Origin of the sequence: Proteus sp. FME41 (assembly GCF_014897315.1) — a bacterium.
Taxonomy (GTDB): Bacteria; Pseudomonadota; Gammaproteobacteria; order Enterobacterales; family Enterobacteriaceae; genus Proteus.
Window position 1 is genome coordinate 1 of record NZ_JABUYL010000014.1, and the last position, 115,343, is coordinate 115,343.

Annotated in this window: 105 protein-coding genes, 3 pseudogenes and 1 riboswitch; of the genes and pseudogenes, 58 read left to right on the forward strand and 50 right to left on the reverse strand. The window is 38.7% G+C overall.

Annotation, left to right across the window (positions count from 1 at the left end):
* Positions 1-290: 290 nt before the first annotated feature.
* On the reverse strand, positions 291-1,157 hold the full coding sequence (gene murI / locus INT04_RS13305; RefSeq protein WP_193016597.1) for a glutamate racemase: 867 nt from the start codon (positions 1,155-1,157) through the stop codon (positions 291-293).
* Entirely contained in the window at positions 1,102-2,958 is a 1,857-nt protein-coding gene (gene btuB, locus INT04_RS13310) for a TonB-dependent vitamin B12 receptor BtuB (RefSeq protein ID WP_193016598.1), read from the reverse strand. The genes murI and btuB overlap by 56 nt, the downstream gene beginning before the upstream one ends.
* A gap of 68 nt (positions 2,959-3,026) precedes the next feature.
* A riboswitch (cobalamin riboswitch) is annotated at positions 3,027-3,235 on the reverse strand.
* A 113-nt stretch (positions 3,236-3,348) separates the two neighbouring features.
* Here btuB and trmA point away from each other — a divergent pair.
* Positions 3,349-4,446 carry a tRNA (uridine(54)-C5)-methyltransferase TrmA gene (gene trmA / locus INT04_RS13315; protein ID WP_193016599.1) on the forward strand — a complete coding sequence of 366 codons (1,098 nt, stop codon included), beginning with the start codon at positions 3,349-3,351 and terminating at the stop codon, positions 4,444-4,446.
* Between the two features lie 121 nt (positions 4,447-4,567).
* On the opposite strand, the gene INT04_RS13320 is transcribed toward trmA, so the two are convergent.
* Complete coding sequence (locus INT04_RS13320) at positions 4,568-4,969, reverse strand: YijD family membrane protein (RefSeq protein WP_193016600.1); 402 nt, start codon at positions 4,967-4,969, stop codon at positions 4,568-4,570.
* Positions 4,969-5,655 (reverse strand): HTH-type transcriptional repressor FabR, encoded by a 687-nt coding sequence (gene fabR, locus INT04_RS13325; protein WP_193016601.1) that lies wholly within the window; start codon positions 5,653-5,655, stop codon positions 4,969-4,971. Before fabR ends, INT04_RS13320 begins: the two co-directional genes overlap by 1 nt.
* Positions 5,656-5,854: 199 nt before the next feature.
* Between fabR and sthA the strand changes: the two genes are divergently transcribed.
* On the forward strand, positions 5,855-7,252 hold the full coding sequence (sthA, locus tag INT04_RS13330) for a Si-specific NAD(P)(+) transhydrogenase (protein ID WP_193016602.1): 1,398 nt from the start codon (positions 5,855-5,857) through the stop codon (positions 7,250-7,252).
* On the opposite strand, the gene oxyR is transcribed toward sthA, so the two are convergent.
* The 5 genes from oxyR to argC form a co-directional block, all read right to left on the reverse strand.
* Positions 7,244-8,161, reverse strand: a complete 918-nt coding sequence (gene oxyR / locus INT04_RS13335; protein WP_193016603.1) for a DNA-binding transcriptional regulator OxyR — start codon at positions 8,159-8,161, stop codon at positions 7,244-7,246. The two genes, sthA and oxyR, sit on opposite strands and share 9 nt — an antisense overlap.
* Positions 8,162-8,412: 251 nt before the next feature.
* On the reverse strand, positions 8,413-9,795 hold the full coding sequence (gene argH / locus INT04_RS13340) for an argininosuccinate lyase (RefSeq protein ID WP_193016604.1): 1,383 nt from the start codon (positions 9,793-9,795) through the stop codon (positions 8,413-8,415).
* Positions 9,796-9,872: 77 nt separating this feature from the next.
* Positions 9,873-11,081: an argininosuccinate synthase gene (locus tag INT04_RS13345; protein WP_193016605.1), complete on the reverse strand. Its 1,209-nt coding sequence runs from the start codon at positions 11,079-11,081 to the stop codon at positions 9,873-9,875.
* Between the two features lie 75 nt (positions 11,082-11,156).
* Complete coding sequence (argB, locus tag INT04_RS13350) at positions 11,157-11,930, reverse strand: acetylglutamate kinase (RefSeq protein ID WP_193016606.1); 774 nt, start codon at positions 11,928-11,930, stop codon at positions 11,157-11,159.
* Positions 11,931-11,950: 20 nt separating this feature from the next.
* Positions 11,951-12,955 carry an N-acetyl-gamma-glutamyl-phosphate reductase gene (gene argC, locus INT04_RS13355; protein WP_193016607.1) on the reverse strand — a complete coding sequence of 335 codons (1,005 nt, stop codon included), beginning with the start codon at positions 12,953-12,955 and terminating at the stop codon, positions 11,951-11,953.
* Positions 12,956-13,055: 100 nt separating this feature from the next.
* Here argC and argE point away from each other — a divergent pair, with 100 nt between their 5' ends.
* Positions 13,056-14,219, forward strand: coding sequence for an acetylornithine deacetylase (argE, locus tag INT04_RS13360; RefSeq protein ID WP_193016608.1), 1,164 nt, complete (start codon positions 13,056-13,058; stop codon positions 14,217-14,219).
* Between the two features lie 124 nt (positions 14,220-14,343).
* Here the strand turns inward: argE and poxB are convergent, their stop codons facing one another.
* On the reverse strand, positions 14,344-16,068 hold the full coding sequence (gene poxB, locus INT04_RS13365) for a ubiquinone-dependent pyruvate dehydrogenase (RefSeq protein ID WP_193016609.1): 1,725 nt from the start codon (positions 16,066-16,068) through the stop codon (positions 14,344-14,346).
* Positions 16,069-16,635: 567 nt separating this feature from the next.
* Between poxB and INT04_RS13370 the strand changes: the two genes are divergently transcribed.
* From INT04_RS13370 to INT04_RS13380, 3 genes are read left to right on the forward strand one after another with little or no spacing between them, the layout of a single operon-like run.
* Entirely contained in the window at positions 16,636-17,457 is an 822-nt protein-coding gene (locus INT04_RS13370; RefSeq protein ID WP_193016610.1) for a DUF3100 domain-containing protein, read from the forward strand.
* On the forward strand, positions 17,454-17,903 hold the full coding sequence (locus INT04_RS13375) for a hypothetical protein (protein WP_193016611.1): 450 nt from the start codon (positions 17,454-17,456) through the stop codon (positions 17,901-17,903). Before INT04_RS13370 ends, INT04_RS13375 begins: the two co-directional genes overlap by 4 nt.
* Positions 17,903-19,081, forward strand: coding sequence for a M20 metallopeptidase family protein (locus INT04_RS13380; RefSeq protein WP_193016612.1), 1,179 nt, complete (start codon positions 17,903-17,905; stop codon positions 19,079-19,081). The genes INT04_RS13375 and INT04_RS13380 overlap by 1 nt, the downstream gene beginning before the upstream one ends.
* Before the next feature lie 62 nt (positions 19,082-19,143).
* Here the strand turns inward: INT04_RS13380 and INT04_RS13385 are convergent, their stop codons facing one another.
* Positions 19,144-20,157, reverse strand: coding sequence for a LysR substrate-binding domain-containing protein (locus INT04_RS13385; protein ID WP_193016613.1), 1,014 nt, complete (start codon positions 20,155-20,157; stop codon positions 19,144-19,146).
* 711 nt (positions 20,158-20,868) lie between these two features.
* On the opposite strand from INT04_RS13385, the gene proP reads away from it, so the two are divergent.
* Positions 20,869-22,371 (forward strand): glycine betaine/L-proline transporter ProP, encoded by a 1,503-nt coding sequence (proP, locus tag INT04_RS13390; protein WP_193016614.1) that lies wholly within the window; start codon positions 20,869-20,871, stop codon positions 22,369-22,371.
* Between the two features lie 10 nt (positions 22,372-22,381).
* Positions 22,382-23,809 (forward strand): deoxyribodipyrimidine photo-lyase, encoded by a 1,428-nt coding sequence (gene phrB / locus INT04_RS13395; RefSeq protein ID WP_193016615.1) that lies wholly within the window; start codon positions 22,382-22,384, stop codon positions 23,807-23,809.
* 75 nt (positions 23,810-23,884) lie between these two features.
* Here phrB and ppc read toward each other — a convergent pair whose 3' ends face one another.
* The gene (gene ppc / locus INT04_RS13400) at positions 23,885-26,521 is read right to left on the reverse strand and encodes a phosphoenolpyruvate carboxylase (protein ID WP_193016616.1); all 2,637 of its coding nucleotides are present in this window, start codon (positions 26,519-26,521) and stop codon (positions 23,885-23,887) included.
* Positions 26,522-27,179: 658 nt separating this feature from the next.
* On the opposite strand from ppc, the gene INT04_RS13405 reads away from it, so the two are divergent.
* Entirely contained in the window at positions 27,180-27,917 is a 738-nt protein-coding gene (locus INT04_RS13405; protein ID WP_193016617.1) for a cyclase family protein, read from the forward strand.
* Positions 27,918-28,341: 424 nt separating this feature from the next.
* Here the strand turns inward: INT04_RS13405 and INT04_RS13410 are convergent, their stop codons facing one another.
* Positions 28,342-30,780 carry a bifunctional aspartate kinase/homoserine dehydrogenase II gene (locus tag INT04_RS13410; protein ID WP_193016618.1) on the reverse strand — a complete coding sequence of 813 codons (2,439 nt, stop codon included), beginning with the start codon at positions 30,778-30,780 and terminating at the stop codon, positions 28,342-28,344.
* A gap of 9 nt (positions 30,781-30,789) precedes the next feature.
* Entirely contained in the window at positions 30,790-31,950 is a 1,161-nt protein-coding gene (gene metB / locus INT04_RS13415; protein WP_193016619.1) for a cystathionine gamma-synthase, read from the reverse strand.
* Positions 31,951-32,233: 283 nt separating this feature from the next.
* Here metB and metJ point away from each other — a divergent pair, with 283 nt between their 5' ends.
* Entirely contained in the window at positions 32,234-32,551 is a 318-nt protein-coding gene (gene metJ / locus INT04_RS13420; protein ID WP_036933283.1) for a met regulon transcriptional regulator MetJ, read from the forward strand.
* A gap of 136 nt (positions 32,552-32,687) precedes the next feature.
* On the opposite strand, the gene rpmE is transcribed toward metJ, so the two are convergent.
* A complete protein-coding gene (gene rpmE, locus INT04_RS13425; protein ID WP_064718473.1) occupies positions 32,688-32,900 on the reverse strand; it encodes a 50S ribosomal protein L31 in 213 nt (70 codons plus the stop codon).
* A 203-nt stretch (positions 32,901-33,103) separates the two neighbouring features.
* Between rpmE and priA the strand changes: the two genes are divergently transcribed.
* From priA to rraA, 7 genes are all read left to right on the forward strand, one after another.
* Positions 33,104-35,305, forward strand: coding sequence for a primosomal protein N' (gene priA, locus INT04_RS13430; RefSeq protein ID WP_193016620.1), 2,202 nt, complete (start codon positions 33,104-33,106; stop codon positions 35,303-35,305).
* 305 nt (positions 35,306-35,610) lie between these two features.
* A complete protein-coding gene (gene cytR / locus INT04_RS13435) occupies positions 35,611-36,642 on the forward strand; it encodes a DNA-binding transcriptional regulator CytR (protein WP_193016621.1) in 1,032 nt (343 codons plus the stop codon).
* Positions 36,643-36,712: 70 nt separating this feature from the next.
* Positions 36,713-37,510: an SPOR domain-containing protein gene (locus INT04_RS13440; protein WP_193016622.1), complete on the forward strand. Its 798-nt coding sequence runs from the start codon at positions 36,713-36,715 to the stop codon at positions 37,508-37,510.
* Between the two features lie 113 nt (positions 37,511-37,623).
* On the forward strand, positions 37,624-38,154 hold the full coding sequence (gene hslV, locus INT04_RS13445; protein ID WP_193016623.1) for an ATP-dependent protease subunit HslV: 531 nt from the start codon (positions 37,624-37,626) through the stop codon (positions 38,152-38,154).
* 12 nt (positions 38,155-38,166) lie between these two features.
* Positions 38,167-39,501 (forward strand): HslU--HslV peptidase ATPase subunit, encoded by a 1,335-nt coding sequence (gene hslU, locus INT04_RS13450; RefSeq protein WP_193016624.1) that lies wholly within the window; start codon positions 38,167-38,169, stop codon positions 39,499-39,501.
* Between the two features lie 97 nt (positions 39,502-39,598).
* Entirely contained in the window at positions 39,599-40,516 is a 918-nt protein-coding gene (locus INT04_RS13455) for a 1,4-dihydroxy-2-naphthoate polyprenyltransferase (RefSeq protein WP_193016625.1), read from the forward strand.
* A gap of 109 nt (positions 40,517-40,625) precedes the next feature.
* Positions 40,626-41,129: a ribonuclease E activity regulator RraA gene (gene rraA / locus INT04_RS13460; protein ID WP_193016626.1), complete on the forward strand. Its 504-nt coding sequence runs from the start codon at positions 40,626-40,628 to the stop codon at positions 41,127-41,129.
* A gap of 101 nt (positions 41,130-41,230) precedes the next feature.
* Here the strand turns inward: rraA and zapB are convergent, their stop codons facing one another.
* Positions 41,231-41,473, reverse strand: coding sequence for a cell division protein ZapB (gene zapB / locus INT04_RS13465; protein ID WP_193016627.1), 243 nt, complete (start codon positions 41,471-41,473; stop codon positions 41,231-41,233).
* Between the two features lie 294 nt (positions 41,474-41,767).
* On the opposite strand from zapB, the gene INT04_RS13470 reads away from it, so the two are divergent.
* Together INT04_RS13470 and glpK are read left to right on the forward strand one after the other, a co-directional pair.
* Positions 41,768-42,583 (forward strand): MIP/aquaporin family protein, encoded by an 816-nt coding sequence (locus INT04_RS13470; protein WP_193016628.1) that lies wholly within the window; start codon positions 41,768-41,770, stop codon positions 42,581-42,583.
* Positions 42,584-42,625: 42 nt separating this feature from the next.
* The gene (gene glpK, locus INT04_RS13475) at positions 42,626-44,158 is read left to right on the forward strand and encodes a glycerol kinase GlpK (RefSeq protein ID WP_193016629.1); all 1,533 of its coding nucleotides are present in this window, start codon (positions 42,626-42,628) and stop codon (positions 44,156-44,158) included.
* A 115-nt stretch (positions 44,159-44,273) separates the two neighbouring features.
* Here the strand turns inward: glpK and emrD are convergent, their stop codons facing one another.
* On the reverse strand, positions 44,274-45,458 hold the full coding sequence (gene emrD / locus INT04_RS13480) for a multidrug efflux MFS transporter EmrD (protein WP_193016630.1): 1,185 nt from the start codon (positions 45,456-45,458) through the stop codon (positions 44,274-44,276).
* A gap of 337 nt (positions 45,459-45,795) precedes the next feature.
* Here emrD and fpr point away from each other — a divergent pair, with 337 nt between their 5' ends.
* Positions 45,796-46,542 carry a ferredoxin--NADP(+) reductase gene (gene fpr / locus INT04_RS13485; RefSeq protein WP_193016631.1) on the forward strand — a complete coding sequence of 249 codons (747 nt, stop codon included), beginning with the start codon at positions 45,796-45,798 and terminating at the stop codon, positions 46,540-46,542.
* 72 nt (positions 46,543-46,614) lie between these two features.
* On the opposite strand, the gene INT04_RS13490 is transcribed toward fpr, so the two are convergent.
* Positions 46,615-47,046 carry a DUF805 domain-containing protein gene (locus INT04_RS13490; RefSeq protein WP_193016632.1) on the reverse strand — a complete coding sequence of 144 codons (432 nt, stop codon included), beginning with the start codon at positions 47,044-47,046 and terminating at the stop codon, positions 46,615-46,617.
* Between the two features lie 97 nt (positions 47,047-47,143).
* Here INT04_RS13490 and INT04_RS13495 point away from each other — a divergent pair, with 97 nt between their 5' ends.
* Together INT04_RS13495 and tpiA are read left to right on the forward strand one after the other, a co-directional pair.
* Positions 47,144-47,779, forward strand: a complete 636-nt coding sequence (locus tag INT04_RS13495) for a DUF1454 family protein (protein ID WP_193016633.1) — start codon at positions 47,144-47,146, stop codon at positions 47,777-47,779.
* Between the two features lie 106 nt (positions 47,780-47,885).
* Positions 47,886-48,656, forward strand: coding sequence for a triose-phosphate isomerase (gene tpiA, locus INT04_RS13500; protein ID WP_193016634.1), 771 nt, complete (start codon positions 47,886-47,888; stop codon positions 48,654-48,656).
* 105 nt (positions 48,657-48,761) lie between these two features.
* Here the strand turns inward: tpiA and INT04_RS13505 are convergent, their stop codons facing one another.
* Together INT04_RS13505 and pfkA are read right to left on the reverse strand one after the other, a co-directional pair.
* Positions 48,762-49,763, reverse strand: coding sequence for a sulfate ABC transporter substrate-binding protein (locus tag INT04_RS13505; RefSeq protein ID WP_226894107.1), 1,002 nt, complete (start codon positions 49,761-49,763; stop codon positions 48,762-48,764).
* 264 nt (positions 49,764-50,027) lie between these two features.
* A complete protein-coding gene (pfkA, locus tag INT04_RS13510) occupies positions 50,028-51,005 on the reverse strand; it encodes a 6-phosphofructokinase (protein ID WP_166539328.1) in 978 nt (325 codons plus the stop codon).
* 534 nt (positions 51,006-51,539) lie between these two features.
* Here pfkA and fabG point away from each other — a divergent pair.
* Positions 51,540-52,295 carry a 3-oxoacyl-ACP reductase FabG gene (fabG, locus tag INT04_RS13515; protein WP_193016635.1) on the forward strand — a complete coding sequence of 252 codons (756 nt, stop codon included), beginning with the start codon at positions 51,540-51,542 and terminating at the stop codon, positions 52,293-52,295.
* 137 nt (positions 52,296-52,432) lie between these two features.
* On the opposite strand, the gene cpxP is transcribed toward fabG, so the two are convergent.
* Positions 52,433-52,993, reverse strand: coding sequence for a cell-envelope stress modulator CpxP (cpxP, locus tag INT04_RS13520; protein ID WP_226894108.1), 561 nt, complete (start codon positions 52,991-52,993; stop codon positions 52,433-52,435).
* A gap of 186 nt (positions 52,994-53,179) precedes the next feature.
* Here cpxP and cpxR point away from each other — a divergent pair, with 186 nt between their 5' ends.
* The 14 genes from cpxR to trmL all read left to right on the forward strand — a co-directional run bounded on the left by cpxR (position 53,180) and on the right by trmL (position 66,627).
* Positions 53,180-53,878, forward strand: coding sequence for an envelope stress response regulator transcription factor CpxR (cpxR, locus tag INT04_RS13525; RefSeq protein ID WP_193016636.1), 699 nt, complete (start codon positions 53,180-53,182; stop codon positions 53,876-53,878).
* Between the two features lie 12 nt (positions 53,879-53,890).
* Entirely contained in the window at positions 53,891-55,270 is a 1,380-nt protein-coding gene (gene cpxA, locus INT04_RS13530; protein ID WP_193016637.1) for an envelope stress sensor histidine kinase CpxA, read from the forward strand.
* Between the two features lie 304 nt (positions 55,271-55,574).
* Positions 55,575-56,666 (forward strand): DegT/DnrJ/EryC1/StrS family aminotransferase, encoded by a 1,092-nt coding sequence (locus INT04_RS13535; protein ID WP_193016638.1) that lies wholly within the window; start codon positions 55,575-55,577, stop codon positions 56,664-56,666.
* Between the two features lie 4 nt (positions 56,667-56,670).
* The gene (locus tag INT04_RS13540) at positions 56,671-57,735 is read left to right on the forward strand and encodes a glycosyltransferase (protein ID WP_193016639.1); all 1,065 of its coding nucleotides are present in this window, start codon (positions 56,671-56,673) and stop codon (positions 57,733-57,735) included.
* Entirely contained in the window at positions 57,732-58,424 is a 693-nt protein-coding gene (locus INT04_RS13545; protein ID WP_193016640.1) for a WbqC family protein, read from the forward strand. The genes INT04_RS13540 and INT04_RS13545 overlap by 4 nt, the downstream gene beginning before the upstream one ends.
* Before the next feature lie 7 nt (positions 58,425-58,431).
* Entirely contained in the window at positions 58,432-59,007 is a 576-nt protein-coding gene (locus INT04_RS13550) for an acyltransferase (RefSeq protein ID WP_193016641.1), read from the forward strand.
* Between the two features lie 686 nt (positions 59,008-59,693).
* On the forward strand, positions 59,694-60,086 hold the full coding sequence (locus tag INT04_RS13555; protein WP_193016642.1) for an adenylyltransferase/cytidyltransferase family protein: 393 nt from the start codon (positions 59,694-59,696) through the stop codon (positions 60,084-60,086).
* A gap of 16 nt (positions 60,087-60,102) precedes the next feature.
* On the forward strand, positions 60,103-61,188 hold the full coding sequence (locus INT04_RS13560; RefSeq protein ID WP_193016643.1) for a CDP-glycerol glycerophosphotransferase family protein: 1,086 nt from the start codon (positions 60,103-60,105) through the stop codon (positions 61,186-61,188).
* On the forward strand, positions 61,169-61,966 hold the full coding sequence (locus INT04_RS13565; RefSeq protein WP_226894109.1) for a glycosyltransferase family 2 protein: 798 nt from the start codon (positions 61,169-61,171) through the stop codon (positions 61,964-61,966). Before INT04_RS13560 ends, INT04_RS13565 begins: the two co-directional genes overlap by 20 nt.
* On the forward strand, positions 61,956-63,254 hold the full coding sequence (locus INT04_RS13570; protein ID WP_193016644.1) for a hypothetical protein: 1,299 nt from the start codon (positions 61,956-61,958) through the stop codon (positions 63,252-63,254). Before INT04_RS13565 ends, INT04_RS13570 begins: the two co-directional genes overlap by 11 nt.
* Positions 63,255-63,283: 29 nt before the next feature.
* The gene (locus INT04_RS13575; RefSeq protein ID WP_193016645.1) at positions 63,284-63,985 is read left to right on the forward strand and encodes a lipid II flippase family protein; all 702 of its coding nucleotides are present in this window, start codon (positions 63,284-63,286) and stop codon (positions 63,983-63,985) included.
* A gap of 2 nt (positions 63,986-63,987) precedes the next feature.
* On the forward strand, positions 63,988-64,917 hold the full coding sequence (locus tag INT04_RS13580) for a glycosyltransferase family 2 protein (RefSeq protein ID WP_193016646.1): 930 nt from the start codon (positions 63,988-63,990) through the stop codon (positions 64,915-64,917).
* A gap of 28 nt (positions 64,918-64,945) precedes the next feature.
* Complete coding sequence (locus tag INT04_RS13585) at positions 64,946-66,112, forward strand: nucleotide sugar dehydrogenase (RefSeq protein ID WP_193016647.1); 1,167 nt, start codon at positions 64,946-64,948, stop codon at positions 66,110-66,112.
* Between the two features lie 11 nt (positions 66,113-66,123).
* Positions 66,124-66,627: a tRNA (uridine(34)/cytosine(34)/5-carboxymethylaminomethyluridine(34)-2'-O)-methyltransferase TrmL gene (gene trmL / locus INT04_RS13590; protein ID WP_036933349.1), complete on the forward strand. Its 504-nt coding sequence runs from the start codon at positions 66,124-66,126 to the stop codon at positions 66,625-66,627.
* A gap of 73 nt (positions 66,628-66,700) precedes the next feature.
* Here trmL and INT04_RS13595 read toward each other — a convergent pair whose 3' ends face one another.
* The 5 genes from INT04_RS13595 to INT04_RS13615 all read right to left on the reverse strand — a co-directional run bounded on the left by INT04_RS13595 (position 66,701) and on the right by INT04_RS13615 (position 70,206).
* Positions 66,701-67,258 (reverse strand): serine acetyltransferase, encoded by a 558-nt coding sequence (locus tag INT04_RS13595; RefSeq protein WP_193016648.1) that lies wholly within the window; start codon positions 67,256-67,258, stop codon positions 66,701-66,703.
* Positions 67,258-68,079, reverse strand: a complete 822-nt coding sequence (cysE, locus tag INT04_RS13600; RefSeq protein ID WP_193016649.1) for a serine O-acetyltransferase — start codon at positions 68,077-68,079, stop codon at positions 67,258-67,260. Before cysE ends, INT04_RS13595 begins: the two co-directional genes overlap by 1 nt.
* A gap of 130 nt (positions 68,080-68,209) precedes the next feature.
* A complete protein-coding gene (gene gpsA, locus INT04_RS13605; RefSeq protein ID WP_193016650.1) occupies positions 68,210-69,226 on the reverse strand; it encodes an NAD(P)H-dependent glycerol-3-phosphate dehydrogenase in 1,017 nt (338 codons plus the stop codon).
* Positions 69,226-69,699, reverse strand: a complete 474-nt coding sequence (gene secB, locus INT04_RS13610) for a protein-export chaperone SecB (RefSeq protein WP_193016651.1) — start codon at positions 69,697-69,699, stop codon at positions 69,226-69,228. Before secB ends, gpsA begins: the two co-directional genes overlap by 1 nt.
* A gap of 69 nt (positions 69,700-69,768) precedes the next feature.
* Positions 69,769-70,206, reverse strand: coding sequence for a rhodanese-like domain-containing protein (locus INT04_RS13615; protein ID WP_193016652.1), 438 nt, complete (start codon positions 70,204-70,206; stop codon positions 69,769-69,771).
* A 3-nt stretch (positions 70,207-70,209) separates the two neighbouring features.
* Here INT04_RS13615 and INT04_RS13620 point away from each other — a divergent pair, with 3 nt between their 5' ends.
* The 4 genes from INT04_RS13620 (at position 70,210) to INT04_RS13635 (ending at position 74,367) form a co-directional block, all read left to right on the forward strand.
* The gene (locus tag INT04_RS13620; RefSeq protein WP_193016653.1) at positions 70,210-70,461 is read left to right on the forward strand and encodes a hypothetical protein; all 252 of its coding nucleotides are present in this window, start codon (positions 70,210-70,212) and stop codon (positions 70,459-70,461) included.
* A gap of 101 nt (positions 70,462-70,562) precedes the next feature.
* Complete coding sequence (gene rimO, locus INT04_RS13625) at positions 70,563-71,891, forward strand: 30S ribosomal protein S12 methylthiotransferase RimO (RefSeq protein ID WP_193016654.1); 1,329 nt, start codon at positions 70,563-70,565, stop codon at positions 71,889-71,891.
* 215 nt (positions 71,892-72,106) lie between these two features.
* Complete coding sequence (gene envC / locus INT04_RS13630; RefSeq protein ID WP_193016655.1) at positions 72,107-73,399, forward strand: murein hydrolase activator EnvC; 1,293 nt, start codon at positions 72,107-72,109, stop codon at positions 73,397-73,399.
* Between the two features lie 53 nt (positions 73,400-73,452).
* Complete coding sequence (locus INT04_RS13635; RefSeq protein ID WP_226894114.1) at positions 73,453-74,367, forward strand: divergent polysaccharide deacetylase family protein; 915 nt, start codon at positions 73,453-73,455, stop codon at positions 74,365-74,367.
* A gap of 51 nt (positions 74,368-74,418) precedes the next feature.
* Here INT04_RS13635 and tdh read toward each other — a convergent pair whose 3' ends face one another.
* A complete protein-coding gene (tdh, locus tag INT04_RS13640; protein WP_193016657.1) occupies positions 74,419-75,444 on the reverse strand; it encodes an L-threonine 3-dehydrogenase in 1,026 nt (341 codons plus the stop codon).
* Between the two features lie 9 nt (positions 75,445-75,453).
* Positions 75,454-76,653, reverse strand: a complete 1,200-nt coding sequence (locus tag INT04_RS13645) for a glycine C-acetyltransferase (RefSeq protein ID WP_193016658.1) — start codon at positions 76,651-76,653, stop codon at positions 75,454-75,456.
* Positions 76,654-76,923: 270 nt separating this feature from the next.
* Between INT04_RS13645 and rfaD the strand changes: the two genes are divergently transcribed.
* From rfaD to INT04_RS13665, 4 genes are read left to right on the forward strand one after another with little or no spacing between them, the layout of a single operon-like run.
* Positions 76,924-77,862, forward strand: coding sequence for an ADP-glyceromanno-heptose 6-epimerase (rfaD, locus tag INT04_RS13650; protein ID WP_193016659.1), 939 nt, complete (start codon positions 76,924-76,926; stop codon positions 77,860-77,862).
* A 9-nt stretch (positions 77,863-77,871) separates the two neighbouring features.
* Positions 77,872-78,921 carry an ADP-heptose--LPS heptosyltransferase RfaF gene (rfaF, locus tag INT04_RS13655; RefSeq protein ID WP_193016660.1) on the forward strand — a complete coding sequence of 350 codons (1,050 nt, stop codon included), beginning with the start codon at positions 77,872-77,874 and terminating at the stop codon, positions 78,919-78,921.
* Positions 78,918-79,874: a lipopolysaccharide heptosyltransferase RfaC gene (rfaC, locus tag INT04_RS13660; RefSeq protein ID WP_193016661.1), complete on the forward strand. Its 957-nt coding sequence runs from the start codon at positions 78,918-78,920 to the stop codon at positions 79,872-79,874. Before rfaF ends, rfaC begins: the two co-directional genes overlap by 4 nt.
* Positions 79,875-79,899: 25 nt before the next feature.
* Positions 79,900-80,805, forward strand: a complete 906-nt coding sequence (locus tag INT04_RS13665) for a glycosyltransferase family 2 protein (RefSeq protein WP_193016662.1) — start codon at positions 79,900-79,902, stop codon at positions 80,803-80,805.
* Here INT04_RS13665 and INT04_RS13670 read toward each other — a convergent pair.
* The 5 genes and pseudogenes from INT04_RS13670 to rfaQ form a co-directional block, all read right to left on the reverse strand.
* A complete protein-coding gene (locus tag INT04_RS13670) occupies positions 80,798-81,874 on the reverse strand; it encodes a glycosyltransferase family 9 protein (protein ID WP_193016663.1) in 1,077 nt (358 codons plus the stop codon). The genes INT04_RS13665 and INT04_RS13670 overlap by 8 nt on opposite strands.
* Position 81,875: 1 nt before the next feature.
* Positions 81,876-82,833: pseudogene (locus INT04_RS13675) on the reverse strand (polysaccharide deacetylase family protein).
* A gap of 38 nt (positions 82,834-82,871) precedes the next feature.
* Positions 82,872-83,975 (reverse strand): glycosyltransferase, encoded by a 1,104-nt coding sequence (locus INT04_RS13680; protein ID WP_193016664.1) that lies wholly within the window; start codon positions 83,973-83,975, stop codon positions 82,872-82,874.
* The gene (locus INT04_RS13685) at positions 83,972-85,102 is read right to left on the reverse strand and encodes a glycosyltransferase family 4 protein (protein WP_193016665.1); all 1,131 of its coding nucleotides are present in this window, start codon (positions 85,100-85,102) and stop codon (positions 83,972-83,974) included. The genes INT04_RS13680 and INT04_RS13685 overlap by 4 nt, the downstream gene beginning before the upstream one ends.
* Entirely contained in the window at positions 85,099-86,163 is a 1,065-nt protein-coding gene (gene rfaQ / locus INT04_RS13690) for a putative lipopolysaccharide heptosyltransferase III (protein WP_193016666.1), read from the reverse strand. Before rfaQ ends, INT04_RS13685 begins: the two co-directional genes overlap by 4 nt.
* 201 nt (positions 86,164-86,364) lie before the next feature.
* On the opposite strand from rfaQ, the gene waaA reads away from it, so the two are divergent.
* Genes waaA through coaD form a run of 3 tightly spaced genes read left to right on the forward strand, consistent with a single transcriptional unit; the run spans position 86,365 to position 88,896 of the window.
* Positions 86,365-87,642, forward strand: a complete 1,278-nt coding sequence (gene waaA / locus INT04_RS13695) for a lipid IV(A) 3-deoxy-D-manno-octulosonic acid transferase (protein ID WP_193016667.1) — start codon at positions 86,365-86,367, stop codon at positions 87,640-87,642.
* Entirely contained in the window at positions 87,642-88,421 is a 780-nt protein-coding gene (locus tag INT04_RS13700) for a glycosyltransferase family 2 protein (RefSeq protein ID WP_193016668.1), read from the forward strand. Before waaA ends, INT04_RS13700 begins: the two co-directional genes overlap by 1 nt.
* A complete protein-coding gene (gene coaD, locus INT04_RS13705; protein WP_193016669.1) occupies positions 88,411-88,896 on the forward strand; it encodes a pantetheine-phosphate adenylyltransferase in 486 nt (161 codons plus the stop codon). Before INT04_RS13700 ends, coaD begins: the two co-directional genes overlap by 11 nt.
* Here coaD and mutM read toward each other — a convergent pair.
* Positions 88,893-89,717 (reverse strand): bifunctional DNA-formamidopyrimidine glycosylase/DNA-(apurinic or apyrimidinic site) lyase, encoded by an 825-nt coding sequence (mutM, locus tag INT04_RS13710; protein ID WP_193016670.1) that lies wholly within the window; start codon positions 89,715-89,717, stop codon positions 88,893-88,895. The genes coaD and mutM overlap by 4 nt on opposite strands.
* A 99-nt stretch (positions 89,718-89,816) precedes the next feature.
* Here mutM and rfaL point away from each other — a divergent pair, with 99 nt between their 5' ends.
* Positions 89,817-91,070 carry an O-antigen ligase RfaL gene (gene rfaL, locus INT04_RS13715; protein WP_193016671.1) on the forward strand — a complete coding sequence of 418 codons (1,254 nt, stop codon included), beginning with the start codon at positions 89,817-89,819 and terminating at the stop codon, positions 91,068-91,070.
* 7 nt (positions 91,071-91,077) lie between these two features.
* On the opposite strand, the gene INT04_RS13720 is transcribed toward rfaL, so the two are convergent.
* The 7 genes from INT04_RS13720 to radC form a co-directional block, all read right to left on the reverse strand.
* Positions 91,078-92,247, reverse strand: coding sequence for a glycosyltransferase family 4 protein (locus INT04_RS13720; protein ID WP_193016696.1), 1,170 nt, complete (start codon positions 92,245-92,247; stop codon positions 91,078-91,080).
* On the reverse strand, positions 92,244-93,350 hold the full coding sequence (locus INT04_RS13725; protein ID WP_193016672.1) for a glycosyltransferase family 4 protein: 1,107 nt from the start codon (positions 93,348-93,350) through the stop codon (positions 92,244-92,246). Before INT04_RS13725 ends, INT04_RS13720 begins: the two co-directional genes overlap by 4 nt.
* Positions 93,351-93,353: 3 nt before the next feature.
* The gene (locus INT04_RS13730; protein ID WP_193016673.1) at positions 93,354-94,355 is read right to left on the reverse strand and encodes a glycosyltransferase family 9 protein; all 1,002 of its coding nucleotides are present in this window, start codon (positions 94,353-94,355) and stop codon (positions 93,354-93,356) included.
* Positions 94,356-94,493: 138 nt separating this feature from the next.
* A complete protein-coding gene (locus INT04_RS13735; protein WP_193016674.1) occupies positions 94,494-95,621 on the reverse strand; it encodes a glycosyltransferase family 4 protein in 1,128 nt (375 codons plus the stop codon).
* Positions 95,622-95,769: 148 nt separating this feature from the next.
* Positions 95,770-95,937, reverse strand: a complete 168-nt coding sequence (gene rpmG, locus INT04_RS13740) for a 50S ribosomal protein L33 (protein WP_006534250.1) — start codon at positions 95,935-95,937, stop codon at positions 95,770-95,772.
* An 11-nt stretch (positions 95,938-95,948) separates the two neighbouring features.
* Positions 95,949-96,185 (reverse strand): 50S ribosomal protein L28, encoded by a 237-nt coding sequence (gene rpmB, locus INT04_RS13745; RefSeq protein ID WP_193016675.1) that lies wholly within the window; start codon positions 96,183-96,185, stop codon positions 95,949-95,951.
* 246 nt (positions 96,186-96,431) lie between these two features.
* Positions 96,432-97,103: a RadC family protein gene (gene radC / locus INT04_RS13750; RefSeq protein WP_193016676.1), complete on the reverse strand. Its 672-nt coding sequence runs from the start codon at positions 97,101-97,103 to the stop codon at positions 96,432-96,434.
* 298 nt (positions 97,104-97,401) lie between these two features.
* Here radC and coaBC point away from each other — a divergent pair, with 298 nt between their 5' ends.
* The 3 genes from coaBC (at position 97,402) to slmA (ending at position 99,770) form a co-directional block, all read left to right on the forward strand.
* Positions 97,402-98,613: a bifunctional phosphopantothenoylcysteine decarboxylase/phosphopantothenate--cysteine ligase CoaBC gene (gene coaBC / locus INT04_RS13755; protein ID WP_193016677.1), complete on the forward strand. Its 1,212-nt coding sequence runs from the start codon at positions 97,402-97,404 to the stop codon at positions 98,611-98,613.
* Complete coding sequence (dut, locus tag INT04_RS13760; protein ID WP_109409849.1) at positions 98,597-99,055, forward strand: dUTP diphosphatase; 459 nt, start codon at positions 98,597-98,599, stop codon at positions 99,053-99,055. The genes coaBC and dut overlap by 17 nt, the downstream gene beginning before the upstream one ends.
* 112 nt (positions 99,056-99,167) lie before the next feature.
* Positions 99,168-99,770: a nucleoid occlusion factor SlmA gene (slmA, locus tag INT04_RS13765; RefSeq protein WP_193016678.1), complete on the forward strand. Its 603-nt coding sequence runs from the start codon at positions 99,168-99,170 to the stop codon at positions 99,768-99,770.
* Between the two features lie 309 nt (positions 99,771-100,079).
* On the opposite strand, the gene pyrE is transcribed toward slmA, so the two are convergent.
* Positions 100,080-100,724: an orotate phosphoribosyltransferase gene (pyrE, locus tag INT04_RS13770; protein ID WP_193016679.1), complete on the reverse strand. Its 645-nt coding sequence runs from the start codon at positions 100,722-100,724 to the stop codon at positions 100,080-100,082.
* Between the two features lie 80 nt (positions 100,725-100,804).
* Positions 100,805-101,521, reverse strand: coding sequence for a ribonuclease PH (gene rph, locus INT04_RS13775; protein ID WP_193016697.1), 717 nt, complete (start codon positions 101,519-101,521; stop codon positions 100,805-100,807).
* Between the two features lie 125 nt (positions 101,522-101,646).
* On the opposite strand from rph, the gene INT04_RS13780 reads away from it, so the two are divergent.
* The 3 genes and pseudogenes from INT04_RS13780 to INT04_RS13790 all read left to right on the forward strand — a co-directional run.
* Positions 101,647-102,510 carry a YicC/YloC family endoribonuclease gene (locus tag INT04_RS13780; protein ID WP_193016680.1) on the forward strand — a complete coding sequence of 288 codons (864 nt, stop codon included), beginning with the start codon at positions 101,647-101,649 and terminating at the stop codon, positions 102,508-102,510.
* Between the two features lie 156 nt (positions 102,511-102,666).
* A pseudogene (locus INT04_RS13785) lies at positions 102,667-102,887 on the forward strand (type II toxin-antitoxin system Phd/YefM family antitoxin).
* Between the two features lie 14 nt (positions 102,888-102,901).
* Positions 102,902-103,150: pseudogene (locus INT04_RS13790) on the forward strand (type II toxin-antitoxin system death-on-curing family toxin); the annotation flags it as partial.
* Between the two features lie 10 nt (positions 103,151-103,160).
* On the opposite strand, the gene murQ reads toward INT04_RS13790, so the two are convergent.
* A complete protein-coding gene (gene murQ / locus INT04_RS13795; protein ID WP_193016683.1) occupies positions 103,161-104,060 on the reverse strand; it encodes an N-acetylmuramic acid 6-phosphate etherase in 900 nt (299 codons plus the stop codon).
* 108 nt (positions 104,061-104,168) lie between these two features.
* On the opposite strand from murQ, the gene INT04_RS13800 reads away from it, so the two are divergent.
* Complete coding sequence (locus INT04_RS13800) at positions 104,169-104,318, forward strand: hypothetical protein (RefSeq protein ID WP_226894111.1); 150 nt, start codon at positions 104,169-104,171, stop codon at positions 104,316-104,318.
* Between the two features lie 84 nt (positions 104,319-104,402).
* On the opposite strand, the gene INT04_RS13805 is transcribed toward INT04_RS13800, so the two are convergent.
* Positions 104,403-104,861 carry a GNAT family N-acetyltransferase gene (locus INT04_RS13805; protein WP_193016698.1) on the reverse strand — a complete coding sequence of 153 codons (459 nt, stop codon included), beginning with the start codon at positions 104,859-104,861 and terminating at the stop codon, positions 104,403-104,405.
* Positions 104,862-104,989: 128 nt separating this feature from the next.
* Between INT04_RS13805 and INT04_RS13810 the strand changes: the two genes are divergently transcribed.
* A complete protein-coding gene (locus tag INT04_RS13810; protein WP_193016684.1) occupies positions 104,990-106,474 on the forward strand; it encodes a PLP-dependent aminotransferase family protein in 1,485 nt (494 codons plus the stop codon).
* A 58-nt stretch (positions 106,475-106,532) separates the two neighbouring features.
* Here the strand turns inward: INT04_RS13810 and INT04_RS13815 are convergent, their stop codons facing one another.
* Positions 106,533-107,102 carry a class I SAM-dependent methyltransferase gene (locus INT04_RS13815; RefSeq protein WP_193016685.1) on the reverse strand — a complete coding sequence of 190 codons (570 nt, stop codon included), beginning with the start codon at positions 107,100-107,102 and terminating at the stop codon, positions 106,533-106,535.
* Between the two features lie 464 nt (positions 107,103-107,566).
* On the opposite strand from INT04_RS13815, the gene asd reads away from it, so the two are divergent.
* Entirely contained in the window at positions 107,567-108,673 is a 1,107-nt protein-coding gene (asd, locus tag INT04_RS13820; RefSeq protein ID WP_193016686.1) for an aspartate-semialdehyde dehydrogenase, read from the forward strand.
* Between the two features lie 87 nt (positions 108,674-108,760).
* On the opposite strand, the gene gyrB is transcribed toward asd, so the two are convergent.
* From gyrB to dnaA, 4 genes are read right to left on the reverse strand one after another with little or no spacing between them, the layout of a single operon-like run.
* Positions 108,761-111,175, reverse strand: a complete 2,415-nt coding sequence (gyrB, locus tag INT04_RS13825) for a DNA topoisomerase (ATP-hydrolyzing) subunit B (protein ID WP_193016687.1) — start codon at positions 111,173-111,175, stop codon at positions 108,761-108,763.
* Between the two features lie 20 nt (positions 111,176-111,195).
* The gene (gene recF, locus INT04_RS13830) at positions 111,196-112,284 is read right to left on the reverse strand and encodes a DNA replication/repair protein RecF (RefSeq protein ID WP_193016688.1); all 1,089 of its coding nucleotides are present in this window, start codon (positions 112,282-112,284) and stop codon (positions 111,196-111,198) included.
* An 11-nt stretch (positions 112,285-112,295) separates the two neighbouring features.
* The gene (gene dnaN / locus INT04_RS13835; RefSeq protein WP_193016689.1) at positions 112,296-113,399 is read right to left on the reverse strand and encodes a DNA polymerase III subunit beta; all 1,104 of its coding nucleotides are present in this window, start codon (positions 113,397-113,399) and stop codon (positions 112,296-112,298) included.
* Between the two features lie 4 nt (positions 113,400-113,403).
* Positions 113,404-114,804 (reverse strand): chromosomal replication initiator protein DnaA, encoded by a 1,401-nt coding sequence (gene dnaA / locus INT04_RS13840; RefSeq protein WP_193016690.1) that lies wholly within the window; start codon positions 114,802-114,804, stop codon positions 113,404-113,406.
* Between the last annotated feature and the right edge of the window lie 539 nt (positions 114,805-115,343).

The following is a 115,343-nucleotide window of genomic DNA, read 5'->3' on the forward strand; positions in this document are numbered from 1 at the left end:
TCTCTGCGAGTGCCCACACAGATTGTCTGATAATTTGTTAAAGAGCAGTGCAACAGTCGCTGCCGTTTCCGGTCTTCTGCGTTGTTGCGAGGAGGTGCATTCTACATCTTCCTCATTCAGTGTCAAGCGTTTATTTTCAAGGCTTTCCACTTTATTTCTTTGTTCTCTCGGCTAACTCACTTAGCGTGGTTTGCCGTGACAACGAGGACGCATTATAGGGAGTTTTGTGAAGCTGGCAACACTTTTTTTGTGTTTTTTTACTGACCGTTGAATTTCCCATCAAATTGCACTTAAAGCGCCAGTTTTATGAGCGATTCAAAGCCAAAACTTGCTAAAACGGGTTTTAGTAGTTCGCTATTCTCATCTTCTTTTAGACAATAAGCGAAGCTAATTTCATTTGAGCCTTTAATTTTCGCTTGATTTACGACCAACCACGCAGTTCTTCGTGCAATTGCAGCGCCAGAATCAATTATTCGTGTGCCATCGGGTAAAACAGAAAGAAGTTCATCTGCCAATAAAGGAAAATGTGTACATCCTAATACTACAGTATCAGGTGGCTCTTTCATTTTTAACCAAGGTGCAAGAATTTTACGTAGCGCATCTAAAGAAACCGTTTCACCATGGAGTTTCTTTTCTGCTAATTCCACCAGCTCGGCTGATCCTAAAGAATGAACCTTACAGTCCGTTGCAAAACGTTCAATCAGCTCATGGGTATAAGGTCGTTTTACTGTTGCTCTTGTTGCTAACAATCCAACGACACCATTACAAGTTAATTTAGCCGCAGGTTTAATGGCTGGTACAACCCCAACAATAGGAATATCAGCAAATTGAGTACGTAAAGCGGGAAGACTAACGGTACTTGCCGTATTACAAGCAATAACAATAGCCGCAAGTTCATGTTTTTCAGCAACTGCGCTCACAATACGAACAACACGGTCAATAATGAACTCTTGTGATTTCTCACCATAAGGGAAAGCTTCATTATCGAAAACATAGATATAGTGAGCATCCGGTAATTTTTCCCGGATCTCACGATAAACAGATAAACCGCCAACCCCTGAATCAAAAACTAATACAGTAGGGTTAGCGGTAAGTTGTGCATCAGAAGTTGTAGCTTCCAGTGAGGAAGTATTCGCGTCCTGGCGTGCGATAGCCATAAGCTGTCTCATAATCTTTATCAAACAGGTTGGCTATTCTACCACGAATTGAAAGATGTGATGTAACAGGATATGAGGCTGTTAAATCCCAAATACTCACGCCTCCTAAAGAGACCGTCTCGTAAGTGCCATAATCTTTATCTGTACGTTGGCCTATATACTGATACGTCACACCCATATCTAATTGTTCAACCTGCCAATCAAGCTGATACTTTAATTGCTGACGAGCTCGGCGCTCAAGGCGTTGGTGCGTTTCTTTATTTCTTGCATCTATATATTGTAGGTTAAAGGTGTGATGGAAAACCCATGTATCCATTTCACCTGTAAATTCGATACCTTTAATTAATGCCTTACCCACATTATAATTACGGTATGGGTAACTTGATTCACCTTGGATCAACGAATTCACATCATTACGATACGCAGTTAATCGCCACTCTAAAGGCCCAGTCAGTCCCTCAAAGCCTCCCTCCCACTGTTTACTCTTTTCAGGTTGTAAGTCAGGATTACTTCCCCACTCACTATAGAGTTGAGTTAACGTAGGTGCTTTAAATGCCGTACCATAGCCACCAATTAAACGATAACCATCAACAAACTCCCATCCTAGGTTAGATTGCCAAGTGGTATGCCAGCCATATTCTGAATGTTTATCAGAACGCACAGATGCTTCAGCAATAATCTCGCCTAATTTTTGCTGTCCTGTTAGATATAAGCCCGTATTGTCGAAGTGTTCTTTATTAGGGAATCCACTAGAGCCTGCTTTAATAGATTGACGCTGCCAATCGACACCACCACCGATACTGCCGTTATCTAATAGAAGATGATTTCCCCACTGCACATTATATTGTTCAGAATGGGTAAAACGGCTTCCTTTGCCATAGCGCCCTTCACGAGGATCATAGTCATAATCTTTGGTGTAGTTATAACTGGTATTTAAAGAAGAAGAGTAGTTATCACGATTAAATTTTACGCCACCATCATAGGTACGGCTAAATAACGCTCGAGTATCAACCAATGTATCGTTATAACTATCATAATAAGCATCATAAGCCGTACGATTATCAAAACCATAAGCACGTGCATATAAAGAAACGTTATCGTTAATATCGTGATTAACCCCTAACCACAGTGACTTATTCATAAAACCATCACGATCAGGTTGTGGATATCCACCAGTATTCCCGTTTGCTTCTACATCATAGCCTTTGGTATAGAGATAACTGCCCGCTGCCGTTAGTGTTGTTCTCTCCCCAACCTTCTGTTTTATTGAACCATCATATTCTTGATAACCATGAGAGCCCATGGTGGCATTGAGTGTGCCACCTTCTGTTGTTCTTTCTGTGAGGATATTAATCACCCCCCCAATCGCATCTGAACCATAAATAGAAGAACGAGGTCCTCTTATATATTCAATACGTTGAACAAGCGAAAGCGGTATTTGGCTAATATCTGAACTTCCTGAAATATTAGCCTGATTTAAACGCACACCATCGACTAAAATAAGGACATGCCGAGATTCACTACCACGCACATAAATAGAGCTCATTTGCCCTATTCCACCGTTTTGCCCCACATCAATACCGGGCATTCTGCGTAATACATCAATAACACTATTACTTTGCCAACGATCGATTTGTTCTCGTTCAACAACCGTAATGGGGGCTAAAATAGATGAATTAGGCTCTTGAAAGCGATTTGCCGTTACACTTAATTTATCGTTGTTATTTGCAAACACACCAAAACTACTTGCCATTACACTCAAAGCAACACTTGAAATGAAAAAAACATTTTTATTATTCATGAAAATCTGCATCCAACAGAATAAGTAGCAGGATGCCGCCAAAATTAAATAAAGCGCGTATTTAATTTAAAATGCGACAAGTCTTCGGCAGGTATTCGGACTCTAGGTTAAATAAACAATGTTGTATATTTAAGATAATGACTTCCCACTGCACTTATATAAGTGCTTTGCAGTGTCTTTTATTATCCTTGATCCTATTACCGCTGCGCGTCAGCTCTGGCTTTGCACCAGATTCCCTTTTCACTCCGACGAGGAGACCGAATAACTATGCTACGATGTCAAATCCGCGGAGTCCAGAAATTGAACATGAAGAATACTGGACATCTTCATGAGGATCTCTACAATTTCGCTCGCTTAACTTTATTACTGCCAAAAATAAGGCGAGATACCATGCAGAATTCATTACCAACGCAAACATATCAGTCTCAACTGAATGAAAAAACACAACGTCTACAAACAATGATGGCGCCTTTTAATGCACCTGAGGCTGAGGTTTTTTCATCACCAGAACAGCATTATCGTATGCGTGCAGAATTCCGTATCTGGCATGAGCACGACTCTCTTTACCATATTATGTTTGACCAAGAGACTAAGCAGCGTATTCGTGTTGACCAATTTCCCGTTGCTAGCCAACTTATTAATAAAATGATGGTCGCCTTACTGGCAGAAATAAAAGACAAGCCAACACTAAGACATAAGTTATTTCAGGTTGATTATCTTTCTACATTAAGTAATAAAATTATTGTCTCTTTGCTTTATCACAAGAAAATTGATGAAACATGGCAACAAGAAGCTATCGCATTACGCCAAGCCTTAATTGCTCAGGGCTTTGATGTGCAGTTAATCGGTCGAGCCTATAAAACAAAAATAATGCTTGATAACGATTTTATTGATGAAGTGTTACCCGTTGCGGGCAAAGAGATGATTTATCGCCAAGTCGAAAATAGCTTCACGCAACCCAATGCTCAGGTCAATATTAAGATGTTGGAATGGGCATTAACGGCGACAGAAAATGCGAAAGGTGATCTTCTTGAGCTGTATTGTGGTAATGGCAACTTTTCATTAGCCCTTGCGCGTAATTTTGAGCGTGTATTGGCAACGGAAATCGCCAAACCTTCAGTTCATGCCGCACAATACAATATTGCAATGAACCATATTGATAATGTGAAAATTATTCGCATGTCTGCGGAGGATTTTACGCAAGCCATGAATGGGGTAAGGGAATTTAAACGCTTAGAAGGAATTGATTTAAAAGATTACCAATGTGAAACCATTTTTGTCGATCCACCTCGCAGTGGTTTAGATGAGAAAACTGTCGAGTTGGTTAAAACTTACCCTAGCATTTTATACATTTCTTGCAACCCAGAAACACTGTGCCAAAATTTAGAAACACTCATTAAAACACATAAAATCAGTAATTTAGCTTTATTTGATCAATTTCCATATACCCATCACATGGAATGCGGTGTGTTACTAGAGAAAAGATAACCCCTTCTTTCACTCGTTATAGTAAAAAAAACGCCTATAACCTAAATAAAAACAAAAACACCAGCAATTACCTTGCTGGTGTTAAATTTCGCTGTGTTTACAACAAAGAGATAAGTACAGACTAGTACTGCTCTGCTTGTGATGCTTTTTCAGCTTCTTCAGCCTGTACACGTAAGCGTTGACGCTGTTTGATTTGACGATAAATCCACAACGCAACAATAACGAGACAAACAGAAGAGAAGAAGTTTGAACCCCATTCAGGGTTAGCCGTTCTGGTGTAAGCGTTGTAACCAAATAAACCTAATAAAAAGAATGAGAAAATCAGCTTAGGCATACCATCAGTCATAGGTTGATTTAGATAGCGCTGATATAAACAGTAAACTGCCAAGATTAAACTCATTAACGGGAAAATTGACCACGTCTCAATAAACGGGTTAAAAATACTCGAATAAGTACCATGTAAAGCGACACCAATGACTGTGGCAAGTAGTAGCGTGCTTTTTTCACAGCGATTTTGTTCCATCATTTGTCTCCTTTCTGATGCGTTTTTTTCTTTATCTCGGGGTTATCTTGTAGAGGTGTTTGTGTTTCTTGCTCACGTCGATACCAATAATAGGCACCTTTGGCAATCATACGTAGCTGTATAACTAATCGTTCTTCTAATTGTTGACGCTTTTCAATATCAATATCCAGTGCTTCTGCGCCCGCACTAAATACAATAGTGACCATTGCTTCAGACTGCATTTCTGTAAAATAACGCGGCATTCGACTTTCTTGCTCAAGGTAGTCTGCCAGCTCTGCAATAAAATGTTGGATCTCTCGTGCGACTGCGGCGCGAAATTCAGCAGAAGTACCAGAACGCTCACGAAGTAATAATCGAAACGCATTCGGATTATTGCCAATGAATTCCATAAAAGTGGATACAGATGTTCTAATCACACTGCCCCCCTTAGCAATACGTTGGCGGGCTTGTCGCATCAATTGGCGTAACATCAATCCACTTTCATCAACCATTGTTAGCCCTAACTCATCTACATCCTTAAAATGACGATAAAATGAGGTGGGTGCAATACCGGCTTCTCTTGCCACTTCTCGTAAGCTTAAGCTTGTGAAACTGCGTTCTGCACTCAGTTGGCTAAAAGCAGCTTCAATTAAAGAGCGGCGGGTTTTTTCTTTTTGTTTAGCTCTGATGCCAATATTATTACTCACAGAAATCCTGATAATCCTAATTTGGTTTATGCTCAATATATCAAACTTTGTTAAAAAAGGAGTGCGTACAATCATCTCTAAAGACACATTCTCATAAAAACTCAACAAAGTGTGACTAATGCCCTTAATGTCAATTGGGCTATTATTCATTCTAATGTTAATATAGCGTTGTCGGTTTGTATAAAACAGGTCTCTTCCTATGCAACATTCTCATTTCGATGCAATTGTTATCGGTTCAGGTCCTGGTGGTGAAGGCGCGGCCATGGGGCTGGTTAAACAAGGAAAGCGCGTCGCAGTTATAGAACGTTATAACAAAGTCGGTGGTGGCTGTACTCATTGGGGAACGATCCCATCAAAAGCCCTACGCCACGCAGTAAGTCGTATTATCGAGTTTAATCAAAATCCGCTTTACAGCGATCAATCTCGTCTTATTCACTCTTCTTTTTCTCAAATACTTCGTCAAGCCAGCACGGTGATTAGTCAGCAGACTAAAATGCGTCAAGGTTTCTACGAACGCAATAATTGTACAATGTATTCAGGTGAAGCGGCCTTTATTGATGAGCACCGAGTCAGTGTGCGTTATCCTGATGGCACTTGCGATATCCTCTCCGCGGATAGCTTTATTATTGCAACGGGTTCACGCCCTTATTGTCCACCTGATGTCGATTTCTCTCATTCTCGTATTTATAACAGTGACACCATACTTGATTTAGAGCATGAGCCTCATCATGTCATTATTTATGGTGCGGGTGTGATTGGTTGTGAATATGCCTCTATTTTTAGAGGATTAAGAGTAAAAGTGGATTTAATTAATACCCGTGATCACTTGTTATCTTTCCTTGATCAAGAGATGTCTGATGCACTTTCTTATCACTTCTGGAATAACGGCATTGTTATCCGTCATAACGAAGAATATGACAGTATTGAAGGTGTCGATGATGGTGTTATTGTTCACCTAAAATCAGGTAAAAAAGTTAAAGCAGATTGCCTACTTTATGCGAATGGCCGAACAGGAAACACTGACACGCTAGGATTAGAAAATGTCGGGATCAAAATAGATAGTCGTGGGCTGGTTTCGGTGAATGCTCATTACCAAACTAATTGTGAACACATTTATGCCGTCGGTGATGTTATTGGTTATCCAAGCCTAGCGTCTGCTGCTTATGACCAAGGTCGTATTGCCGCTTTAGCGATTACAACGGGAAAATCAGAGACACACCTAATTGAAGATATTCCAACGGGGATCTACACCATTCCTGAGATTAGCTCCGTGGGTAAAACAGAGCAGCAACTCACTGCGATGAAAATTCCTTATGAAGTGGGTCGCTCTCAGTTTAAACATCTAGCAAGAGCACAAATAGCAGGTATGAATGTTGGGAGTTTAAAAATCCTCTTTCACCGTGAAACAAAACAGATCTTAGGTATCCACTGTTTTGGTGAGCGTGCGGCTGAAATTATTCATATCGGTCAAGCGATTATGGAACAAAAAGGCGAAGGCAATACTATCGAATATTTCGTTAATACTACCTTCAACTATCCAACAATGGCAGAAGCCTACCGTGTTGCTGCACTTAATGGTTTAAACCGCTTATTTTAATGCGTTTTGTTTTTCGGCATAAAATGCGGTCATATGTTCACGGATTGTCTCTGCTAACTGTTCATAACGGTTACGCAAAGGCGATCCTGGACGATAAACCAAAATAATAGAACGTGATGGATTGGGATCAGTACACTCTAAGTAACAAACTCCATCACGTTTTTGCTCTTGAGGTACTGATAAATCAGGTAATAGAGTTATTCCACTACCCGCTGCGACCATATTACGCAGAGTCTCTAAACTCGTTGCTCTAAAATGCGTATCCTCTTTTGCACCTGCTTGGAAGCAGAACCCTAACGCTTGATCACGTAAACAGTGCCCATCTTCTAACATCAATAAACGCTGACCTGCTAAGTCGCCCATCAGCACAGACTCTCGTTCATGCCATGGATGCCCTTCATAAATCGCCAATTTCATTGGCTCTTCAAATAGAGGCACTTCAATAAACGGTGCACTCTCTTTGACCATCGCTAAAATTACACAATCGAGCTTTCCGCTATCTAATTGCGCTAATAAGCTATGAGTTTGTGCTTCATGAAGATACATCTCTAACTTAGGGTAGTTTTTATGTAATTCAGGAATAATATGTGGCAATAAATAAGGACCAACCGTAGGAATAAGCCCGATGTGCAAAGGCCCTGCCATACTTTCGCCTTGCAATGAAGCCATCTCTTGTAGCACTTTGACTTCACGTAGAACAGTTTTTGCTTGATCCACCAGCAACAAACCTTGCTGAGTAAACAGCACCTTACGGCTAGTTCTTTCAAGCAACATTACACCCAGTTCATCTTCAAGCTTACGAATTTGACCACTTAATGTTGGCTGACTCACATGGCAAGAATCTGCCGCACGACGAAAATGTTTATGCTCAGCTAGAGCCACCAGATATTCCAAGTCACGGATATTCATTGCAGATCCCACATTTATTGCTGATAGTTAATGTCTATAGATAATATAGTAACTGATAAATTTTTCTATCAGTCGAATGTTATTCTGTCTCTCTTTTTTGATATTTTCTTAATAAATAAATCTAATTACTTCATATTCTAAAGAATTCAAGATGAGCATAGATATTATCGGCAATTAACAATAAAAAAACAGGGCAATAAATACCCTGTTCTTATGGAATAACAGTAGGTTGCCTTAAATAAATTCTTTTCTTATTTATCCAGACTTAATGTTTCTTTTGCTTTTGCGATCGCATAAGCGACCTGTTTTTGAGAAACTCCACCTTTTGCAAGACGTTTATCTAAACAAGATTGAAGCGATAAAATATCGTAAACATCAATCATAATTTTATCGTTAAACATCTGTAATTCGGAAAGAGGCAGCTCTTCAATCGCTTTACCTTGTTCAATAGCACAAACAACCACTTCACCGACAATATGGTGCGCTTCACGAAATGGTACACCTTTTGCAACAAGATAATCCGCCAGCTCAGTGGCATTAGCATAACCTTGTTTAGCCGCTTCTTCACAACGAGGGCGGCGAATTTGAATACCATCCAAGACCAATGTTGCCATATGTAAGCAATCAGACCATGTATCGATAGCGTCAAAAAGCCCTTCTTTATCTTCTTGCATATCTTTATTGTAAGCCAGAGGTAGACCTTTTAACGTCATCATCATGCCCGTTAATGCACCTTGAACGCGCCCACATTTCCCACGGATCAGTTCAAGTGCGTCAGGATTTTTCTTTTGTGGCATTAACGATGAACCTGATGTCACTTTATCTGATAACTCAACAAAACCGGCTTCACCACTATTAAAGAAAATTAAATCTTCAGCAAAACGAGATAAATGCACCATGCCAATAGCGGCTGAGGATAATAGCTCTAATACATGATCACGATCTGATACGCTGTCTAAGCTATTGTTTGTTGCCCCAGCAAAACCCAGCCATCCTGCAAGTTGTTCACGATCGATATCATATGCAGTGCCCGCTAATGCCCCACACCCTAATGGGCTAACATCCAAACGTTTCAAAGCATCGGCTAGACGGCTTTCATCTCTGGCTAACATTTCATTGTAAGCTAAGCACCAATGCGCAAACGTGACAGGTTGGGCACGTTGCAGATGAGTGTAACCCGGCATCACCGCATTTTGATTTTGTTCTGCGGTGATCACCAATGCTTGTTGTAACGCAATAATGGCTTGGCGAAGATGAATCACTTCTTCTTTACACCACAATTTTAAGTCTGTTGCGACCTGATCATTACGGCTACGTCCCGTATGTAATTTTTTGCCTAAATCACCCACTTTGGCAATCAGTTTGCTTTCAACCCAGCTATGAATATCTTCTGCATCACTTTGTAAAATAGAGTGTGGATTAGCCGTTACTTCTTCTGATAACTCACTTAAAGCTTGCTCAAGTTGAGCTTGTTCATCTTGCGACAATACACCCACGGTGACTAACGCTTTAGACCAAGCTACTGAGCCAAAGATATCCTGTTGTGCCAGTCGAAAATCAAACCGCAGTGAATCATTGAATTGCTTAAACCGTTGATCAGCTTCCTGACTAAAACGTCCACCCCAGAGTGCCATAATCGCTTCCTGTATTTATTCTATGTAATAAAAAAGAGTGAGAGTGATGCTTGTTAGCACCACTCTATTGCCTTACGTTATTTCTTGCTCAGCGCACGAATACGTGATGGCAGGGAATATAAACGGATAAACCCTTCAGCATGGCTATGATCGTAAACTTCATCTTCACCAAAGGTGGCGAATGCTTCAGAGTACAAACTGTTATCTGATTTTTTCTGAATCGCATTAACGTGACCTTTATAAAGTTCTAAGACCACTTCGCCATTCACTTCTTTTGCCAGCGATTCTGCGGCGGCCTGCAATGAGGCACGGATTGGCGTAAACCAACGACCATCATAAGCCACATAGGACATCTCTAAGCCCAGTTGCTGACGCCATTTAAATGCATCTCTATCAAGGACTAATTGCTCAACACCACGCAGAGCTGCCATCATGATGGTACCGCCTGGGGTTTCATAGCAACCACGAGATTTCATTCCCACTAAACGGTTTTCAACAATATCAATACGGCCAATACCATGTTTAACACCTAATGCATTTAATGTATCTAAACAGTCAAAAGGCGATAGTGCTTTACCGTTTACAGCAACGACTTCACCTGCGTTTACGGTAACAGTGACTAATTCAGGTGTTTCTGGTGCTTTTTTCGGATCAACCGTCCATGCCCAACAATCTTCATTTGAGGCATTCCATGGGCTTTCTAATACACCACCTTCCGTTGAGATATGCCACGCATTTTCATCACGGCTATAAATTTTCTCAAGTGTCGCCGTCGTTGGAATATTACGCACTTTCAGATAATCCAGTAGCGCTTCACGTGAACGCAAATCCCACTCTCTCCAAGGTGCAACCACTTTAAGTTGAGGAGCCAGTGCAGCATAAGTACTTTCAAAACGAACCTGATCGTTACCTTTACCCGTCGCGCCATGAGCAACCGCATCTGCCCCAAGTTTTAAAGCTAATTCAACTTGCGCTTTAGCAATAACAGGACGTGCCATTGAAGTACCTAATAAGTAGCTACCTTCATATAAAGCACCTGTTTTTAAAACAGGATAAACGTAATCTTTGATAAATTCTTCACGTAAATCAACGATATAACATTCAGAAGCACCTGATGTTAATGCCTTTTGCTCCACGCCAACTAAATCATCACGGCTTTGACCGACATCAGCAACAAAAGCGATAACGTCACAGTTATCATAATGTTCTTTTAGCCAAGGAATGATTGCCGAAGTATCCAGTCCGCCTGAGTATGCCAATACGATTTTCTTAATACCTTTAGTCATAATGATAACCTTCAATTCCCAATTTGTTTAAATTCTGCCAATAACCCAACAGCAATAAGATGTCTAACGTCATTTTTAAGCTAAAATACGTGTTCCTACTGCAACACCATTAAATAATGTCGTCAGTTTTTCAGCATGACGCCAACTTGCAATTTCAACAGGTCTGCCTAGCGTTTTAGCGGCTTCTAACGCGGCATTTACTTTCACTATCATGCCGTCAGTAATAATGCCTTGGTCAATTAATGCCTGTGCTTTTTCTGCTGACATCTCTGCTATCTTTTGTCCTTTACCATCTAAAATGCCACTGACATCTGAAAGGAGCACTAAATCAGCGCCTAATGTTTCAGCGATAGCCGTTGCAGCTTGGTCTGCATTCACATTCATTAACTCACCAGTTTCAGTTATGCCGATAGAACTGATAATAGGTAGATAACCCGCACTTAGTAATAAGTTGAGTAAATCAGGAGAGCCTGGTTTTGCATTTCCCACATGGCCTAACTCTTCATTTATTTGAGTGATTTTCGCTAATTGCCCATCCCCCAAAGAGAGTCCCACACCATTAAGTCCAAACTTGGTTGCCCACGCTAACAAGGTTTTATTAGCACTCCCAGCCAGCGCACCCGTAATAATGTCTATTTGGTCTGCGGGTGTAACACGAAGGCCTTGTTTTTTTACTACGGGTAATTGCAACTTATTCATCAACTCATCCACTAAACAGCCACCGCCATGCACAATGACTAAAGGACGAGAATGTGTTGAACGATATTGTTGTAATGCCGTGAAAAATCGTGTTAATGCTTCTTCATTATCAAGAAGTACGCCACCGAGTTTGATAATTAATGGTTCCATGAAACGTCCCTACTCATTATTTAAATCAGTGATTCAGTTTCAGCGAAACCAAACCGAATATTCATACATTGCACCGCTTGCGCAGCCGCCCCTTTTAACAAGTTGTCTTCAACACCAACCACAATCAGATGTTCACCTTGTTGAGCAAATCCGATATCACAAAATGCCGTACCAACCACTGCTTTTAATGCAGGTAATCCTTTGTCATAAACACGCACTAATGGCTTGTCTTGGTAGGCCTCTTCAAAGGCTTGTCTGACATTGTCCTCTGTCACCCCCGCCTTCAACTTACAGGTGATAGTGGCTAAAATCCCTCTAGCAAAATTACCTAAATGCGGTGTAAAAATGACATCAATACCGAGATGTGTTGCTATTTCAGGCTGATGACGATGAGTAAAGACACCATAAGGCTGTAAACTCACTTCACAAAAGCTGCTGGTTAAAGAGGCTTTTCTGCCCGCACCACTCACACCGCTAGTGGCATTAATAACAGGCCATTGCGCGGTATCTAACAGTCCGGCTTCCACTAAAGGTTTTAGTGACAACTGAGAGACGGTTGGATAACAACCCGGCACTGCAATTAATTGTGCCTGACTAATAATGTCAGCATTCCATTCAGCCAATCCATAAACTGCTTGTGATAACCAATCAGTATTCTTATGCTCGAATCCATAGTATTGTTGATAAAAATGCTTGTTTTGTACTCGATAAGCGCCAGATAAATCGAATACCACACAACCTTGCTCTAAAAAAATAGGCGCAATGTCATGGCTAACTTCATGAGCTGTTGCGAGAAAAACGATATCAATATTTTCAGCTGCTTTAGCGACATCCATCATCGGCTCTAGTGGGAGTTCCACTAAGCCACGATATTTTGGATAAAGTTCAGAAAAGCACTTTCCTGCATCTGCACTTTGAGCGGATACCATCAATCTGCTCAAATTCACATGAGGATGCTGCTGAAGATAGGCAGCTAATTCAGCGCCAGTGTAACCACTTGCCCCTACAATCAGAGTATTTAACATGTCATTCTTACCTTGTACTATGAACATAAACCGATTAATGTATTTTTATTCAAAAAAAGTGCATGAATATTGATACTATTATGAAGAAAGGCTGTCAACAGTGAATATTAAATTACCTACATTTATTGAGATTTATCGTCAATTAATTGCAACACCCTCTATCAGCGCTACAGACGTGAAGAATGATCAAAGCAATGAGTCGCTGATTAATTTACTGGCTAATTGGTTGGAAATATTAGGTTTTTCAATTGAAATTCAACCTGTGCCTGAAACACGAGGGAAATTTAACCTTTTGGCAACATTAGGAACGGGGAAAGGGGGATTATTACTCTGTGGTCATACTGACACAGTACCGTTTGATGAAGGGCGTTGGACACAAGATCCTTTTACGCTGACAGAGAAAGAAAATAAGTTATACGGCTTAGGCACTGCCGATATGAAAGGCTTTTTCGCCTTTATTCTTGATGCATTACGGGATGTAGATACTAAGACATTAACTCACCCTCTCTATATTCTCGCCACCGCTGATGAAGAAACGTCTATGGCAGGGGCGCGTTATTTTGCCGCTAATACAGCAATCCGCCCTGATTTTGCGATTATTGGCGAGCCGACATCCCTAAAACCTATTCGTGCGCATAAAGGGCATTTATCAAATGCGATACGCATTACAGGGCAATCAGGACATTCTAGCGATCCAGAAAAAGGGGTGAATGCGATTGAGCTGATGCATGAATCTATTACTCACCTTAGTACACTGCGCGATACGTTAAAACAACGCTATAACAATCCTGCGTTTGTTATCCCTTATCCCACCATGAACTTTGGGTATATTAATGGCGGTGATGCAGCAAATAGAATTTGTGCTTGCTGTGAACTCCATATGGATATTCGCCCATTACCGGGGCTCACACTGCAAGACTTGGATGATTTACTGCACGAAACATTAGCGCCAGTCAAAGCACGTTGGCCGGGTCGCTTGAGCGTTGAGGCGTTACACGATCCTATCCCTGGTTACGAATGCCCAACCGATCATAAAATGGTCGCGGTGATCGAAACACTCTTAGGCGAAAAAGCGCAAACAGTGAATTACTGTACTGAAGCGCCGTTTATTCAAGATCTCTGCCCTACGTTAGTCTTAGGCCCAGGTTCTATTGAACAAGCTCATCAGCCTGACGAATTTATTGATATGGCATTTATTGAGCCGACCCGTGAATTAATGGGGCAATTAATTGAAAACTTCTGCTTAACAGAGAAGTCTCAATAATAAAAGTTGATAGAGTTTATTTACTATCAACTTACACTCAACATAATTTGAGTTGCAGGTAGGCGACTCGCTAAGCGTAGTCAACCCTCCTGCAACTTGAAGTATGACGAGTATAGTGTAGTGATTAACGTAGCCAATTCGTTTTAGCGAGTTGAACAATTTCATCACCACGTCCATTAATAATGGCTTTCATCATATACAGACTAAAACCTTTCGCCTGTTCAAACTTAATTTCAGGAGGCATTGAAAGCTCTTGTTTTGCAGTGACTACATCCACAATTACAGGACCATCATGTTCAAAAGCTTCTTTAAGTGCATTATCCAAGTCTTCGCCTTTTTCTACTCGAATCCCTTTGATGCCCGATGCATTGGCAATAGCAGCAAAATCAGGGTTATGTAAATCTGTACCATCTGTTAAATACCCCCCCGCTTTCATCTCCATCGCGACAAAACCTAATACACTGTTATTAAAAATAATCACTTTTACGGGCAAATTCATTTGAGCTAATGAAATAAAATCCCCCATTAGCATGGTAAACCCACCATCACCACACATTGCCACAACTTGGCGTTTTCTATCCAATGCTTGTGCACCAATAGCTTGAGCCATTGCATTTGCCATAGAGCCATGATTAAACGAGCCCAGCAAACGCCGTTTTCCATTCATTCCGACATAACGAGCCGCCCATACGGTTGGCGTTCCTACATCACAAGTAAAAATAGCATCATCATTTGCAAATTCACTTAATCGACGTGCCAAATATTGAGGGTGAATAAGTTCACGCTCGCTTGGTTGTGCGAGTGCATCCAGATCTTGTCTTGCTTTGGCGTAATGTTTTAATGAAGCATCAAGGTGAGTGGTATCTGTTTTCTCTTTTAAACGAGGCTGTATTGCATTTAGAGTGGCTTTAATATCACCAATCATTGCCATATCCACATGACAATGTGAACCAAGGCTACTTGGATTAATATCAATTTGAATAATATTGGCTTTCGACGGGTAAAATGCGCGATAAGGGAATTGAGTTCCTAATAACACTAACGTATCCGCATTTTCCATCGCATGATAACCGGATGAAAAACCAATTAACCCTGTCATTCCCACACTGTACGGATTTTTCCACTCAATGTATTCTTTGCCTCGCAATGCGTGTACAACAGGGGCTTTTAAGGTTTGTGCTAATTTAATCACTTCGTCGCGAGCTTGAGCGCATCCTGCGCCGCACATTAAGGTGATATTCTTGCCATTATTCAATGCATCAGATAACTTTTCGATTTCAAAACGATTGGGCATAATCAATGGAAATTGTAGCGGATACCAATTTTCATGCGCATCTTCTAGCGCAGGTTTTAGTGCAACATCACCCGGTAAAACCACAACAGCCACCCCTTTTTTCAAAATTGCGGTTCGCATTGCAATCGCCAGCACTTGAGGGATCTGCTCTGGATTAGACACTAATTCACAATAGTGGCTACATTCACGAAAAAGTTCTTGAGGGTGTGTCTCTTGAAAGTAATTACTGCCAATTTCAGCAGAAGGAATATGCGCAGCAATCGCAAGAACCGGAACATGGTTACGGTGGCAATCAAAAAGTCCATTGATAAGATGTAGATTTCCTGGCCCACAAGAACCTGCACAAACCGCTAATTGACCGTTTACTGCAGCTTCTGCCCCTGCTGCAAATGCCGCAACCTCTTCATGGCGGGTTCCCATCCATTCAATAGTCCCCATCTTGCGCAAGCTATCACTTAATCCATTGAGAGAATCGCCCGTCACGCCCCAAATACGTTTTACACCTGCATTATGGAGTACTTTAGCAATATAAGTGGCAACTGTTTGCTTACCCATGGTGATATTTTTCCTCAGTTTTGGGTGGATTTCGCCTCTGCGAGCTAAGCTTGTTTCCTTCTTGTCTTCAATATCTGTCCTTTATCTGCTTACAGAGAAAATTATCTGACTAACTCAAATATAAAGAATAACACCAATCACTATAATGTCACTGTAGTGATAAAGTCAGCCCAGATAAAAATGTAAAAATAAAATATTACTTACAAATACATTCATTAAATTTATAATAACCGCACCAAATAAGAATATCTCTCATTAATATCGTATTATTATTACTAAATAATAGACAAAATATATTTATAGGATTATTTTAATAATTAAAATAATTTTTAATGTCTATTTTTTTATTCTGCTTTTCATTAACAATTAAGCTGACTCATTTCAGCCTTACTCACTGTCTTTATTGAAAAATTTAACTTTCTTTTATTTGTTAATAAATTTATCACCATTATATTATTTCATACCCCATGAAAAAGAGGTATGAAATAAACATGACATGGGTCACGCTACCTTTTGCTTTTTGTCCTCTAGAATACAGCCTAATTATTTTTAAACGGAGATTAACGGATGGACAAAAGTAGAAGTCCAATAAAGGTTTTCTTTATTAGTATTCTGGCAGTCCTTTTCTTAATTTTTATTTCACAATATGTAATTGGTAAAAAAGAAATTAAGATTGGCATTGCAGTAATACCTATTCTACCAATGCTCTTTGCGGTCATTATTGGTATGTGTATATCTGCAGGATTTACCCGTAAAAAAATCAAAGTATGGGGTAAATTATTTACAGAAAAAGAAGAAGGCTTCTGCGGTAAAATGGTAGGTTTCAGCCTACTTATTTTAGGTACGCAATATGCAGGGATGATTGTTCCTAATATTAAAATGATTTTAAGTGTTGGTGTTCCTTTATTTATTCAGGAACTCGGAAACTTATTACCTGTATTAATTGCAGTTCCATTAGCCATTAAATTTGGATTTGGTCGTCGAGCAATTGGTGCTTGTTCATCTATTAGCCGTGAACCGTCTATCGCTGTTATTCAAGGTAAATTTGGTACCGGCTCTCAAGAATATATTGGTGTATTAGCCATTTATTTATGTGGTTCTGTTATCGGTACTTTATGGTTTAGCGTACTAGGAAGTATCGCGCCATTAACTGGATTACACCCACTTGCGCTTGCAGCAGGCTCTGGCGTGGGTTCTGGTTCAATGTTAAGTGCGGCATCAGGGGCGTTAATAAATGGCCTCGATGACGCATTAGCGCAGCAAGTATTAAGTGTTGCCGCAGCATCTAACTTATTATCTTCAGCACTGGGCGCACTGTCATTAACCTATTTAGGTTTACCTCTTTCAGAAAAAATTTATAAAATTTTCACCAGAGGCAAAACTGCATGAAAAATATAATTATAGATATGAAATTTGTATTCGTTGCTATTCTACTGGCAATGTTTACTCAGACGTTAACATCAGGGATCGCCCTTTATGCAATGTGGGATAGCTTTATTGCTATGTCATTAGTGGTATTTATTTCACTCGTTGCTAAAAACTATTTACCTTCATCTTTACCAACATTTGCTTATGCAACAATTATCGGGATCCTTATTTGCTTACCCGAAACTCCGGTAAGAGATTTCTTTATTAGTTCTATTGGTAAAGTTTCTTTCTTATCTTGTTGTGTTCCTTTATTAGCATTTGCTGGTTTATCTGTTGGTGGTCAATTAGAAGAACTTAAGAAAATGTCATGGAAAGTTATTCTTATTTTCATGATTGTTTCAACTTGTTGTTTCTTTGGCGCATCAATCGTCGCGCAAATTGGATTTACTATCCAGGGAGTTATCTAATGAATAATATTTATAATGTCAGCGAAAAACTCTTTCAATTAAATGACTTTAGTAAAAAAACACGACAAGACCTGCACAAAATACCTGAGTTATCAGGTGAAGAATATAAAACATCTAAATACTGTCGTGAATTAATGGAAAGTTTTGGTTATCAAATTAAAACTTTTGATGGATATACTGGCTTCACAGCAGACTTAATTGTTAATTCTGAATTCCCATTAATTGCTATCCGTGCCGATATGGACGGATTAGAAATGCCAGACTTAACGAATAATGAACATAGTTCAGTTCACCAAGGTTGTGCACACAACTGTGGTCACGATACGCATATGACCATGGCATTAACCAGTGCTAAATATCTTGCCGAAAATAGAGAAGAGATGAGCGCCAACGTTCGCTTTATTTTCCAAATGGCTGAAGAAGATATGCGTGTACCTGGCGCTGAAAAAATGGTTGAACTCGGTTGCATGGAAGGTGTTGACGAAACCTACGCACTTCATAATGATGCAGCGATTGAAACGGGTTGTGTACGCTTTAATGATGGCGTGATGTCATCTTATGGCTCAGCATGGACATTAGATGTTTATGGCGTTTCTGCACATGGCTCAACACCACACAAAGGTTTAGATGCTATTCGCGAAGCGACTCGCTTAATTGATTATATGGATTATGTTGTTGCGAAAAAAACAGATCCCTTTAGCCCAGCAGTTTTTGGTTGTGGCATGATCAATGGGGGAACTATCCCTAACGCATTAGCTGACCACGTTCAAGCTCGCGGTACTATCCGTTCTATGGATGAAAATACCGACCAAGTACTGAAAACGAGTTTTGATGAAATTGTGGCACGCAGTACCGCGGGTGGATTTAAAACCACATTAAGCTACAGCGGATACCCTGCGGTTGTGAATCACCCAACGGCACATCAGCGTTTATTAGATGCGATGCGTAAATTTTTACCTGAAGAAAATATTGAATCGAAAGGTAAGCCAATGACAGGCAGTGAAGACTTTAGCTATATGGTTAACGCTACTAAAGGCAAAGTCGGTGCAATGTTCTTCTTAGGAAGTGGTAACCAAGCGAAAGGAATTAATAATTACCTTCACGCCAATCCTTATTTTGTCGATGATGATTGTTTATTAGTCGGTGCTCAGATTTTTGTTAATATTCTGACTCGCTAATCTCTTATTATTCTGCCCAAAGCCCATATTGCCCCCGCAAGATGGGCTTTTTTGTTTTCTGTCTATTCCTCAACGTTACTATTGGCATTCACAGAACGCAAATCAGGTAATTCTTGATAAACTTCTTTGCTATGCCATTGTGTTTCCCACTGCTCTGGCATTTGAATAATATTTCTATCAATGTGAGGAGCATAAAGAGAAATAAATTCATGCATATAATCTTTCATATGTGTATGTTTACTGACACAAATATGGGTATAACTCGGTTGTACAAGATGATCAATATTAAGACATTTTAATGCGCCACCATCTTCTGCCTCATCATAAGATGCCGTTGCAATAACACCGATACCTAAATGACGCTTAACGTAGTATTTAATAATTTCAGTATCTGTCGCGGTTAGCGCCACTTTGGGCTTAAGATTATTTTTATAAAAGACCTTATCTAACTTAGAACCTCGCGTAAAACCAAAAACATAAGTAATTAATGGATATTCTGCCATTTGCTCAATAGTCACCTGTTCATCATCTTGTAATGTGGCAAGAGGATGATCATAAGGAACGAGTAAACTTCGCGTCCAGCGATAGCAAGGTAGGGTAATTAAATCTTCATAAAGATGCATAGACTCTGTTGCAATCGCAAAATCCACATCACCATTTTTCACCATTTCAGCTAATTGTGCAGGTGCACCTTGATGAAAATGCAGTGAAATATTAGGGTAATAGCGGCGAAAATGGTCAATCACGCTTGGCAATGAATAGCGTATTTGAGTATGTGTTGTCGCAATATGCAAATCGACTTTTTTATTACGATCTTCTTCTGCCACGATGCTTTTAATTCGATCAACTTGCCCCAAAATATCACAAGCAATTTTATGAACTTCTTTCCCCATTGGGCTGAGGGCTAATAAGTTATTATTTTTACGAACAAATAACGATACACTTAATTCATCTTCTAATATTTTAAGTTGCTTACTGATTGTCGGTTGAGAGGTGTAGAGTTTTTCGGCTGCATTAGTAATGTTGAAATTATTTTTTACGACTTCAACAAAGCTTTTCAGTTGATTAATGTTCATAGGAGTACCTGGGTTAATCTGCACAAATGCGCGGTTAATGATTAAATTTATAATTTGTTATTCTAAATAGAGGTAATGATGAGAATATTTTTAATCGCTCTGTCTTTATATCTTGTGATCCTACCTTGATATAATCTTATTAATAAGAATAGCGAGATCTATTCTATTATCCATACTTCCAGCTCTACTATTCGAAAGAATAATAAAGTAAATTACGGTGTTATTATTTTCTATTTACCCATCACTATTCGTATTATGCACAATGCGCCTATAAATGCGTTAGCCTGCATCAAAAAAAATAATAATCTTTTTCAACTCTCTGTTATTAAAAATAAAAATGAGATCACTTTTTTATTTTTATAAAAAATGATATTACGTCAACTTAACGTAAATTTACCTCTCCTAACATCTGCGGTTTTACACAAAAGCAGAATTACGTTATGATATTGATCACATTTTAATACACAGAGGCACTGTTTTGTTATACCAAAACAACAAAGAAAACATCCTAATACCTTATTCAATCTCATCTATACTTAATAAATCTTCTCTTACTCATTAGCTTAATATCACTATTTAATTTTGGTAGAAGTAAGCTGTTTTTTAGTGAATTTTTATCACTCACTCTTCTCGCTAACAAATAGTCACTTCATTTCTTTTAATTAATTGAATAACAAGAATTTACGAATACCTTAATCAAGGTCACTTAATATGAAAATGAAGAAAAAAAGAAACAAACCACTACAAATCAATGATATAACTATTATTGATGACAGTAAGCTCAAAAAAGCGATTACCGCTGCTGCATTGGGTAATGCCATGGAATGGTTCGACTTCGGTGTTTATGGCTTCCTTGCTTACGTTTTAGGTCAAGTCTTCTTCCCTGGCGCATCTCCAGGTGTGCAGATGATTGCCGCACTTGCCACATTCTCCGTCCCTTTCCTAATAAGGCCACTAGGCGGTGTTGTATTTGGAATGCTAGGGGATAAATTTGGTCGTCAGAAAGTCTTATCTGTCACCATCATTATCATGGCACTTAGTACCTTTGCGATTGGTCTTATTCCAGCCTATGAAACCATTGGTATTTGGGCGCCGGTCTTATTATTACTCGCTAAATTAGCCCAAGGCTTTTCAATTGGTGGTGAATATTCAGGTGCCGCGATTTTTGTTGCTGAATACTCACCAGACCGTAAACGTGGATTTATGGGAAGCTGGTTAGATTTCGGTTCAATCGCTGGCTTTGTCATGGGGGCGGGTGTTGTTGTACTTATCTCAACCATTTTAGGTGAAACTGCATTTCATGAGTGGGGATGGCGTATCCCATTCTTCTTAGCATTACCATTAGGTCTTATCGGCTTATATTTACGTCATGCATTAGAAGAAACGCCTGCATTCCAACAGCATATTGAAGCAATGAACAAGGATGACCGTAAATCCATTCAGGATCCACCTCGTGTTTCATTACGTGAAATTGCATCAAAATATTGGAAAAGCTTAACCGTATGTGTAGGTTTAGTGATCGCCACTAATGTCACCTACTATATGTTATTAACCTATATGCCGAGTTATTTATCTCATAACCTAAACTATTCGGCAGATCACGGTGTGTTGATCATTATTGCGATTATGATAGGTATGTTGTTTGTACAACCCGTCATTGGGTTACTCAGTGATAAAATTGGCCGTAAACCCTTTGTTATCGGTGGTAGTATCGGGTTATTCATCCTTGCTTACCCTGCGTTTATGATGATTAACAGTGATGAAATCGGCTTGATTTTCTTAGGATTATTAATTCTTGCGGTTTTACTTAACTGTTTTACAGGAGTAATGGCATCGATTTTACCTGCCATATTCCCAACCCATATCCGTTATAGTGCATTAGCAATTGCATTTAATATTTCAGTATTAATTGCGGGTGCAACACCAACAGCCGCCGCGTGGTTAGTCGAAGCGACTGGCGATTTATATATGCCTGCTTATTATCTAATGATTGTCGCCGTTATCGGTTTGATCACAGGGATTAAGATGATTGAAACTGCAAACAAACCTTTACGTGGTGCGACACCAGCCGCATCAGATAAATCAGAAGCAAAAGAAATTCTGTCAGAGCACTATGATAATATTGAACAACGTGTTGAAGATATCGAGGCTGAAATTGACGCATTACAGAAAAAACGTCAAACACTCATCGATCAACATCCTAAGTTAGATTAAGAGAGGTTACATGCACCCGTCTTCTGTTCATTTAGTTTGGTTTCGCAATGATTTAAGAGTGACGGATAACAAAGCGCTCTTTTATGCTTGCCAAGATAAACACGCACAGGTGCATGCCCTTTTCACCGTAACGCCTGAACAATGGAAAGCTCATCATATGGCTTTGTCTTGTCAGGCGTTTATTCATGATGCCTTACTGAATCTTTCGATATCCTTAGCTAAACTCAATATTCCACTCACATTGATCATTAGCGATACCTATTCAGATGCAGCGAATGAAGTCGTGCAATATTGCCAACAACATCAAGTTACCGCGCTTTTCATTAATCACCAATATGCGATTAATGAGCAACGTCGTGATAAAAAAGTGACGGAGTTGCTGGAAAACAAAACGACTGTTTACGCTTATCATGACAATGTATTTATTCCACCCGGCAATGTCGTTACCCAACAAGGGGAGATGTATAAAGTCTTTACCCCCTTTAGAAATGCATTTTTACGGCTCTTTCTTTCGCAAGATAATGCTTCGTTACCTATTCCAGAGATCAGAACACATCAAAAAGTGGTATCACCTTTAAAAACGCCACTGTTTTCACTTGAAAATACAAACTCACCTTCATTTATCGCCACTGAAGAAGAGGCCCTTAAACGCTTAAAACAATTCTGTTATGAAAGTGTCCCTCATTATGCAAAGTGGCGAAACATTCCTGCAGTTGATGGCACAAGTCGGTTATCCCCATATCTTTCGATTGGTTTACTGTCTATTCGTCAATGTTTTAATCGCCTATACCAAACAGAGCCTGATTTTTTAGAAAACAGTGCATCAGGTGCCTTTGTGTGGTTTAACGAATTGGTTTGGCGAGAGTTTTATCAACACTTAATTGTGGCTAATCCTCATTTATGCAAACACATTGCCTTTCAGCTTTGGACAGAAAAAATCAATTGGCGTAATGATAAAGAAGAGTTTAACGCTTGGACACAAGGCTTAACAGGTTTTCCGATTATAGATGCCGCTATGCGACAACTTAATCATACGGGTTGGATGCATAACCGTTTACGTATGCTTACTGCCAGTTTTCTTATTAAAGATTTATTAATTGATTGGCGTTGGGGTGAGCGTTATTTTATGTCTCAACTGATTGATGGGGATTTTGCCTCAAATAATGGGGGCTGGCAGTGGGCGGCTTCTACAGGTACTGACGCGGTTCCTTACTTTCGAATTTTCAATCCCACAACCCAAGGCCGCAAATTTGATCCTGATGGTGAATTTATTCGCCTTTGGCTTCCTGAATTGGCTAATGTGCCTAATCGGTATATTCACACACCTCACGAATGGGCAGCAAAAACTAATAATTCTCTCAATTATCCATTACCGATTGTTGATCACGCAAAAGCTCGAATAAGAGCGATTGAATCTTATGAAGAAGCAAAAAAATAAAGCCGATATCAGAGATAAGAGATAAAAAAACAGCGCCTAATTAAGCGCTGTTTTTAGTTTTTAACTCGCTAAGCACTAACCTGTATTACGCATGCCCGCTGCAATACCGGCAATAGTGACCATAAGTGCCTGTTCAATACGAGGATCAGACTCGCTATGAGTACGAGAACGTTGTAATAGTTCTGCCTGAAGCACATTTAATGGATCGGTATACACATTACGTAGTGCAATAGATTCCGCTACCCACGGTAAATCCGCCATTAAGTGTTCGTCTTTTGAAATAGCCAACACACTTTTAATATCATCAGAAAGTTGCTGGCGTAATGTCGATCCTAATGGCCATAAACGCTCTTCCACTAAGCGTTGATCGTAATATTCTGCTAACCATAAATCCGCTTTGGCATACACCATTTCCAACATAGCGATACGTGTATTAAAGAACGGCCAGTTCTCACACATATCGTCTAACACTGCTTGTTTTCCGCTATCAATTTCATGTTGTAACGCGGCTCCAGCACCCAACCAAGCAGGTAACATTAAGCGGTTTTGAGTCCATGCAAAAATCCACGGGATCGCACGCAAGGTTTCAACGCCCCCAGTAGGGCGGCGTTTGGCAGGGCGTGAACCCAGCGGTAATTTACCCAATTCCCCTTCTGGAGTTGCCGCTCTAAAATAAGGCACAAAGTCTTCTTGTCCTCGAACATAGTCACGATACATCGCACAAGACACATCAGACAATGAATCCATCACTTCAATCCAAGGCGCTTTTGGCTCTGGTGGTGGCAATAAATTCGCTTCTAAAATTGCGCCTGCATAGTGAGCAAGGCTGCTGATTGTCACTTGTGGCAAACCAAACTTAAAGCGGATCATTTCACCTTGCTCAGTGACACGCAGGCCACCTTTCAGGCTTCCCGGGGGTTGAGAAAGTAATGCCGCATGAGCTGGCGCACCACCACGACCAATCGTCCCCCCACGTCCATGAAATAACGTTAAGGTCACGCCTGATTTTTCACAAAGTTTGATCAATGAATCTTGAGCTCGATATTGTGCCCATGATGCCGCCATCACACCCGCATCTTTTGCTGAGTCTGAATAGCCAATCATCACCATTTGTTTGTCATCAATTAAATCGCGATACCAAGGAATATCAAACAAACGTGTCATTACGCTTTCAGCGTTATTTAAGTCTTCCAGTGTTTCAAATAACGGTGCAACAGGTAAGCGAATATTCGCACCCGCTTCTTTCAGTAACAGCTTCACGGCTAATACATCAGAAGGCACTTTTGCCATCGAAATGACATAAGAAGCGATAGAGTCTTTAGGCGATTGTGCGATAACACGGCACGTTTCAAACACTTCTTGTGTGGCAGCACTTGGTTGCCAATTTGTAGGAATAAGAGGACGCTTTGAGTTTAATTCTTCAAGTAAGAATGTCTGTTTTTGCTCTTCAGACCAATTTGCATAATCACCCAGCTCTAAATATTGTGTCAATTCAGATAACGCTTCTGTGTGATTGGTACTTTCTTGACGAATATCCAACTTGACCAGTTGTAAGCCAAAACAACGGATACGACGTAATGTATCTAACAGTTGCCCATTAGCAATGATACGCATACCACACTGAGTCAGTGATTGATAACACGCATATAACGGGTCCCAAAGTTGGGTATTATCAATTAATAGTCCTTCAGGCGGTAGAGATTGTTGGCCTTTAATGCGTTGTTCTAAATAATCACGGGTCACTTGTAAGCGAGTGCGTAACTGTTTAGCAATTTCACGATAAGGCTCTGCAACTTCAGCACCACCCGCTAATTCACGCAGTTCAGGTGTACTTTCTGTCATCGAAAGTTCTGAAACCAGCACTTGGATATCATTTAAGAATAAATCAGCGGCTTTCCAACGACTTAATAATAAAGCATGACGTGTGATTTCAGCCGTCACATTTGGGTTGCCATCACGGTCTCCCCCCATCCATGAGGTAAAGCGAATAGGGGAGGCTTCTACGGGTAAGTTGTAATCAATGGACTCTTTAAGCTGTTCATTAAATTCACGTAAAAAGGCAGGAACCCCTTCCCATAAGCTATTTTCAACAACCGCAAAGCCCCATTTAGCCTCGTCAATTGGCGTTGGGCGGATCTTTCTAATTTCATCGGTGTGCCAAGATTGCGCAACTAACTGACGTAAACGACGCATAATATTGGTACGTTCGTAATCTGCTAAATCATCATGATCCAGTTGAGATAAACAGGTATTCACCTCAACTAATTTATGAATAAGTGTGCGACGTGCAATTTCAGTAGGATGCGCCGTCAATACCAGCTCAATAGAGATTTGTTCTACGGCTTCTTTTAATTGTGCATCCGTGAAATTCTTATCTTTTAGTCGAGTGATCAATTTCGCCAATGCCACAGGATTACTCGCTGCTTCACCATGGGGTGAAATACTATGGTATTGTTCTGCCACATTCGTCAGGTTCAAGAATTGGTTGAATGCTCTAGCAACAGGTAATAATTCATCATTAGATAAATTTTGCAATGTTATCAACAACTTTTGTCGTTGAACTTCATTACCTGCTCGTGATGATTTAGATAATTTGCGAATAGATTCAACTTTATCTAAAATTTCTTCACCAAGTGCTTCTTTTATCGTATCTCCAAGTAGCTTGCCAAGCATGCTGACATTGCTACGCATAGCCGAATATTGTTGATTCATGAGACTCCTGACCTTGTCTTTGTGTCGGTAACAACATGCTTCTTCCTATTAGAAAAGTCATGTCCTCCCAGTTGTGTAATTAACTTTCATTTCTAATGTGACTTTATTTTGATTTTTGTGATAAGCCACACTGCTTTTTTTACTTAGCCTACTATTCATATCAGAAAATAATCGTTTTGGGGGATTTTTCTGAAATTTAATTACGACTTTAGTTTTATAAGAATGGCTAATATTCATGTTGTTTTGGCTCAATTTTACCAAGAATAAGGACATTTTTTTGTTTCTTATCGACTAAGAAGAGTTTTTTACTAAAAAGGGGGGAATACGTGAAAATTTATCTGGCGGGAAATTTAGATGATTTTTTTTAATGTTGATAAATTGTCTGGCGTGGTTTGTCTTTTTTTGACCTATTCCGTTTGCGTGTTATAACCAATCTCTCTATCTCATACCTTATTTCTCCTATCTTTTTTTACTCACTCTGTCAGATTAAGATTTTCATGATCGAATAGGTTGATGCTTTATTTTGTTTTCTCTTTATGGTTATTATCACTAAAACAAATCCATTTTTGTTCAAAATAACATCAAATTCAACATCCATAATATTTAAAAACTATCAGAACATACTGTGACTTTTTTCGTTATCAGACAGGGGAAGCCGATGACCAATGAATTAATTAATGCTCTTTCTATTATCAAATCTAAAAAATGGGTCGATTTAACACATCGCTTCGATAAAGATTCACCTCACTTTTTTATGTTTGACGCAGCTAACTTTAAAACCCTTTTTGATTATCAAGATGGTTTCTTTGCTCAACAATTTACATTCCCAGGTCAATACGGTACGCATATTGATGCCCCTTGCCATTTTGTCCCGAATGCGCGTTATCTACATGAATTAGAATTAAAAGAATTAGTATTGCCACTGATTGTGATTGACCAATCAGAACGCGCAAAAACAGATGCAAATTTCTCATTTTCAAAAAATGATATTCTTGAATTTGAAAAACAGCATGGTGAAATTGAAGCCGATACTTTTGTTGCATTACGAACAGATTGGAGTAAACGTTGGCCTTCGCAAGATGCGATGGATAACAAAGATGCTGAAGGAAAAAATCAAATTCCGGGCTGGGGGATCGATGCACTTAAATTCTTATTTGAAGAGCGCAAAGTCAAAGCGATTGGTCATGAAACGTTTGATACCGACTCAGCAAAAGAATTTCACAAAAATAACGCCCTGTTAGGTGAGTATTACGTGTTAGAACAAGATACTTATCAAATTGAATTAATGACTAATTTGGATCAACTGCCCACCCGTGGAGCGGTCATTTTTAATATTGTTGCTAAACCTAATAATGCCAGTGGTTTTCCTGTTCGCTCTTTTGCTATATTACCTTAATATTTACATACCATAAAAACGAATAAAGCGCTGACAAATCAGCGCTTTAAATTAAGAATAACGAATTGTTCTTTCAGTTAGTTAAGTTGTCTATTGTAAATCATGTGGTAAATCGAATTGTACTCTTAATAACGTTCAAACACGTTGTAACCGTACTTCAACTTCCACTCAAGACGCTTAAATTTCACATCATGAGCTACTGACAAAAGTTCTCTTTAGCTTGATGGTTCACCTCCGTCATTTCATTTCTTAGTGGGACAATCTGTCTTACTACCTTTGACATCAATCGCTCCTTTGTGACTAGAGATGCTTCAAGTATAGCCAAAGAAATTAAAAAAATTGAGCTATATGACACAAAAATGACAAAAGATTATCAGCAGAAAATAACCCACTGATAACCTTTTATAAAAGAGAATTAATTAAATTATAATAATTGGGAAAGACGGTTTAAATCTGACTGAATTGCGCCAGCGGTCACATCTCTTCCTGCCCCCGGTCCTCTTATGACCAGTGGATTATCACGATACCAACGGCTTTCAATCGCAAACAAATTATCACCTGGTAACAATGATGCCAGAGGATGATCTTTTCTGACCGCTTCAACCCCTACTTTCGCTTTACCATTAGCATCGAAACGGGCGATATACCGCAAGACCATATCCATTTCATTTGCTGCGGCTAAACGTTGTGCCATTTGTTCGTTGATAAGCGCACTGTTATCAAAAAAGGCGTCTAATGAACCAGTTTCAGCTTGTAGTGGCACTAATGACTCAACTCGCACTTGCTCTGGTTCAATATCATAACCCGCTTCACGAGCAAGAATAACCAGCTTACGCATTACATCTTGTCCCGATAAATCAATTCGCGGATCAGGCTCTGTTAATCCCTGTTGCCACGCCTGTTCCACCAGCTCACTAAAAGGTACCGTGCCATCAAATTGTAAGAATAACCACGATAATGTACCTGAGAAAATACCGCTAATCGATAAAATGGAATCACCACTTTCACGTAAATCACGCACAGTATGATTAATGGGTAACCCCGCCCCTACTGTTGCGTTATATAGCCAATGCCGTCCTGTTTTAGAAAAAGCATCGCGTGTGGCACGATAACGTAAACTTGAAGCAGAGCCTGCAATCTTATTAGCACTGATAACATGAAAACCGTAGCTGGCAAAATCTTCATAAGAGGCCGCCAGTGATTCATTCGCCGTTATATCGACAACCACTAAATCATCATAAGGGTGTGCTCTCATCCAAAGATAGAGCGACTCTTCATTATGTTCTGTCGCTTCTTCATCAAAAAAAGCCAACGCACGACTTGGGTTAATACCTTGGTAATCAAGTAAACTGCGGCGGCTATCAACCACACCTGCAAGAATAAACTCAAAATCACTGCGGGCAGATAATGGCTCTTGCTCACGCGCAAATAACTCTAACCAGCGAGAACCAATATTCCCTTTACCAAACAGCACTAAACCAATCTGCTTCTCGGCTCTAAACAGTGTTTGGTGTAGGCCTTGCAAGAGGTGCTCAGTATAATTTCGCAGTACTGCAACTAAACTGATGTTATCTTCAGCGTGCCAAATAAACTCAACAGGTTGATCTTTAAGTTGCTGATAAAAACGATGGCAATGCAGCGGATTTTTACATACCCCTGCGCCGACTAACGCCACTAATGAGAAACCTTCACGTAAATGTAATTTACCTGGTAAAACTGCATCTTGCAGTATATCTAAAGCACTGTTAGCCACTTCACTGGTATAACAAAGTTGTAAAAGTTGGCTGTCTTTATCCACACCGGTGGCTAAAGGACGAATTTGCGCACGTTTAAGTAATTCATCAACCTCTTTTGTGATTTGTTCAAAGTTTTGATGTGAAGCGAGTTGTAGTTCAATCAAACAAACATCGTCATGGCTTGTCACTATTTTAGCACCTGTTCCTGATGCTAAAACACGTTCTATACGTGTTGAACCTTGCTCTGGTTGATAACTGCAACGCAGTTGCAAATCAATGTTACTACCTGATACGGGTTGCAATGTACGTGTATGTAAAACCGGAGCAGCTAAACGCGCCAATTCACTGGCTTCATCTAAACGCAACAATGGCAATAAACAAGCATCTTTAACTTTTCGCGGGTCGGCACTATAAACACCCGCAACATCACTCCAAATCGTGACTTTACCAACATCCGCTAAAGCCCCCACTTGTGTTGCTGAGTAATCACTACCATTACGACCTAATAAAACGGTTTCCCCTTGTTGGTTGCGACTAATAAAACCAGTTACGACAAAACGACTTTCAGGGTGTTTAACTAGCAGTGATTGTAATAGTGGGCGAGATAACGTTTCGTTCACTTGGGGTTGTGCGGCTCGTTCTGCACACAAAAATTCGCGAGCATCTAACCAAACACTGGATAAACCTTGTTCAGTCAGTAGTTTTGCCATTAATTTTGCAGACCAAATTTCACCATGACCAACAACTTCGGCATAAGTTGCGTCTGTAATGGGTTTATCCAACAAGTAGCTTAAGCGTTCAAGATCCGCAATAAAAGCTTGAGACAAGAGCTCTGCATTCTCTTTTGAGAGAAGTCCCTCAATTAAGGATAATTGGTAGCGTCGTAACGTTTGCTGAACCTGATGTGCTGAAATACGATCACTTTGGCTCAGTTTCAGCCAGCTAATTAGTTGATTCGTTGTTGAACCTGCTGCAGAAACCACCATGAGATCATTAGGTTGGCTATAGTTTGTCATGATATTCACAACACGTTGATAACATTTTATGTCTGCAAGACTGCTACCACCGAACTTATGTAATTGACGGCAAATCGGTTCCGCCTGTTGTTTAATTGCCACTACGCTCATGATCCATGGTTACCTTTTAGTTGCTGCATCAAACGCATTTTGCAAATCGTCGATTAAATCCTGACTATCTTCAATGCCTACTGAGATACGAAGTAATGCAGAGTGAATTCCTGCTATTTTTTTCGCCTCTTCCGACATACCTGCATGTGTCATTGTGGCAGGGTGACAAATTAACGTTTCTACCCCACCTAAAGATTCTGCCAGTGTAAAGAGAGTTAATTGAGATAAAAAGAGTTTAATCACATCCAATCCTCCTTTTAACTCAAAACTTAACATCGCACCGAAACCTTGCTGCTGTTTTTTTGCTATATGATGGCCGGCATGATTTTCCAGTGCGGGATAATATATTTTTTCGACTAAAGGCTGTGTTTGTAAAAACGCGACTAATGCCTGTGTATTTTCTTGTTGAAGTCGAATTCGAGGTACTAACGTTCTGATACCTCGTAATAATAAATAGCTATCAAATGCACCAGAGGTGACACCAATATTATTCGCCCACCAGCTTAGCGCCTCAAGCTGTTTCTGACACTGACAGATAACAACACCCGCAACAATATCAGAATGCCCATTAAGGTATTTTGTGCAGGAATGCACAACGATATCTGCCCCTAATGCCAATGGCCTTTGCAAAACAGGGCTCATAAAGGTGTTATCTGCAACCACTAAAGCCCCTTGTTGATGAGCAAGTTCACTGATTTTTTGAATATCCGTTATTCTCAGTAATGGGTTGCTAGGTGTTTCAATAAAGACAATTTTAGGCTTGTAGGCTAAAGCTTGTTGTAACGCAACCTCATCATTTTGATCAACAAAAATCACACGATAAGCACCGTGTTCTTGTTGGCTATTAAAAAGACGATAACTTCCCCCATAACAGTCATGGGGTGCGACGATAACATCGCCGGGCTTTAAAAAAGCGGTACAGATTAAATGGATTGCTGACATTCCACTGCTAGTGACAACGGCGCCCACACCACCTTCTAGTTCGGCTAACGCTTTTTGCGCCATATCGCGAGTTGGATTGCCTCGGCGAGAATAATCATGTTCACGTGGTTGATTAAACTCTAAGAAATTATAGGTACTAGAAAGATAAATAGGCGGTACAACACAACCAAATTGTGTATCTTCATTTAGCCCATTATGGATAGCCAGTGTTGCTGTTTTCTTCGTCATACAGGCACCTTGTCACAGCGATAAGTGGAGAAGTCTAACACAGCATATCTAATTAGACACCAAGACGTCAATACATCTAGACATCTAAACTCCTTTACGGATAGATTAAGTAATGGAATAATACCCAAAATAAGGATATCACCAGTGACTATCACTTTTTCTCTCACCTTCAGTCAGAAGAGTCGGTGGTTTTAGAAAAGTCATGATAAACTGGTGTTGCCCATCAGAATGGGGATCAAACCCTTTTCTGACTTCAACTAAATGATATTAATTAAGGTAATCCATGGCTGAATGGAACGGTGAATATATCAGTCCTTACGCTGAGCATGGCAAAAAGAGTGAGCAAGTTAAGAAAATCACAGTTTCAATTCCATTGAAAGTGTTGAAAATTTTGACTGATGAACGCACTCGCCGTCAGGTTAATAACCTAAAACATGCAACCAATAGTGAATTATTGTGTGAAGCATTTTTGCACGCATTTACCGGACAACCTCTCCCAAATGATGAAGACTTACGTAAAGAACGTAACGATGAAATCCCTGAAGAGGCAAAAGAAATAATGCGCCAGCATGGGGTTGATCCCGATACTTGGGAGTATTAATCAACGTCAATTTTTTGACTAATTGCTTGATTAACAAGAACAAAAAAGCCCAAAGCAAAAAACTTTGGGCTTTTTTTCAATTCCGAACTGTCTGCAAGATGCCAGACTAAGCTGACATCTTGTGACAACAAATATCTTATTTGCTGCCTGGAATTTTGAAACGTTTGTTGAACAGATCAACACGACCACCGGTTGCAACATCACGTTGTTTACCAGTATAGAATGGGTGGCATTTATCACAAACGTCCAGATTCAGGTTGTGACCTGCAGTGGAGTTGATTTTCATAACGTTACCGCAAGAACAAGATGCAGTAATTTCTTCGTATTTAGGATGGATATCTTTTCTCATGGAAAACCTCTACTAAGGCCGTGTCGCCATTCAGCCCACAGCCGAACACCACACGTCGTGTTGATTGAAATTAAGTGTCTGGTAATTTATCTACCAAAGGGGGCGGATCATACAGAATATCCGCGAAACGCGCAATGAAATCTGCACACTTTTTGTGATATTCTTAACGTCATCTTTTCGCTAAAACACTCGGAAACCCTGATATGACTATAGTTCAGGTAATTTTACCTGTACCACTGTTTTCCTCCTTCGACTACCTTTTACCAGAAGGGAGCAATACACCGACGATAGGAAGTCGGGTGATCGTTCCTTTTGGCAATAAACGTCGCTCTATTGGTATTGTCAAAGGACTCAGCACTCACAGTGAGTTTCCAATCGAAAAGCTAAAACCTATAGATGAGATCCTTGATACTGAGACGCTCTTTCCTGGTGTTTTATGGGATATGCTAAATTGGGCATCTGCCTATTATCACTATCCTTTAGGTGAGGTGTTATTTCATGCTATGCCGATTTTATTGCGACAAGGAAAACCTGCCGAATTCACGCCACTATGGCAATGGTATGCCACCGACGAAGGGATCAATCTTGATCTCAATAGTTTAAAAGGGGCAAAAAAACAACAACAAGCATTAGCCGCCCTTCGTCGCATCCCTTTATATCGTCATCAACTTGATGAATTTGAAATTACTACCGCAACGCTTAATAACTTAAAAAAGAAAGCATTCGTAGATTTACGTCCTATTCAACCCGCACCGATACATTGGCACTCTGATTTTGCTGTTCAAGGTGAACGTTTTAAATTAAATACAGAACAAGCGATTGCAGTTGGTGCTATCACCGCGCAAGCCGATCAGTTTTCACCTTGGTTATTATTAGGTATTACGGGCTCAGGTAAAACAGAAGTTTACCTCAGCGTATTAGAAAAGATCCTCGCTGAAGGTAAACAAGCGTTAGTATTAGTACCTGAAATTGGCTTAACACCTCAAACTATCCGCCGTTTTAAAGCACGTTTTAATGCTCCTGTTGATGTTTTGCATTCAGGATTAAATGATACGGAACGTTTAGCCGTTTGGTTACGCGCTAAACGGGGCGATAATGCAATTATTATTGGTACGCGATCTGCACTTCTTACCCCTTTTCAACATCTTGGCATTATTATTATCGATGAAGAGCATGATGGCTCTTATAAACAACAAGATGGTTGGCGTTATCATGCTCGTGATTTAGCAGTTTTCCGTGCAAAACAAGAAAATATCCCCATAGTGATGGGCACAGCAACCCCTTCTATTGAAACTAGCTTTAATGTTGAACAGAAAAAATATCAACAATTGGCGTTGACCCAACGTGCGGGCAATGCAAAACCTGCCACTGAGCACTTAATAGATTTAAAAGGGCAGCCACTTATCTCGGGGCTATCTCCTATTCTGATTAAAGCAATTAAAGAGCACCTCAATGCAGGTAATCAAGTGATGCTCTTTTTAAATCGCAGAGGTTTTTCACCTGCATTGCTATGTCATGAATGTGGTTGGATTGCAGAATGCCCACGTTGTGACCACTATTATACTCTGCATCAAAAGCATGGCATGTTGCGTTGCCACCAATGTGATAGTCAACGCCGTATTCCCGCACAATGTCCGCAATGTGGTTCAACTAATTTACTGCCGGTCGGATTAGGAACAGAACAACTTGAACAAAGTATTAGTGAATTATTTCCTGATACGCCCATTACACGTATAGATAAAGATACCACCAGCCGTAAAGGGGCTTTAGAGCAGCAACTTGAAGATATTTATCAAGGAGGCTCTCGTATTCTTATTGGCACGCAGATGTTAGCAAAAGGCCACCACTTTCCAGATGTCACTTTGGTGGCGTTACTGGATGTTGATGGCGCTCTGTTTTCAAGTGACTTTCGGGCGGCGGAGCGCTTTGCTCAGCTTTATACTCAAGTCTCTGGTCGTGCAGGCCGAGCGGGGAAACAAGGTGCGGTATATTTACAAACGCATCAACCTGATCACCCTCTCTTATCAACACTGTTAGAAAAAGGCTACGATGCGTTTACCAAAGAAGCGTTGCAAGAGCGACAAGCCACCTTCTTACCACCTTACTCAAGCCATATTATGATCCGCTCTGAAGATCACAATAACCAACGTGCACCTCAATTTTTACGACAACTAAAACAATTTTTTGAACAACATCCCATGCGTGATACCAATTTATGGGTCATGGGGCCCGTTCCTGCAATTCAAGCTAAACGAGGTGGAAATTATCGTTGGCAATTATTACTTCAACATCCATCACGAGGCTATTTACAAAAATTAATGTCCGTTACTTATCCTCAAATTGTGGCATTGCCTGAAAGTAAGAAAGTGAAGTGGAATATTGATGTTGACCCAACAGATGGTTAATAGTCTTTTTATAACTATTTTGAATGTATTTTAACCAAATTTATTTGGGAAATAAAATTACTGGCAAATACTAGTTACACCTCAAGACTATTTATCAATTTTGCGAACTAACTCATAAAAACGATTGGTATCACACTTTTTATGCAAACTAGGTAACAGTATCTATTTAAAAAGCGAGTAGAATAACAATTTAGAATATTTCTTGAATTAAAACCGTCGATAAAATTCTTTTTTAAATACCGACGGTTTTTTTGCAATAAAAAAGCAATCGTTTAACTAAACCATCCAAAAGGGAGGTATGGGGTTTGCAACAGAATAATAAAGATAATACGCAAGCAACAATGAAAGATGTTGCCCTTGCAGCCGGTGTATCCACAGCAACCGTGTCACGCACTTTAATGAATCCGGAAAAAGTATCCTCACAAACTCGTCAGAAAGTTGAACAGGCTGTTCTTGACGTGGGCTATTACCCTCATAACCTGTCAAAAAATCTTAAACGTAATGAGTCAAAAACGATCCTCGTGATCGTCCCAAATATCAGTGATCCATTCTTTACAGATGTTGTCTGCGGTATTGAAGAAACGGCAGCACAACACGGTTATCTCGTTTTAATTGGTGATTGCAAGCATCAGCAAAAACACGAAAATGCCTTTATTAATCTCATTATCACCAAACAAATTGATGGCATGTTACTTCTTGGTTCACACATTCCTTTTGATGTCTCTAAAGAAGAACAGAAAAATTTACCCCCTATGATTATGGCTAATGAGTTCGCACCTGAACTCGAATTGCCAACTGTTCATATTGATAATCTCACTGCATCGTTCAGAGCAACACACTATTTGCAACAAATGGGTCATAAACGTATTGCCTGTATTACAGGCCCTGAAAATATGCCTTTATGCCGTTATCGCCTACAAGGTTATATTCAAGCCATGCGGAGAACAGGTGTGCCTTTGCGTGAAGATTATATTATTCGTGGTGATTTTACCCATGAAAGCGGTGCAGAAAGTCTGAAAAAGCTAATTTCTTTGCCTGAGCCACCGACTGCAGTGTTCTGTCACAGTGATATTATGGCGATTGGCGTTATGTGGCAGGCAAAAAAATTGGGATTAGAACTGCCTAAAGATCTCTCTGTTATTGGCTTCGATAATCTTGATATTACACGTTACAGCGAGCCTGCACTGACAACGATGGAACAACCTCGTTATCAAATTGGTGAGCAATCTATGTTGTTATTACTTGATCAACTACAAGGTAGACCTGTTGCGCCAGGTTCTCGTCTATTAGATTGTGAGCTGATTATAAGAGACAGTGTCTGTCAGCTTAAAAGCTAGGCAAAACACACTATGTTAAGTAACATATCGTTTGTGATACCTATTCCTTTAATTATCAGCGAATCGAACTGTGGCACAACGAGACTATGTGGGACGAGGGCAGACATCTGCTCGTCGTAAAAAGACAACGAAAAGTAAAAATAAAAAGGCTGCTAAAGGGCTGCCTTTAACAACGCTTATTGCGGCAATCGCTATTGTGGCGCTGTTTGTCGGTGGTCTCTATTTTATTACGCATAATAAAAAAGAAGTCACCGAAACAACGCCAACAACCATGGGGCAACATCCAGCGAATAGTTTGCCGCCTAAACCGCAAGAGCGTTGGCAATATATTAAAGAACTGGAAAATCGTCAGGTAGGTACACCTTTACAACCTGTATCTCCCTCTTCTGGTAGTCAGATTAATCCGAAAGCAACACTTTCGCCTGAGCAACTACGATTTTTACAGCAAATTGAAGCGGATAAACGTCAACCTGCCGTTCAGTTACCTGAAGTTCCTTATAATGGTGAGGTGCCACGCTCTCAAGTGATCGTAACCCCACCAGCGACGGCAATACCTTCTGTTGTGCAACAACCTGCACAGCACCAACAAGAACAAGCATCAGCACCCGCTGTTGTCGCCCCTCCTAAATCTGCGGTTACTGAAACACACTTTTTAGTGCAATGTGGGTCATTTAAAAATACCGAACAAGCTGAAACCGTCAGAGCAACGCTGGCTTTTTCTGGTGTTGAAAGCCGAGTCACAAAAGGCAATGATGGCTGGATACGCGTATTATCAGGCCCTTACAGTAAAGAACAAGCCAACTCAGTCAGTAGACAAGCCGCTGGGGCAGGCGTATCAGGTTGTATTCTTCGCGCTTCTGGGGGTTGAAAAATAAATTTTCTCCCCCACCTATAATTCTAATTCACATAACGGGCAGTGCTTTATCTCAAATAAAGGCACTCCTCGTCTCTTTTTTTATTGATTAAACCAGGGGCTGACTCATGACTACAATCGTAAGTGTTCGCCGTAAGGGCCAAGTTGTCATCGGTGGTGATGGACAGGCGACGATGGGTAATACCGTCATGAAAGGCAATGTTCGCAAAGTACGCCGTCTTTATAACGACAAAGTCATTGCGGGATTTGCTGGCGGCACTGCTGATGCTTTTACTCTTTTTGAACTGTTTGAACGTAAATTAGAACTTCATCAAGGGCATTTAACCAAAGCCGCGGTGGAGCTTGCTAAAGATTGGCGTACAGACAGAATGCTGCGCAAATTAGAGGCGTTGCTTGCTGTTGCCGATGAAAATACATCACTTATCATCACGGGTAATGGTGATGTGGTTCAACCAGAAAATGATTTAATTGCTATCGGTTCTGGTGGCCCTTATGCACAAGCAGCGGCAAGAGCCATGCTAGAAAATACGGAACTCTCTGCACGAGAAATTGCTGAAAAAGCACTTAACATCGCTGGAGATATCTGTATTTACACTAACCATAATGTCAACTTTGAAGAAATCTCTTCAAAAGAGTAAGGATTTTAGCGCATGTCTGAAATGACTCCTCGTGAAATTGCCAGCGAACTTGATAGATTTATTATTGGTCAAGATAAAGCAAAACGTGCTGTGGCAATCGCCCTACGTAACCGCTGGCGTCGTATGCAGCTCGATGAAGCGCTGCGTCATGAAGTAACACCAAAAAATATTCTGATGATTGGACCTACCGGTGTCGGTAAAACAGAAATTGCACGCCGTTTAGCCAAATTAGCCAATGCCCCTTTCATCAAAGTTGAAGCAACAAAATTTACTGAAGTAGGTTATGTGGGTAAAGAAGTTGATTCTATTATCCGTGACTTAACCGACTCTGCTGTCAAAATGGTACGCAGCCAAGCGATTGAAAAAAATCGTTTCCGTGCAGAGGAAATGGCGGAAGAACGTATCCTTGATGCGCTGATCCCCCCTGCTAAAAATAACTGGGGTGTCACAGAGCAAGCGGCAGAACCCTCTGCTGCACGTCAAGCTTTCCGTAAAAAATTACGTGAAGGCCAATTAGACGATAAAGAAATAGAAATTGAAATTGCAGCAACCCAAATGGGTGTTGAAATTATGGCTCCTCCAGGAATGGAAGAGATGACAAATCAGCTACAATCTATGTTTCAAAATTTAGCGGGCCAAAAACAAAAACCCCGTAAAATGAAAATTAAAGAAGCATTTAAACTGATTATTGAAGAAGAAGCCGCTAAACTGGTTAACCCTGAAGAGCTTAAACAACAAGCGATTGATGCGGTAGAACAACACGGTATCGTCTTTATTGATGAAGTGGATAAAATCTGTAAACGTGGCGGTCAAAGTTCTGGTCCTGACGTTTCTCGTGAAGGGGTACAACGAGACCTCTTACCACTGGTTGAAGGTTGTACAGTTTCAACAAAACACGGTATGGTAAAAACAGACCATATTCTGTTTATTGCATCAGGCGCTTTCCAAGTTTCCAGTCCTTCAGATTTAATTCCTGAATTACAAGGACGCCTGCCAATTCGCGTTGAACTTCAAGCGCTGACAGCAGAAGATTTTGAGCGTATTCTAACTGAACCGAATGCATCGTTAACAAAACAGTATGAAGCATTAATGGCAACCGAAGGGGTGACTATTCGCTTTACAGAAGACGGTATCCGCAAAATTGCTGAATCCGCATGGCGCGTAAATGAAACCACTGAAAATATCGGTGCTCGCCGTTTACATACTGTTTTAGAACGCTTAATGGAAGAAATATCCTACGATGCAACAGAGCGACAAGGCCAATCTGTATTAATTGATGCAGAATATGTGAAACAGCATCTGGATGAGCTTGTAGCAGATGAAGATCTGAGTCGATTTATTTTATAATCAACTTGTGCGATCCTTATCAGCAATATTTACGTGGGAGGCTTGCCTCCCATTCTTATTTTTATAATAACAACGAACATGAGTATTGAATTTTAGCATGAGCTCTCTAAATTCCACTAGCCGGACTCAAGCCTGGCTTGAAAGTTTACGACCCAAGACACTGCCTTTAGGGTTAATTGCCATTGTGACTGGCTCCGCATTAGCGTATTGGATGGGTCATTTTGAGCTGCCTATTGCACTGCTTGCTATTTTAACTGCAAGCACTTTACAGATCCTATCAAACCTTGCTAATGACTACGGTGACGCCGTAAAAGGGACGGATACTGAAGAGCGTTTAGGGCCACTTCGTGGAATGCAAAAAGGCATGATAACGCCGGCTCAAATGAAAAAAGCCTTAATTTTAAATGTTATTATCTCTTGTATTTCAGGTATTGCACTTATTGTTGTTGCATGTAAAAAACCTGAAGATGCTATCGGTTTTTTAATGATGGGATTATTCGCCATTGTGGCGGCAATCACGTATACCGTGGGTAAACGCCCTTATGGCTATATGGGATTGGGTGATATCTCTGTCTTAATTTTCTTTGGTTGGTTAAGTGTTATTGGAACGTACTACTTACAAGCTAATACCTTTGATATTGTAACGCTGCTACCGGCCACGGCTTGTGGTTTACTTTCTGTCGCCGTCCTAAACATTAATAACATGCGCGATTTAGAAAGCGATATTCAGGCGGGTAAAAATACATTAGCGGTTCGCTTAGGCCCATCAGGATCACGAACTTACCATACTTGTGTGATTTTTCTTTCTGTTGCTTGCTTAATTATTTTCACACTTCTTTATATGCACCGCTGGACAGCGTGGCTATTCTTACTCGCGACCCCCATGCTTTTACTGCATATTAAACGTGTTAATGCGGATCACTCAGGTGAGGCAATGCGCCCTTTACTTGAACATATGGTAAAAGCAGCACTATTGACGAATGTCCTCTTCTCTTTAGGTTTAGTTTTAGAATAATTTCACTGGATTGTTGATTTGACTCACTGAATTTTCAGTGAGTCTTTTGCCAACTGCCCCTGTTAAGGGATATACTGGGCTTTCCTGTGGCAACCTGACGTAAAATCCTATGAAATATGATACTTCTGAACTCTGTGATATCTATCAAGAAGATATCAATGTCGTAGAACCCCTTTTCTCAAACTTTGGCGGTCAAAGTGCCTTTAGTGGACAAATCATAACCGTTAAATGTTTTGAAGATAATGGCCTGCTTTATGACTTATTAGAAGAAAATGGCAAAGGCCGTATTCTTTTAGTTGATGGCGGGGGCTCTGTACGTAAAGCCTTAGTTGATGCTGAGCTGGCTCAACTCGCTGTCTTAAACGAATGGGAAGGCATTGTAATTTACGGTGCGGTACGTCAAGTTGACGCGTTGTCAGAGCTTGATTTAGGCATTCAAGCCATGGCTGCGATACCAGTAGGTTGCCCAAGTGAAGGTATTGGTGAAAGCGATATCCGCGTTAACTTCGGCGGTGTGACATTTTTCTCTGGTGATTATCTTTATGCAGATAACACAGGGATCATCTTATCTGAAGAGCCTTTAGGCTTAGATGAAGATTTGATTGAAGAGTAATTTGCTCTTTATCCGTTTTTAACCACTTTACTGACCATTTAAGATGCAAAAGCCACCAGACGGTGGCTTTTGTTTTTTAGGCCTTAAACAAATAAAGACAATTATTGTACGTCTTCCATTTTACCTAACAGTGCGCGTAAACGCTCTTGCCAGCTTGATTGCTCTTGTTTCAACTCATCATTTTCACGGATCAGTGCTTCATGTGAGCCTTTTGCTTCTTGAACTTCTTGGTTCAGCGCATCATTTTTTTCTTTTAGCTCTTCAATTTCCATCTGTAATAACGTGATGGTATCAATAGCTTGTTGTACTTTTGATTCTAATTTTTCGAAAACTTCAAATGACATACTGTAATCCCCCATATAATCGATACTTCCGATTGTAAGTAGCCTATCAACAACTGTCTAGCATCTTCCGTTGAATTACATTCTTTTTTCAATTTATCAAAAACACTGGTCAGATCACATTACAAATGTCGAACAAGTCACTAATTAAGAGCGTTTTCACTCATTTTCTTGATGAGACACACAAATTTCAATTTCGCTTATTCTCGTTTACGCTCATTAACGATAAATTCACAGTTATCTTTTCAATTCGAAAAGAATACTAACAATAAATAACCCTCTTTCAGGATAGAATATATGAGCCAGACGAAAACCTCTCTTATGGGTCAATGCATTTCTGAATTTATCGGAACTGCGTTGCTAGTCTTCTTCGGCCTTGGTTGTGTTGCTGCAGTACGTATTGCAGGCGCAGAGCTAGGACTGTGGGAGATAAGTATTATCTGGGGGCTGGGTGTTGCCTTAGCCGTTTACCTTACCGCAGGCACCTCTGGTGCTCACTTGAACCCGGCAGTTACTGTTGCGTTTTGGCTATTTGCTTGCTTTGAACGCAGAAAAGTTATCCCTTATATTATTGCACAAATGTTAGGTGGCTTCGCCGCTGCAGCCATTGTGTATTTTATGTACTACAGTGTTTTCCTCGACTACGAACAAGTTCATGGCATTGTCAGGGGCTCACAAGAAAGTCTCTTCACTGCTGGTGTATTCTCTACTTATCCCGCAGCTCAAATTTCCGTTGTACATGCCTTTTTTGTCGAAGTTATCATTGCCATTATCCTTGTTGGTTTAATTTTAGCCTTAACTGATGACGGTAACGGTGTACCTAAAGGCCCATTAGCACCTTTACTGATTGGTATCTTAATTGCCGTTATCGGTGGCGCATTTGGTCCATTAACAGGATTCGCCTTAAACCCAGCACGTGACTTTGGTCCAAAACTGGTTGCGTACTTTGCAGGTTGGGGCGATATTGCACTGACTGGTGGACGTGATATTCCTTACTTCTTAGTTCCAATCATTGCTCCATTTATTGGCGGTATCTTAGGTGCACTGGCTTATCGTAAATTAATTGGCCGTCACTTACCTTGTGATACTTGCAAAATCGAAGACGATAAATAAAGTTTAGAGCAATATTGTTGATTATCAGAACAGGTTACTAACATGACAACAGAAACAAATACATCAAATACCGAGAAAAAATATATTGTTGCACTTGATCAGGGCACAACAAGTTCACGTGCAGTGGTTATTGACCATGATGCGAATATCGTCAGTATTTCACAACGCGAATTTACTCAAATTTATCCTAAGCCAGGCTGGGTTGAGCACGATCCAATGGAAATTTGGGCAACACAAAGTGCAACCTTAGTCGAAGTATTAGCAAAAGCCGATATTCCCTCAGACCATGTGGCAGGTATTGGTATCACGAACCAACGTGAAACGACTATTGTTTGGGACAAAGAGACCGGCAAACCTGTTTATAATGCAATTGTATGGCAATGCCGCCGTACTGCTGACTTCTGTACCCGCTTAAAAGATAAAGAAGGTGTTGAAGAGTATATTCGCCAAAACACTGGATTAATGGTTGACCCTTATTTTTCAGGTACAAAACTCAAATGGATCCTCGATAACGTCGAGGGCGTTCGTGAAAAAGCCGAAAACGGTGAATTACTCTTTGGTACTGTCGATACTTGGTTAGTTTGGAAAATGACACAAGGTCGCGTCCATGTGACTGATTTTACTAACGCCTCACGAACAATGTTATTTAATATCCATTCGTTAGATTGGGATCAGAAGATCCTCGACCTACTGGATATTCCTCGTAGCATGCTACCTAAAGTGGTGCCATCTTCTGAAGTTTATGGCCAAACCAATATTGGTGGTAAAGGCGGTACACGTATTCCTATCGCAGGTATGGCAGGAGACCAACAAGCTGCACTTTATGGTCAACTCTGTGTACAAAGTGGTATGGCGAAAAATACCTACGGTACAGGTTGCTTCTTACTGATGAATACGGGTAAAGAAGCAGTACGTTCTAATCATGGTTTATTAACCACTATTTGCTGTGGCCCTCGTGGTGAAGTGAACTACGCACTAGAAGGTGCGGTGTTCGTGGGGGGAGCATCCATTCAATGGTTACGCGATGAGCTGAAACTCATTGATGAAGCCACTGACTCTGAATACTTTGCGACTAAGGTTAATGATACTAATGGTGTCTATGTTGTTCCTGCCTTTACCGGCTTAGGCGCACCTTATTGGGACCCGTATGCTCGCGGCGCTATCTTCGGTTTAACTCGTGGTGCTAACCGCAATCATATTATTCGTGCAACCTTAGAATCTATTGCTTACCAAACACGTGATGTTTTAGATGCAATGCAAGCCGACTCTGGTGCACGCTTACAATCACTGCGTGTTGATGGTGGTGCAGTTGCCAATAACTTCTTAATGCAATTCCAGTCTGATATTTTAGGCACTCGTGTAGAACGCCCTGTCGTCCGTGAAAGTACGGCGTTAGGTGCCGCATTCCTTGCTGGCCTTGCTATTGGTTTCTGGAATGATTTAGATGAAGTCAAAAATAAAGCCGCAATTGATAAAGAATTCCGCCCAGGTATTGAAACTACTGAGCGTAACTATCGCTATAACGGTTGGAAAAAAGCGGTTGCTCGCGCCCAAGAATGGGAAGATCGCGGCTAATTGCAGTAAAACGATTTGAGAGAGAAGTCGCCTAGGCTACAAAACCAAAATGCCGAGATATTTTTGAACTGACCCCAGTTTATCTCGGCATTTTTTTATTTAATTTGCTGTATGACTAAATCGTATGTTCTTCATGGTTAAAACGATGAGCCAAAGGAAGCCAACAAAGTACAATTGCGACTGACATAGAAAACATAATCAACCCTAAACTAAACTGGTTATGTTGTGGTAATAAAGCCGAAAACCACGTTGCAACACCTGAACCCACATTTTGTAATCCCCCCACTAACGCACCTGCTGAGCCAGCTAAATAAGGAAATGGCTCCATCGCCCCAGTAGTTGCTAATGGGAATAACATCCCTGCACCAAAGAAAAACAGTGCCGCAGGTACCAGCAATGTCCAAATATTGATGATATTTAACCAACCGGGTATCCACATTAAAATACCTGCAGATAAACAACAAAAAACAGAGTGCCACATCAATTGCACAAAAGTTTTACCTTCACGGCCTGCATACCAAGCACCAAAAAAGGCGGCAGGAATAGGCAAAATAAATAATATACTGATAGTGATACTATTTAAGCCTAACACCCCTCCCATTAACACACCGCTTGATGCCTCAAAAACAGCAATACCAGACAATGCACAAACCAGCATAATTAAAAATGCACTAAAGGTACTGTTTGAAAGCAATAAGTAAAATGATGACAACATTTTACGTTTCTCAACTTGTACAGGGCGTGTTTCTGGCATCCAGCGATACATACAAAACAGTACACTGGTTCCTAATAATAATAAGAAGATATAACACGCATGCCAGCCAAAGAAATGGGCAACAACCCCCCCAATCATGGGCGCTAATAATGGGCTAACTAAAACCCCCATATTTAACAAACTATTGGCGTAACGTAATGCAGTTCCGGTATATAAATCACGAGGTTGTGTCCGTGTCATCACCCCTGCAACGCCAGTTCCCATGCCTTGTAATGTACTGGCAATGACTAAAGTCGTTAAATTTTGTGAAAAAATTGCCACCAGTGTTGATAAGCAAAAAATCGTCATACCAACTAAAATAACTGGACGACGCCCTACTTTGTCAGAAATAGGTCCATAAATTAGCTGTGAAAAACCATAAGAAAAAAGATAGGCACCCATAACTTGCTGTACAGCGCCTGTTGGTTCACCAAAATAAACCGCCATATCAGCAATAACAGGAACGTAGATGGTTTGCGTCATTTGACCCACAGCAACCAGTGCAATTATCAATAATAATAAATTTGCATGTTCTAACTTTCTCATTTCTTTTCTTTGCTCAAGAATTTCAGATCAATAAATTAACGGACAGGCACACACTACAGAGAATTTATAAAAATAAACTCCGCAAAATGTACACGCTTTTAGAATGAGACTAAGTTAACAAATTTGGAGAAATTTGCGAGATAGCCAGCAATTTTTATCTATCGGCTAATGTCAGAGAATGACACCATTGTTGTCAATATAAATGTACATATTGTGTCATTGATTGACAAAATCTCAGATAAATAACATCACCACATCATCTTGATAAATAAAAAATCGCTTCCTATTTAGAATGAATAAGCGACATAAACGCGTTTATCAAAAGGAGATAACCTTTATGGCAAATTGGGTAAATGGAAAAGTGATCCAAGTTAATCGCTGGACTGATGCGTTAATGAGTCTTGTTGTAAATGCCCCTATTGATAAGTTTACAGCAGGACAATTTGCAAAATTAGCATTAGATATTAATGGCGAGCGAGTACAACGCGCCTACTCTTACGTTAATGCACCTAATGATCCTAATTTAGAATTCTATCTTGTGACTGTACCTGAGGGAAAATTAAGCCCAAACTTAGCCGCACTTAAGAGAGGTGATGACGTCCTTGTGACCGAACAAGCCAGTGGCTTTTTCGTATTAGATGAAGTTCCTACTGCCAATACACTTTGGATGCTTTCAACAGGAACCGCTATAGGCCCTTTTCTATCTATTTTACAATTAGGGCAAGATCTGGATAGATTTGAAAATATTGTTCTGGTTCATGCTGTTCGTTATGCGAATGACTTAAGTTATCTCCCTTTAATGGAAAAACTCGTTGAGCGTTACCAAGGAAAATTACGCATTCAAACCATTGTCAGCCGTGAAAATCACATTGGCTCATTAACAGGGCGTATTCCAGCATTAATTGAAAGTGGTGCTTTAGAAAAAACCGTTGGCTTAACTATCAGTCCAGAAGAGAGCCATATTATGTTATGTGGTAATCCGCAAATGGTCAGAGATACCCAACAACACTTAAAAGAACAACGAGAAATGCGTAAGCATTTACGACGCAAGCCAGGACATATCACGAGCGAACAATACTGGTAATATGAAAAAGAGAAATAAATAGGGGCAAATTTATCTATTTTGCCCCCTATTAATTTATTTTAATCAGCAAAATTAGCGCCAGCGACGGTAATTCACTTGCTCAGTTTGTTGACCAAAGTAGTTTTCACCGTCATTACCAACAAATACGCCGCAATCAAGCAACATAATCATTCCGATAAATGAAGGAAGAAAGCGCCCTATCGCCCATTGCCAAAATGGTTCTAAACTACTTGTATCCGTAAGTCCTAACATCACAGCAAGTAAGAGTAATAAAAGCCATATTCCTCTTTTATTTCGATCATGAAGTCTTTTGGTAAAAATGGCGCACAATGGATAAAGAATAAAAAGGATCAATATCCACGTTACAATGGCAGGTAATGGATAAACCACATCATTAATAATAAAAAGACCTAAAAAAAGAGCAAAACAGAATCCTAAACCCGCCCAAAAATCTCTGCGTCCAATTCGCCCTTTGAATGAAAATGCCCAATGTTGTAAGGTCATAAATTCTCAATAATCTACTTAATTCGTGAATTACACTGTCTATTTAGTATCAAATAATACAGACTACTCAATAACTGCACAGACAAGCGGAGGACAGATGATAAAAGAAAGCACACTTTCTACGTTATACCTGATAATCATAAGCATTGCTCTTTGTTTGCCAACTTCTGTTTTCGCAACAGGGATGTCTGTCGCACAAAAACAACCAATGAAAGAGGATATTGCTTATCTTAAACAAGATGCACCCGTTTTTGAGATAACCATTCCTGAGCTAAGAGCAAAATTCAATCAACAAAACCCCTTGTTATTGCTTAATGAATATAAAATTATTACTAATCACGATATTGCGATACCGCTTGTCAGAGCGGCTACTCGTATCACGCCTTATCTTTATTCTTCTGTAATATTAGAGCGTGGTAGTGAAAAAATTAAAAGCCTACAACTCACGCTTATCCACACACCTGATTCACCAGAGTTAGAAAAGAGAAATCGCGAGATCACCACTCAATATATTATGACTTTGGTCGCTCAATTTGACTCATCAATAACCCATGCACAAATTCAAGAAGTCCTCGATTTATTCGCGTTTAAAAACCAAACGCCTGCTTATGTTAGCCATAATGTGGGGGCTATTCGCTATATTATCGCGCATGAAGGTGAGCAATTAACAACCTTCGCCATCGAGCCGATTAAGCTTTCTTTAAACAGCAAGATCGTTTCAGCTATTCCGTGATAAAAAACAAAGCTATTCTATTCATTGTTCTCTATACTGTTGTGTATCAACAGAATTCGTGTTTATTAGCAAACTAAATTTAAACCACTCGGTTGGAGGAAAAGTTATGCGCCATCCATTAGTCATGGGTAACTGGAAACTCAACGGCAGCATTCATATGGTTCATGAATTAATTGCTGCGTTACGTAAAGAAGTGAGCGGTGTTGCAGGTTGTGATGTTGCTATCGCACCACCCGCAGTTTACCTATGTCAAGCACGCCATGAAATTGGTGGAAGCCGTATTGCATTAGGTGCTCAAGATACAGGTGTTAACTTATCTGGTGCTTTCACTGGTGAAACCTCAGCAGAAATGCTGAAAAATGTTGATGTTAAATACGTTATCATTGGTCACTCTGAGCGTCGCACTTATCATAAAGAATCAGATGAATTTGTTGCTCAAAAATTCGGCGTGTTAAAAGAGTTAGGTTTAACACCAGTATTATGTATTGGTGAAACCGAAGCAGAAAACGAAGCTGGCAAAACACAAGAAGTTTGTGCGCGCCAAATCGATGCTGTGTTAAATGCACACGGCGCTGCAGCATTTAAAGATGCCGTTATCGCTTATGAACCAATCTGGGCTATCGGTACAGGTAAATCTGCAACTCCAGCACAAGCTCAAGCTGTTCATAAATTTATTCGTGATCATATCGCGAAGAAAGATGCTGCTATCGCTGAACAAGTTATCATTCAATACGGTGGCTCTGTTAACGACAAAAATGCAGCAGAACTGTTTGGTCAACCAGACATCGATGGCGCATTAGTTGGTGGTGCTTCACTGAAAGCAGACGCCTTTGCCGTTATCGTTAAAGCAGCAGCACAAGCGAAAGCGAAAAAATAATTTTTATCTTTCTGGCCTATGCCATTAATGAATAAAAAATAGAGAAAATCACCTTACTGAGTATAAAACAGAAGGTGATTTTTTTATTTTTGACTTTATGACACATTAACGACGACTGATCTCATCAAACACACCGCCTGTCGCAAAATGTATTTTCTGTGCTGATTGCCAACCGTCAAAGACTTCATTAATCGTAAATAGCGTGAGTTTTGGAAAACTGCTTTGGTATTTCTCTGCAATGGCTTTATCTCTAGGGCGATAATAGTTTTTTGCTGCGATTTCTTGCCCTTGAGGCGAGTAAAGATAGTCTAAGTACGCTGTTGCGATTTCTCGTGTGCCGCGTTTATCAACAATCTTATCAACTACAGATACGGTAGGCTCAGCAAGAATAGAAACCGAAGGAGTGACTATTTCAAACTTATCGGCCCCTAATTCATTAATTGCTAACAATGCTTCGTTTTCCCATGCAATTAATACATCACCAATACCACGTTCAACAAACGTATTTGTCGCCCCTCTCGCGCCTGAATCTAATACTTCAACATTCTGATATAACGCTTTTACGAATGCTTTGGCTTTTTCACTGTCTTGATGATTCACTTTTAACCCATAACCCCACGCCGCGAGATAATTCCATCTTGCACCACCTGAAGTTTTAGGATTTGGTGTAATAATGGCAATGTTAGGTTTTATCAATGAATCCCAATCTGTTATCTGCTTAGGGTTTCCTTTTCTGACAAGAAAAACAATCGTTGAAGTGTAAGGTGCTGAGTTATCAGGTAATCGAGTTATCCATTGCTTATCAATGCTTCCTCTTTGTGCAATTGCATCAATATCATAGGCAAGCGCTAATGTCACAACATCGGCCTCAATACCATTAATCACCGATGTCGCTTGTTTTCCTGATCCCCCATGTGATTGGCGGATCGTCACATTATCACCCGTTTTTTGTTTCCAGTACTGGCTAAACGACGAGTTATATTGTTGATAAAGTTCTCGTGTTGGATCATAAGAGACATTCAATAACTGAATATCCTTAGCCCATAAATGGTCGGAAAAAAGTAATGTCACTAAAGTGAGCGATAATAAACCCCATTGTTTAAACATCGTTATCCATCCCCTATCGTTAAGTGTTTAGCTAGGCTGACAGAAATTTTTATAACGATGAAATAACAAAAAGCCGAGTGATAGACACAACCGGAATATAACGATTAATTCAAGGGGTCTAGAAGGAATTGGAGAAGATAAGATTGGCTAAATGAAATGTTTTCACTCGAGAAACTACTCTGACACAGAGACAATATGCATCAGAGCAGTTCACGAATAAGGATAGTGCTCAGAAAGACTAGGGTATTACAATAATACTACTGATTAATAAAGCTTTTTAGCTGTTTCATACCAGTCAGCTTTAAAGACACGTTTCATATTCATAACCGCATCAATAATATCATGGTGAACCAGTTTTTCGTTTTGAATACCGACACAACGACCGCCATAACCTTCTAATAGCAGTTGTACCGAATATGCACCCATACGTGAAGCTAAAATACGATCGTAAGCAACGGGAGAACCACCACGTTGAATATGGCCTAAAACTGTTGCGCGCGTTTCATGTTTTGTTTCAGCTTCAATAAAACGAGCTAACTCATGAACATCACACACATGCTCTGTGATTGCGACAATCGCATGGCGTTTACCGCGCTCAATACCTGCTTTGATTTCTGCAAGCAATTCATCACGGTCAAATGGCAATTCTGCTTCAGGTAAAACAACAAATTCACATCCGCCAGCAATAGCAGCAGAAAGTGTTAAATCACCACAGTAACGGCCCATGACTTCAACGATTGAGATACGTTTATGAGAAGTTGATGTATCGCGTAAGCGGTCAATTGCTTCAACGGCTGTTTCTAGTGCAGTAAAATAACCGATCGTGTAGTCAGTACCCGCAACATCATTATCAATAGTGCCCGGCAAACCAATACATGGAAAACCTGCTTCCGTTAATTTTTTCGCACCTAAATAAGAACCATCACCACCAATAACCACTAATGCATCCAGCTCATTTTGTTTCATGTTTTCAATGGCAACAGCACGCACATTGTCTTCACGGAATTCAGGGAAACGAGCAGAACCAAGGAATGTACCACCACGGTTGATCATATCTGACACGCTAAAACGGTCGAGTTTTTTCATGCGATTTTCATATAGGCCCATATAGCCATCCATAATCCCATAAACCTCTAAACCTTCACTTAGTGCGGCACGAACAACACCACGGATTGCGGCATTCATACCTGGTGCATCACCACCACTTGTTAAAACCCCAATTCTTTTGATCCCATTGACCATGATTACCTCTGATTCTTATTCGATGTAATTATTGCAAAATTGTTGGAATAACTTTTTATCTCAATACCGGCTTGTCTGGTGTAATTTACCGATATCGCAAATGCTGAATTGATTCAACAATACCATTGTACGCATATTTTTTACCAGTTCATCATTATCGTACATTTTTTTTCATAAACTTGATGCGTATTAAACTAATCAGATAGCCTGTATAAAGATTATACTAGCCTATCTCAAATGTGTTTAACTAATAAGTTAACACTTTTTATACAGACACTTTACTGCCTTTTTGCATTCATCTCAAAAAAACGCTATTTATGCTAAAAAATAGCATCGGCATATTTTGATAAATATTCAGTTTTTCTCAGATGTAATATTTTATCTGCCATTTATCTCCCTATTTTGTGATGTGATCAATTCAAAGAAAAAAATCCTCTAAGGTACATTTGTGACTTATAACAAAGTTTTTCGATTGATTCTCCGCTTTTTAACCTAGACTGATACAGTAGAACTCACACTATCATAGGAGGTTTTATGTTTGATTTAACGGGTAAAATCGCTTTAGTTTCTGGTGGCGCAAAAGGCATTGGTAAAGGCATTGTCATCGCCCTAAAAAACAGTGGCGCTAAGGTGATTATTGCGGATATTGATGATGTTGCTGGCCATAAAACAAAACAAGAATTAAATGTCGATTTTATGCACCTTGATGTTACTCATCAATCTGCCTGTGAGAAAGTGATTGATGATGTTGTGAAAGAGTACGGCAAACTCGATATTCTTTGTTCCAATACGGGCATTTTCCCTCAAGCAACGATTAAAGAAATGACAGAAGCTGACTGGGATAAAATGCATACCGTAAACTTAAAAGGTATGTTCTTTTTAGTGAAAGCCGCACTTCGCGTAATGGAAAAGCAAAAGCAAGGCCGCGTTATTATTACTTCTTCCATTACAGGTGCCATTACGGGTTATCCGGGTTGGAGCCACTACGGCGCAAGTAAAGCAGGGCAATTGGGCTTTATGCGCAGTGCAGCACTGGAATATGCACGTCATGGCATTACCATTAATGCCGTGATGCCAGGAAATATCCTCACCGAAGGCTTACAAGCCCAAGGTGAAGCGTATTTAAATCAGATGAAAGCATCTATTCCAACACATACCTTAGGTGAACCTGAAGATATCGGCTACGCAGCCGCTTTCTTTGCCTCAAATGAAGCAAAATATATTACAGGTCAGACAATTATCGTCGATGGCGGACAGATTTTACCTGAATCGCCAGAGGCGTTGTTGTAGATTTTGGATAAAAAAAAAGCCCCTCTCCAGAGGGGCTGCAAAAGACAGGGATGGTGTCTATGGCAAGGAAAAAACTTCGTTGTTGCTACTTACTCTCTAACTAGGTACTGCTCACTACACTCTTACTTACTTCATGACTAATTCTGTTGACCTTGTTGGTCAAAATCTGACATTTGCTGTTGGTAATTCTTTTCCAACTGTGCTTTCTGTTCTGGGGTTAATAACTGGTACATCTGATTATGGACTTTTGCCATTTCTACATGGCGTTCAATCGCTTGTTTGTCCATATCTTGCATTTGTGCTCTAACTGCGGCTTCATCAAATTGAGATGCGGTAACTAATTTATGCATACTGTCATGACGCTGGCGATAATTTCCGTTATATCTGTCTTGATGATGCTGGCGCATTAAATCGCGCATTTGTGTACGTTGCTGCTCAGTTAATGTAATTCCGTTAAACATACGAGATTCGCCATAATTGCGATCCATCATATGCCCACCGTTATTCATCATATGACCACGTTGCCCGCGGTGCCCTCTATAATCACGATCGCCATGCATACCATAGCCATAACCGCAGTGATTATTACCATTATACTGTTGCTCAGTAGGCGGATTGGTATTTACGGTTTCTGCTAATACCACCGTCGGAGCTGCCAAAAACATTGATGCTAATGCAACTACTGCTACTTTACGCATTGCTCTTACTCCTAAACGCGGTAATTAATACCGACCTAATTAATGCTACCTAAATATGTGTAATTCTTTGCTATGTGGATTACTATACAGTCGCGGCTGCAAACTAGCGTCAGAGCGTGTAAAAGAACGTAAAGTCATAGATTCGCGCTATTTATTATCGTATTTTTCTCTTGGAGGAATTGACGAATGCATAAAATCTTATTAGTGGATGACGATCGCGAATTAACATCGCTATTGAAAGAATTGCTTGAAATGGAAGGCTTTGATGTTGTAATCGCCTCTGATGGCGAACAAGCACTTAAACTTTTGGATGCTTCTATCGACTTGTTATTACTGGATATTATGATGCCACGTAAAAACGGGATTGAGACACTCAAAGAGTTACGCCAAAATTTCCAGACACCTGTCATTATGTTAACGGCAAGAGGCAGTGATCTTGACCGAGTACTTGGTTTAGAGCTAGGTGCTGATGACTATTTACCAAAACCTTTTAATGATAGAGAACTTGTTGCTCGTATCAGAGCTATTTTGCGCCGTTCTAACTGGAGCGAGCAAAAACAGACTGATGGCAATACCTCTCCAACATTACAGGTCGATAAATTGCAACTTAATCCAGGCCGACAAGAAGCGAGTTTTGATAACGAACCGTTAGAGTTAACAGGAACGGAGTTTACCTTGCTTTATCTTCTTGCTCAGCATTTAGGACAAGTCGTATCACGCGAACATCTCAGTCAAGAAGTGCTTGGCAAGCGCTTAACGCCTTTCGATAGAGCGATTGATATGCATATTTCCAATTTACGCCGTAAATTACCAGAAAGAACAGATGGACAACCGTGGTTTAAGACTTTACGAGGTCGCGGTTATCTGATGGTTTCAATAACTTGATAAATATTCTTTATGATAAATAGTCTGTCAGCGCGTATTTTCGCAATATTCTGGCTGACGCTAGCATTAGTTCTAATGCTAGTTATGATGGTTCCAAAGCTGGACTCGCGCCAGCTTACTCCTCTTTTAGAGAATGAGTACCGTCAAGGCGTTATGCTAGAACAACATATAGAAGCCGAATTAGCTCAAGATCCCGCTAACGATCTCCTTTGGTGGCGTCGATTAATTCGCGCTATTGATAAATGGGCCCCCCCTGGGCAACGTTTAATTATTGTGACCAGTGAAGGCCGTATTATCGGTGCTCAACGTAATGAGATGCAGGTTGTCAGGAATTTTATTGGTCAATCTGATAACGCTGATCATCCCAAAAAGAAAAAATATGGTCGCTCTGAGATGTTAGGGCCATTTTCAGTAAGAGATGGTGAAGATCATTACCAACTTTATCTTGTACGTCCATCAAGTAGTCCTCAATCTGACTTTATCAACTTATTATTTGATAAACCGTTATTACTACTGATATTCACTATGCTTATCAGCACACCATTATTAGTGTGGCTCTCTTGGAGTTTAGCAAAACCCGCCAGACAGCTTAAAAATGCTGCTGATGACGTTGCCAGAGGCAATCTGCGCCCTCACCCTGAACTAGAAACCGGTCCTCAAGAGTTTTTAGCTGCAGGTACCAGCTTTAATCAGATGATAAGTGCGCTTGAACGTATGGTTGCAGCACAGCAGCGTTTGATTTCGGATATCTCTCATGAACTACGTACACCATTAACACGCTTACAATTAGCGAGTGCACTATTACGTCGCCGTAATGGAGAGAGTAAAGAGCTAGAGCGTATTGAAACCGAGACTCAGCGCCTTGACGGCATGATTAATGACTTACTGGTGCTTTCGCGTAATCAATATAAAAATGAGTTATTACGTGAAACTGTAAAAGCGAATGAGTTGTGGGATGACATTTTAGATAACGCAAAATTCGAGGCCGAACAAAGTAATAAGACGTTGCAAGTGACCACGCCTCCGGGAGCATGGTCGATTTACTGTAACCCTTATTCACTGGCGAGTGCATTTGAAAATATTGTGCGTAATGCCTTACGTTATTCAAATTCTCGCATAGAAGTTGCCTTTACTGAACAAAATCAAGGTATCACGATTATTGTTGATGATGACGGCCCAGGCGTTAGCCCAGAGGATAGAGAACATATCTTCCGACCATTCTATCGAACAGATGAAGCAAGAGACCGTGAATCAGGTGGCACAGGCTTAGGATTAGCCATTGTAGAAACAGCCGTAAGCCAACATCGAGGCCATGTTAAAGCCGATGATAGCCCATTAGGTGGGTTAAGGGTTGAGATTTGGTTACCGAGAGCTGGGGCTGGTAATAAGTAAATGATATTTTAACTAATTATTAATTTATTGTTCCTAGAAACCACCCAGTATTAACAACTGGATGGTTTCTTATTTTATAAATTACCTATTACACCATACAATTAAATAATATTTAAATATCAACATATTATTAATATTTAATAATAAATCTATTTTTTGCTAAATTTGATAAAACTATTTTTATATACTTCATTTTAAGCTTAATTTATCTATATAATGCATAATATGATAACTACATATATCATGAACTCTGGGTACTTTCCCAGTGCGGTAGCTATACCTTTAGCCTTCAGAGAAAATATTTATGAATACAATAACTGTCACAAGCCCATTATTCCCGCCATTAGAAACATTAGAACCCTACTTAAAAGATATATGGAATAAAAAATGGCTAACTAATAATGGTTACTATCATCAATGTCTTGAAAATGCGCTTTGTGAATACCTAGATGTCCCTTACATCAGTTTATACTCGAATGGAACGTTAGCCTTAATTGCAGCAATAAATGTTTTGAAACTAAAAGGTGAAATAATAACAACACCATATAGCTTTGTTGCAACAAGCCATTCTTTATTACATAGCAATATAACTCCTATATTTGTAGATATAGAGCCTGATACCTACAATATAGATCCAGGTAAAATAGAAGCCGCAATCACAGATAAAACAAGTGCAATTTTACCCGTTCATGTTTATGGTCGCCCATGTAATTATGAAGCAATACAAAAAATTGCAGATAAGTATAACATTCCTGTCATTTATGATGCAGCTCATGCCTTTGGTGTTAAAGAGAATAACCGATCAATATTAAACAAAGGTGATCTATCTATTTTAAGTTTTCACGCAACTAAAACTTACTCTACCATTGAAGGGGGAGCCATTATTTGTCACACCAAAGAAATGAAAGAAAAACTCGATAGATATAAAAACTTTGGTTACACAAATGAAACAGTAATTGATGAATTAGGCATTAATGCAAAACTCAATGAAGTACAAGCTGCATTTGGTCTAGCCACATTAAATTATATCGATGAAGCAATAGATAAAAGAAAAAAAGTCTCTGAATTTTACCACTCGAACTTAAGTAATATATCTGGCATTAATCTACCTAATATACCAGAAAGTCTAACATGGAATTATTCTTATTACCCTATAATAATAGATAAGAATAAATATGGGAAAACAAGAGATGAACTTTATCTTGAGTTAAAAGAAAATAATATTATAAGTCGCCGATATTTTTATCCATTAATCACTGATTTTAATATTTACAACCAATATAAAGTAGAAACACCAATAGCAAAAAAAATATCTGAAAGTGTTATTTGCCTACCAATTCATCACTTATTAAGTGATGACGATTTAAATAGAATCATAAATATTATTAAAAGCTAAAAAAATGATAATAAACAAGTTAAAAACACCTCTCACTGAAAAAGAAATAGTCAATAAGTGGAACTCTGGAGAGGTTATCGTTAGTGTAATATGTTGTACATATAATCAAGAAAAATATATAGAAGATACTATACTTGGCGTACTTTGCCAAAACACAAGTTTTAGATATGAATTTATTATACATGATGATTGCTCTACAGATTCAACATCAAAGATAATAAAAAAATATGTAGATAACTACCCTAATATAATTAAACACATCATTCCACCTAAAAATATTTACTCACAAGGAATACAACCTGGAATTAATGCATTCTCATTTACAAAAGGGAAATATATTGCTCTATGTGAAGGTGATGATTTTTGGATAGATGAAAATAAAATAACAAAACAAGTTACAATTTTAGAAAAAGAAAAAAGCATTAATTTATGTTTTAGTTCAGCTTATACACTACAACAAAATGGGAAAATAGACATTATTGCAAATTATTATGATCAAATTTTTATCTCATCTCCTTCCACTGTTATTCGTCAAGGTGGGGCATATATGCCCACTGCTTCTATTATATTTAGAAGAGAAATTTTTACATTATTTAAAGATAATTTTTCAAAAGCCTCCATTGGTGACTATTACTGCCAAATACTTGGTAGTATGGGAAAGGGAGCTATATATATACCAGATATTACATGCGTCTATCGTATCAGCTCCGTAGGCTCTTGGTCTGAAGGAAGAAAAAACATTAATAAAGAATTTTTAATTTCAGAAATAAGTGAATACGAAAAATATCTATATAAATTAATTAAATTAGGTGCAGATAAAAAAGATATAAATTTCGCATTAGCTGATCTCATAAGAATGAATGCCAATGAACTATTTATTAGAAAAGAATGGGATAGTAGCAAGCGGTTAATTATAAAATCTTGGAATACTTATAATAACATAAACAGAAATCAAAAAAAAATATATTTTTATAGACGATTTTTGCCTATTCTATTTTTACGCGAGAAAATAAAAAGGTCATTAAAGAAAATAAAAACTCAAATAAACATCAGGAAAAAATCACGATGAAATTAGCAGTTATGCAACCATATCTTTTCCCATATATAGGGTACTATCAGTTAGCTTATTGTAATGATATATTTGTATTCTATGATGATGTTAACTATATAAAGAATGGTTATATAAACAGAAACAGCATATTAACTAAAAATGGAATTCAATTATTCACACTTCCAGTAATAAAAGCATCTAGTTTTAAAAAAATAAATGAACTTTACTTTCAAGAAAACATAAAAAAAATATTAACATCTATATATCAAAATTATTCTAAAGCCCCCTATTTTTCTTTTGTTTATCCTATAATTGAAAAAATATTAACCACTAATGATAGAAATGTTGCCAACATCACATCATTATCAGTTATTAAGGTATTTGAATACCTTTCATTAAATTTCAATTATAAATTTTCATCAACCATAGATTATGAACGAACCAATAGTGCTCAAGAAAAAATATATAATTTATGCAAGATACATAATGCGAAAAAATATATAAATTCAATTGGGGGAATGAAGCTTTACAATAAAGAAGAATTTAAAAAAAGAAATATAGAATTAGGATTTATTGAATCATCAATCACAAGTTATTCACAAATAACTTCATCTACCTTTATAGGTAATTTGTCAATGATTGATATTCTAATGAACTGCAGTAAAGATGAAATAATTAATCAACTCAATAATTTTAAAATTATATAGGCTAAACATGTCATTCTATACTCAAGAGCAATTATTAAAGATTGGTTTCAAAAGTATTGGAGAAAATTGTAAAATAAGCACAAAAATATCCATATATAGACCAGAAGAAATTGAAATTGGAAATGACTGCCGTATCGATGATTTCGTTATTTTATCTGGAAAAATTCATTTAAAAAAAAACATTCATATTGCCGCATTTTGTAATCTAAGTGCAGGCGAATGCGGTATTTTATTTGAAGACTTTTCTGGATTAGCATATGGTTGTCATGTATTTACTGGAACCGATGACTATAGTGGTAGAACAATGACAAATCCAACCGTACCGTTGAAATATAAAGGGCTAAAAGAAAAAAATATTATAATTGGGAAGCATGCAATTATAGGAACAAACTCAATCATTATGCCTGGTGTTAATATTGCAGAAGGTACAGCGGTTGGAGCTCTGTCTATGGTTACAAAAAGTACAAAACCATGGGGAATATATTTTGGGAATCCAGCAAAAAGAATCAAAGAAAGAAAAAAAGACTTATTAAATTTAGAAAAAGAGTACTTGGAAAGTAAAAAAAATCATAATAAAGGATAATTTTTTGATAAAAATACTAAATAATTCATTTTACTAATATAAAAATAATTTTTATCTGATCAATTCTGATGCTATTAACTCATACAAATCCTAGCTAGCATCCATTTTGTATCAATATTATTAGCTAAAAAACTATCTATTATTAATCAGCTACTTCTATTGATACAATCCCTACGCTTTGATTTTTCTGCTTAGTATTTTATGTTTATCCAATAACTAGATAAAATTATAATAGATCTATATCACAGCAAGCAAATACTATCATAAACCATATTAGTATAATAACCTACTGAGATTTAACAATAAATTCAAGAATAGTAAGTAAGACATCGATGTTTTAAATTAAGTAATTAAACTGTTATATCAAAATATCCTGCCATCTATTGAAGAATAGGTGGCATATTCTTTCTGTTAGCATCTAACGATGTAATTCAGAATGATCTGGCTGAATCAGCCGTTATTCCGATATTTATATATCTACGATCAATGCTAAAATACTCAGCTATCACTTGACCGTCTGGTTTGAAGAGTCTACTCTCAGTGCGGTTTTTAGCATATTGATAAAGTATGCTTATACAACAAAACTCTTATATTACAATAAGATGAGAGTTTTTCGAGATAAATTTTGGTGCTCTGGGGGCCGTAAACCCAGTGCGGTAGCTATGACTAATAAAGAGAATTTAAAAATGAAACGTATTATTACGTTTGGTACATTTGATGTATTTCATGTAGGTCATGTAAATATCTTAGAAAGAGCTGCTGCATTAGGCGACTATTTAATTGTTGGAATTTCCTCAGATCAATTAAATTTTAGTAAGAAACAAAGATATCCTATTTATAGTCAGCATGATAGAACTAAAATAATATCATCACTAAAGTATGTAAATGAAGTCTTTTTAGAAGAATCACTAGAATTAAAGCTTGAATACATTAAAAAATATAAAGCAGATATTCTAGTTATGGGTGATGACTGGGAAGGAAGATTTGACTGGGTTAAATCAGACTGTGAAGTTATTTATCTCCCTAGAACCCCATCAATATCCACAACTGAAATTATTGAAGTTGTTAAACAACAGTAATAAAGAACAATTATTAATGAATAAGAAATTCCTAATATCACTATTGATTTTTCCTATATGTTTATTGATAAAGGTCTTCATCAAAAAAAATAAATATTATTTTTTCTCACCACTAGGACTAAAAGGAAATATTAGATATCTATATGATTTTTACTTATTAAAAAAAGAAGACTGCCAATCAATTAGTACAAATTATATCAATAATTTAAATAATCTAGAATATATTAATTTATGTTTTTCATTGAGTTCTTCTAAAGCTATTTTTTTAAGCCATGGAATTGGTGGTTTACCGATTTCCTGTACATTAACTACTAGGGTTCAACTTTGGCACGGATATCCTCTAAAAAAAATCCTTCTTAAAAGTCAATTTGATACCCAAAAATATCAATCAAACCTACTAAATACCACGTATTTATTGCTATATAAATTAAGAATCAAGCTTAGCTATTCATACTTAATTACATCAAATTCAATATTAGGGAATGAATTAGTCGAGAGCTTTAATTATAAAACTAATAAAATTCTTTTTTATGGGAGTCCTTCTCAGGAAAAAGCTGAACAAACAAAAATAAAAAATAACAATGGTAGTTATAAAATATTGTATCTTCCTACATGGAGAGATGGTAGCGATGATATTATAAAAATTGTAAATTCACTTATCCAGTCATTAGATTATCACTTCATGCATAAAAATGAATTTAAACTTGATATTAAACTACATCCATATGATATGATTAAAATAAAAGAAATAGATAAAAATGAATATATAAATTTTATTTCTCATGATGTAGAAGATATGATCGAATTTTATAGTGACTATGATTGTCTGATAACAGATTATTCTAGCGCTTGCTTTGAATACGCCCCTATAGGTGGAAAAGTGATATTTTTCACTCCTGATTTAGAAAAGTACACTAATCAGAGAGGATTCACTATAGATTACAATGAATTAACTCAAGGTAAAAACACTAATAACATAAATGAATTAAAAGTTGCTATAATGCGAGCAAAGAATAATAACGAATATTCATTAGATTATAAAAAATATGTTGGTGTGAGTGATAACTGTATGGAATTAATTTATGTTAAATTCAATAGATGATATTGCTGTTAGCGTTATAATGCCTGTTTTTAATGGCGAAAATTTCATGCTAGAATCTATTAACTCAGTTTTAGATCAAACCTTTAAAAATTGGGAATTACTTATTGTTGATGATCATTCAACTGATAATAGCTATGCAATAGCAACGGAATATTCAAATAAATTTAGCAATATTAAAGTATTTAAAACGCAAGAAAAGCAAAGTGGTGCATCAAAAGCTCGAAACATTGGTATCTTAAATTCAACTAAAAGATTTATAGCATTTTTAGATTGTGACGATTATTGGACTAACGATAAACTAGAAAAACAGTTATATCTTCTTATAAAAGAAAATGCTCATTTTTGTTATGGGTCATATAATATATTTGATAGTAGAGATAATAAAAAATTAGGTACATTTATTCCTAATAATAGGATAAATTATTATACCTTACTAAAAGGATGTGATATTGGTTGTCTAACCGTAATATATGATACCAAATTTTTAGGTAAATGCTATTTTCCAAATACTGTTAAAGAAGATTATGCTTTATGGCTACAGATAGCAAAAAAAAATAATATTCATTTCATTCTATGCAAAGACATTATCGCTTATTATAGAATATCACAAAACTCACTATCTTCAAATAAATGGAAAGAAATCACTAGACAATATAAAATTTACAAAGATGTAGAGAAGCTCAATATATTTCAATCCTCCTTTTATATGATATCATATGTTTTTTATGGAGTGAAAAAACACTATTTAAATTATAGAGGAAAAAAACTTGAGTTGTAGTCACTCTTTATTAGAAAAAGATTTATTTAAAATAACTTTATTTTTTTCCATATTTTGCTCATTTAATTTCATTCCATTTATTTCAGCTGAAATACAGCCAATAATTGGTATATTTATAATCTTACTTAGTATATTTAATTTTATTTTCTTCCAAAAAATAAGTAAAAGTGGATTAGTAGTTCTTTTTTTCTTTATTATTTTACTACCATCTCTTATTTATGGAATAAAAAATGGATTATCTAATGCCGCTACATATTTTATGTATATGATCGGACCTGCTATCTTTTGTTATTTCTATAAGAATTTTGACTTATTAAGCACAAAACAAATAAAGTTTTATATTTATATTTTCATATATTTTTCAATTATTCAAACATTATCCCCTGAGTTCATAAATAATTTAATTAATCCTTATTTTGAATTATTAATAAAACGAGCTAGATTTGGAACTTATGGAGATATGCGTGGGGTTGGAATATTATATTCAGAACCAGCACATGCTGCAAAGTATATCTTTTTAATTTGTGTCTTTATTATATCCTATAGGCTTACACCTCATATATATACTAAAAATAGTAATTTCAAAACCAATTTTCTCATTGTACTTATCTTTATTTGTATTATTTTAAATAAAAGTGCATCTTTATACTTTATGTTTTTATTACTATTAGTTATATTTTTATTCTTTTATTTCTTTAGAATAAGCTCATCTAAAATAATAATTTCTTCTTTAATTTTAATTATATTACCCCTCTACATATGGTTAAGTTATACTTTTAATATTGGAGTTATTCTTCCTACAAGAATTTCTAGTTTAATTGACTCATTTTGGATGGTTAAAGACAGATTCACTTTAAATGATATCCAATACTTTGGGAGTATAAGGCTTATATCTGTCATTTCAGGATATGTAGGTGGTATTATTGAACCAATGGGTGTTGGTATTGGTAATGGTGGAAAAGAAATATTTCTAATTATGAATCAAGTTGGTTTTGATACTAACTCAATTACATTTTTAACAACTCAAAATGTAGAATTTTTAAAACCAAACTCATATGGAGCTCAAATTGCATTAGAAAGCGGATTATTAGGATTAATTCTAATTATTATTTTATCTACATACTGTCTTTGTCAAATTAAAGTAAATTCAAATACTAACTGTTTTTATAGTTCAGTTTTAGTTATTTCTATATTTCAAATTCTATTTTTCAGTACAACAACAGTTACTGCACCTTGGTTAATGCTTGCTCTTTCACTATATGCTTTAAAACGGTTGAATTTTAGATGAATATTTTTTACGATTATTGGTGCTTATTTGTGATTCCATTTCTTTATGGAATGATGCTATTTATAGAGTTTATATCACAGTATAGTCGTGTTGCTGGATATTTTATTGATAAAAATGCAATTGCATATTCACTACAAAACACAACATTCACTTTAACCCGTTTTTTCTCTGTATTATTAATGCCTCTCATTGGTTTCATGGTTGATAAAAATTACCAGCCTAGTACTTTTTTATTATGTGTTATAATATCTTTCTATTTTGTATTCATTCTTGGTTCCTTAGTGTTTTTCTTAAGAAGAAAAATATGCTACTTCTATATCGGCTTTATTGAAAAATACATTTCTGGTTATGGTTTAATTAAATCATTTTTTAAATCCTTTCACTTAAATAAAAGCTATGACATCTCAGAATTAAATCATTATAAAATAGATATAAAGTATTTCTTTATTTCTGTTTTTATTTATGCTATTCACGCATTAGGTGTTTTTGTAACATTTTATTTTGCTTTAATATCTCCAGATAATAAAATAATGATTACTCAGACATCTGGTATAATCAACGCTTTTGCAACTTTACTTTTAACATTTAAAATTGATCCTGCTTTATCCGTTGCAATAGAGAAAAGAACTAATTTTATATCTTCTTTTATGTCTATATTTTATGCTCGTTTATTTGTTTTCTTTTTTATAGCGCCATTCATATTCTTTATTATTTATAAGGTGTTCCAATAAAAATGAAATTTTCAATAATTATTCCTCTATATAATAAAGAGTTATATATTAATAAAACCATCAACTCAGTATTGAATCAAACCTATCAAAACTTTGAAATTATTATTGTAGATGATGGTTCGACTGATAATAGTCTTTTTATAGCTAAAAGTATTTTAGATCCTCGTATAATTATTACCGAACAAGAAAATGCCGGTGTTTCTGTTGCCAGAAACACCGGGATAAAACATTCCTCTGGCGATTATTTAGTTTTTTTAGATGCTGATGATATTTATTTACCAAATGCACTTGAGCATTTTAATAATCTAATAAATATTTATCCTAATAATAATTTTTTCTGTACAAACTATTATCGAGTAGATAAAAATAGTCGAAAAAAAGCCATTAATGTTGATAAAATATTAGGATATGATTATACGCATTCTGTTATAAATAATTTTTTCTATATTGCAGCATTCCACCCAGGATCATTCCCATGTTGTGTATCTACTTTTTGTATAAAAAGAGAAGCATTATTAGAAAAGAATATTTTTTTTCCTAGTGGAATTACACATACTGAAGATATTTACTTCTGTTCACTGCTTGCTATAAACTTTCAAACAGTTTTCTCAAGAGAATGTATTTATGAATATTATATTAATAATATAGGAAACTCTAGAAATACACGACCAACCAATGAACGCTATATTATAACCGAACTAAAAAAAATAGTTGGTAAAGATAAATGGATAAAATTTTTTATTACAAAAAATATTATTCATTTAATATATAATTGCCTAGAACTTGGTAGTTATCAAGACTATAAAAAACACAAAGCAGATCCATATTTCAAATATAAGAATACTATTGGAAGTTATAAATTACACTTTTTGATATTAAAATTTTTACCTTACCCATTAGCTAAAATTTTATACTCCTATAAAAAAAAATAAAATATTAATATCTTAAATAAGACAAATCATGAAAATCACAATCTCAGGTACCGGCTATGTCGGTCTATCTAACGGAATACTTCTTTCCCAACACAACAAAGTTGTTGCGTTAGATATTAATAAAGAAAAAGTTGAATTACTGAACAAAAATCTCTCTCCAATTACAGATAAAGAAATTGAAGAATTTTTAGCAACCAAAGAGCTCGACTTTACGGCTACATTAGATAAAGAATTCGCTTACAAAGATGCTGATTTCGTTATCATTGCAACGCCTACCGATTACGATCCTAAAACAAACTATTTTAACACCTCATCAGTAGAGTCTGTTATCCGTGATGTTTTAGAATATAATCCAAACACGACAATGATTATTAAATCAACCATTCCTGTTGGTTTTACGAAAGAAATGAGAGAAAAATATAATACGAATAATATTATTTTTTCTCCTGAATTCTTACGTGAAGGTCGTGCACTTTACGATAATTTATATCCTTCTCGTATTGTTATCGGTGAACAATCAGAAAGAGCACAGAAATTTGCAGACCTTTTACAACAAGGCGCATTAAAGAAAGATATTGATGTTCTGTTCACTGACTCAACAGAAGCAGAAGCGATTAAATTATTCGCGAATACTTATTTAGCACTGCGTGTTGCTTACTTTAATGAACTTGATAGCTATGCAGAATCTTACGGTTTGAACTCAAAACAAATCATTGAAGGCGTTTGCTTAGATCCTCGTATTGGTAACCATTATAATAATCCATCGTTCGGTTATGGTGGTTACTGTTTACCAAAAGACACTAAGCAACTGTTAGCAAACTACGACTCGGTACCTAATAATATTATTAGTGCCATCGTTGAAGCTAACCGCACACGTAAAGACTTTATAGCTGACTCAATTATCGCTAAATCACCAAAAATCGTGGGTGTTTATCGTTTAATTATGAAATCTGGCTCTGATAATTTCCGTTCTTCTTCTATCCAAGGCATTATGAAACGTATTAAGGCCAAAGGTATCGAAGTTGTGATTTATGAGCCTGAAATGAAAGAAGAGACATTCTTTAACTCAAGATTAGTTCGTGATTTAAATGAGTTTAAATCAATCTCTGATGTCATTATTACCAATAGAATGTCATCAGTGCTAAACGACGTTGAAGAAAAAGTTTATACTCGTGACCTCTTTGGTAACGACTAAATCTATTTTATATGCTCAATATCGTCTTATTTGAACCCGAAATTCCACCGAATACGGGTAATATTATCCGCCTGTGTGCTAACACAGGCTTTCATCTTCATTTGATCCAACCATTGGGTTTTACTTGGGATGATAAACGTCTACGTCGTGCAGGGCTTGATTATCGTGAGTTTGCTGATATTAAACAGCATCACGATTACTATGCTTTTTTAGAAAGTGAGGGTTTAAACCCTGATAATGCACAATCACCAACAGGTGCACGTGTATTTGCATTAACGACAAAAGGCACACCAGCACATAGCAATGTGAGCTATCAAGATGGAGATTATCTCCTTTTTGGACCTGAAACCCGTGGTTTACCGCCTTATGTGTTAGATAATATGCCAACACAGCAGAAAATCAGAGTTCCAATGCTTGCTGATAGCCGTAGTATGAACCTGTCAAATACCGTTGCCGTTGTGGTTTTTGAAGCATGGCGTCAACTTGGTTATCCTGGTGCATTATTACGAGATTGAAATACAAAAAGCGCTGATCATATATGATGACTAGCGCTTTTTTTAATTTAAAATGACTAAAAAATCTAACTTATTACACTGACGGTTGTCTGATTTCGGCAACAACTTTAGTAATATACCGACACCCTTCTCCCACATCTTTCAATACTAATGCGTGAGCACCAATCACTACATTATCACCAATCTCTATCTCTCCGCCGATAATCGAAGAATTACAGCCAATATAAACATGGTTGCCAACTCGAATATCTGCTTTACCATTATTCTCTTTTACTCCGATGGTCACACCTTGCATTAACGTCACATTCTCACCTAACTGGCAGTAATTAGTCAGTACGATCCCTATCGGATGAGGTAATGAAAGGCCTTTTCCTATGCGTGTTCTTAATGAGATATCGTTGCAATATTTACGATTGTTTTTAGCACCAATACGAATGCCTAATTTTTTAAGAAAACGATTTTTAGAAAAATAAAAGAATTGGGCGACACGCCACCAAAATAGATAACGTGAACGTTGGCAGAAAAAAACACGATGAAATAGTCTTATCCAACTAAAAGGCTTGTTATCACCAATATACTCGGCGTGTAAACAAGCCTTAAGTTCAGAGAGCGTCACTTCTGCTAATGTCATTAAATGCCATCACCACATTCAAAACCAGGCACCACACCATTAAAGTGTTGATCCATATCGAGTGAAGGCTTATCACTGGTTGGTTTACCGACAATACGGGCAGGAACACCTGCAACGGTAGTGTGTGCAGGAACTTCGTGTAAAACGACTGATCCCGCCCCAATTTTAGCACCACGACCAATCTCAATATTACCGAGTATTTTAGCACCTGCACCAATCATCACACCTTCGCGTACTTTAGGATGACGATCACCACAGGTTTTTCCTGTTCCGCCTAACGTCACAGATTGTAGAATAGAAACGTCATTCTCAACAATAGCGGTTTCACCAATCACAATACCCGTTGCATGATCGAGCATAATGCCATGGCCAATACGTGCAGCGGGGTGAATATCGACACCAAAGGTCACAGAAATTTGATTTTGTAGATAAATAGCAAGAGCTTTGCGATTTTGGTTCCATAACCAGTGCGCTATGCGATAAGCCTGCAGTGCATGAAAACCTTTTAAATAAAGCAGAGGAGTTGAATATTTATCAACAGCGGGGTCGCGTAAACGAACAGCCGAAATATCATAAGCGGCAGATTCAATCATCGAATCATCGCTGCGATACGCTTCTTCAACAATCTCACGAACGGCAATCGCGGGCATTGTCTGAGTCGCCAGCTTATTCGCCAACATATAACTTAAGGCACTGCCTAAGTTTTCATGCTTGAGTAATGTCGCATGGAAAAAACTGGCTAAGATTGGCTCGCAATCTGCCAAACTTCTTGCTTCATCTTTAATATGATCCCAGACTCTTTTTAGTTCTTCTAGCGACATACTCACTCTCATTCTTTTTACATTGAAGCCTAAGTAAAAACTTAGGCTTCTTATGTTTAAAACAGAAACAGATACCTTAAGGCCATATCTTAAAACAATGCCTTAAAACGGCCGATTATCTAAAATAGACTTAGAACAGATTGCTGTCTATCTCATCTTTAGTGGCTCGACCTAATAAAGATAATGCCGCTTCTTTCGCATCTTTATGCTGATATAAAATTTGGTAGATCTGCTCAGTGATAGGCATTTCAACACCAACTTGTTCGGCTAATGCACGAACCTCTTTGGTATTGCGATAACCTTCAACGACCTGCCCTATTTTTTCTTGGGCAGTATCAACATCAAAGCCTTGACCTAACATCATGCCAAATCGACGATTACGAGATTGGTTATCGGTACAGGTTAAAACTAAATCACCCAACCCCGCCATTCCCATAAAAGTAGCAGCATCTGCACCTAGTGCTTTACCTAAGCGGCTCATCTCGGCAAGTCCACGGGTGATCAGTGCTGTACGCGCATTCGCACCAAATCCCATACCATCAGACATACCCGCACCAATCGCAATCACGTTTTTTACCGCGCCACCTAATTGCACACCGATAAAGTCAGGATTTTTATACACACGGAAACTTTTGCCACAATGGAAAAGCTGTTGAAGCTCTTCAGAGAATGTATTATCCGTTGATGCCACAGAAATCGCAGTGGGCAAACCCGCGGCAAGCTCTTTAGCAAAAGTAGGGCCTGATAAAACTGCTAGCGGGATTTCATTACCTAATACTTCACGCGCTACATCTTGCAATAAGCGACCCGTATGAGCCTCAAGCCCTTTTGTCGCCCAAACAACGCGTGTATCCTGACGTAAAAAAGGGTTGATCTGCTGTAATACATCACCAAAAACATGGCTTGGTACGACAACCAGAATATTACGGCTAGCTTCTATCGCTTTTTGCAAAGAAGCTTCCATGTATAAACTATCAGGAAAGGAAACATCGGGCAGGAATGCCTGATTACAGCGTGCCTGTTCTAAAGCAGCAACATGCTTAGGATCATGACCCCAAAGTACAACATCATGACCATTGCGCGCTAAGGTAATCGCTAAAGCGGTGCCGTATGAACCGGCACCGATCACTGTCATAGAAGCGTTCATTAAGCTTCTTCAGCCCCTTCATTAGCGGCAGCATCTTGTGGTTGTTGTTGTAAATAGTTCATAAACAACGCATCAAAATTAACTGGTGCTAAGTTCAGTTGTGGGAAAGTACCACGGCTGACTAAGTTAGTGATACATTCACGAGCATAAGGGAACAGAACATTAGGGCAATATGCGCCTAAGCAATGTGCGAGTTGAGTGCCTTCAATACCTTCAACTGTAAAGATACCTGCTTGTTGTACTTCACACAGGAATGCAGTCTCGTTATCCATAGTTGCAGTCACAGTGACACGCAAAATAACTTCATACACGTTTTCAGCTAAAGTATTAGAAGAAGTATCCAGATCTAATTTAACTTCTGGTTGCCACTCTTTTTGGAACACTTGTGGGGCATTAGGTGCTTCAAAAGAGATATCTTTAGTGTAGATACGTTGAATTTGAAAAGTCATCTCTTGGTTTTGCTGTTCTGACATAATAATCTTACCTTTTTATATCCTTATTAATTGAATAGCAGTAAGTATAGAACTCAATCTGCCCGCTCGTTATTTTTTACCCTTAGCCAGTGGTAAATTTTCACCACTCCAGCCTGAAAGACCGTCTTTTAAGATAAAGACTTTTTCAAAACCGAGTTTAATTAGGCTTTCGGCAGGCTTTGCACTTTCAATGCCTGATGGTGATACAACAATAACTGGCTGTGATTTATATTTCTCCAGCTCAGCAATATTATTACTTTTGATTTCAGAAGGCGTTAAATTGATAGAATCAATGATGTGTCCTTTACGGAATTCATCACGGCTACGGATATCAACACACACCGCATTCTCTTTATTTATCAAAGAAATCGCTTCTGTACGGGAAATATTTTTCGTCTTCGAAAAAAGCCCTTTAAAGGTCAATACAATGACCGCCACCAGCAGCGCAACCCAGACAAAACTTAACAGGGTGTGCCGGTTGAAAAATTGCATTACTTCTTGCAGCATAGGATGCAATCACTCTCGTTAGTTAAAAATAGTATCAAAGAGCCAAAGTATACCTTTGTCATGGCGCAATTACAGCCTATTCCTGCGTTTCTCTTTCAGTTTTTGCGGAAAGTTTCTCAACAATCATTTTTTTTATTGACGGATTTATGTACCATTAGCATCGGATTTGTGAAAAATGATGAATTGAAAAGGCAATACCTTTTTACTCTACAAGATCCCTCTTCAGGCAAGCTATTAAGAAATCAGCATCCCTAATAATGGCTATTTACGTAGAAATGACTCTTTGCGTAAAACTTACACCTGTCTGAGAAACAACAATAATCTATTATTTATTTAAAAGTATTGAGAACACGAGCATGTCGCAAACAAATCAAGTGCCTAAAATTGGATTCGTTTCATTAGGTTGCCCTAAAAATTTAGTGGACTCCGAACGTATCCTAACCGAACTGCGTACAGAAGGTTATCAAGTTGTTCCTACCTATAATGATGCTGATTTAGTCATCGTCAATACCTGTGGGTTTATTGACAGCGCAGTACAAGAATCGCTAGAAGCCATTGGCGAAGCACTCGATGAAAACGGTAAAGTGATTGTTACAGGTTGTTTAGGTGCAAAAGAGAACCAAATTCGTGAAGTGCACCCAAAAGTACTCGAAATCACAGGGCCCCATAGTTATGAACAAGTGTTATCACATATTCATTACTATGTCCCTAAACCTGATCACAATCCTTTTCTCAGCCTTGTTCCTGAACAAGGTGTAAAATTAACACCTCGTCATTACGCCTATTTAAAAATTTCTGAGGGCTGTAATCACCGTTGTACGTTCTGCATCATCCCGTCTATGCGAGGCGATTTAGAAAGCCGTCCAATGGGTGAAGTGTTAAATGAAGCTAAAAGATTAGTTAATGCTGGTGTAAAAGAGTTACTGGTTATCTCTCAAGATACCTCTGCTTATGGTGTTGATACTAAGCATCAAACGGGTTTTTGGGATGGCATGCCTGTCAAAACCAGTATGGTCAGTTTATGTGAACAATTGGCAAAATTAGGGATTTGGGTTCGTTTACATTATGTTTACCCGTATCCACATGTTGATGATGTCATTCCTTTAATGGCTGAAGGCAAAATTCTGCCTTATTTAGATATCCCATTACAGCACGCAAGCCCGAAAGTGTTAAAACTGATGAAACGTCCCGGCTCCGTTGAGCGTACCTTAGAACGCGTAAAACGCTGGCGTGAAATTTGCCCTGAGTTAACTTTACGTTCTACCTTTATTGTGGGTTTTCCGGGTGAAACAGAAGAAGATTTCCAAATGTTGTTAGATTTCTTAACAGAGGCACGTTTAGATCGTGTGGGCTGCTTTAAATACAGCCCTGTTGATGGTGCGAAAGCAAATGAATTAGCTGATCAAATCCCTGAAGAAGTGAAAGAAGAGCGTTATCATCGCTTTATGCAGTTACAACAACAAATTTCGACTGAACGTCTACAAGAGAAAATTGGCAAAGTATTGTTAGTGATGATTGATGAAATCGATGAAGAAGGCGCAATTGGTCGTAGTATGGCTGATGCACCTGAAATTGATGGTGCGGTTTATCTTAACGAGCAGTTTGACGTTGAACCAGGGAAAATCGTTCGTGTGCTGATTGAACACGCAGATGAATATGACCTTTGGGGGACTATCGTCGAATAATCTTTATCGTGGACAGCGTGATATTTTATTGCGCTGTCACACGGATCACCTCTTTTTTCCTTTCTCCCTCTATTATTGCTTTATAATCTCTTATTAATTGAATAGATTACCTGTTAGGTATTATCTGAAATTGCGGCTTTATTTCGTGTTAACTGGTCAGTTGTTTTGTGACATGAAATAATCTTATAAACTGTTATGAAAGGTACGTTGGTCAGATGGCAGAGAAAATGGATCTTCAAAAAAAAACACATCCGTCTTATCGTGTATTTTCTTTACCGTTAATCACGTTGCTTATTAGCACAACTCTTTTTTCTGCGTCTCCTGTTTTTGCTAACACATTAACGGATAACCGCACTCAGCTAAAAGATCTACAAACTACGATTGCTGAAAAAGAAAAACAGGTTCAAGAACAACAAAAACAACGTACAGCCCTTCTTAATCAATTAAAAACGCAAGAAACACAAATCTCTAGTGCAGGTCGCTCAGTGCATGAAACTCAAAGTCGCTTACAAACTTTAGGTAAAGAGATCAAAACCATTACTGCGAATATTGCACGCTTACAAAAACAATATCATTCACAACAAGAATTATTATCTCGTCAAATGGATGCGGCTTATCGTCAAGGTAAACACCAAGGCATTGAACTGTTATTTCGTGGTGAAGAAGGCCAGCGTGAAGAGCGTATTTTAGCGTACTACAGCTATATCAATGATGCCCGTAAAGAAACAATGGCTGAGCTGGCTCAAACATCAAAAGAACTTGAAGCGGAAAAAACAGCACAACAAACCAAACAGAATGAACAAAAACAAGCCTTAACTAAACAACAGCAAGAAAAACAAAAACTTGATAATGCATTAGCCGCTCGTCAGAAAACGCTCACTCAACTTGAGTCTACATTGAAAGCGGATCAGAAAAATTTAGCCACCATGCGGGCTAATGAAGCACAATTAAGAAATAAAATTGCTCAAGCAGAGCGTGAAGCTAAAGCACGTGCAGAGCGCGAAGCCCGAGAAGCTGCGCGCATTGCAGCCAAACAACGTGAAGCCCAACAACGAGGTTCAACCTATAAACCAACGACTGAAGAGCAGTCCTTGATGTCGCGTACAGGCGGTTTAGGTAAACCCGCAGGACAAGCCATTTGGCCAATCAGAGGCACTTTATTACACCGTTTTGGTGAATCTATTTCTGGCTCTGGTGAATTACGTTGGAAAGGAATTGTTATCCCTGCAGCCCAAGGTACCGAGGTAAAAGCAATTGCTGATGGTCGTGTATTACTTGCAGATTGGCTTCAAGGTTATGGTTTAGTGGTTGTGGTTGAACACGGGAAAGGTGATATGAGCCTTTACGGTTATAACCAAAGTGCTTTAGTGAATGTCGGTCAGCAAGTAAAAGCGGGCCAATCTATTGCTTTAGTCGGTAATAGTGGTGGACAAGAGCGTTCAGCACTCTATTTTGAAATTAGACGTCAAGGGAAAGCAGTTAATCCGGTTCCTTGGCTTGGGAGGTAAATTTGAAATTACTTGGCACATTACAACGCAAGCGTGCTTTTTTACTTAGTTTAATGTTGCTAAGTCTGGTTGTGAGTACACCTGCACTTCCAGCCAAATTAGCCATTGTGATTGATGATTTTGGTTATCGTAAAAAAGAAGATAACCAAGTTTTACAACTCCCAACTGCGGTTTCTATCGCTATTTTACCTGATTCACCTCATGGAAAAGAAGTGGCGAATAAAGCCCATGCCCAAGGGCGGGAAATTCTTATTCATATGCCAATGGCCCCCATTAGCAAACAACCTTTAGAGCGCAACACCTTAAAACCCTCCATGGACCAAGCTGAAATTAATCGTATTATTGAGCATGCTATAAATAATGTTCCATATGCTGTTGGTATGAATAACCATATGGGCAGTGCGATGACATCAGATAGACAAGCAATGGATAGAGTCATCAAAGCACTTAACCACTCTAATCTCTATTTTTTAGATAGTGTGACCATTGGTAATACCCAAGCGGCCATTGCCGCTAAAGCCGCGGGTGTTCCTTCTTTGCGTCGTCATGTCTTTCTCGATAACGTGCAAACAGAAGCCGAAACTCGGCAACAACTTGCTCGCGCAATTGCGTTAGCACGTAAAAATGGCTCCGCCATTGCCATTGGACACCCTCATCCCTCTACCGTCAGAGCATTGCAGCAACAACTGCCTTTATTACCTGCTGATATTCAACTAGTCGCACCAAGTAGCTTATTAAAACCACAAACAGAAAAACCGATACAACCCGAACCGCCAAAAGTTGTACCACCAACAGAACAACCCAAAGAGCCAAAACCTGCATCTTGGCTAAAGCCAGCGCAAGAAGCTATTATTTCGATGAAAAAAAGTACGCTAATTAATACTTTATCCAGTGGATTTAGCTCATCAGAAAAAAAGAAATTACCCGATATAGCTGATCCTAACGGAATTGGTGAAGTTGAAAAATAATGCAATAAAAAAGAGCCTTAAAAGGCTCTTTTTTTGCTTAGTGATCACTCATTACTGCCAATATAAAATAACTTTACCTGATTGACCTGAACGCATGATATCAAAGCCTTTTTGGAATTCATCGATTGGAAATTGATGAGTAATAATCGGAGAGAGATCAAGACCAGACTGAATAAGTGCTGCCATCTTATACCATGTTTCAAACATCTCACGACCATAGATACCTTTAATAAACAGCCCTTTAAAGATAACTTGTCCCCAATCAATTGCCATATCAGAAGGTGGAATACCTAATAGCGCAATACGACCACCATGATTCATGGTGTTAAGCATGGTACGAAATGCAGGTGGCGCACCTGACATTTCTAATCCCACATCAAAACCTTCTGTCATACCCAATTCTTTCATAACATCCATTAGGTTTTCTTTGCTGACATTCACCGCTCTGGTAACACCCATTTTTTTCGCGAGATCAAGGCGATATTCATTAACATCGGTGATCACCACATGACGTGCTCCAACATGCTTACAAATTGCAGCCGCCATAATCCCAATAGGGCCAGCACCTGAAACTAATACATCTTCGCCCACTAAATCAAAAGATAACGCGGTATGCACAGCATTACCAAAGGGATCAAAAATAGCGGCTAGTTCATCAGAAATATTGTCTGGAATTTTAAACGCATTAAAGGCGGGGATAACCAAATATTCAGCGAAACAGCCGGGGCGATTTACACCGACACCGATAGTATTACGGCATAAATGAGTACGACCACCGCGACAGTTACGACAATGACCACAAGTGATATGCCCTTCACCAGAAACACGATCACCAATATTAAAACCTTTAACTTCCTGCCCTATCGCAACAATTTCACCGATATATTCATGACCTACAACCATAGGAACAGGAATTGTTTTTTGTGACCATTCGTCCCAGTTGTAAATATGAACGTCAGTGCCACAAATCGCTGTTTTACGAATTTTGATCATCACATCGTTATGACCAAGTTCAGGTACTGGAACATCAGTCATCCAAATACCTTCTTGTGCTTTTAATTTTGACAATGCTTTCATATAGGAACCTTATGCAATCACATTAAGTTGTTTACCAATTTTGATAAATGCCGCCACTGCGCGCTCAATTTGCTCAGTGGTGTGTGCAGCCGACATTTGTGTACGAATACGCGCTTGCCCTTGTGGCACAACAGGATAGAAAAATCCTGTAACATAAATTCCTTCATCCAATAAACGAGTGGCAAATTCTTGTGCTAATTTAGCGTCGCCTAACATAACGGGGATAATCGCATGATCTGCGCCAGCTAATGTAAAACCAGCGGCACTCATTTTTTCACGGAAAAGTGAGGCGTTGCGCCATAAACGAGCACGAATTTCATCGCCTGACTTTAATAAATCCAAAACAGCAATAGACGCCGAAACAATCGCAGGAGCTAACGAGTTAGAGAATAAATAAGGGCGAGAACGTTGACGTAACCACTCAACCACTTCTTTACGCGCTGCGGTATACCCACCAGAAGCACCACCTAACGCCTTACCTAAAGTCCCCGTGATAATGTCGACTCTGCCCATCACATCACAATACTCATGGGTTCCGCGACCTTGTGTACCCACAAAACCAACAGCATGAGAATCATCAACCATGACGAGAGCACCGAATTCATCCGCTAAATCACATATACTTTTTAGATCAGCAATCACACCATCCATTGAAAACACACCATCAGTGGCGATCATAATATGGCGAGCATTATCTGCTTTGGCTTTTTCTAGCTGAATACGGAGTTCTGCCATATCGTTATTGGCATAGCGATAACGTTTTGCTTTACATAAACGTACACCATCAATAATAGAGGCATGATTTAAGGCATCAGAAATAATCGCATCTTCTGGGCCCATTAATGTTTCAAATAATCCACCATTCGCATCAAAGCAAGATGAATACAAAATGGCATCTTCCATTCCTAAAAATTCAGCAATTTTATTTTCTAATGTTTTATGTGAATCTTGTGTGCCACAAATAAAACGGACAGATGCCATTCCAAATCCGTGGCTATCCATGCCCGCTTTGGCAGCTTCAATCAGTTTGGGATGATTTGCTAAACCTAAATAGTTATTAGCACAGAAATTAATTACATGACTTCCATCAGCAACAGCAATATCTGCACTTTGCGAAGAAGTGATAATGCGCTCATTCTTAAAGAGGCCATCTTGGCGAGTTTGTTCGAGTTGTTGATTAATTTGTTGATAAAATGCGGGAGTAGACATACTTTCTCCTAAGACAGCTATTCGAAAAGAGACAATACAAATAGTTTGACTACAATATAGTCAATATTGTTTCTTATTCTATGCCGTTGTTCTATTAAAAACGACAAATGTAAATAAATAATGTTATTTATGTAGTTAAGATCACTAATACGCACTGTTTTATTCGAGAATTTCAGTCTGTTGTCCCGTGATGAATACTACCGTTAACGCTGTTCAGTGTTATTATAGACCTAGAGCTAATTTTTAGATTTTATATGAAGGGGTAGCCACATGATTATCGTCACGGGCGGTGCAGGTTTTATCGGCAGCAATATTGTTAAAGCATTAAATGATGAAGGTTATACTGATATCTTAGTTGTTGATAACCTTAAAGATGGCACCAAATTTGTGAATTTGGTTGATCTCAATATCACTGATTACATGGATAAAGAAGACTTTATTGCTAGCGTTGTTGCGGGTGATGATTTCGGTGATATTGATGCGGTTTTCCATGAAGGCGCTTGCTCTTCCACCACTGAGTGGGATGGCAAATATATGATGGATAACAACTATCAATATTCTAAAGAGCTACTTCATTTTTGTCTTGAACGCCAAATTCCTTTCTTATATGCCTCTTCTGCTGCAACTTATGGGGGTCGTACAGATAACTTTATCGAAGATAGAAAATATGAAGCGCCTTTAAATGTCTATGGCTATTCAAAATTCTTATTCGATGAATATGTACGCCAGATCTTACCTGAAGCAGATTCAATGATTTGTGGCTTCCGTTATTTTAATGTTTATGGCCCTCGTGAAGGACATAAAGGTGGCATGGCAAGTGTTGCGTTCCATTTAAATAACCAAGTAAATGCGGGCCAAAATCCAAAATTATTTGAAGGTAGCGAAACCTTCCAACGTGATTTTATTTATGTTGGGGATGTGGCTGCGGTTAATTTATGGTTCTGGCGTAATAATGTATCCGGTATTTTTAACTGTGGTACAGGCCGTGCTGAATCATTCCAAGCTGTTGCCGATGCCGTTATTGCTCATCATAAAGATAAAGATCTTTCTATTGAACATATTGAGTTCCCTGAGAAATTAAAAGGTCGTTATCAAGCCTTTACACAAGCTGATTTAACAAATTTACGTAAAACGGGTTATACCGCACCTTTTAAAACAGTTGCTGAAGGCGTAGCGCTTTATATGCAATGGTTAAATCAAGGTAAGTAATCACTGTTTATGAAAATCTTTGTGGTAGGGCCTTCATGGGTCGGGGACATGATGATGTCCCAAAGTCTTTATCGTACATTGAAAGCATTACATCCTGCGGCAACGATTGATGTGATGGCACCGGCATGGTGCCGCCCATTACTCGAAAAAATGCCAGAAGTTGATAATGCGATCCCGATGCCATTAGGCCATGGTGCTTTAGCCATTGGTGAGCGCCGTCGTTTAGGAAAACAATTAAAAGCGCAAGGTTATACTCACGCTTATGTATTACCCAACTCGTTTAAGTCTGCATTAGTGCCTTTCTTTGCAGATATTCCTAAACGCACAGGATGGCGTGGAGAAATGCGCTATGGGCTATTAAATGATTTACGCCCTTTAGATAAAGACGCCTTTCCACTGATGGTTGAACGCTATGTAGCGCTAGCTTATGACAAACAAAAGGTGCAAAAAGCGACTGATTTACCGCAACCTCTGTTATGGCCTAAGTTATCCGTTATCGAGAGTGATATCTCTACCACATTGAGTCAATTTTCATTATCGACTCAACGTCCTGCGATTGGTTTTTGCCCAGGTGCTGAATTTGGCCCCGCTAAACGTTGGCCTCATTACCATTACGCTGCTTTAGCACAGAAACTGATTGAGCAAGGCTATCAAATCTTCTTATTTGGCTCTCAAAAAGATAAAGAAGCAGGCGAAGAAATAAAACAAGCCTTAACGTCAGAAGCACGTGAAGCGTGTTTTAATCTTGCGGGTGAAACCAGTCTTGAGCAAGCCGTTAATTTGATTGCATCGTGTAAAGCTGTTGTTAGTAATGACTCAGGTTTAATGCATGTGGCTGCCGCGTTAGCGCGTCCATTAGTCGCCCTTTATGGCCCAAGTAGCCCTGATTTTACACCACCTTTATCAGATAAAGCGCGCGTGATCCGTTTAATTACTGGCTATCACAAAGTACGTAAAGGGGATGCTGAACAAGGTTATCACCAAAGCTTAATTGATATTCAGCCAGAGAAAGTTTTTGCTGAGTTAGATAATTTACTGTCAACGGAGCCAACAGTGTGAAACGGGTGTTAATTGTCAAAACCTCATCTATGGGAGATGTTTTACATACATTGCCCGCATTAACAGACGCCATAAACACATATCCCGATATTCGTTTTGATTGGGTTGTCGAAGAAGGTTTTGCACAAATCCCAAGCTGGCATCAAGCTGTTGATACAGTTATTCCTGTGGCAATACGCCGTTGGCGAAAAAATTGGTTTAGTGCGCCTATTCGTGCTGAACGCGCACAATTTCGTCGTGCTATTCAAGCTCCTCATTATGATGCCGTTATTGATGCGCAAGGGTTACTGAAAAGTGCATTTTTGGTCACTCGATACGCCAAAGGCACTAAACATGGTTATTCTCGTCAATGCGCCCGTGAGCCTTTAGCAAGTTTCTTTTACGATATTCGCCACGATGTCAGTAAAAAAATGCATGCGGTTGAACGAATTCGCCAACTATTTGCACTAAGCTTAAATTATCCGATCCCACAGTCTCAGGGGGATTATGGTATTGCACAGCATTTTCGCTCACTTCCTACCTTTGATGAGCGCCCTTATCTGGTATTCTTGCACGCAACAACCCGTGATGAAAAACATTGGCCTGAATCCCATTGGCGAGAATTAATCGCCCTACTTGATGATTCTGGAGTACGTATTAAATTACCTTGGGGTGCAGAGCATGAGCATCAACGAGCCATTCGCCTAGCAAAAGATTTTGACTACGTTGATGTGTTACCGAAGATGTCGTTAGCTCAAGTGGCTCAAGTTATTGCGGGTGCTAAAAGCGTCGTTTCTGTTGATACAGGATTAAGCCATTTAACGGCCGCACTGGATAAGCCGAATATCACCTTATTTGGCCCTACCGATCCCGGTTTAATTGGCGGTTACGGTAAAGCCCAAACTTCTGTAAAAGCAGAAGGTGGGGATATTGGGGAGATTCGTGCACAGCAGATATTCACTCTTTTAACTTAAAATATGGACTATTTGGTTTAACTAAATGAAAAAATTATCAATTATTGTCAATATTAAAGATTTAGAACATGTTATCTCTAAGTGCTTAGAAAGCATTGAAGCATCATTAGAATTTTATCCTAACTCCGAGTATGAGATATTAATGATTGATGATAATTCAACTGATAACACACCTGAAATACTCAAATTTTTTGAAAGAAAAAATTTATCTTTTAAATATATTAGAACAACTTTTTGTAATCTAGGTAAGGCAAGAAAATACGCAATATCCCAATGCACTGGAGATTATATTACTTTTATTGATGGTGATGATTTTATTGCCACAGTTGATTTTTCTAAATTAGCTCCAATTTTAGATAAACAACCTGATATCATTATTACAGGATTAAACGAAGTATTTAAAAAAGACGATGAAGTGATTAAAACTACACTTGAAAAACCATTATTTTTAAATAGAAACCAAGCTATTACTCATTTTTTAATCCATAAAAAATATCAGGCTCATTTATGTGGAAAATTTTTTAAAAGTGAAATTTTAAAATCAATTGATTATCCAGAAGTATATTGTTATGAAGATGCTTTTGCTTTTCCAGATATATTAAATAACAGTAATAACATTGTATATTTAGAAGGAAAATTCTATAATTACATTAAAGATGATAACAGTTTATCCAATAACATAAATACTAAAAAAATAGACCTAATGGCTGATGTCATCTTGAAGATGTATCAAGTTTTTCCTAATGATTTTTATAATTTAATTAGTTGTCATGCTATCGAACACTTATTAAAATATAACACTCAATTAAGTAACCATAAGCAATTAAAGAACAAAATAGAAAAAATAAAGATACTAAATTTTCTATTTGATTTTAATATTAGAACTAGTTTTAAGAAAAAATACATCTTATATAAAATAAGATCTAATTGATTTTAATATAGTTTATGGTGCTATCAAATACCTCATCAACAGTGATATTATTCATTGTTTTGATAGTACCATCTAAAGATATTTCATTCTTTTTAATCACCTTATGTAAATCCTTATCTTGATAAGGACCTGTCCATTTTGGATCAGCTGTTACAAATAGACTAATTGTAGGTACCTGTAACGCTATTGCTAAATGCAGAGGCCCAGTATCTCCCGTTACCAATACATCCATTATTTTTATCTGGCTTAATAAATTAGGTAATGAAGTTTTACCTACTAAGTTTTCAATATTGCTATGATATTTTTCTGGTAATAATACAAAAAACGCCTCCGGCAATTCTAACTCTCTTGGTGAACCAATTAGCTTAATCTGTAGCAATGAGTCACTATCAATAAGTTTTTGAGCTAGCTCTACAAAGTATTTAATAGGCCATCTACGTTCTTGCGTTGATGCCCCCATCTGAAATCCAATAATATGATAATTTCCTTTATCTAGTTGTTCTATTTCACAAGGAAGTTCCATTCTTGTTTCAGCACTATCAATTCCTAAATAATGAATAAGATTAAGTTTCGTTTGAATAATATGCCCTATTCCTGGTTGATGTTCAGCAACAATCCATTTTTGAAACCATTCAGGAATAACTTGAAAAGTATTACGTAAAATATACTGACAACCCGCCATTACGGCAAATAACACATCATACGGAAGATGTGAATGTAGAATAATCGCTAACTCAGGTTTATATTTTTTTGCCTGTAAAGCAATGGGAAGTAAATTTTTTATTTTATTATCCCAAAAAACCACACTGTCTATTTGGTCATAATTCTCGACTAATAATCTATTTTTTTCGCTGGAAACCAACGTGATATGTGCATCAGGATAATGCGATCGGATCGCTCTTATTGCGGGAGTATTAAACATAAAATCTCCCAGTGCAGTCGTAGAAAAAATAAGAATACTGTTAAATTGAATGTCAGATGAGAATGTTTCTGTTTTTTTCATCTTGCCAAAAAGTGGGTTATAAATATTTAAAAAATTATGTACCCATTTTAATTTCTTTAACTTCATCTTATTTTGCCTGTATCTTACTTTGATAATACTCAGCTAACGTCATTCCCTGCACTTTATCTGATACTAAATAACATTTCTAAATCGTGATATAACCCTTCAATCTCTTTTTCAGTACGAAATGTTGGACTACCACCTGGCATAAACTCAGAGGAGTGCAACATAAATTCAATATGGTCATGGCCTTGTGCTAACGATTTTTCAACAACCTCTATCATTTGTTGGGCATTTCCACCTTTAGGACGAAGCCAATTCACTGAAGGAGCGCGTTGCTTGCCTCTTAATTTATCATAACCTTGTTTAACTTTATTCATTAACGGCGAGTGCTTATATTGAATGCTCATCGGCACTTCTAGCAACGTTGAATGACCTGATTTGGTAATATCTTCCAGATCCATAAAATAAGCATGGCTTGGAAAATCCGTATAATTACTTCCCCCTGATTGTGCAGGATCACCTTTGGTAAAACGCCAATCCACCTTTGGTGTCACAGAACAATCAACTTGATAACCAAACTCAACCAATAATTGTGCATAAATCTCATTAAATGCCCAACGCCCCGCACGATGACTTAACATTTTAGTTTGCAGTTTATCTTCAAGTAAGCGCGTCATTAACGCGATTTTTTCTCGCATTTGATCTTTAGGATATTCGATTAGATAAGGCTGATAATGCAGATCATCATCGGTTAACGGTGTTAATGGTGGGCTATTCCAAGCATGTAAGTGCATACCAATTTCACCCGTATTACGCGCAATAACATCACGAGCAAACTCAATATAGGCTTCATCCATCACCATTTCATAATTGGTCAGCCAAACAGGTTTAAAATAGAAGCGCTCACAAAGTTGCTGAAAACGGGGTAAAAAATGCGTATTTTGAGTAGTAATATCACGCTCATTTTCCCAAAGATTATCGCCTTCGGTATCTAATGTGATAATAAATGCTGGTTTAGTCATTAAAATACCTTTTACGCCTTCTTGAGAAATAAATAACTTTATGACTTAATGAGTGATATATACTGATCAATCACTTCATCAATATCAAATTTTTGGTACATTTCTGGTGTAATTTCAGGTGGCGTAAAATAAACTAATCGTATCTTTTCTGCTAACGATGTTGCATTTAACTCTGCTTTATAATTAGCCAGCTCACCTTCCATAATTTCACCAATACCACCGGGACAGTTGGTACTCACAATCGGTGTATTACAAATCAAAGATTCAACCAACACGTTACCTAAACCTTCGCTGTCAGAGCTTAAAACAACCGCTTTTGCGTCTTTAATAACAGCAAATGGGTTTGATAAAAAACCAATTAAACTCACCTTATCTTCTAAATTAAGCTCTGCTATTTTATTTTTAATTTTAGTTGTCACTTCTGAAGAGCCTTGCCCTGCAATAAATAATTTACAAGGTAGATCTGCTAACGCAAATGCCTCTAATAATCGATCATGTCGTTTAACTTCATGAAAACGACCAATATGCAGTAAATAATCTTGCCCTTGATAAGAATTACTTTCTAACGCTAGATTTCTAATTTCTTGAATATCAAACGGATTATAAATTGTTTTTAATTGTTGTGGTGATATCCCCACGTTTTGGATCAAATCCTGTCCAGCCGCATTGGAAACCGTAATAATATTTTTCTCTTGGTATACTTTTTGGATCTTCTTTTGTTTTAACCAACGAGAAAAACCGGTTTTATTACCTAAATAAGATTGGGAAAATATGCCATGAATACAATACCACGTATTTTTATCTGCCAACTCTTTAGATAAAGCAACAATCCTATCAGTCTTATGCAAATTCGAAACAACAAGTGATGGAACACCTTTACGTGCAAATAGGGATTTCAGTGTATTATCCATCGATTTGGCTCGACGTTTTAGTTCAGTTTGTCGATGAAATACTCCTCGATAACTATCTGCATCAATCAATAATTCAATATTAGCGGGAATAGAATAATCACATTTTTCGGCTAAAGAGAGTAGCGTAACGGTATAACCACGCTGGCTTAAGCCATGACATAGCCTGATAGTGACATTTTCAGCACCACCACCTGGTAATCCATCAATAATAAAAAGGATATGTTCCTTCATAAACTAAGAACCTTTTGGTAAAGCCCAATTAGTTGTTGAGATAAATGCTCTGGCGTATAAGGCAATATCTTGTTTCGGGCAGCTTTAGACATTCTATTATCAAGATTATCGGCAGAAATTGTTTCTATTGCACTGACCATTGCCGAAATATCTAGTGCATCAGTGACAAAACCATTAATACCTTGTTCAATAAATTCAGAGCCACCGCAAGTATAACTAGTAATCACTGGTAAGCCACATGCCATTGCTTCTAAAACAACATTAGGAAAAGGATCATATAAAGTGGGTAACAATAAACCATCTGCCATTTGATATAAAGGTAAGGTGTCTTTTTGCACACCTAAAAAATGAACTCGATCATGACTTTTTAATTGATGAGCAAGTTGCTGATATTTTTTCTGCTCTTTATCTTGTCCAACCACAATCAAATGTGCACTTGTACAACTGATTGCTTCTATGGCCGCTTTTAAGCCTTTACGTTCAAACCCAGAACCCACATAAATAAAACATTTTGCTTCAACAGGAATATGGTATTGCTGGCGTAATTGCTCACGATAAAGTGTTGTTGCAGGAAAAAACCGCTGATTATCAATCGCATTATAAATTACGCTAATGCGCTCACTTTCAATTCCAAAGTCTTCCATCACTTCACGTTTCACCATTTCTGAATTACATATAACGCGTTTTAATTCTGGTGAATGATACATCTCTTTTTCAGACTTCATTACATAGCGGTGATAACAACTATTAAGCAGTAATTGACTACGTAATGGACTTAACACTCGTGATCGTTGTAATAACCAGCGACGATGAACACCGTCTCCCGCACGATAAATATCGCATCCAGCAATACGCTCATGGCTTTGTACTAAATCGAACTGTTCTTTTTGCCAGCATTGCCTTGCACCTTGAGCAAAACCTTTCTCACGACTAATCCGCCCCCATTTCATTGGATTGACAACATGAATATGCCACTGAGGCTGTACTGCACCAATCCATGAGCGCGTGATCACATTAAGTTCTACGGCTTGATTATCTAATGCCTCAAGTGCTCGCGAAACAAATCGTTCTGCCCCCCCATCAGGTCGGTATTTTTGACGTACTATAGCCAATCGGAATGAATTCATTTTAGTTGTCCCCTTACGGCATTCAGTACATCTTCGACAGGTATTAAACTGAGATAACGTATTTGTGTGTTGGTATTGACATCATCAGGATCAGGGAGTTCACCATAATTTCCTGCCCATAATACGTCACCAATATGTTCCCATGGCGACCAGTGAAATAATTTTGATGGTCCAAAGAGTGCAATAAGGGGAGTTTTAAGTGCGGCAGCCATATGCATGGGAACGGAATCAACCCCAATAAATAAGCGTGCCTCATCAATTAGCGCTGCAAGTTGAGGTAAAGAGAGTTGTCCTGATAATGAGACGACATGATTTGAAGTACACTTTTTAATTATAGTATTAACCATCTCGTGCTCTTTTTGATCAGGGCCTGATGTTAAAATAATTTGGTTTCCTTCCTGTTCCAAAGTATCAATTAATTCTGACCATTTACCTTCATCCCAACATTTAAAAAACCATCGAGATGTCGGTTGAATAACAATATAAGAACTCAACACGTTATGTTCTTTTAATCTTTCGATAACAATTTGTTTATCTTGATGGCTATACGCCATTGATACTTGAGTATCCGTTTTAGGCAATTGTAATGGCTGCAAGAGTGCTAAATTTTGCTCAACAATATGTTGAGTATAAACGGAGTCTAATGGGATCAAATGGGTAAAACATTTTTTCCAAATAGGACTTTGGCGTTTATAAATATCATACCCAATACGAATTTTGGCTCCGGTAAAACGGGTTATTATCGCGCTATTCCACTGATCGGCTAAGTTTATAACAACATCATATTGTTGATTTCTTAAGTCTGTTAGTAATTTCCACTCATGACGTAATCTTGCCAGTTTTCCCTCTTTTTTCCACGCTTTATCTATTACAAAGATATGATGAATAGAAGAAAAGTGCTCAATCATTGGCATAGTTTCTTTATTGATTAGGACATCAACTTCCGCATTTGGAAAATTAGCTTTTAATGTATTAATAACAGGAGTAATCAATAAAGTATCACCATGATGTCGTAACTTAATAATAAGAACCCGTTGTATTAACTTCATTTTTTCACTCATAACATTCCAAATGAACACAAATAATTAATAATATGATTTGATTATAAAAAAAATTCTATCAAGTTTCCTGAATAAAGCCTGTTAAAATTAATAAAAAAGCATTATACCGCGTTGTTTATTGCCACAACGTTTGTTTTTACACACTTTCTACTACACAGTGTGATACTATAAGCGTTCGTCCAGATAAGTGAATTTGATAGCATGTTGTTGCGTTTATATCAGGTACTTCTTTACCTTATTCAACCTCTGATTTGGTTGCGTCTTTTATTACGCAGCCGTAAAGCACCCGCCTACCGCAAACGGTGGGCAGAGCGCTATGGCTTTTGCAAAGGCAAAGTCGTGCCTCAAGGGATATTATTGCATTCTGTCTCTGTGGGTGAAACACTCGCCGCAGTGCCACTTGTTCGCGCCCTTCGTCATCACTATCCTGATTTGCCGATAACGGTCACCACCATGACACCAACCGGCTCAGAACGGGTTCGTTCTGCATTTGGTGATGATGTTTACCATGTCTACCTTCCTTATGATTTACCCGGGTCAGTTAATCGTTTTCTTAAAACGGTCGATCCGAAATTGGTTATCATTATGGAAACAGAATTGTGGCCTAACCTAATTTCAAAACTACATCAACGAAAAATCCCGTTGATTATCGCCAATGCACGTTTATCTGAACGCTCTGCGGCGGGTTACCAAAAACTAGGCAATTTCGTCAAAACAATGCTTCAAAAAATCACCTTAATTGCCGCTCAAAACCAAGAAGATGGTGAGCGATTTATCGAATTAGGGCTTAAACGTTCACATTTACACGTTACGGGTAGCCTTAAATTTGATATTTCTGTCACCCCAGAATTAGCTGCTAGAGCCGTTGCTTTACGTCGCCAATGGGCTGCTCACCGCCCAGTTTGGATTGCAACAAGCACCCATGAAGGTGAAGAAAGCATTGTTTTAGAAACACATAAAAAACTACTGGTACCATTTCCACAACTGCTATTAATTTTAGTGCCTCGGCATCCAGAACGTTTTCCTAAAGCAGAACAACTCACACGTGAAGCAGGATTAAAATATACCTTACGAAGCACTGACACCGTACCCGATGCACAGACGCAAGTGGTTATTGGTGACACCATGGGTGAACTGATGTTGCTTTACGGTATTGCAGATCTCGCTTTTGTTGGGGGGAGTTTAGTTGAGCGTGGTGGTCATAATCCGTTAGAGGCTGCTGCTCATGCTATCCCTGTTATTATGGGCCCACATACTTTTAATTTTAAAAATATCTGTGCCAAACTCGATCAAGCTGAAGGCCTAATTACTGTCACAGACAGTGAATCGATGGCAACCGCGATCGCCTCTTTACTTAATGATGAAGATTACCGTCGTTACTATGGTCGTCATGCAGTTGAAGTACTTCATGAAAACCAAGGGGCGTTAGTACGTTTACTCTCCCTACTTTCACCTTATCTTCCTCCTCGGAGTCACTAATGAGCCAGAGCAAACGCCTTTCTGTGGTGATGATCAGTAAAAACGCTGCTGATGTCATTGGTGAATGCTTAGACTCGGTTCAATGGGCTGATGAAATCATTGTGTTAGATTCAGGTAGCCAAGATAACACCTGTCGAATTGCGACAGAGAAAGGGGCAAAAGTCTTTGTCAACAGTGAGTGGCCTGGGTTTGGTAAGCAACGTCAACTGGCACAGCAATATGCTACCAGCGATTATATTTTTATGATTGATAGTGATGAACGTGTCACACCTGAACTCAAAGCCAGTATCCTCGCGATATTGCAACAACCTGAAGATAATGTGGTGTATAACTGCGCTCGCCGTAATTTATTTATGGGGCGATTTATGAAACACAGTGGTTGGTATCCCGATAAAGTCACTCGTTTATATGCTCGTGAACGTTATCAATATAACAACAATTTAGTTCATGAATCGTTAGAAACGCAGGAAGCAACAGTAAAAACATTACAAGGTGATCTTTTACATCTTACCTGTCGTGATCTCATGGAATTTCAGCAAAAACAGCTAAAATATGCCACTGAATGGGCAAAAGAGCGTCATCAGCAAGGTAAAAGAACTCGTTATAGCTCAATCTTAAGCCATACTTTAGGTGCCTTTTTTAAAACTTGGCTGTTAAGAATGGGTTTTTTAGATGGAAAACAAGGTTTGATATTGGCATTAGTTAACGCACAGTATACCTTTAACAAATACGCCTCTTTATGGGAACTTAGCCAGAAGGCTGTAAATCATGAAAAATAAAGCTATCTATCCCGGAACATTCGACCCTATCACGTATGGTCATATTGATATTTTAACCCGTGCTGCCGGTATGTTTGATACGGTTTTATTAGCTATTGCCGATAGTGCTCGTAAAAACCCGATGTTTACGTTAGAAGAACGTGTTGATTTAGCCAGAGAAGTAACGAGCCATTTACCGAACGTTGAAGTCGTTGGTTTTAGTGAGCTAATGGCAAATTTTGCCAAACAGCAACAAGCCACTATTTTAATTCGTGGTGTTCGTAGCGTTTCTGACTTTGAATATGAATGGCAACTGGCGAATATGAACCGTCACTTTGCACCTGATCTTGATAGTGTGTTTCTACTGCCATCTCAAAATCTTTCGTTTGTCTCTTCATCATTAATTAAAGATGTGGCACGCCATGACGGTGATGTCTCTACGTTCTTACCTGAAGCCGTCACCACCGCAATGCTAAAAAAATTAGGTAAAATTTAGCCTTCACTTTCACCGTGTTGGCAATGTCGGCAGAAAAAGGTGCTACGCTGCCCCTGTTTAATGCTTTCAATCAGTTGTCCGCAAATCAAACAAGGTTTGTCTTTACGCCCATAAACAAAGAGCTCTTGCGCAAAATAACCGGGCTTACCATCAGACTGCAGAAAATCTTTCAATGTGGTGCCGCCTTGCTCAATGGAGCGTGTTAATACCCGTTTGATCGCTGTAACAAGAACCTCACACTCTTCTTGCGTTAAGCTATTGGCTTTTCTATCAGGCATAATACCGGATGAAAATAGTGCCTCATTAGCATAAATATTGCCGACACCAACAACTAATTTATTATCCATTAACCACGGCTTGACGGCTGTTTTTTTATTTTTACTGTGTTGATACAGATATTCTGCATTAAACCCATCAGAAAGCGGTTCTGGCCCTAAATGGGCTAAGACTGAACTAGTGGCGAGATCTTCACACCATAACCACGTACCAAAGCGTCGCGGATCGGTATAACGCAGTACTTTACCATCACGAAAAATCAAATCGATATGATCGTGTTTTTCTTCTGGTTGTTCTTCTAATAAAATACGCACACTTCCTGACATCCCTAAATGGATAATGATCCACCCTGTATTAAGCTCTATTAGCAGGTACTTAGCACGACGCTTTACACTTAAAATAGGCTCATCCAGTAACGTTTTTATTTTTTCAGAGACTGGCCAGCGTAATTTACTATTGCGCACAATGGCATAGTGCAACACATTACCCACAAGATGAGGCTCGATACCTCGGCGACTGGTTTCAACTTCCGGTAATTCAGGCACAGGTGACTCCATGATTATCAGATAAGAGATACAGCGATAATATCATTTTTATTGTATGATCAGCTTCCCTAAAAGTAGAAAGGACGATAGCAGATTATTATGATGGTGTTTAAAGAGTATAGTAAAAAATCCCTTTGGAATTTATCCATTATTGGGCTTTACATTATATTGATCTACTTACCGGATATCACCCGTTATAAAAATATTATGATGGGATTAATTGGTGCAACCGCACTGTGGTATTTGGTGCGTGATTTTAAGGCTATCTGCAAAATATTTAAAAATAATCTGTCATTCTCACTACTGTTTTTATTGTTGGTGATTGGTTATTCCATCGTGATTTCTGTCGAGCCCAGTATCAGTATAAAAGAGATTAATAAGCCGATACTCAATGGGTTACTGCTTTTTGCCGTGACTTTCCCAATTGTACTGTATAAAGAAAAACCGGCTGATATTGCCAAGATGGTAATGGTGGCTTTTGCGATTGGATTGCTGGTGATTATGACAACGGAGTTGGTTCAGTATTATTTAGAATATCAGAGAGGTATTTTTTTATTTAGTAATAAGAGTCATAACCAACATAGAGAAATATCCTATGCCCTTCTCTTCTTTTTTCCTATTGTATTAGCGTTATGGTCAATAAAAAAAAGAAATTCTATTATCAATTGGCTATTGTTAATTATTATTAGTTTATCTTTTATTTTTATAATGTTAGGAACGTTAGCTCGTGGTGCATGGGTAGCATTAACAATCAGCATATTATTAATTTTAATTATTAATAAGCAAAAATTGTTACTAACAATCGTTTTTTTCTTATGCATTATCTTATTCATAAGTATAATGAAAACACCAAAAAATCATTTTTTTAGTGAAAAACTCTACTTTAAATTAACACAAACAACTAGTGGAAATCGATTTAATAACGGCACTCAAGGCGCAGCGTTAGATCTTATTTTAGAACACCCGATTAAAGGCTATGGTTATGGTAATCAGCTCTACCATAACGTTTATAATGAACGTATTAAAGACCATAAAAATTGGATTTTTAAAAAATCCATAGGCCCCCATAATATCTTTTTAGCCTTTTGGTTTGCAGGCGGTATATTAGGGCTATTGGGTATTCTCTATTTCTGCTCTTCGATGATTGCCCAAGGTATCCAGCTAATAAGAAAAAACTCAGGGATTATTCGTCAAGCCGCTCTTGTATTACTGATGTCTTTTTTAGGAGTCTATGTACTGCGAGGCTTATTTGAAAATGCGTATATCAATCAGGTGGGTATTTTGGTGGGATTAATGTTGGCATTACGCCACTCACTCCTAAATCATCAGTCAGTCACGCCATCAGATAAATAATAATAAATTACTTAATTAACTTCTCTATTGTTTTTAATATCGTCTCAGCCCGCTTATCCCAGTTGTAATAGTTTTCAACCAGGGAGCGGGCATGGGCTGTTTTTTCTTTAGCTCGCTGCGGGTTTTCTCTTAGTTGCACTATCTGTTTAGCAAAACTCTGCGCATCGCCGCTGTCTGCAAAACTTACCGCTTTCTCATCCACAACATCGCGGATTGATGGAAAATCTGAAATCACTACCGGCTTTTCCATCGCCATATATTCAAATAACTTGAGTGGCGAAGTGTAACGACTGCCAATGCTGGTTAATGTAAGGGGAAGTACACAGATATCATGCTGATCAATCGCTTCAAAGCGTTTTTTCGGGTCAATAAACCCCAAGAAATTTACTTTATCTTTTACATCCATTTCTTGCGCTAATAAGGTCAACCCTTCAATCTGTTCAGGCGTTCCTCCTGCGATATTCAGCCTTGCATTATCGAGGTATTTCATTGCTCGCATCATGGTCGGAATACCCTTCCATTTATGCAAACTCCCTAAATACAAAACCTCAGTGAAGCTTTTTTCTAATAAAGGGGGGGTAACCTGGCAATCAGCCACAGCGTGTAAATCAACACCATCTGGAGCTACTGTTATTGGCGTAATAACTTGATACTGCGAAACAATATCATCTCTTAATAATGAAGTAAGAACAAAAATACCCGTCGCTCGACTGTAAACTAACTTCTCCATTTTTAATAGCTTATGGTATTTTGCGCGATTCTTTTTTTTCTCAAATGAATGAGATTCTGCAAAAGATTGAGCGAAAATTTCATGACTCTCAAAAAAGAGAGGAATTTCTGGATAATTCTCACAAAGGTAACACGCTAGTTTTAAATTACGGGTAAACAATGCATCAACGTTATTTTGCTTTACCCAGCGAGCTATCTGTAATGAGAAAAGCTTTTGTGAATTAAACGGAAAATACCATTTACGCCGAATATCTCTTAGAGAAACTAAGCTGGCATTAGAATGAATTAAACGACCTAATATATCGCTATCTCGATATTGTCCTTTCGGCGTGACCAATGTCACTTGAGCGCCCATTCGAGCAAATGCATCAACATTTTGCAGTATCTGCAATGAAGCAACACGTAAATCAGGAACCGGATAAGGATCAAGATAGGCGATTTTCATTATGATAACGCCAATGCCTGTAATAAACGTTGTGCTGAATGTTGCCAAGTATAACGTGATTCTATGCGTAAACGAGCCTGCTCACCCATACTTTTACCTCGGTCTGGTAATTCACGAAGATGATTAATCGCCATCACAATTTCATCGGCACTACCTGGTGCGACTAGAAGCCCAGCGGTGCCTTCATTACCGACCACTTCAGGAATACCCCCGATATGGCTCGCAATGACGGGTTTCGCACACGCCATCGCTTCTGCAATCGTAATACCGAAGGCTTCATCGCCTGTACTCGGGAAAATCCCCGCATCACTGGCTGCATAAAACTCAGGTAAGATAGTATGTTCAACGGGTTGATGAAAAATAACTTGTTCTGCAATGCCTTTAGCAATAGCTTTCTTTTTTAATCGTTCAAGATCATCACCCGCACCGATAATCAAGAGTTTAATATCTTCACCTTTTAACTGCTCGATGGCATCGATTGCGACACTTAAGCCTTTCCAACCGACTAATCGCCCAGCAAATGAGAGTAGAAAAGTAGACTCACCTATTCCTAATTGCTCACGCAACGAGGTAACCATTGGCTTAAATTTTTCAATATCCACACCATTATAAATCACACTTGGAAACTGTTTAAAATGATGTTGGATTTGCCAAGCGTTAAAATGACTGCACGCGACCCATGCTGAAATCTGTTTACCTAATCGGCGATCACCTTTAAAAAAACTGGTTCCCCCACTCATATAACAAAAACGTGTTGAAGAGGATTTAGGCATCATAGAAGGCCAAAAAAAGTCAAAAGGCTTGGTTAAAATCACCCAATCAAAATGTTGGCTAATCACCTCTTTTTTGGCATGACGAGCAAACGTGTAGCGTTCAACAATGCGACGAAAGCGACCACCAAGATCAATCACGTTATCTCTTGGTGTATAAGGGTAAGTGTGAATTTGTATTTGGCGTCCGCCTAAATCATGTCGAATATCGCCATTGCCACCATAAAGATGAATTTCATGTCCGGCATCATGCAATTGCTTAGCCAGCTCCCAAACCGCAGTTTGGATCCCGCCATAAGACATGGTGATTGTGACATCAATTATGCCGATCTTCATGGATTACTTTTTCACCTTCATTTCGTTAATAATATTACGCACTGCATTCCACACGTCTTCGACTGATATCTCAGCCATATTGTCTTCACGATGAGCCATTTCTAACGGCGTTGGATGTTGGATCACTTGACAACAAGAATGTTGTAATGGTGCCAAATAACATCCTGGATGGTAGCTATGGTATAACGCCACCATCGGAATATCTAAAGCGCCTGCTAAATGTGTTGGCCCGGTATCCACCCCCACATAAAGCGATAAATTTGCCATAATTGCGGCATTTTGGCGCATCGAAACACGCCCCGCTAAAGCTAAGCAACGCGCTTCACCGATTTTTTTAGCTAAATCAAGTGATAATTGTTCGCTTTCCTTACCCCCTAATAGCAAAAAATAAGCATGTTCGTCATGGGAAATAATCTGCTTTGCTAATTGCAAAAAGTTCTCCACAGGCCAATCTCTATAGGCTTTAGCGGGAAAGCTTTGTAACTGAAAACCAATAATATTCTTATTAATTAATGAATTATCTTTTAAAAATTGTTGTGCGAAGATTGCTTCCTCATCACTGACAAAGTAACGTAACTGCCAACAACTCGGATTAATCTTTAATGCATTAATTAATAAAGCACGTTCTTTTTGTGCCACCATAGGCACATTTGGGCGCGCTACCCATGTTATATCACCTTGCTGTTGCGATTTATCAGCAAAAGCAACGGTATGCCGAGATTGACGCCGTGCATAACTCACTAGTTCGCTATCATTACCGTACACTAACGCCAAATCATAAGGTTTATTGGGCAACCAACCAGACCAAATAGCTCTTTTTTTAGAAAAAAGGCTAATACGATCAATATCGGGATTGTGCTCAAGAATGCATGCACTACGCTTATGTGCAAGCACATGAATATTTGCCTTAGGCCAACGTTTTTTTAATGCACAGATAACTGGCGTGATCAGTAATGTATCACCGAAACGCGCTATCGCTATAACCAATATATTGTTTGGATCCATATGCTTTTTATTTGGCTTAAATGATACATTTACTTCTCAGACTATACACTAAAAAGTATTACAAATATTCATCAATAGGATGAATACACTCCGTTGATAATAGGGATAATCGTTTCACGACTTTATTATCAACATTAATCATACTGATTTATTTTTGTCATTGATTGCTTGAATAAATATCTTTTCCATCTTATCCAACATATTATTCAAGCCAAAATAGGAAACAGCATGTTCAAGTGCCGCGTTGCCCATTTGTTCACGTAATATTTCTGACTTCATTAATTTAGCAAGGTAACTTGTTAGTGTCTCTTGTACCTGTGGTGCTAAGGTAAAACCCGTTTTACCATCAATCACGGCTTCACTAATGGCACCCACCGTTGTAGAAACCACAGGCAAACCACATGCCATTGCCTGCATAATTCCTTGCGGTACCCCCTCATTACCAAAAGACGGTAATGCAAATAAATCCATTGCATTTAAACAATCAGGTACATCATTACGATTACCTAAAAAGAAAATACTCTGCGTTAATCCCGCTTCTTTAACCATGGGTTCTAAATTTTTACGTTGTGGTCCATCACCAACAAAAATTAATTGCCAATCAGGAAACTGCTGGTGTAACGATTTCCATGCTTCGACTAAATATTTATGTCCTTTCCACACTCGCATAGTTGCCACAATCCCTAATGTTGGCTTATTAGGGATACCTATTTTCTCTCTGGCATGCTGTTTATCCTGAGGAAAGAAACGTTGTAAATCAATCCCAGTCGGCACTGAGGTCATTTTTTCTAACGGAAATCGATTATATTGATGCAGTGTGTGGCGTAATTTTTCACCCGTTGTCACAATATGGGCGCTAGACGAAAGGTAAAGCCAACGAGTGGGTAATGAACGCGAAACATCCGTAGAAACATGCCGAGTACGAACCACAACGGGCGAATGCCGTAATGTGGCGCAAGAAACAGCCACTAACCATGCATCAGTAGAACTGTGGGTATTGATAACATCAAATTGATGACCGTATGACTTTAGCCATTGGCGAAGCGCTTTTAATGCTGAGGCGCGCTTTTTTTCAATCGGTAATGTAACAACCTCAATACCATAATCAGGTGCTGCCTTAGCAATTTTGGATGTGGGGCAACACACAAGTACAACTCGGTGCCCTCTGCGGATCATACCTTGAGCCTCAGTCAGTATACGAATTTCCTGACCACCCCATCCACAAGATGATTCTGTATGTAATATTGATAAAACTGACTTACTCATCCGCAATCCATTCACCTGATGATTCAAAGGAGCCATAGTATAGCCAAAGAGTAAGCTAAGATCACAATAGCTTTACTTTGTTATACTTAGCAGGCTTTAGATAACAAAAAACCCGACACAAAGGTCGGGTTTTTTAAGAAAGCTAAAATTATTTAATTTTAGCTTCTTTATAAAGCACATGTTGACGAACAACTGGATCGAATTTTTTCATTTCCAGTTTTTCTGGCATAGTGCGTTTGTTCTTCGTAGTGGTATAGAAGTGACCTGTACCAGCAGAAGAGACGAGTTTAATTTTCTCGCGAATACCTTTAGCCATTTTTCAGCTCCTTAGAACTTCTCACCACGGGCACGTAAATCTGTTAATACAGATTCGATCCCTTTCTTATCAATCACACGCATACCTTTAGCAGATACACGCAGAGTTACGAAACGTTTCTCAGACTCAACCCAGAAACGGTGAGAGTGCAGGTTTGGCAGAAAACGGCGTTTAGTCGCGTTTAATGCGTGAGAGCGATTGTTTCCGCTCACAGGACGCTTGCCGGTAACTTGGCAGACTCGGGACATGTCTATTCTCCAAAAATCTAATCAGCTCGAGCTTTAATATCAGGTTTGACCGCCTCGTCAGGCTTTGGAGCCTATCTCAGCAACTTTTAACGATTGAAAAACTGTGTAAACACCCCAGAAAAAATTTGCTGAGATAGGCTCTTCTCGCCAAACCCGAGATCCTCAAAGGTGGCGTAGTATACGCCCAATGGCCTCAACGCTCAAGACCCGTACAAATAAAGATTGACAATAATTACAAAAAATTTGCTATAACCAACCGCGCTCAGCAAAAGAAACACAGTTATCATGCCCGATAACAAGGTGATCGAGTACATTTACACCCACTAGCTGACAGGCCGCAAAAATTTTTTCTGTTATTTGTTTATCTGCAAGGCTTGGTTCGCAAATACCAGAAGGGTGATTATGGGCAAGAATAATCGATGTTGCATTCTTTTTTATTGATTGGCGCACAATTTCTCTAGGATGGACCTCTACGCGATTAATCGTTCCTTTAAACATCTCTTCAAAAGTAATCAATTGATTTTGATTATCAAGAAAAAGCACCACAAACACTTCTCGCTCTCGCCAATTCAGTAATTTTTGTAAATAATATTTTGTCTCTTCAGAAGAAGAAAGCACATTTTTATACATAAATTGTGTTGTTGCAAAGCGCTGTGCCATTTCATTAATTGCTTGCAACTGAGTAAATTTACCCACACCAACACCTTTAAAACGCCCCAACGTTTCATAATCAGCATTAATAACATGATACAGTGAGCCGCACTCTTTTAGTAAAAATGCGGCAAGCTCTAATACAGACTTTTCATAAGTTCCTGTACGTAAAAAAAGCGCAAGTAACTCAATATCGGAGAGGGATTCAACGCCATAAAGTAGTAATTTTTCTCTGGGTAAAAGTACACTAACTGATTGATTTTCCATCCATGGTCTCCTTAATAGAGGTAGATCGTCGTCGTGGCCTATTTTATTTACAACATTAGCCCTGATATTGACCTTTTTAATCACACATCATTAAATGCTAATCATAAAACAACTGTTGTTTTATACAGGTGAATTACTATAAACTGCTTATGTTGTATGAAAAAGACACAGATTAAATTTATGCGAGATAGCCCGCATAAATTTAATCTATAAAACATTGAGTTACATAGAATTCCGAATTCAGGGTTACCTTGTGGTAAAATTACGGACAATTATTTATGTACTTAGGCATTTCATCATGACTACACTTCACAACAAAAAGATTATTCTTGGTATTAGTGGTGGTATTGCGGCCTATAAAGCGCCAGAACTTGTACGCCGCTTACGTGAGAAAGGTGCAATTGTGCGAGTTGTAATGACACCCGCAGCTCATGCATTTGTGACACCGTTGTCACTACAAGCTGTTTCTGGTTTTCCTGTTGCGGATGATTTACTTGATCCAGCAGCAGAAGCCGCTATGGGGCATATTGAATTAGGTAAATGGGCTGATTTAATTCTACTTGCACCTGCTACTGCCGATCTTATTGCACGTTTACGAGTGGGTATGGCAAATGATTTACTTACCACACTCTGTTTAGCTAGTAGTGCGCCTATTGCGATTGCACCTGCAATGAACCAGCAGATGTATCGAGCGGCTATTACACAAGAGAATTTATCCGCTTTAGAACAACGTGGGAGTTTAATTTGGGGACCTGATTCAGGTAGTCAAGCGTGTGGTGATGTGGGCCCAGGCCGAATGCTAGACCCGTTAGAACTGGTAGCATTGACTGAAAAACAGCTTGCCTTACAACCACAAGACTTTACCGGTAAAAAGATTACGATCACCGCAGGACCTACTCGTGAAGCCCTAGATCCAGTGCGTTTTATCAGTAATCATAGCTCTGGAAAAATGGGCTTTGCAATTGCACAAGCCGCCGCACAACGAGGGGCAGATGTTACCCTAATTGCTGGCCCTGTCACATTACCGACACCCGCTTGTGTTAAACGTATTGATGTAGAAAGTGCGCAAGAAATGTATGAACAAGTGATGACTCTCGCACCTTCACAAGATATTTTTATTGGCTGTGCAGCCGTTGCCGATTATCGCGCTAAACTTATTGCGGCTGAAAAAATAAAAAAACAAGGTGATGAAGTCACCCTCACTATGGTAAAAAACCCCGACATTGTTGCCAGTGTCGGAAAAATGATTGAGCACCGTCCTTTTGTTGTTGGATTTGCAGCCGAAACCCAGAATGTGGAAGAATATGCCCGCAAAAAACGAGAACAGAAACAACTCGATTTAATCTGTGCCAATGATGTTTCATTAGAAAATCAAGGCTTTAACAGTGACAATAATGCATTACACCTTATTTGGGCTAATGGAGAAACGCGTTTACCACACAGTAGTAAAGCACAACTTAGCCATCGCCTACTTGACGAGATAGCCAAACACTATGATGAAAAAAATTGATGTTAAAATTCTTGATGCTCGTATTGGTCAAGAATATCCACTTCCTGCTTATGCCACAACAGGCTCTGCTGGTTTAGATTTACGTGCTTGCCTTGATGCACCATTAGTACTTGAACCGGGGCAAACTGAATTATTACCGACAGGTCTCGCTGTACATATTGCCGATGAAGGTTTAGCAGCAATGGTGCTTCCTCGTTCAGGCTTAGGCCATAAACACGGTGTTGTATTAGGTAACTTAGTTGGACTGATTGATTCTGACTACCAAGGTCAACTGATGGTCTCTGTTTGGAATCGTGGACAAAAAGCGTTTACTATCGAACCGGGTGAACGTATTGCTCAAATGGTGATTGTACCTGTTGTTCAAGCTGAATTTAATATTGTTGAAGATTTTACCGCAACGGAACGTGGTAGCGGCGGTTTTGGTCATTCTGGCCGTCAATAATAACGACGTCTTGCATTAATTATATCAATGACGATATCACTCCCTTTGCACTCATAACTTAAGTGCAAAGGTTTACTGATTTGTTTTGCTTTTAGCAGGGGCCTTATCAGTCATGGCAGAAGAAAAAGAAACCAAAAAGAAAAGAAATAGACGGGATGAAATTTTACAATCACTTGCTCAAATGTTGGAGTCAAGTGAAGGTAGCCAACGTATCACGACGGCAAAACTTGCGGCAACTGTCGGTGTATCTGAAGCAGCACTCTATCGACACTTTCCAAGTAAGACCAAAATGTTTGATAGCTTGATCGAGTTTATCGAAGATAGTCTAGTCTCCCGTATTAATTTGATCTTAAAAGATGAGAAGGAAACTGTTGCAAGAATTCGTTTAATTCTTATCTTGATCCTCGGTTTTGCTGAAAAAAACCCAGGACTATCTCGTATTTTAACAGGTCATGCTTTGATGTTTGAGCAAGACAGGTTGCAAGGGCGAATAAATCAACTTTATGAGCGTATTGAAGTTCAGCTCCGACAAGTGATTAAAGAGCGTAAAATTCGTGAGGGTAATGCATTCTTACATGATGAAGCCTTGCTCGCCTCACAACTGCTCGCTTTTTGTGAAGGTATGCTAGCGCGCTTTGTACGCACTGAGTTTCGCTACCAACCGACTCAAGAATTTGAAGCCCGTTGGCCATTAATATTGGCACAGTTACAATGAAATGATGGACTCGTGATTTAACTCAAGAATTTGAAATTGACAGATATGCCGTTTTTTTCTTATTTGTGTTAACATGCGTCCTCTGATACATAAGTATCTAAATATATTTATCGGGAATGGCATTCGTGCAATCCCTGCATAGTGGCATCGTGACTTACTTTGCCCCTGCGGTAAAAGCCCTTTCTATATTTCAATATCTGTGGTAATTATCACAGAAGATTCATTGTACTACTCACCCCGCCCATTATTGGGCGAGGGCTTTTTTTTATCTTGCTAATCAACCGACTCGTTTATCGTTTTTTGACTTTATTAATTGACGCCATAGCGCTCACGATAAGCCTTAACTGCAGGTAAATGCTCTGATAACGTCTCACTTTCACTTAAGTAACTGATTAAGTCATCTAAGGTAATAATTGAATACACTTGGCACTGATAATCCCGTTTTAACTCTTGTATGGCAGAAAGTGATTCACGTCCTTTTTCTTGTCTATCTAAGCTCAACAGTACAGCTGAAAGTTTTGCATTATGCTGTCTAATAATTTCCATTGATTCACGAATTGCAGTACCTGCTGTGATAACATCATCAACAATCACAACATTACCTTTCAGTGGACTCCCGACTAATGTTCCCCCTTCACCATGATCTTTAGCTTCCTTACGATTAAAGCAGTAAGGAATATCAATATCATGATGTTCAACTAATGCTACTGCCGTTGTGGTTGCAATGGGTATACCTTTATAAGCGGGTCCAAACAACACATCACAAGACACATTATTATCTAATAATGTTTGTGCGTAAAACTGCCCCAATAAAGCCAAATCACGCCCTGTATTAAATAAACCGGCATTAAAAAAGTAAGGACTCACCCTTCCTGATTTCAGCGTAAACTCACCAAATTTCAGGACATTTTTTGCTAATGCTAGTTCGATAAAGCGGCGTTGGTAGGCTTTCATTTTGTTCTCCTCTCGACGTGACTTGATGACAAATTTTAGGCATAAAAAAGGCGACTTCTCAGTCGCCTTTTTTATGAAATCTATTGCTTAAGCGCCTCATTTTGCGCTTCGAATATTTTCTCTAACCCCCCTCTTGCGAGAGCGAGTAATGATAATAACTCTTCGTGACTAAAGGGTTCACCCTCTGCCGTACCTTGAACTTCAATCATACGACCATCATCAATCATGACAACATTCATGTCAGTTTCTGCTGCTGAATCTTCAACGTATTCAAGGTCACATAATGGTTCACCATTAACAATACCCACAGAGACTGCAGCGACCATCGATTTAAGTGGGCTTTTTTTCAGTTTGCCTTCTGCAACCATTTTATTTAAAGCATCAACTAATGCCACACAAGCACCAGAGATAGAAGCTGTACGCGTACCACCATCGGCTTGGATAACATCACAGTCTACGGTGATGGTAAATTCACCCAATGCTTTTAAATCAACAGCAGCACGTAATGAGCGCGCAATTAAGCGTTGAATCTCCATCGTGCGACCAGTTTGTTTACCACGAGCCGCTTCACGAGCATTACGGCTATTGGTTGCACGAGGTAGCATGCCATATTCAGCGGTCACCCATCCTTGCCCTTGTCCTTTAAGAAAACGAGGTACACCGTCTTCTACAGTGGCATTACACAAGACTTTAGTATCACCAAATTCGACTAATACAGAACCTTCGGCATGTTTTGTATAATGGCGAGTAATAGTAATAGGACGTACTTGGTTTGCTTGTCTGTCTGCTGGACGCATAGTGTTATCTCCACTTTCTCTGACATATTGGGGGCGCATTATACGACCTAAAACGGCTTATGCCTATCCTGTATCGATGCCTAAGGTTATAATCCTATCATCTTTTACACTATTGAGACCCTATTATGATCCGTAGCATGACCGCTTTTGCTCGTCGAGACATCAAAAAAGACTGGGGTAGCGCTGCATGGGAACTGCGTTCCGTAAACCAACGTTACCTTGAAACTTATATTCGTTTACCTGAGCAATTACGTAGTTTAGAGCCTGTTATTCGTGAGCGCTTACGTAATCGCTTAACTCGCGGTAAAATTGAATGTAACTTACGCTTTGATCTTAATGCTCGCTTTCAGGGTGAACTTAACCTTGATGAGAATCTAGCCAAACAACTGATTGTTTCTGCCAATTGGGTAAAAAGTCACAGCCATGAAGGCACTATCAGCCCTTTTGATATTTTACGTTGGCCGGGTGTTATTTCAGCACAAGAGCAAGATTTAGATGCGATTGGTACAGAGCTTCTAGCTGAATTAGATTTAGCGATCGATGCCTTTATCGCAAGCCGTGAAGCCGAGGGGGAATCACTGAAAGCACTTATCGAACAGCGTTTAGATGCGGTAAGCGAAGAAGTGATTAAAGTAAAAACCCAAATGCCAGAAATCTTACTTTGGCAACGTGAGCGCTTAACCAGCAAATTAGAAGAAGCTCAAGTTCAAATTGATAATAATCGTTTAGAACAAGAACTAGTGATGTTAGCGCAACGCTTAGATGTTGCTGAAGAGCTCGATAGATTAGAAGCTCACGTTAAAGAAACACGCAAAATCCTCGTTAAAAAAGAAGCCGTCGGTCGCCGTCTTGATTTTATGATGCAAGAATTTAATCGCGAATCTAACACACTGGCCTCTAAATCAATTAATACCGATGTCACCAATTCAGCCATTGAATTAAAAGTGTTAATTGAACAAATGCGCGAGCAGATCCAAAATATTGAGTAAGATTTCTTAGCGGTTTACAGCCCACCATTAAGCCAGTAGATACCTTGTATTTGCTGGCTTTTTATTATAAAGAATTTCTCGTTTTATTTTGTAGATTAAAATTTACACAGTTAATATGTACACTTTAAATGTACATTAAATAAGTGAGAAAATATTATGCATACTTATGCCTCTACTCAAGCTCGAGCACATATTTCTGAAGTTCTAGATACTGCCATTCATGATGAACCCGTTGAAATAACACGTAGAGATGGTAGTTCTGCCATCGTTATCAGCAAGGCTGAATGTGAAGCTTACCAAAATGCAAAGCTAGATACTGAATTTGATATCATCATGCAACGTCATGACCATACAAAAAAGCATTAACAAACCGATGAACTGGGTAAGTGCATATGAAAGAATAACAGATATTTATGAGCTAGCTGCAACCTATTGGGTCGCCATTTCTCGAGGCTATATTTTTAATGATGGTAATAAACAAACTGCATTTTTTGTCACTATGGTTTTTCTTTATCGCAATGGCATAAAAATAATAGATGTTGATGATGCATTAGAAAATTTAACCGTTGACGCAGCCATAGGCGCTAAAAATAGCCAACAGTTAGCGCAATACCTAAGAAAATTAAGTGATAAAAATTAAAACTATTTACTCACTCATCCAACGCCTTTCTAATAAACCCTCTATTTTTATTCAACATCTGTGAGGCTTGTTGTGCATCTACGTTTGCGAGGATCATTAAAATTGCCGTTTTACAGTGACGATGACATTGCGATAATGCGGCTTCAGCGATAGTTCTTTCACACTCCGTTGCTTGCATTACAATCCGAATTTGGCGTTCAACCAATTTGGCATTGGTCGCTTCAACATCCACCATTAAATTACCAAATACCTTGCCAATCTTTATCATCGCACTTGTGGTTATCATATTTAAGATAAGTTTTTGTGCTGTACCCGCTTTCATACGTGATGATCCGGTTATCACTTCAGCACCCACAATGGGTGTAATAGCAATATCGGCAAGTTTGGCAATCGGGCTTTCAGGATTACAGCTAATTGCGCTCGTTATCGCCCCGAGTGATTTTGCATACTGTAAAGCGCCCATCACATAAGGCGTTCTACCACTTGCCGCAATACCCACTAAGATATCTTGCTCATTAAAAGTAAGTTGGCGTAAATCTTGTTCACCTAATTGGATATTGTCTTCTGCATTCTCGACAGCTTGTAAAATAGCCTTATGTCCACCCGCAATTAATCCAATTACCATTTCATGAGGTGTACCGTAGGTTGGTGGGCATTCACTGGCATCTAAAATCCCTAATCGTCCTGAAGTGCCCGCACCACAATAAATAAGGCGACCACCTTGAGAAAAAGCAATTGCAACTTTATCAACTAATTGAGCAATTTCAGGTAGCACTTTTTCTATTGCGAATGGCACTTTTTTATCTTCGTTGTTGATGACACTTAGCATATCCAACGTTGAAAGCGTATCGATATTCTCGCTGTCATTATTCCTACTTTCAGTTACCAGATTGCTAAGATCAATAGCCATTTGGGCTCTCCCAATATTGTTATTCATATGATTAAGTCGAAGAAATTAACTGCTTTTATACCATTATTATTAGTAAGATTTTCAAAATCATTACACATGGTATTAGCAATGACCTCTTTTATGTTCTCTGGCCAATATCATATTATCGAGCCAAACAAACAAAAAGCGGATGAATTAATGAAACAAGCGTGTGAAGAAGCAAAAAAAACGTTGGCAATACGTTTTATTGCCAACAAACGTTTAATTAACCCAAATTAAATCGAACAAATAACCCTAACGCCGAAAAGAGAGGGCAAATATTGCCATCCCTTTTATACCCTATCTGTCCTGCCTAATGCGCTTTTACAACACCATACGGTATTCAATCACACCGGGTTTTTCTGCTACCCAATTATACAAGCGCTGACCACGTAAATTGGTTTCCTGTGTATGCCAATATAAGCGAGCACAATTGCGTTGTTTTGCTTGTTGATGAACAAACTCAATAAGTTGCTTACCAACATGACGACCACGTGTATCAGGAGAAACAAATAAATCTTCTAAATAACAAAAATCACTTTCAGCCCATGTTGAGCGATGAAAAAGGTAATGAACAAATCCCAAAATTTTTTCACCGTCCATTGCAACAGCACAATAAACAGGCTCTTTCTCATCAAAAAAACGTGCCCATGTTTTTAATGTTGTCTCTTCTGATAACTCAACATTATAAAATGCTTGATAACTTAACCAATGTGGTAACCATTGAGCATAATGCTCTTGTTCAACACATTGAATTGAAACAGATATTGCTGTTGTGCTCATCTCTTCACTTCCTTCTACTTTCATAAATACCATAAAAAAGCATCACCCTGTCTTTCATCGTTGTCATGGTACGTTTAACTTTGGTTCTTAATAAGGTACACTTTTTGTGTTTTTATAGGATCCACTTTATGAAACAGAAAAAAACCGCCTATTTTCCTAACCTTGTTTTAGAAGAAGGGCCTATTGGCTCACAGGTTTATCACGCCATTAGAAAAGCGATTTTAGATGGACGTTTATCTTCGGGGAGTCGCCTACCTTCAAGCCGTACATTGGCTGAAATGATGTCGATTTCTCGCAATTCCGTGATTGCAGGATTTGAACGTTTAATTGATGAAGGCTATTTATTTACGCGCCATGGTGCTGGTACTTTTGTAGCAACCACAATTCCTGATGCTATTATTTCTGATAAATGGGCTAAAACAGTTCATTCAATTTCTTCACCATTCATCGAAAACCCTTTAGAAACACTAAATCCTAATATGCAAAAAGCACAAGGATTTTGGCAACAATCACAACCCAACGTAAATTGCAGCCCTATTTTTCATGTCGGCGTGGGATCTGTTGATCTTTTCCCACATGAGCGTTGGGGAAGATTATTAGGACGAGTTTGGCGACAATCAAAAAAAGCACTCGCAACCTTTAATTCGCCAACTGGCTATACGCCATTAAAAGAGATGATATGCCAATATGTTCAATCAACCCGCGGGCTCTCTTGTCAGCCTGAACAAATCATTATTGTAAATGGTACACAGCAAGCGATAAATCTCACCATTAGAGTACTATTACAAGAGGGAGATACCGTTTGGCTAGATGATCCTGGTTATGACAGTGCACGAGGTATATTTACCTCTTACGGTATAAAAACACATCCCGTGAGTTCAGATATTGATGGAATGGATATTTCTCAAGGAATAGAGCACTGTCCAGAAGCAAAACTTGTTTTTACAACGCCTTCTCATCAATTTCCCTTAGGCAATACACTCTCACTTTCACGTCGTATTGCATTATTAGAGTGGGCATCATCCAATAATGTGTGGATCTTTGAAGATGACTATAACAGTGAGTTTCGCTATCACTCGAAACCCATTCAATCTTTACAAGGGTTAGATAAATATCAGCGAGTGATTTATGCCGGCACATTCTCAAAGATGATGTACCCTGGTTTTCGTTTAGGCTTTTTAGTCGTACCGCAAACCTTAGTTGAAGCATTTAAAGTGGCTAAATACTACACTGATGCTCATTCTGGTTTTTTAGAGCAAGCAACATTAGCCCTGTTTATTTCTCAAGGGCATTATGCTCGTCATGTGAGACGAATAAGAAAGGCCTGCTATGAACGCTATCAAGTATTAACTAATGCTATAAAAATACATTTATCTCATGTTTTTTATGTTGAGCCCACGGATTCAGGCATCCATATTGTCTGCTGGTTGCGAACAGGATATACAGAAGAATATATTGTTAAAAAAGGACGAGAAATAGGATTAGGAATACAGCCTTTATCGCGCTACTGTATTCAGCCTTATTCCAAGCAAGGCGTATTATTAGGGTATGCCGCACATAATCCTATTGAAATTGAAAGAAATATTATTTTGCTTGCTCAAACTATATCTTAATAGAGTATATTAATATTTATCTATTCTCGACAATACAAAAAACGAGCAAGCCTTGCATTTACCCTATATTATTTTTAGGCGTACAATAATAAACCCAAGCAGGGGGAACATTGAGCATGACTAATTTCTTTTCTAAATGAAAATAACGAGATAACGTTTTTTCATATCGGGTTGTATATTGAAATAATACAAAACAGCCTTGTGTTTTTAATAACTCTTTATGTACCTGTTTTAAAACTCTTAAGCCTGTTTTCTTTGGAATAGATAAAAAAGGTAGCCCTGAAATAATCATATTATAATGACTATTTAATTTCTCTGCTGATGCGGTGTAAACCCTTAATCGAACATCGTCAATTTTATCCAATTCCGTTGCAAAACTGGGTTCAATTTCAAAAACATCTAATGATGAATTCACCGACATTCTTTTTAAAATTTGCTGGGTGATCACACCCGTTCCTGCGCCTAATTCAGCAATCTGAATATCTCTATCCCAACTAAGTTTATCCAGCATTTCATAACATAACCAACGAGATGAAGGCGCGATAGTACCCATCGTGGTTGGTGAAATCACAAACCGTTTTAAATACGAGTAGTATGTAGATAATGGAATAAATGTCGATATATCCATATTCGCCTCCTAAAGCCTTTTAATAAAGGTAAAATAAAATTTAGATAAAATGAAGAACATTCATCATTATTTTTATTTATGAAATTACATCATCTATTTGGTTTTGTATATCAGTATAAAGCTTGAAGTCATCTCTAAGTAAATACGTTTTTCTTATATATTACACTATTTTACATTTTCTTATTTTTACTCTCTTTTTTTAAATAAGAATATTATTTTATTTACTCAAAAAATAAATAATATATAACAGAATATTCTTATACTTTTTATATGAGTTTCTTTTTAACAACTCATTGATGTTTGTTCGTTCTATTACATCCTTTTGTTAACTCTACCCAGCTCATTAGAAATGCTTCTAATTCTTTGGCAAATAATCAATAAATTCACTTGCACCAATCTCTATATTTTGTCAGGTTAGTGTGAGGTCTCTCACTATTCCTACAGATAAAGACAGGGTAATTACAATGAAAAATGTTGGTTTTGTGGGCTGGCGTGGTATGGTCGGCTCCGTTTTAATGCAAAGAATGGTTGAAGAACGTGATTTTGATGGAATAAACCCTATTTTCTTCACCACATCTCAATTAGGTGAAGCAGCACCTGCTTATGGTCATCACCGTAGTACTCTGCAAGATGCTTATGATATTGATACCCTTGCATCACTCGATATTATTATTAGTTGCCAAGGTGGTGACTATACTAATGAAATTTATCCAAAACTGCGTCAAGCGGGTTGGCAAGGTTACTGGATTGATGCTGCTTCAGCACTGCGTATGAATGATGATGCAGTGATTATTCTCGATCCCGTTAATGGTCAACATATCCAAGACAGCTTAAATAAAGGCATTAAAGCTTTTGTGGGGGGTAACTGCACCGTCAGCTTAATGTTAATGTCATTAGGTGGCCTGTTTGCTAACAATTTAGTGGAATGGGCAAGCGTATCCACTTATCAAGCTGCTTCTGGGGCTGGTGCTCGCCATATGAGAGAGCTACTGTCACAAATGGGCTCACTACATAACCAAGTCGTTAAAGAGCTAGAAAGCCCAGCATCCGCAATTTTAGATATTGAACGTAAAGTCACTAACTTTACGCGTAGTGGTGCAATGCCTACGGAGCAATTTGGTGTTCCTCTTGCGGGTAGCTTGATCCCTTGGATTGATAAACAATTAGAAAACGGCCAAAGTCGTGAAGAGTGGAAAGGACAAGCGGAAACTAACAAGATCCTAAACACAGGTTCAAATATTATCCCTGTTGATGGCCTTTGTGTTCGTATTGGCGCATTACGTTGCCACAGCCAAGCATTTACTCTAAAACTGAAAAAAGATTTACCTGTTGCTGAAATTGAACAATTACTTGCCAGCCATAACGACTGGGTAAAAGTCATTCCTAATGATCGTGAGCTTACCATACGTGAACTTACTCCTGCCGCCGTAACGGGCACACTAAGCACACCAGTAGGACGTATTCGTAAACTGAATATGGGCCCTGAATTTATTTCAGCCTTTACTGTTGGCGACCAACTGTTATGGGGTGCCGCAGAACCGTTACGCCGTATGCTAAATATTCTACGTTAATCTTTTTATAAAATAGAAATTATAGGCATAAAAAAAACCAGCTATTTGAATTAGCTGGTTTTTTTACATTATGAAATCACACGTATCCTAGATATCAATATTTGCAGCTTTCAGCGCATTCTCTTCAATAAAGGCACGACGAGGTTCAACCGCATCGCCCATTAGCGTAGTGAATAACTCATCTGTTGCAATCGCATCTTTAACAGTGACTTGCATCATACGGCGTGTATCTGGGTTCATGGTGGTTTCCCATAACTGATCTGGGTTCATTTCACCCAGTCCTTTATAACGCTGCACACCAAGACCACGACGGGATTCTTTCGTTAGCCATTCAAGTGCTTCTTCAAAACTTGAAACTGGCTGACGACGCTCTCCACGCTCAATAAATGCGCCTTCTTCAATTAGGTTACCAATAATGTCACCTAAATGCGTAATACGTTGATATTCACTACTGTGGATAAAGTCGTAATCCAATTTATAGTCAGTATCTACACCATAAGTACGAATACGTAACACTGGCTCAAATAAACGATTTTCATCATTCTGAGTCATTGTGTAGCTGTAGGTACTTCCTTGGTCTTCTGCTTCATTTAAGCGGTTAACCAAGCCACTCATCCACTCTTCAACCTTAGCTTTATCAGATAACGCATCTTCTGTCAGTGTTGAGTGATACACCAAGCTGTTTAACATGCTCAGTGGATAGATACGCTCCATACGACGAATAATTTTATGTGCCGCATGGTAATCAACAACCAGTTTTTCGAGTTGCTCACCGTGCATTGCGGGCGCATGTTCACTGATATAAAGCGCGGCACCATCCAGTGCTATCGACATTAGATACTCATCCATCGCATCATCATCTTTGATGCATTGCTCTTGTTTTCCTTTCTTCACTTTATAAAGAGGGGGCTGAGCAATAAAGATATGACCACGTTCGATGATTTCAGGCATTTGACGATAGAAAAAAGTCAGTAGCAGAGTACGAATGTGAGAACCATCAACGTCCGCATCCGTCATGATAATAATGCTGTGATAACGCAGTTTGTCTGGGTTATATTCATCACGACCAATACCACAACCCAATGCGGTGATCAGCGTTGCCACTTCTTGAGACGCAAGCATTTTATCAAAGCGCGCTTTCTCAACGTTGAGGATTTTACCTTTTAACGGAAGAATTGCCTGCGTTTTACGGTTACGCCCTTGTTTTGCAGAGCCTCCCGCAGAGTCCCCTTCCACTAAATACAGTTCAGAGAAAGCTGGGTCACGTTCAGAACAGTCTGCTAATTTACCAGGTAAGCCACCTAAATCTAATGCACCTTTACGACGTGTCATCTCACGTGCTTTACGCGCAGCTTCACGAGCACGAGCTGCATCAATAATTTTGCCGACGACGATCTTCGCATCATTTGGATTTTCTAACAGATATTCCACCAGCTTCTCATTCATCAGCGTTTCAACCGCTGTTTTTACTTCTGAAGAAACCAGTTTATCTTTTGTTTGTGATGAGAACTTAGGATCAGGTACTTTAACAGAAACAACCGCAATCAGGCCTTCACGTGCGTCATCGCCCGTTGCACTGATTTTAGATTTCTTATTAAATCCTTCTTTATCCATATAGTTGTTTAGCGTACGTGTCATTGCTGTACGGAAACCGACTAAGTGTGTACCACCATCACGTTGTGGAATGTTATTAGTAAAGCAATAAACATTTTCTTGGAAGCCATCATTCCATAGCATCGCCACTTCAACACCAATGTTGTCTTTCTCTGTTGAAAAGTAGAATACATTTTGGTGAATAGGCGTTTTATTACGGCTTAAGTATTCAACAAAGGCTTTAATACCGCCTTCATAATGGAAATGATCTTCACGGTTATCACGTTTATCAAATAAACGAATAGAAACACCGGAGTTTAAGAATGACAACTCACGAAGGCGTTTTGCTAAGATTTCATACTGGAATTCAGTCTCACCTTTAAAGGTATCGTGACTAGGCCAGAAGCGCACAAATGTCCCTGATTTTTCAGTATCACCAATGACTTTTAAGCGATCATCAGGTACACCATGACGATAAATTTGCTGATGGATTTTTCCATCACGATGAATAGTCAGTTCGAGTTTTTCAGACAACGCATTAACAACAGAAACCCCTACACCATGAAGTCCACCAGAGACTTTATAGGAGTTGTCATCAAATTTTCCCCCAGCATGCAGAACAGTCATGATAACTTCTGCTGCTGAAACACCCTCTTCTTCGTGAATGCCGGTTGGGATCCCACGACCATCATCTCGAACAGAGACGGAGTTATCTGAATGGATAGTGACAATAATCTCATCACAGAAACCCGCGAGGGCTTCGTCGATTGCGTTGTCGACCACCTCGAAGACCATGTGATGCAGACCGGTTCCATCATCTGTATCCCCGATATACATCCCCGGGCGCTTACGCACCGCATCCAGCCCTTTTAATACTTTGATACTTGAGGAGTCATATGTATTCGACATCAACGTTTCTCGCTTTATTCCTATGGTTTAACCTCAATTTTGCCATGTTCTACGCTAAATAGCCTACTATTTACATCTAGCATATCTTTCACTTGCCCTTGTGTTATTGCACTGACAAACACTTGAGCTTGCGTAGACTTTAGACGCTCGGCTAACAACTGACGCCGACTTGCATCTAATTCGGAAGCAAAATCATCGAGCAGATACAGGCATCTTTGCCCATTCTTACGAGTGAAATATTCACCTTGTGCCAGTCTCAACGCACACATCAATAGTTTGAGCTGACCTCGTGACAACATATCTTCTACAGGCGTGCCGTTTGCTCTAATGCGCAAATCTGCCTTATGAGCACCGAGTGAGGTATATGCTAACATTTTATCACGTTCAAATTGACGTGTTAGCAACTCACCGTAATCTGTTTCTTTATCCCATCCCCGTTGAAAACTTACTTTCAATGAAAATTCAGGTAAAAACAGGCGACACGTTTCTTCAATATCTTTAGCGATATCTTCTGTATATTGAGCTCGCCATTCACTTATTTGTTCTGTTAATGAGATAAGTTCTTTATCCCAAGGCATTAGTTGTCGATAAGACGTTGCTTGCCTTAGTGCTGCATTACGTTGTTTTAAAACACGTTTTAAATCTGACCATGCAGCAAAAAATCGAGGCTCATTATGAAAACAACCCCAATCGATAAATGCGCGGCGATACTTAGGTCCACCATTCAGTAGCGTAAAGCCTTCTGGTGTGATCAATTGCATGGGTAATAACTTAGCTAACTCTGCAATTTTATGACCATCGCTGCCATCAATACGTACGGTACTATTGCCTTCACGATCTTTACTTAAGCCAATCGCATAACCTCGGCTCTCTTCATTAAGCCCACTTAAGCGCCCATGAAGAATAAATTCATGTTCATCATGCTGAATAACGCGATTTGCTTGAGAACTTCGGAATGCACGCCCATGTCCTAAGGTGTAAATCGCTTCAAGTATACTTGTTTTGCCACTCCCGTTAGGCCCAACAAGAAAATTAAAGCCATCCGCTAATGGCAGATCCGCCTGTTCAATATTTCTAAAATGGCGGATCAATAAACGGGATAAAATCATGTTAGTGACTATTATAAGCGCATTGGCATAACAACATAAGCCGCCGTAGAATTTACTGCGTTTTCTACTTGAACACTTGATACGGCGTCAGTAAGCAGCAGTTTAACTTCTTCACATTTCAAGGTGTTCAGTACATCAAGGAGGTAACTGACATTAAAGCCAATTTCCATTTCTTCGCCTTGATATTCAACATCAACAATTTCTTCAGCTTCTTCTTGTTCTGGGTTGTTTGCAGTAATTTTCAATTGACCGTTAGTGAGGTTTATCCGCACACCACGGAATTTTTCATTTGATAGAATTGCTGCACGAGAAAATGCTTGTTTAAGAATATCACAACCCGCAATCACCGTTTTTGTGGGATTTTTCGGTAATACGCGACGATAGTCAGGGAAACGTCCATCAACCAACTTCGAGGTAAAAATAAAATCACCCACATGAGCCCGTAAATTGTTGCTACCGATTTGTAGCTGTAGCAAGCTTTCACCGCCACCATCAAGTAAGCGCATTAATTCAATAACACCTTTACGAGGAACAATAACCGAATGCCCTGGTAAAGATTGCCCGATATCCATCGAACAAACCGCTAAGCGGTGTCCATCAGTAGCCACTGTGCGTAATTCTGTATTTTCAGTTTCAAACAGCATACCGTTAAGATAATAACGCACATCTTGATGTGCCATTGAAAATTGCGTGGACTCAATCAAGCGTTTTAATGTCGCTTGAGGTAACGTAAATTCAACGTCACTTTGCCAATCATCTAAATTAGGAAAATCAGATGCGGGTAATGTTGATAATGAGAAGCGGCTGCGGCCTGAGCGCACTAAAAGGCGATCACCGTCCAGCTCAACACTGATTTCAGCGCCTTCTGGTAGCCCACGCCAAATATCAAAAAACTTACGCGCAGGAACAGTTGTGGCGCCAATTTCATGAGACTGGCTGAGGTTAACTCTTGCCACCATCTCCATTTCAAGGTCTGTCCCCGTTAGTGATAAGGTATTTTCAGTTACCTTAAGCAATAAGTTACCTAAAATAGGCAATGTTGGACGACCACCTAAAGGGCCACTCACTTGTTGTAGCGGCTTAAGAAGCTGTTCACGTTCAATGATAAATTTCATAGCGCTAGGATGATAATGTTCTGATTAAGTTAGAAAAATCTTCTTTGATATCGTGACTTTCTTCACGCAACTGCTCTATCTTTCGGCAGGCATGAAGGACAGTTGTATGATCACGACCACCAAAGGCATCCCCGATTTCAGGCAAGCTGTGGTTTGTTAATTCCTTTGCCAGCGCCATTGCCATTTGCCTCGGACGGGCAACCGATCGGGATCTCCGCTTCGACAGCAAATCTGCCACTTTAATTTTATAATACTCAGCAACTGTTTTTTGAATATTATCAATAGTGACTAGCTTTTCCTGTAGGGCGAGCAAATCACGTAATGCTTCACGCACAAAGTCGATAGTAATCGCACGACCTGTAAAATTTGCGTTAGCAATCACTCGGTTTAATGCACCTTCAAGCTCACGGACGTTAGAACGAAGTCTTTTTGCAATAAAAAAGGCGACTTCGTCAGGTAATTGAATTTGGTTTTCATCCGCTTTTTTCATCAAAATCGCCACTCGGGTTTCAAGTTCTGGCGGCTCAATGGCGACCGTTAATCCCCATCCGAAGCGTGATTTTAATCTATCTTCAACACCGTTAATCTCTTTCGGATAACGATCTGACGTTAAAATAATTTGCTGATTACCCTCTAACAATGCATTAAAGGTATGAAAAAATTCTTCTTGTGAGCGCTCTTTATTCGCAAAAAATTGAATATCATCAATTAATAGCGCATCAACAGAACGGTAATAACGTTTAAATTCTTCTATCGCATTATTTTGTAACGCTTTTACCATATCTTGTACAAAACGTTCAGAATGCATATAAACCACTTTTGCATTTGCTTTACGTTCCATAATACTGTTACCGACGGCGTGTAACAGGTGCGTTTTACCCAACCCTGTACCACCATATAAAAAAAGTGGGTTATAAGCACCGCCAGGGTTGTCAGCAACTTGTCTTGCTGCCGCTCTTGCTAACTGGTTTGATTTACCTTCAACAAAGTTATCAAACTTGTGTTTAGGGTTAACATTAGAACGATAATTAAGCGCAGGTAATTGAGAGGCAGGCTGATTATCCCAGCTAGGGCGAACAGATTGATTGTAGGTAGGTGCCGTATTCACGGTGGGGTGTGCAACCGCTTTGGGAATACTTTCAATCACACGTGTTGAGGCTGGTTTATTACCTACTTCAAAACGTAAAGAAGGGACTTCAGAGCCACAAAAATCCACTAATAATTCATTGATATTATTAATATATTTTTCTCTTACCCAATCTAAGACAAATCGATTAGGTGCGTACAGCGCCAGCGTGTTATCGCTTAGTTCTGCCTGCAAGGGACGTATCCACATACTAAATTCAGTGGCAGGTAACTCATCCTGCAATCGGGCAAGACAATGCTGCCAAAGCGAAAGTGACACGGCGGACTCCCCTAAAAAAACATGACTAAAAAATAAACAGGAAAAATGCAGTTAAACACTGAGTGCTTAAACACAAAGTGCACAACATCGTCCCTCTTCAATTCTTAATAAGGAACAATTCTCGGTGACAACGATTTTTTTTACATCGTGATTCACGATCGCAGACTGGCTATTCTGATCGTGACGAGGGATCATATCGCAAAATGAAACGAAGATCCTCTTTCTTTTGCACAGTTTTTATGGTTTTTATCCACAGGCTTGCTGATTTATGATAATTCGCCAAATGAAATATGCAAAGGCGTTCTAGTGTACTTGAGTCGTCCCATAAATAGCAATTGGGGATAACTTTCTCTTGGTATAAATATCTCTTTCTTATAGTAAGTGATCAAATATCTCTCATTTGATCTACCAAAGATCCTTGCGCTTTCACCATGAGTCCGTATAATCTTGCACCCTGCGTGCTTGTACCAACAAAGTCACCTATGAAGACTGTCTTTTAGGTCGCGAATAGGCGTACTCGTTGCGCATAAGTCAGGATT

Coding starts and splice junctions, on each gene's coding strand:
- zapB (WP_193016627.1), bottom strand. CDS start 41,473: ATGTCATTTGAAGTTTTCGAAAAATTAGAATCAAAAGTACAACAAGCT.
- hslV (WP_193016623.1), top strand. CDS start 37,624: ATGACTACAATCGTAAGTGTTCGCCGTAAGGGCCAAGTTGTCATCGGT.
- INT04_RS13405 (WP_193016617.1), top strand. CDS start 27,180: ATGACCAATGAATTAATTAATGCTCTTTCTATTATCAAATCTAAAAAA.
- secB (WP_193016651.1), bottom strand. CDS start 69,699: ATGTCAGAACAGCAAAACCAAGAGATGACTTTTCAAATTCAACGTATC.
- pfkA (WP_166539328.1), bottom strand. CDS start 51,005: ATGGTCAATGGGATCAAAAGAATTGGGGTTTTAACAAGTGGTGGTGAT.
- cpxR (WP_193016636.1), top strand. CDS start 53,180: ATGCATAAAATCTTATTAGTGGATGACGATCGCGAATTAACATCGCTA.
- INT04_RS13375 (WP_193016611.1), top strand. CDS start 17,454: ATGAAAAATATAATTATAGATATGAAATTTGTATTCGTTGCTATTCTA.
- INT04_RS13545 (WP_193016640.1), top strand. CDS start 57,732: ATGAAATTAGCAGTTATGCAACCATATCTTTTCCCATATATAGGGTAC.
- gyrB (WP_193016687.1), bottom strand. CDS start 111,175: ATGTCGAATACATATGACTCCTCAAGTATCAAAGTATTAAAAGGGCTG.
- cpxA (WP_193016637.1), top strand. CDS start 53,891: ATGATAAATAGTCTGTCAGCGCGTATTTTCGCAATATTCTGGCTGACG.
- oxyR (WP_193016603.1), bottom strand. CDS start 8,161: ATGAATATCCGTGACTTGGAATATCTGGTGGCTCTAGCTGAGCATAAA.
- coaBC (WP_193016677.1), top strand. CDS start 97,402: ATGACTACACTTCACAACAAAAAGATTATTCTTGGTATTAGTGGTGGT.
- rraA (WP_193016626.1), top strand. CDS start 40,626: ATGAAATATGATACTTCTGAACTCTGTGATATCTATCAAGAAGATATC.
- argC (WP_193016607.1), bottom strand. CDS start 12,955: ATGTTAAATACTCTGATTGTAGGGGCAAGTGGTTACACTGGCGCTGAA.
- INT04_RS13670 (WP_193016663.1), bottom strand. CDS start 81,874: ATGAAGTTAAAGAAATTAAAATGGGTACATAATTTTTTAAATATTTAT.
- INT04_RS13735 (WP_193016674.1), bottom strand. CDS start 95,621: ATGAGTAAGTCAGTTTTATCAATATTACATACAGAATCATCTTGTGGA.
- tdh (WP_193016657.1), bottom strand. CDS start 75,444: ATGAAAGCATTGTCAAAATTAAAAGCACAAGAAGGTATTTGGATGACT.
- pyrE (WP_193016679.1), bottom strand. CDS start 100,724: ATGAAAGCCTACCAACGCCGCTTTATCGAACTAGCATTAGCAAAAAAT.
- rph (WP_193016697.1), bottom strand. CDS start 101,521: ATGCGTCCAGCAGACAGACAAGCAAACCAAGTACGTCCTATTACTATT.
- INT04_RS13455 (WP_193016625.1), top strand. CDS start 39,599: ATGAGCTCTCTAAATTCCACTAGCCGGACTCAAGCCTGGCTTGAAAGT.
- radC (WP_193016676.1), bottom strand. CDS start 97,103: ATGGAAAATCAATCAGTTAGTGTACTTTTACCCAGAGAAAAATTACTA.
- INT04_RS13615 (WP_193016652.1), bottom strand. CDS start 70,206: ATGCTGCAAGAAGTAATGCAATTTTTCAACCGGCACACCCTGTTAAGT.
- INT04_RS13550 (WP_193016641.1), top strand. CDS start 58,432: ATGTCATTCTATACTCAAGAGCAATTATTAAAGATTGGTTTCAAAAGT.
- murI (WP_193016597.1), bottom strand. CDS start 1,157: ATGGCTATCGCACGCCAGGACGCGAATACTTCCTCACTGGAAGCTACA.
- phrB (WP_193016615.1), top strand. CDS start 22,382: ATGCACCCGTCTTCTGTTCATTTAGTTTGGTTTCGCAATGATTTAAGA.
- INT04_RS13815 (WP_193016685.1), bottom strand. CDS start 107,102: ATGGATATATCGACATTTATTCCATTATCTACATACTACTCGTATTTA.
- INT04_RS13490 (WP_193016632.1), bottom strand. CDS start 47,046: ATGACCTTACAACATTGGGCATTTTCATTCAAAGGGCGAATTGGACGC.
- rfaL (WP_193016671.1), top strand. CDS start 89,817: ATGATGGTGTTTAAAGAGTATAGTAAAAAATCCCTTTGGAATTTATCC.
- fpr (WP_193016631.1), top strand. CDS start 45,796: ATGGCAAATTGGGTAAATGGAAAAGTGATCCAAGTTAATCGCTGGACT.
- murQ (WP_193016683.1), bottom strand. CDS start 104,060: ATGGCTATTGATCTTAGCAATCTGGTAACTGAAAGTAGGAATAATGAC.
- INT04_RS13505 (WP_226894107.1), bottom strand. CDS start 49,763: ATGTTTAAACAATGGGGTTTATTATCGCTCACTTTAGTGACATTACTT.
- INT04_RS13385 (WP_193016613.1), bottom strand. CDS start 20,157: ATGAACATTAATCAACTGAAAAGCTTTGTTGAAGTCGTAAAAAATAAT.
- rfaD (WP_193016659.1), top strand. CDS start 76,924: ATGATTATCGTCACGGGCGGTGCAGGTTTTATCGGCAGCAATATTGTT.
- INT04_RS13580 (WP_193016646.1), top strand. CDS start 63,988: ATGAAATTTTCAATAATTATTCCTCTATATAATAAAGAGTTATATATT.
- rpmE (WP_064718473.1), bottom strand. CDS start 32,900: ATGAGAAAAGATATCCATCCTAAATACGAAGAAATTACTGCATCTTGT.
- asd (WP_193016686.1), top strand. CDS start 107,567: ATGAAAAATGTTGGTTTTGTGGGCTGGCGTGGTATGGTCGGCTCCGTT.
- INT04_RS13555 (WP_193016642.1), top strand. CDS start 59,694: ATGAAACGTATTATTACGTTTGGTACATTTGATGTATTTCATGTAGGT.
- INT04_RS13410 (WP_193016618.1), bottom strand. CDS start 30,780: ATGAGCGTAGTGGCAATTAAACAACAGGCGGAACCGATTTGCCGTCAA.
- tpiA (WP_193016634.1), top strand. CDS start 47,886: ATGCGCCATCCATTAGTCATGGGTAACTGGAAACTCAACGGCAGCATT.
- cysE (WP_193016649.1), bottom strand. CDS start 68,079: ATGTCGCTAGAAGAACTAAAAAGAGTCTGGGATCATATTAAAGATGAA.
- rfaQ (WP_193016666.1), bottom strand. CDS start 86,163: ATGAGTGAAAAAATGAAGTTAATACAACGGGTTCTTATTATTAAGTTA.
- INT04_RS13535 (WP_193016638.1), top strand. CDS start 55,575: ATGAATACAATAACTGTCACAAGCCCATTATTCCCGCCATTAGAAACA.
- INT04_RS13470 (WP_193016628.1), top strand. CDS start 41,768: ATGAGCCAGACGAAAACCTCTCTTATGGGTCAATGCATTTCTGAATTT.
- INT04_RS13495 (WP_193016633.1), top strand. CDS start 47,144: ATGATAAAAGAAAGCACACTTTCTACGTTATACCTGATAATCATAAGC.
- INT04_RS13635 (WP_226894114.1), top strand. CDS start 73,453: ATGTTGCTAAGTCTGGTTGTGAGTACACCTGCACTTCCAGCCAAATTA.
- INT04_RS13780 (WP_193016680.1), top strand. CDS start 101,647: ATGATCCGTAGCATGACCGCTTTTGCTCGTCGAGACATCAAAAAAGAC.
- sthA (WP_193016602.1), top strand. CDS start 5,855: ATGCAACATTCTCATTTCGATGCAATTGTTATCGGTTCAGGTCCTGGT.
- argB (WP_193016606.1), bottom strand. CDS start 11,930: ATGGAACCATTAATTATCAAACTCGGTGGCGTACTTCTTGATAATGAA.
- INT04_RS13685 (WP_193016665.1), bottom strand. CDS start 85,102: ATGAATTCATTCCGATTGGCTATAGTACGTCAAAAATACCGACCTGAT.
- argH (WP_193016604.1), bottom strand. CDS start 9,795: ATGGCACTCTGGGGTGGACGTTTTAGTCAGGAAGCTGATCAACGGTTT.
- emrD (WP_193016630.1), bottom strand. CDS start 45,458: ATGAGAAAGTTAGAACATGCAAATTTATTATTATTGATAATTGCACTG.
- ppc (WP_193016616.1), bottom strand. CDS start 26,521: ATGAATCAACAATATTCGGCTATGCGTAGCAATGTCAGCATGCTTGGC.
- INT04_RS13725 (WP_193016672.1), bottom strand. CDS start 93,350: ATGAAGATCGGCATAATTGATGTCACAATCACCATGTCTTATGGCGGG.
- INT04_RS13565 (WP_226894109.1), top strand. CDS start 61,169: ATGTTAAATTCAATAGATGATATTGCTGTTAGCGTTATAATGCCTGTT.
- proP (WP_193016614.1), top strand. CDS start 20,869: ATGAAAATGAAGAAAAAAAGAAACAAACCACTACAAATCAATGATATA.
- INT04_RS13805 (WP_193016698.1), bottom strand. CDS start 104,861: ATGAGCACAACAGCAATATCTGTTTCAATTCAATGTGTTGAACAAGAG.
- glpK (WP_193016629.1), top strand. CDS start 42,626: ATGACAACAGAAACAAATACATCAAATACCGAGAAAAAATATATTGTT.
- INT04_RS13810 (WP_193016684.1), top strand. CDS start 104,990: ATGAAACAGAAAAAAACCGCCTATTTTCCTAACCTTGTTTTAGAAGAA.
- INT04_RS13595 (WP_193016648.1), bottom strand. CDS start 67,258: ATGACATTAGCAGAAGTGACGCTCTCTGAACTTAAGGCTTGTTTACAC.
- gpsA (WP_193016650.1), bottom strand. CDS start 69,226: ATGAACGCTTCTATGACAGTGATCGGTGCCGGTTCATACGGCACCGCT.
- poxB (WP_193016609.1), bottom strand. CDS start 16,068: ATGGGTAAGCAAACAGTTGCCACTTATATTGCTAAAGTACTCCATAAT.
- slmA (WP_193016678.1), top strand. CDS start 99,168: ATGGCAGAAGAAAAAGAAACCAAAAAGAAAAGAAATAGACGGGATGAA.
- INT04_RS13380 (WP_193016612.1), top strand. CDS start 17,903: ATGAATAATATTTATAATGTCAGCGAAAAACTCTTTCAATTAAATGAC.
- INT04_RS13620 (WP_193016653.1), top strand. CDS start 70,210: ATGCAATCACTCTCGTTAGTTAAAAATAGTATCAAAGAGCCAAAGTAT.
- priA (WP_193016620.1), top strand. CDS start 33,104: ATGACTATAGTTCAGGTAATTTTACCTGTACCACTGTTTTCCTCCTTC.
- trmL (WP_036933349.1), top strand. CDS start 66,124: ATGCTCAATATCGTCTTATTTGAACCCGAAATTCCACCGAATACGGGT.
- recF (WP_193016688.1), bottom strand. CDS start 112,284: ATGATTTTATCCCGTTTATTGATCCGCCATTTTAGAAATATTGAACAG.
- hslU (WP_193016624.1), top strand. CDS start 38,167: ATGTCTGAAATGACTCCTCGTGAAATTGCCAGCGAACTTGATAGATTT.
- INT04_RS13585 (WP_193016647.1), top strand. CDS start 64,946: ATGAAAATCACAATCTCAGGTACCGGCTATGTCGGTCTATCTAACGGA.
- INT04_RS13800 (WP_226894111.1), top strand. CDS start 104,169: ATGACCTCTTTTATGTTCTCTGGCCAATATCATATTATCGAGCCAAAC.
- waaA (WP_193016667.1), top strand. CDS start 86,365: ATGTTGTTGCGTTTATATCAGGTACTTCTTTACCTTATTCAACCTCTG.
- coaD (WP_193016669.1), top strand. CDS start 88,411: ATGAAAAATAAAGCTATCTATCCCGGAACATTCGACCCTATCACGTAT.
- INT04_RS13645 (WP_193016658.1), bottom strand. CDS start 76,653: ATGTCTACTCCCGCATTTTATCAACAAATTAATCAACAACTCGAACAA.
- dut (WP_109409849.1), top strand. CDS start 98,597: ATGATGAAAAAAATTGATGTTAAAATTCTTGATGCTCGTATTGGTCAA.
- INT04_RS13370 (WP_193016610.1), top strand. CDS start 16,636: ATGGACAAAAGTAGAAGTCCAATAAAGGTTTTCTTTATTAGTATTCTG.
- INT04_RS13540 (WP_193016639.1), top strand. CDS start 56,671: ATGATAATAAACAAGTTAAAAACACCTCTCACTGAAAAAGAAATAGTC.
- trmA (WP_193016599.1), top strand. CDS start 3,349: ATGCAGAATTCATTACCAACGCAAACATATCAGTCTCAACTGAATGAA.
- metB (WP_193016619.1), bottom strand. CDS start 31,950: ATGACGAAGAAAACAGCAACACTGGCTATCCATAATGGGCTAAATGAA.
- INT04_RS13700 (WP_193016668.1), top strand. CDS start 87,642: ATGAGCCAGAGCAAACGCCTTTCTGTGGTGATGATCAGTAAAAACGCT.
- envC (WP_193016655.1), top strand. CDS start 72,107: ATGGCAGAGAAAATGGATCTTCAAAAAAAAACACATCCGTCTTATCGT.
- btuB (WP_193016598.1), bottom strand. CDS start 2,958: ATGAATAATAAAAATGTTTTTTTCATTTCAAGTGTTGCTTTGAGTGTA.
- INT04_RS13680 (WP_193016664.1), bottom strand. CDS start 83,975: ATGAAGGAACATATCCTTTTTATTATTGATGGATTACCAGGTGGTGGT.
- INT04_RS13665 (WP_193016662.1), top strand. CDS start 79,900: ATGAAAAAATTATCAATTATTGTCAATATTAAAGATTTAGAACATGTT.
- rpmB (WP_193016675.1), bottom strand. CDS start 96,185: ATGTCCCGAGTCTGCCAAGTTACCGGCAAGCGTCCTGTGAGCGGAAAC.
- dnaN (WP_193016689.1), bottom strand. CDS start 113,399: ATGAAATTTATCATTGAACGTGAACAGCTTCTTAAGCCGCTACAACAA.
- INT04_RS13730 (WP_193016673.1), bottom strand. CDS start 94,355: ATGGATCCAAACAATATATTGGTTATAGCGATAGCGCGTTTCGGTGAT.
- rfaF (WP_193016660.1), top strand. CDS start 77,872: ATGAAAATCTTTGTGGTAGGGCCTTCATGGGTCGGGGACATGATGATG.
- cpxP (WP_226894108.1), bottom strand. CDS start 52,993: ATGCGTAAAGTAGCAGTAGTTGCATTAGCATCAATGTTTTTGGCAGCT.
- INT04_RS13560 (WP_193016643.1), top strand. CDS start 60,103: ATGAATAAGAAATTCCTAATATCACTATTGATTTTTCCTATATGTTTA.
- rpmG (WP_006534250.1), bottom strand. CDS start 95,937: ATGGCTAAAGGTATTCGCGAGAAAATTAAACTCGTCTCTTCTGCTGGT.
- INT04_RS13345 (WP_193016605.1), bottom strand. CDS start 11,081: ATGACTAAAGGTATTAAGAAAATCGTATTGGCATACTCAGGCGGACTG.
- metJ (WP_036933283.1), top strand. CDS start 32,234: ATGGCTGAATGGAACGGTGAATATATCAGTCCTTACGCTGAGCATGGC.
- fabG (WP_193016635.1), top strand. CDS start 51,540: ATGTTTGATTTAACGGGTAAAATCGCTTTAGTTTCTGGTGGCGCAAAA.
- INT04_RS13320 (WP_193016600.1), bottom strand. CDS start 4,969: ATGGAACAAAATCGCTGTGAAAAAAGCACGCTACTACTTGCCACAGTC.
- rimO (WP_193016654.1), top strand. CDS start 70,563: ATGTCGCAAACAAATCAAGTGCCTAAAATTGGATTCGTTTCATTAGGT.